Annotated in this window: 115 protein-coding genes, 3 pseudogenes and 1 other annotated feature (2 of these 119 cut by a window edge); of the genes and pseudogenes, 105 read left to right on the forward strand and 13 right to left on the reverse strand. The window is 46.2% G+C overall.

The features are described 5' to 3' along the window. On the reverse strand, positions 1-344 hold the 5' portion of the coding sequence (gene bcp, locus ACESPQ_RS13285; RefSeq protein ID WP_002608676.1) for a thioredoxin-dependent thiol peroxidase. The gene continues 121 nt to the left of window position 1, outside the view; the window shows 344 of its 465 coding nt (coding positions 1-344); it begins with the start codon at positions 342-344; its stop codon lies off the left edge, out of view. Positions 345-446: 102 nt separating this feature from the next. Here bcp and ACESPQ_RS13290 point away from each other — a divergent pair, with 102 nt between their 5' ends. The 7 genes from ACESPQ_RS13290 (at position 447) to ACESPQ_RS13320 (ending at position 7,094) form a co-directional block, all read left to right on the forward strand. Further along, the gene (locus ACESPQ_RS13290; protein ID WP_002608677.1) at positions 447-1,325 is read left to right on the forward strand and encodes a Cof-type HAD-IIB family hydrolase; all 879 of its coding nucleotides are present in this window, start codon (positions 447-449) and stop codon (positions 1,323-1,325) included. 50 nt (positions 1,326-1,375) lie between these two features. Then, positions 1,376-2,398 carry a LacI family DNA-binding transcriptional regulator gene (locus ACESPQ_RS13295; protein WP_373144471.1) on the forward strand — a complete coding sequence of 341 codons (1,023 nt, stop codon included), beginning with the start codon at positions 1,376-1,378 and terminating at the stop codon, positions 2,396-2,398. Between the two features lie 102 nt (positions 2,399-2,500). Beyond that, positions 2,501-3,394 carry an ABC transporter ATP-binding protein gene (locus ACESPQ_RS13300; protein ID WP_002608679.1) on the forward strand — a complete coding sequence of 298 codons (894 nt, stop codon included), beginning with the start codon at positions 2,501-2,503 and terminating at the stop codon, positions 3,392-3,394. Next, the gene (locus tag ACESPQ_RS13305) at positions 3,391-4,557 is read left to right on the forward strand and encodes an ABC transporter permease subunit (RefSeq protein ID WP_373144472.1); all 1,167 of its coding nucleotides are present in this window, start codon (positions 3,391-3,393) and stop codon (positions 4,555-4,557) included. The genes ACESPQ_RS13300 and ACESPQ_RS13305 overlap by 4 nt, the downstream gene beginning before the upstream one ends. Beyond that, the gene (locus tag ACESPQ_RS13310) at positions 4,544-5,551 is read left to right on the forward strand and encodes an ABC transporter permease subunit (protein WP_257379119.1); all 1,008 of its coding nucleotides are present in this window, start codon (positions 4,544-4,546) and stop codon (positions 5,549-5,551) included. Before ACESPQ_RS13305 ends, ACESPQ_RS13310 begins: the two co-directional genes overlap by 14 nt. 8 nt (positions 5,552-5,559) lie before the next feature. Next, on the forward strand, positions 5,560-5,760 hold the full coding sequence (locus ACESPQ_RS13315) for a hypothetical protein (protein WP_035303530.1): 201 nt from the start codon (positions 5,560-5,562) through the stop codon (positions 5,758-5,760). Beyond that, positions 5,757-7,094 carry an ABC transporter permease subunit gene (locus ACESPQ_RS13320; RefSeq protein ID WP_373144473.1) on the forward strand — a complete coding sequence of 446 codons (1,338 nt, stop codon included), beginning with the start codon at positions 5,757-5,759 and terminating at the stop codon, positions 7,092-7,094. The genes ACESPQ_RS13315 and ACESPQ_RS13320 overlap by 4 nt, the downstream gene beginning before the upstream one ends. A 93-nt stretch (positions 7,095-7,187) precedes the next feature. Here ACESPQ_RS13320 and ACESPQ_RS13325 read toward each other — a convergent pair whose 3' ends face one another. Then, a complete protein-coding gene (locus ACESPQ_RS13325; RefSeq protein WP_118002272.1) occupies positions 7,188-8,018 on the reverse strand; it encodes a choline kinase family protein in 831 nt (276 codons plus the stop codon). Positions 8,019-8,088: 70 nt separating this feature from the next. Here ACESPQ_RS13325 and ACESPQ_RS13330 point away from each other — a divergent pair, with 70 nt between their 5' ends. Genes ACESPQ_RS13330 through ACESPQ_RS13350 form a run of 5 tightly spaced genes read left to right on the forward strand, consistent with a single transcriptional unit; the run spans position 8,089 to position 11,941 of the window. Next, on the forward strand, positions 8,089-9,762 hold the full coding sequence (locus ACESPQ_RS13330; protein ID WP_002608684.1) for a B12-binding domain-containing radical SAM protein: 1,674 nt from the start codon (positions 8,089-8,091) through the stop codon (positions 9,760-9,762). Next, positions 9,759-10,346 carry an RdgB/HAM1 family non-canonical purine NTP pyrophosphatase gene (rdgB, locus tag ACESPQ_RS13335; protein WP_373144474.1) on the forward strand — a complete coding sequence of 196 codons (588 nt, stop codon included), beginning with the start codon at positions 9,759-9,761 and terminating at the stop codon, positions 10,344-10,346. Before ACESPQ_RS13330 ends, rdgB begins: the two co-directional genes overlap by 4 nt. A gap of 1 nt (position 10,347) precedes the next feature. Next, entirely contained in the window at positions 10,348-10,857 is a 510-nt protein-coding gene (locus tag ACESPQ_RS13340; RefSeq protein ID WP_002608686.1) for a tRNA (cytidine(34)-2'-O)-methyltransferase, read from the forward strand. Beyond that, a complete protein-coding gene (locus ACESPQ_RS13345) occupies positions 10,854-11,447 on the forward strand; it encodes a hypothetical protein (protein ID WP_002608687.1) in 594 nt (197 codons plus the stop codon). The genes ACESPQ_RS13340 and ACESPQ_RS13345 overlap by 4 nt, the downstream gene beginning before the upstream one ends. Beyond that, positions 11,444-11,941, forward strand: a complete 498-nt coding sequence (locus ACESPQ_RS13350; protein ID WP_118002271.1) for a GNAT family N-acetyltransferase — start codon at positions 11,444-11,446, stop codon at positions 11,939-11,941. The genes ACESPQ_RS13345 and ACESPQ_RS13350 overlap by 4 nt, the downstream gene beginning before the upstream one ends. Before the next feature lie 144 nt (positions 11,942-12,085). On the opposite strand, the gene ACESPQ_RS13355 is transcribed toward ACESPQ_RS13350, so the two are convergent. Next, entirely contained in the window at positions 12,086-12,331 is a 246-nt protein-coding gene (locus ACESPQ_RS13355) for a DUF3892 domain-containing protein (RefSeq protein WP_002608689.1), read from the reverse strand. 63 nt (positions 12,332-12,394) lie between these two features. Between ACESPQ_RS13355 and ACESPQ_RS13360 the strand changes: the two genes are divergently transcribed. From ACESPQ_RS13360 to ACESPQ_RS13405, 10 genes and pseudogenes are all read left to right on the forward strand, one after another. After that, on the forward strand, positions 12,395-12,958 hold the full coding sequence (locus tag ACESPQ_RS13360; RefSeq protein ID WP_002608690.1) for a hypothetical protein: 564 nt from the start codon (positions 12,395-12,397) through the stop codon (positions 12,956-12,958). 135 nt (positions 12,959-13,093) lie between these two features. Then, positions 13,094-14,368 carry a hemolysin family protein gene (locus tag ACESPQ_RS13365; protein ID WP_002608691.1) on the forward strand — a complete coding sequence of 425 codons (1,275 nt, stop codon included), beginning with the start codon at positions 13,094-13,096 and terminating at the stop codon, positions 14,366-14,368. 10 nt (positions 14,369-14,378) lie between these two features. Next, the gene (locus ACESPQ_RS13370; RefSeq protein WP_002608692.1) at positions 14,379-14,846 is read left to right on the forward strand and encodes a RidA family protein; all 468 of its coding nucleotides are present in this window, start codon (positions 14,379-14,381) and stop codon (positions 14,844-14,846) included. Positions 14,847-14,981: 135 nt separating this feature from the next. Continuing rightward, a complete protein-coding gene (locus ACESPQ_RS13375; protein ID WP_002608693.1) occupies positions 14,982-15,395 on the forward strand; it encodes a competence protein ComK in 414 nt (137 codons plus the stop codon). A gap of 89 nt (positions 15,396-15,484) precedes the next feature. Next, positions 15,485-16,070 (forward strand): annotated as a pseudogene (locus tag ACESPQ_RS13380) (recombinase family protein). Further along, a pseudogene (locus ACESPQ_RS13385) lies at positions 16,009-17,181 on the forward strand (RNA-guided endonuclease InsQ/TnpB family protein). Before ACESPQ_RS13380 ends, ACESPQ_RS13385 begins: the two co-directional pseudogenes overlap by 62 nt. Positions 17,182-17,375: 194 nt before the next feature. Beyond that, on the forward strand, positions 17,376-18,479 hold the full coding sequence (locus ACESPQ_RS13390; RefSeq protein ID WP_002608696.1) for a DNA recombination protein RmuC: 1,104 nt from the start codon (positions 17,376-17,378) through the stop codon (positions 18,477-18,479). A 279-nt stretch (positions 18,480-18,758) separates the two neighbouring features. Next, positions 18,759-19,025: a nitroreductase family protein gene (locus tag ACESPQ_RS13395; protein WP_373144475.1), complete on the forward strand. Its 267-nt coding sequence runs from the start codon at positions 18,759-18,761 to the stop codon at positions 19,023-19,025. A gap of 12 nt (positions 19,026-19,037) precedes the next feature. Continuing rightward, positions 19,038-19,265, forward strand: coding sequence for a nitroreductase family protein (locus ACESPQ_RS13400; RefSeq protein ID WP_373144476.1), 228 nt, complete (start codon positions 19,038-19,040; stop codon positions 19,263-19,265). A gap of 51 nt (positions 19,266-19,316) precedes the next feature. Next, positions 19,317-19,502 carry a hypothetical protein gene (locus tag ACESPQ_RS13405; RefSeq protein WP_002608698.1) on the forward strand — a complete coding sequence of 62 codons (186 nt, stop codon included), beginning with the start codon at positions 19,317-19,319 and terminating at the stop codon, positions 19,500-19,502. 23 nt (positions 19,503-19,525) lie between these two features. On the opposite strand, the gene ACESPQ_RS13410 is transcribed toward ACESPQ_RS13405, so the two are convergent. Continuing rightward, complete coding sequence (locus tag ACESPQ_RS13410) at positions 19,526-21,247, reverse strand: asparagine synthetase B family protein (RefSeq protein WP_118002268.1); 1,722 nt, start codon at positions 21,245-21,247, stop codon at positions 19,526-19,528. Between the two features lie 223 nt (positions 21,248-21,470). Here ACESPQ_RS13410 and ACESPQ_RS13415 point away from each other — a divergent pair, with 223 nt between their 5' ends. The 5 genes from ACESPQ_RS13415 (at position 21,471) to ACESPQ_RS13435 (ending at position 28,597) form a co-directional block, all read left to right on the forward strand. Next, positions 21,471-22,334, forward strand: a complete 864-nt coding sequence (locus tag ACESPQ_RS13415; protein ID WP_002608700.1) for a YitT family protein — start codon at positions 21,471-21,473, stop codon at positions 22,332-22,334. 117 nt (positions 22,335-22,451) lie between these two features. Beyond that, positions 22,452-23,960, forward strand: coding sequence for an ABC transporter permease (locus tag ACESPQ_RS13420; RefSeq protein WP_002608701.1), 1,509 nt, complete (start codon positions 22,452-22,454; stop codon positions 23,958-23,960). Positions 23,961-23,971: 11 nt separating this feature from the next. After that, positions 23,972-24,640: an ABC transporter ATP-binding protein gene (locus ACESPQ_RS13425; protein ID WP_373144477.1), complete on the forward strand. Its 669-nt coding sequence runs from the start codon at positions 23,972-23,974 to the stop codon at positions 24,638-24,640. A gap of 65 nt (positions 24,641-24,705) precedes the next feature. Continuing rightward, entirely contained in the window at positions 24,706-27,177 is a 2,472-nt protein-coding gene (locus ACESPQ_RS13430) for a diguanylate cyclase domain-containing protein (RefSeq protein ID WP_373144478.1), read from the forward strand. Further along, positions 27,158-28,597 carry a S41 family peptidase gene (locus ACESPQ_RS13435; RefSeq protein ID WP_373144479.1) on the forward strand — a complete coding sequence of 480 codons (1,440 nt, stop codon included), beginning with the start codon at positions 27,158-27,160 and terminating at the stop codon, positions 28,595-28,597. Before ACESPQ_RS13430 ends, ACESPQ_RS13435 begins: the two co-directional genes overlap by 20 nt. Before the next feature lie 213 nt (positions 28,598-28,810). On the opposite strand, the gene ACESPQ_RS13440 is transcribed toward ACESPQ_RS13435, so the two are convergent. Beyond that, positions 28,811-30,130: an ATP-binding protein gene (locus ACESPQ_RS13440; RefSeq protein WP_002608705.1), complete on the reverse strand. Its 1,320-nt coding sequence runs from the start codon at positions 30,128-30,130 to the stop codon at positions 28,811-28,813. Between the two features lie 396 nt (positions 30,131-30,526). Between ACESPQ_RS13440 and ilvA the strand changes: the two genes are divergently transcribed. From ilvA to ilvD, 5 genes are read left to right on the forward strand one after another with little or no spacing between them, the layout of a single operon-like run. Continuing rightward, on the forward strand, positions 30,527-31,729 hold the full coding sequence (gene ilvA / locus ACESPQ_RS13445) for a threonine ammonia-lyase (protein ID WP_373144480.1): 1,203 nt from the start codon (positions 30,527-30,529) through the stop codon (positions 31,727-31,729). A 12-nt stretch (positions 31,730-31,741) separates the two neighbouring features. Further along, on the forward strand, positions 31,742-33,412 hold the full coding sequence (gene ilvB, locus ACESPQ_RS13450) for a biosynthetic-type acetolactate synthase large subunit (protein ID WP_002608707.1): 1,671 nt from the start codon (positions 31,742-31,744) through the stop codon (positions 33,410-33,412). Positions 33,413-33,424: 12 nt separating this feature from the next. Next, positions 33,425-33,916 (forward strand): acetolactate synthase small subunit, encoded by a 492-nt coding sequence (gene ilvN / locus ACESPQ_RS13455; protein ID WP_373144481.1) that lies wholly within the window; start codon positions 33,425-33,427, stop codon positions 33,914-33,916. A 59-nt stretch (positions 33,917-33,975) separates the two neighbouring features. After that, complete coding sequence (gene ilvC / locus ACESPQ_RS13460; RefSeq protein WP_002608709.1) at positions 33,976-34,971, forward strand: ketol-acid reductoisomerase; 996 nt, start codon at positions 33,976-33,978, stop codon at positions 34,969-34,971. 13 nt (positions 34,972-34,984) lie between these two features. Then, positions 34,985-36,649 (forward strand): dihydroxy-acid dehydratase, encoded by a 1,665-nt coding sequence (ilvD, locus tag ACESPQ_RS13465; protein ID WP_002608710.1) that lies wholly within the window; start codon positions 34,985-34,987, stop codon positions 36,647-36,649. 173 nt (positions 36,650-36,822) lie between these two features. Here ilvD and ACESPQ_RS13470 read toward each other — a convergent pair whose 3' ends face one another. Further along, positions 36,823-37,404 carry a hypothetical protein gene (locus tag ACESPQ_RS13470; RefSeq protein ID WP_373144482.1) on the reverse strand — a complete coding sequence of 194 codons (582 nt, stop codon included), beginning with the start codon at positions 37,402-37,404 and terminating at the stop codon, positions 36,823-36,825. Positions 37,405-37,756: 352 nt separating this feature from the next. Here ACESPQ_RS13470 and licT point away from each other — a divergent pair, with 352 nt between their 5' ends. The 9 genes from licT (at position 37,757) to ACESPQ_RS13515 (ending at position 47,145) form a co-directional block, all read left to right on the forward strand. Further along, positions 37,757-38,614 (forward strand): BglG family transcription antiterminator LicT, encoded by an 858-nt coding sequence (gene licT / locus ACESPQ_RS13475; protein ID WP_002608713.1) that lies wholly within the window; start codon positions 37,757-37,759, stop codon positions 38,612-38,614. A gap of 104 nt (positions 38,615-38,718) precedes the next feature. Next, entirely contained in the window at positions 38,719-40,653 is a 1,935-nt protein-coding gene (locus ACESPQ_RS13480) for a beta-glucoside-specific PTS transporter subunit IIABC (protein ID WP_002608714.1), read from the forward strand. Between the two features lie 13 nt (positions 40,654-40,666). Then, positions 40,667-42,088 (forward strand): 6-phospho-beta-glucosidase, encoded by a 1,422-nt coding sequence (locus ACESPQ_RS13485; RefSeq protein ID WP_257379124.1) that lies wholly within the window; start codon positions 40,667-40,669, stop codon positions 42,086-42,088. Positions 42,089-42,408: 320 nt separating this feature from the next. Next, positions 42,409-43,017 carry a TetR/AcrR family transcriptional regulator gene (locus ACESPQ_RS13490; protein ID WP_257333356.1) on the forward strand — a complete coding sequence of 203 codons (609 nt, stop codon included), beginning with the start codon at positions 42,409-42,411 and terminating at the stop codon, positions 43,015-43,017. 54 nt (positions 43,018-43,071) lie between these two features. Further along, entirely contained in the window at positions 43,072-43,677 is a 606-nt protein-coding gene (locus ACESPQ_RS13495) for a class I SAM-dependent methyltransferase (protein WP_008819359.1), read from the forward strand. Beyond that, a complete protein-coding gene (locus tag ACESPQ_RS13500; protein ID WP_373144483.1) occupies positions 43,674-44,057 on the forward strand; it encodes a metal-dependent transcriptional regulator in 384 nt (127 codons plus the stop codon). The genes ACESPQ_RS13495 and ACESPQ_RS13500 overlap by 4 nt, the downstream gene beginning before the upstream one ends. Before the next feature lie 10 nt (positions 44,058-44,067). Continuing rightward, on the forward strand, positions 44,068-44,637 hold the full coding sequence (locus ACESPQ_RS13505; protein ID WP_373144484.1) for a DNA-3-methyladenine glycosylase I: 570 nt from the start codon (positions 44,068-44,070) through the stop codon (positions 44,635-44,637). A 317-nt stretch (positions 44,638-44,954) separates the two neighbouring features. Then, positions 44,955-45,794, forward strand: coding sequence for a helix-turn-helix transcriptional regulator (locus ACESPQ_RS13510; protein ID WP_373144485.1), 840 nt, complete (start codon positions 44,955-44,957; stop codon positions 45,792-45,794). Beyond that, a complete protein-coding gene (locus ACESPQ_RS13515) occupies positions 45,787-47,145 on the forward strand; it encodes an MATE family efflux transporter (protein ID WP_373144486.1) in 1,359 nt (452 codons plus the stop codon). Before ACESPQ_RS13510 ends, ACESPQ_RS13515 begins: the two co-directional genes overlap by 8 nt. On the opposite strand, the gene ACESPQ_RS13520 is transcribed toward ACESPQ_RS13515, so the two are convergent. Then, on the reverse strand, positions 47,142-47,657 hold the full coding sequence (locus ACESPQ_RS13520) for an ECF transporter S component (RefSeq protein WP_002608722.1): 516 nt from the start codon (positions 47,655-47,657) through the stop codon (positions 47,142-47,144). The two genes, ACESPQ_RS13515 and ACESPQ_RS13520, sit on opposite strands and share 4 nt — an antisense overlap. A gap of 115 nt (positions 47,658-47,772) precedes the next feature. Between ACESPQ_RS13520 and ACESPQ_RS13525 the strand changes: the two are divergent. The 15 genes and pseudogenes from ACESPQ_RS13525 to ACESPQ_RS13595 all read left to right on the forward strand — a co-directional run. Then, positions 47,773-47,997, forward strand: a pseudogene (locus ACESPQ_RS13525) (GntR family transcriptional regulator); the annotation flags it as partial. A gap of 1,271 nt (positions 47,998-49,268) precedes the next feature. After that, entirely contained in the window at positions 49,269-49,397 is a 129-nt protein-coding gene (locus tag ACESPQ_RS13530) for a hypothetical protein (protein WP_373144487.1), read from the forward strand. Positions 49,398-49,471: 74 nt separating this feature from the next. Continuing rightward, a complete protein-coding gene (locus tag ACESPQ_RS13535; protein WP_373144488.1) occupies positions 49,472-49,717 on the forward strand; it encodes a hypothetical protein in 246 nt (81 codons plus the stop codon). Positions 49,718-49,840: 123 nt separating this feature from the next. After that, complete coding sequence (locus ACESPQ_RS13540) at positions 49,841-50,518, forward strand: MgtC/SapB family protein (RefSeq protein WP_373144489.1); 678 nt, start codon at positions 49,841-49,843, stop codon at positions 50,516-50,518. A gap of 134 nt (positions 50,519-50,652) precedes the next feature. After that, positions 50,653-52,050: an MATE family efflux transporter gene (locus ACESPQ_RS13545; RefSeq protein ID WP_242408764.1), complete on the forward strand. Its 1,398-nt coding sequence runs from the start codon at positions 50,653-50,655 to the stop codon at positions 52,048-52,050. 150 nt (positions 52,051-52,200) lie between these two features. After that, a complete protein-coding gene (gene guaA, locus ACESPQ_RS13550) occupies positions 52,201-53,493 on the forward strand; it encodes a glutamine-hydrolyzing GMP synthase (protein WP_109770305.1) in 1,293 nt (430 codons plus the stop codon). A 1,042-nt stretch (positions 53,494-54,535) separates the two neighbouring features. Continuing rightward, on the forward strand, positions 54,536-54,940 hold the full coding sequence (locus tag ACESPQ_RS13555) for a VOC family protein (protein WP_118002407.1): 405 nt from the start codon (positions 54,536-54,538) through the stop codon (positions 54,938-54,940). Positions 54,941-55,084: 144 nt separating this feature from the next. Further along, on the forward strand, positions 55,085-55,807 hold the full coding sequence (locus ACESPQ_RS13560; RefSeq protein ID WP_118002406.1) for a DUF5131 family protein: 723 nt from the start codon (positions 55,085-55,087) through the stop codon (positions 55,805-55,807). A 364-nt stretch (positions 55,808-56,171) separates the two neighbouring features. Beyond that, entirely contained in the window at positions 56,172-56,546 is a 375-nt protein-coding gene (locus ACESPQ_RS13565) for a GntR family transcriptional regulator (protein WP_109770293.1), read from the forward strand. 15 nt (positions 56,547-56,561) lie between these two features. Further along, positions 56,562-57,419 (forward strand): ABC transporter ATP-binding protein, encoded by an 858-nt coding sequence (locus ACESPQ_RS13570; protein WP_257335338.1) that lies wholly within the window; start codon positions 56,562-56,564, stop codon positions 57,417-57,419. Continuing rightward, positions 57,416-58,054, forward strand: a complete 639-nt coding sequence (locus ACESPQ_RS13575; RefSeq protein ID WP_257333376.1) for an ABC-2 transporter permease — start codon at positions 57,416-57,418, stop codon at positions 58,052-58,054. The genes ACESPQ_RS13570 and ACESPQ_RS13575 overlap by 4 nt, the downstream gene beginning before the upstream one ends. Positions 58,055-58,123: 69 nt before the next feature. Continuing rightward, on the forward strand, positions 58,124-58,429 hold the full coding sequence (locus ACESPQ_RS13580) for a hypothetical protein (protein WP_373144490.1): 306 nt from the start codon (positions 58,124-58,126) through the stop codon (positions 58,427-58,429). 252 nt (positions 58,430-58,681) lie between these two features. Beyond that, positions 58,682-59,401: an ABC transporter ATP-binding protein gene (locus tag ACESPQ_RS13585; RefSeq protein ID WP_008819329.1), complete on the forward strand. Its 720-nt coding sequence runs from the start codon at positions 58,682-58,684 to the stop codon at positions 59,399-59,401. Further along, a complete protein-coding gene (locus tag ACESPQ_RS13590; protein ID WP_373144491.1) occupies positions 59,398-60,138 on the forward strand; it encodes an ABC transporter permease in 741 nt (246 codons plus the stop codon). Before ACESPQ_RS13585 ends, ACESPQ_RS13590 begins: the two co-directional genes overlap by 4 nt. Before the next feature lie 17 nt (positions 60,139-60,155). After that, entirely contained in the window at positions 60,156-61,007 is an 852-nt protein-coding gene (locus ACESPQ_RS13595) for a MerR family transcriptional regulator (protein WP_373144492.1), read from the forward strand. A gap of 72 nt (positions 61,008-61,079) precedes the next feature. Here the strand turns inward: ACESPQ_RS13595 and ACESPQ_RS13600 are convergent, their stop codons facing one another. Next, positions 61,080-61,520 carry a DUF3788 domain-containing protein gene (locus ACESPQ_RS13600; protein WP_257333386.1) on the reverse strand — a complete coding sequence of 147 codons (441 nt, stop codon included), beginning with the start codon at positions 61,518-61,520 and terminating at the stop codon, positions 61,080-61,082. A 342-nt stretch (positions 61,521-61,862) separates the two neighbouring features. Here ACESPQ_RS13600 and ACESPQ_RS13605 point away from each other — a divergent pair, with 342 nt between their 5' ends. The 18 genes from ACESPQ_RS13605 (at position 61,863) to ACESPQ_RS13690 (ending at position 80,869) form a co-directional block, all read left to right on the forward strand. Further along, a complete protein-coding gene (locus ACESPQ_RS13605) occupies positions 61,863-62,558 on the forward strand; it encodes a DinB family protein (RefSeq protein ID WP_257333387.1) in 696 nt (231 codons plus the stop codon). 890 nt (positions 62,559-63,448) lie between these two features. Further along, positions 63,449-64,138, forward strand: coding sequence for a response regulator transcription factor (locus tag ACESPQ_RS13610; RefSeq protein WP_002608748.1), 690 nt, complete (start codon positions 63,449-63,451; stop codon positions 64,136-64,138). Further along, positions 64,128-65,132, forward strand: a complete 1,005-nt coding sequence (locus tag ACESPQ_RS13615) for a sensor histidine kinase (protein WP_109770284.1) — start codon at positions 64,128-64,130, stop codon at positions 65,130-65,132. Before ACESPQ_RS13610 ends, ACESPQ_RS13615 begins: the two co-directional genes overlap by 11 nt. 58 nt (positions 65,133-65,190) lie before the next feature. Then, the gene (locus tag ACESPQ_RS13620; protein ID WP_109770283.1) at positions 65,191-65,874 is read left to right on the forward strand and encodes an ABC transporter ATP-binding protein; all 684 of its coding nucleotides are present in this window, start codon (positions 65,191-65,193) and stop codon (positions 65,872-65,874) included. Beyond that, complete coding sequence (locus ACESPQ_RS13625) at positions 65,871-68,456, forward strand: ABC transporter permease (protein WP_257271323.1); 2,586 nt, start codon at positions 65,871-65,873, stop codon at positions 68,454-68,456. The genes ACESPQ_RS13620 and ACESPQ_RS13625 overlap by 4 nt, the downstream gene beginning before the upstream one ends. A 199-nt stretch (positions 68,457-68,655) precedes the next feature. After that, positions 68,656-70,137 carry a glycerol kinase GlpK gene (gene glpK / locus ACESPQ_RS13630; RefSeq protein ID WP_118002397.1) on the forward strand — a complete coding sequence of 494 codons (1,482 nt, stop codon included), beginning with the start codon at positions 68,656-68,658 and terminating at the stop codon, positions 70,135-70,137. Positions 70,138-70,291: 154 nt separating this feature from the next. Continuing rightward, positions 70,292-70,714, forward strand: coding sequence for a hypothetical protein (locus tag ACESPQ_RS13635; protein ID WP_002608753.1), 423 nt, complete (start codon positions 70,292-70,294; stop codon positions 70,712-70,714). A gap of 377 nt (positions 70,715-71,091) precedes the next feature. Then, positions 71,092-72,264, forward strand: a complete 1,173-nt coding sequence (locus ACESPQ_RS13640) for a CapA family protein (protein ID WP_257271324.1) — start codon at positions 71,092-71,094, stop codon at positions 72,262-72,264. Between the two features lie 51 nt (positions 72,265-72,315). Continuing rightward, positions 72,316-72,735 carry an FMN-binding protein gene (locus tag ACESPQ_RS13645; RefSeq protein ID WP_002608755.1) on the forward strand — a complete coding sequence of 140 codons (420 nt, stop codon included), beginning with the start codon at positions 72,316-72,318 and terminating at the stop codon, positions 72,733-72,735. A gap of 143 nt (positions 72,736-72,878) precedes the next feature. Continuing rightward, positions 72,879-73,259, forward strand: a complete 381-nt coding sequence (locus ACESPQ_RS13650) for a NusG domain II-containing protein (RefSeq protein WP_002608756.1) — start codon at positions 72,879-72,881, stop codon at positions 73,257-73,259. After that, positions 73,259-73,753, forward strand: a complete 495-nt coding sequence (locus ACESPQ_RS13655; RefSeq protein ID WP_257271325.1) for a Gx transporter family protein — start codon at positions 73,259-73,261, stop codon at positions 73,751-73,753. Before ACESPQ_RS13650 ends, ACESPQ_RS13655 begins: the two co-directional genes overlap by 1 nt. A 28-nt stretch (positions 73,754-73,781) precedes the next feature. Continuing rightward, entirely contained in the window at positions 73,782-74,039 is a 258-nt protein-coding gene (locus tag ACESPQ_RS13660) for a TIGR03905 family TSCPD domain-containing protein (RefSeq protein WP_002608758.1), read from the forward strand. Positions 74,040-74,134: 95 nt separating this feature from the next. Continuing rightward, entirely contained in the window at positions 74,135-75,949 is a 1,815-nt protein-coding gene (locus ACESPQ_RS13665) for an ABC transporter ATP-binding protein (RefSeq protein ID WP_257271326.1), read from the forward strand. Further along, positions 75,915-77,750: an ABC transporter ATP-binding protein gene (locus ACESPQ_RS13670; RefSeq protein WP_002608760.1), complete on the forward strand. Its 1,836-nt coding sequence runs from the start codon at positions 75,915-75,917 to the stop codon at positions 77,748-77,750. The genes ACESPQ_RS13665 and ACESPQ_RS13670 overlap by 35 nt, the downstream gene beginning before the upstream one ends. A gap of 447 nt (positions 77,751-78,197) precedes the next feature. After that, positions 78,198-78,710: a dUTP diphosphatase gene (locus ACESPQ_RS13675; RefSeq protein WP_002608761.1), complete on the forward strand. Its 513-nt coding sequence runs from the start codon at positions 78,198-78,200 to the stop codon at positions 78,708-78,710. A 315-nt stretch (positions 78,711-79,025) separates the two neighbouring features. Then, positions 79,026-79,361: a PadR family transcriptional regulator gene (locus tag ACESPQ_RS13680; RefSeq protein WP_009588381.1), complete on the forward strand. Its 336-nt coding sequence runs from the start codon at positions 79,026-79,028 to the stop codon at positions 79,359-79,361. Further along, complete coding sequence (locus tag ACESPQ_RS13685) at positions 79,348-80,400, forward strand: DUF1700 domain-containing protein (RefSeq protein ID WP_002608763.1); 1,053 nt, start codon at positions 79,348-79,350, stop codon at positions 80,398-80,400. The genes ACESPQ_RS13680 and ACESPQ_RS13685 overlap by 14 nt, the downstream gene beginning before the upstream one ends. Positions 80,401-80,404: 4 nt before the next feature. After that, entirely contained in the window at positions 80,405-80,869 is a 465-nt protein-coding gene (locus ACESPQ_RS13690; RefSeq protein WP_257335349.1) for a hypothetical protein, read from the forward strand. A 70-nt stretch (positions 80,870-80,939) separates the two neighbouring features. Here ACESPQ_RS13690 and ACESPQ_RS13695 read toward each other — a convergent pair whose 3' ends face one another. The 3 genes from ACESPQ_RS13695 to ACESPQ_RS13705 form a co-directional block, all read right to left on the reverse strand. After that, on the reverse strand, positions 80,940-81,581 hold the full coding sequence (locus ACESPQ_RS13695; protein WP_257333393.1) for a CatB-related O-acetyltransferase: 642 nt from the start codon (positions 81,579-81,581) through the stop codon (positions 80,940-80,942). A 106-nt stretch (positions 81,582-81,687) separates the two neighbouring features. Then, complete coding sequence (locus tag ACESPQ_RS13700; protein WP_002608766.1) at positions 81,688-81,951, reverse strand: CD3324 family protein; 264 nt, start codon at positions 81,949-81,951, stop codon at positions 81,688-81,690. A 226-nt stretch (positions 81,952-82,177) separates the two neighbouring features. Then, a complete protein-coding gene (locus ACESPQ_RS13705; RefSeq protein ID WP_257333394.1) occupies positions 82,178-82,441 on the reverse strand; it encodes a hypothetical protein in 264 nt (87 codons plus the stop codon). A 373-nt stretch (positions 82,442-82,814) separates the two neighbouring features. On the opposite strand from ACESPQ_RS13705, the gene ACESPQ_RS13710 reads away from it, so the two are divergent. The 6 genes from ACESPQ_RS13710 to ACESPQ_RS13735 all read left to right on the forward strand — a co-directional run bounded on the left by ACESPQ_RS13710 (position 82,815) and on the right by ACESPQ_RS13735 (position 87,838). Then, positions 82,815-83,153: a PadR family transcriptional regulator gene (locus ACESPQ_RS13710; protein ID WP_002608768.1), complete on the forward strand. Its 339-nt coding sequence runs from the start codon at positions 82,815-82,817 to the stop codon at positions 83,151-83,153. Beyond that, positions 83,150-84,406, forward strand: coding sequence for a DUF2812 domain-containing protein (locus ACESPQ_RS13715; RefSeq protein ID WP_118002392.1), 1,257 nt, complete (start codon positions 83,150-83,152; stop codon positions 84,404-84,406). The genes ACESPQ_RS13710 and ACESPQ_RS13715 overlap by 4 nt, the downstream gene beginning before the upstream one ends. 301 nt (positions 84,407-84,707) lie before the next feature. Further along, positions 84,708-85,184: a signal peptidase II gene (lspA, locus tag ACESPQ_RS13720; protein WP_109770275.1), complete on the forward strand. Its 477-nt coding sequence runs from the start codon at positions 84,708-84,710 to the stop codon at positions 85,182-85,184. Next, positions 85,172-86,086 (forward strand): RluA family pseudouridine synthase, encoded by a 915-nt coding sequence (locus tag ACESPQ_RS13725; protein ID WP_109770273.1) that lies wholly within the window; start codon positions 85,172-85,174, stop codon positions 86,084-86,086. The genes lspA and ACESPQ_RS13725 overlap by 13 nt, the downstream gene beginning before the upstream one ends. 4 nt (positions 86,087-86,090) lie before the next feature. Continuing rightward, the gene (locus tag ACESPQ_RS13730) at positions 86,091-87,344 is read left to right on the forward strand and encodes a rhomboid family intramembrane serine protease (RefSeq protein ID WP_373144493.1); all 1,254 of its coding nucleotides are present in this window, start codon (positions 86,091-86,093) and stop codon (positions 87,342-87,344) included. Continuing rightward, positions 87,344-87,838 carry a deoxycytidylate deaminase gene (locus tag ACESPQ_RS13735; protein ID WP_002608773.1) on the forward strand — a complete coding sequence of 165 codons (495 nt, stop codon included), beginning with the start codon at positions 87,344-87,346 and terminating at the stop codon, positions 87,836-87,838. The genes ACESPQ_RS13730 and ACESPQ_RS13735 overlap by 1 nt, the downstream gene beginning before the upstream one ends. A gap of 180 nt (positions 87,839-88,018) precedes the next feature. On the opposite strand, the gene ACESPQ_RS13740 is transcribed toward ACESPQ_RS13735, so the two are convergent. Then, positions 88,019-88,693: a helix-turn-helix transcriptional regulator gene (locus ACESPQ_RS13740; protein ID WP_373144494.1), complete on the reverse strand. Its 675-nt coding sequence runs from the start codon at positions 88,691-88,693 to the stop codon at positions 88,019-88,021. 235 nt (positions 88,694-88,928) lie between these two features. Between ACESPQ_RS13740 and ACESPQ_RS13745 the strand changes: the two genes are divergently transcribed. From ACESPQ_RS13745 to ACESPQ_RS13770, 6 genes are read left to right on the forward strand one after another with little or no spacing between them, the layout of a single operon-like run. Continuing rightward, positions 88,929-89,306, forward strand: a complete 378-nt coding sequence (locus ACESPQ_RS13745; protein WP_002608775.1) for a RidA family protein — start codon at positions 88,929-88,931, stop codon at positions 89,304-89,306. 14 nt (positions 89,307-89,320) lie between these two features. After that, on the forward strand, positions 89,321-90,955 hold the full coding sequence (locus tag ACESPQ_RS13750; protein WP_109770270.1) for a PTS transporter subunit EIIC: 1,635 nt from the start codon (positions 89,321-89,323) through the stop codon (positions 90,953-90,955). Continuing rightward, on the forward strand, positions 90,952-91,287 hold the full coding sequence (locus tag ACESPQ_RS13755; protein WP_109770268.1) for a PTS lactose/cellobiose transporter subunit IIA: 336 nt from the start codon (positions 90,952-90,954) through the stop codon (positions 91,285-91,287). The genes ACESPQ_RS13750 and ACESPQ_RS13755 overlap by 4 nt, the downstream gene beginning before the upstream one ends. Before the next feature lie 55 nt (positions 91,288-91,342). After that, a complete protein-coding gene (locus ACESPQ_RS13760) occupies positions 91,343-92,551 on the forward strand; it encodes a pyridoxal phosphate-dependent aminotransferase (protein WP_109770266.1) in 1,209 nt (402 codons plus the stop codon). Then, positions 92,544-94,016 (forward strand): glycoside hydrolase family 1 protein, encoded by a 1,473-nt coding sequence (locus ACESPQ_RS13765; protein WP_022300721.1) that lies wholly within the window; start codon positions 92,544-92,546, stop codon positions 94,014-94,016. The genes ACESPQ_RS13760 and ACESPQ_RS13765 overlap by 8 nt, the downstream gene beginning before the upstream one ends. Before the next feature lie 22 nt (positions 94,017-94,038). Then, entirely contained in the window at positions 94,039-95,028 is a 990-nt protein-coding gene (locus tag ACESPQ_RS13770; RefSeq protein ID WP_257272539.1) for a proline racemase family protein, read from the forward strand. A 161-nt stretch (positions 95,029-95,189) separates the two neighbouring features. Here the strand turns inward: ACESPQ_RS13770 and rnhC are convergent, their stop codons facing one another. Continuing rightward, complete coding sequence (gene rnhC / locus ACESPQ_RS13775; RefSeq protein ID WP_118002389.1) at positions 95,190-96,092, reverse strand: ribonuclease HIII; 903 nt, start codon at positions 96,090-96,092, stop codon at positions 95,190-95,192. Positions 96,093-96,218: 126 nt separating this feature from the next. Here rnhC and ACESPQ_RS13780 point away from each other — a divergent pair, with 126 nt between their 5' ends. From ACESPQ_RS13780 to ACESPQ_RS13870, 19 genes are all read left to right on the forward strand, one after another. After that, positions 96,219-96,884 carry a CvpA family protein gene (locus ACESPQ_RS13780; RefSeq protein ID WP_233105270.1) on the forward strand — a complete coding sequence of 222 codons (666 nt, stop codon included), beginning with the start codon at positions 96,219-96,221 and terminating at the stop codon, positions 96,882-96,884. Positions 96,885-96,894: 10 nt separating this feature from the next. Beyond that, entirely contained in the window at positions 96,895-99,228 is a 2,334-nt protein-coding gene (locus ACESPQ_RS13785; protein WP_257335352.1) for an endonuclease MutS2, read from the forward strand. Beyond that, complete coding sequence (gene uvrC / locus ACESPQ_RS13790) at positions 99,228-101,006, forward strand: excinuclease ABC subunit UvrC (protein ID WP_002608784.1); 1,779 nt, start codon at positions 99,228-99,230, stop codon at positions 101,004-101,006. The genes ACESPQ_RS13785 and uvrC overlap by 1 nt, the downstream gene beginning before the upstream one ends. Positions 101,007-101,054: 48 nt before the next feature. Next, positions 101,055-101,249 (forward strand): helix-turn-helix domain-containing protein, encoded by a 195-nt coding sequence (locus ACESPQ_RS13795; protein WP_079747667.1) that lies wholly within the window; start codon positions 101,055-101,057, stop codon positions 101,247-101,249. 370 nt (positions 101,250-101,619) lie between these two features. Next, complete coding sequence (locus tag ACESPQ_RS13800; protein WP_320077653.1) at positions 101,620-102,219, forward strand: hypothetical protein; 600 nt, start codon at positions 101,620-101,622, stop codon at positions 102,217-102,219. 58 nt (positions 102,220-102,277) lie between these two features. Next, positions 102,278-103,405, forward strand: a complete 1,128-nt coding sequence (locus ACESPQ_RS13805) for a M15 family metallopeptidase (RefSeq protein ID WP_002608786.1) — start codon at positions 102,278-102,280, stop codon at positions 103,403-103,405. Between the two features lie 65 nt (positions 103,406-103,470). Then, complete coding sequence (locus tag ACESPQ_RS13810; protein ID WP_109770254.1) at positions 103,471-104,451, forward strand: GerMN domain-containing protein; 981 nt, start codon at positions 103,471-103,473, stop codon at positions 104,449-104,451. A 63-nt stretch (positions 104,452-104,514) separates the two neighbouring features. Continuing rightward, positions 104,515-105,006 carry a metallophosphoesterase family protein gene (locus ACESPQ_RS13815; RefSeq protein WP_002608788.1) on the forward strand — a complete coding sequence of 164 codons (492 nt, stop codon included), beginning with the start codon at positions 104,515-104,517 and terminating at the stop codon, positions 105,004-105,006. A gap of 107 nt (positions 105,007-105,113) precedes the next feature. After that, positions 105,114-106,304 carry a coenzyme F420-0:L-glutamate ligase gene (locus tag ACESPQ_RS13820; protein ID WP_008817429.1) on the forward strand — a complete coding sequence of 397 codons (1,191 nt, stop codon included), beginning with the start codon at positions 105,114-105,116 and terminating at the stop codon, positions 106,302-106,304. A gap of 511 nt (positions 106,305-106,815) precedes the next feature. Continuing rightward, positions 106,816-106,992, forward strand: coding sequence for a hypothetical protein (locus ACESPQ_RS13825; protein WP_002608790.1), 177 nt, complete (start codon positions 106,816-106,818; stop codon positions 106,990-106,992). Positions 106,993-107,093: 101 nt separating this feature from the next. Further along, on the forward strand, positions 107,094-107,831 hold the full coding sequence (locus tag ACESPQ_RS13830; RefSeq protein ID WP_257327270.1) for a sigma-E processing peptidase SpoIIGA: 738 nt from the start codon (positions 107,094-107,096) through the stop codon (positions 107,829-107,831). Positions 107,832-107,836: 5 nt separating this feature from the next. Then, positions 107,837-108,535 carry an RNA polymerase sporulation sigma factor SigK gene (sigK, locus tag ACESPQ_RS13835; protein WP_035304019.1) on the forward strand — a complete coding sequence of 233 codons (699 nt, stop codon included), beginning with the start codon at positions 107,837-107,839 and terminating at the stop codon, positions 108,533-108,535. A gap of 233 nt (positions 108,536-108,768) precedes the next feature. Then, on the forward strand, positions 108,769-109,548 hold the full coding sequence (locus tag ACESPQ_RS13840) for a SigB/SigF/SigG family RNA polymerase sigma factor (RefSeq protein ID WP_002608793.1): 780 nt from the start codon (positions 108,769-108,771) through the stop codon (positions 109,546-109,548). A 36-nt stretch (positions 109,549-109,584) separates the two neighbouring features. Continuing rightward, positions 109,585-109,839 (forward strand): PRC-barrel domain-containing protein, encoded by a 255-nt coding sequence (locus ACESPQ_RS13845; protein ID WP_224720950.1) that lies wholly within the window; start codon positions 109,585-109,587, stop codon positions 109,837-109,839. 126 nt (positions 109,840-109,965) lie between these two features. Beyond that, positions 109,966-110,367, forward strand: a complete 402-nt coding sequence (locus ACESPQ_RS13850) for a cell division protein SepF (RefSeq protein ID WP_002608795.1) — start codon at positions 109,966-109,968, stop codon at positions 110,365-110,367. Between the two features lie 3 nt (positions 110,368-110,370). Continuing rightward, complete coding sequence (locus ACESPQ_RS13855) at positions 110,371-111,123, forward strand: RNA-binding protein (RefSeq protein WP_002608796.1); 753 nt, start codon at positions 110,371-110,373, stop codon at positions 111,121-111,123. A 14-nt stretch (positions 111,124-111,137) separates the two neighbouring features. After that, positions 111,138-111,602 (forward strand): DivIVA domain-containing protein, encoded by a 465-nt coding sequence (locus tag ACESPQ_RS13860; protein ID WP_002608797.1) that lies wholly within the window; start codon positions 111,138-111,140, stop codon positions 111,600-111,602. Continuing rightward, positions 111,599-111,807 (forward strand) — a binding site (T-box leader). Its footprint overlaps the gene before it by 4 nt. 37 nt (positions 111,808-111,844) lie before the next feature. Continuing rightward, complete coding sequence (ileS, locus tag ACESPQ_RS13865; protein WP_257277161.1) at positions 111,845-114,577, forward strand: isoleucine--tRNA ligase; 2,733 nt, start codon at positions 111,845-111,847, stop codon at positions 114,575-114,577. A gap of 438 nt (positions 114,578-115,015) precedes the next feature. After that, positions 115,016-115,343: the 5' portion of an HD-GYP domain-containing protein gene (locus ACESPQ_RS13870; RefSeq protein WP_242409785.1), read on the forward strand. It continues 1,622 nt past the right edge of the window; 328 of the gene's 1,950 nt are visible here — the first part of the coding sequence; it begins with the start codon at positions 115,016-115,018; its stop codon lies beyond the right edge, outside the window.

A 115,343-nucleotide genomic window follows, 5' to 3' on the forward strand; every position in this document is an offset into this window, starting at 1 on the left:
ATATAGGTCTTCCCGTACAGCTTTTTCTCCTTCCAGACATCGTAGGCCTGAATAACGCTCAGTTCTGTATCCGACAACAGAAGGAAGGGAAGCTCATACTTCTCTTTAAATTTTATATGGGAAGCACTGGAATCCTTGCTGATTCCGATTACGACGATATCCTCCCGTTTAAACTCCTCGTAGGCTGCCTTGAATGCACATGCCTGTTTGGTGCATCCCGGTGTATTATCCTTTGGATAAAAATACAAAACGACCTTCTTTCCCTTGAAGTCATGTAAAGCAATCGGATTGCCATGTTCATCCGGTAATGTAAAATCAATGGCCTTGCTGCCAGTTTCCAGCATATCGATCAACTCCTGTCTTTTCTTTATTCTAGCACGATTTTCATTGTGAAGAAAGTCGAATGCATGGTAAAATAAACAGGTATGTGAAAGTGAGGGTATTATATGATAAAACTTGTGGCATGTGATCTGGACGGCACGCTGCTGGATGAAAACCATCAGCTGTCACAGCGCAATATTCAGGCGATACAAAGACTTCATAAGGCAGGTATCAACTTTATGGTGGCGACAGGACGAAATTATCAAAGTGTTGCGCCCATGTTCAAAAAAGAAGGAATTCACTGTGACTGTCTGCTGCTGAACGGTGCCTTGATTACAGATGCGTATGGAAAACGGCTGTCTCATACACCCTTGACGCCGGGAATCGCTGAGGCAGCATTGCGAATTCTGGAGGAAAGCACGCTGCCCTACCATATGTATACCGGTGAAGGAATTGTGAGCAGTACACCGAAACAGGGCAGAGCAATGTTTATCCGGCATATGCGCAAGCAGGGGATGCGGGATAAAGAAATTCATGAGCTCATGGAAACATCCTCCTTTGGAAGGTATGACAGAGAAATCGATGATCCCTTTCAATATCTGATGGAGGAGCCGATTATTTATAAGCTGGAAGCCTTTGGGGATGATGCACAGCAGCTGCAATCAGTGCGGATGCAGCTTTCCGGCATGAAACAGACATCGGTAACGAATTCTGTGGCCGATAATATAGAAATAACAGCAAGCGATGCGCAAAAGGGTCTGGCTTTGAAAAAGCTCTGCGCAAAACAGGGGCTGCATCCGGATGAGGTGATGGTATTCGGTGACAGTCTGAATGATCTGTCCATGATGCGGGAATTTCGTTACAGTTTTGCAATGGCAAATGCCGAAGATATCATAAAGGAAGCCGCCGGCTATCAGACATTGAGCAATGCAGCGCATGGGGTGGCCCACGTGCTGGAACAGCTTCTGGAGGCTGCTACTGAAAAAAGGGTTTCCAATTTATAGAAAATAAGGTAAAATAAAGCTATATGACTCATGGAAAGGATGTTCGAAGTATGAAAAAAGCTACCATTGCGGACGTTGCTGAACTTGCCGGTGTTTCCAAAGCAACCGTATCCCGCTATCTCAAACAGGAAAATGTACGGGAGGAAATAGCAGAGAAGATACGTGCTGCCATTGAAGAAACCGGTTATGTTGCCAGAGGAAGTAAAACAGATAAAGCAAATGACAAAACGGCGGAGACAAAGAGTGAAAAAGGGAAGCACACAGGCAGGGTAAAACAGAAAAATTACCGGCTCGGTGTGCTGGTTAAGGATATTGCGCTGCCCCGCACAAGAAATATAATTCATGCATTGAAGGATGTGCTGAAGGAGCAGGGTATCACATTCTCAATCTGTGTGACCGATGGAATGGAGGAGCTGGAGGAAAAATATCTTACCTCCTATATTGTACAAAATGTGAACGGCATCATCATCGAAGGCTGTTCCAGTGTGGAGTTTATTCAGAAGCAGATGCGTACGACCTCGATTCCGGTTCTGTTCCTGAACGAGGATAAAGAACAGCAGAACTGCTGTTGTTTGCATGAGGTACAGGCCGGAGAGGTGCTGGGAGCCTATATGCTGAAAAAGCAGCAGCTGGTTGTCCGTTATCTCGGGGTTGATCAGATGCTCGCGGATCAGCGGCTGCAGGGAATCCGAAACTGCTATCATGAAAAACGGCAGCCCATCGATCTCAAGGTGATTCTCTGTACTGGCAGCTATGCGGATATCTATGAGAAAATAAAAGAAATCTTTACGGAGAAAATTGATCTTCTTTTACTGGAACGTGATGAGATGGCGATTCCCCTAACCAAATTCGCAAGGGAATATCATATCGCGATTCCGCAGAATGCATCGGTAATCAGCTTTGGCGGACATGAGATTTGCCGCGTGATGTCACCTGCTCTTCATGCACTCGCATATGATTATACAGCATATGCCAGGGATATCGCAGCGCATATGAATGCATTGATTGAAAAAACTGCTGTTAAGGAACAGACGGCTGCCTTCTCGATTTTTGAAGGAGAAAGCGTACGTTAGCTGATATTCAGATATCAGCTTTTTTTCTGAAAAAAAGAGATACTATTGCAATTTCCTTTGTAACCATTTACAATGGCTTTATAAAAGTTAGGGAGTGAACATATGATAAGGGCTGAAGTGAGAAATCTGTGCAAATCCTTCGGAAAGCATAAGGTTTTGAAAAATGTGAGCTTTTCGATTCAGGATCATGAGATCGTAGGGTTTATCGGACCGAACGGGGCAGGAAAATCAACTACAATGAAATGCATGGCGTCATTGATATATCCAACCAGCGGACAGATCATTATCGAGGGACATGATCTCGCAAAGGAGCGGGAGCTCGCTTTACAGTATGTATCGGCGATGATTGAGGCACCGGGGCTGTTTCCGACGCTGAGCGGCTATGAGAATCTGCAGTATTTCGCAAGACTGAAGCATGTCGATCAGAAACGGATAGAAGAAATTGCGTCCTTCACCCGTCTGCATAAGAGTCTTGATAAGCGTGCAGGCCAGTATTCCATGGGGATGAAGCAGCGTCTGGGTCTTGGAATTGCACTGCTGGGGCATCCGAAATTTCTGATTTTGGATGAGCCGACAAACGGACTCGATCCCAGAGGTATCATGGAGCTGCGTCAGGAGCTGCGGCAGCTGGCGGATGATGAGGATGTGTCAATTCTTATATCCTCACATCAGCTGGGTGAAATAGAAAAAGTTGCGGACCGGATCATCTGTATCAATCAGGGAGAAATCGTGGAAACGCCGTCTGCCATACACAATGCATATATATATACCTTTTACATGCAGGAAAAGGATTTGGCGGAAGCCGCAGCGATTCATATGGAGGATGCACAGCTTGAGCGGGTTGATCAGGGGATAAAGGCGCATTTTCGTAATGAAAAGGGGATGAATGCCTATCTGCAAGAGCTGCTGCGTCTGCATATTGATATCATGGATATCGTTAAGGAAAATGTGGATATCGAGTCTGTTTACCGGGAAGTATATGGTGATGGTTCATGAAAAAAATCATTCTGGCAGAATTAAGGAAAAGCTGGAGGGGAAAACGGGTTCTCGTGGCTTTTGCGGCCTTTCTCTGCTTTTTCTCGGTTGTGTATGTAAACTGTCTGCAAAAGGGGAAGGCATATGAGGATGATCTCATCATGCAGCTGCACTACCAGAATGCAATCGTAAGTACAAGGTGTGGAGATTTGATGTACACCTTGCAGAATACGCCTGTTGAGAAAGAAAAACCGGGTCAGCGTGAGGAAGCATACGGCTGGTGCAAAGTAACGGATAATGTATCCAGCTGGACATATCTTCGACAGGCACCGGAATATTTCGACTGGCATAATACAAATGCCTATGCCATAGGGCGTGCCGAAACCCTTCTTGCGCTGATGGATCGCGGTTACTACCACGATGAGCTGAAGGGCTATGGAATCACAAGGAAAACCCTGGAAACGGACAGGGCGTATTACCGTTATTTTGAAGCACAGGATATACCGCCATACACAACACCGTATGAGCCCAATCTCTTAAACTTCATCCTTCAGATGTTTCAGCATGATACGATGCTGCTGCTCATTGTTGTTGTATCACTGTTAATGGCAGATCAGATTTGTCATGACTATGACAGCGGCACCTATAAAGCCATATACAGTCAGCCGATTTCCAGAAAAAAGCTTATTATCGCAAAGGTATCCGCCGCTGCAGCTGTAATTCTGTTAACCCTTCCGGCTGCACTCGCTGTATTTTCCGTTGTGCCGCTGTCGGCCTATGGAATGGGAAGCAGTGCATATCCGTACATTGTACATACCTATGATGTCGTATCATGGACATGGCTGCTGCAGCGGATCCTGCCGTTCTCCCTTCTTGTAATTCTCTTTTATATGACTGTGGCCGCGCTGCTGGCCTCCTGGCAGAAAACGATATCCAACACCATGCTTTGTATCGGCTCCCTGCTGATCCTCATTTACTTCCTCATCCGTATATCCGGATATTCCATACCGCTGTTTTCCTGGATACCGTTCTTCTACATATATCCGATGGAAATCGCTGCGCATGATTTCACGTTGGACTTGCTTCCGTGTACAATTCTCTGCATTGCCGGCAGCCTTATGTTTTTCCTGCTGCATATCTTTATCATAGAAAAACGGGATTTGGAAGGTGGTGTCCGCTCATGAAGCGGCGATTCTGCGTATACCGGCAGGACAGGGGGACTGCATGAGGGCTCTGCTGTATGCGGAAATACGGAAAAGCTGGAAAGCAAAGCGGTTTCTGGTATCCGTTCTCGCATTTCTATGTTTCTTTGCGGCAGTATATGCAATTGCTTTAAAGAAGGAAAGGGCATATGGGGATGCACTGGTCATGCAGCTGCATTATGAAAATCCTGTCGCAGATAATCAATGTCAGACACTGCTGTTCAATCTGCAGCGTACACCGAAAGAGGAGGAAGCCCCGAAGCAGCGAGAGGAGGCGTATTTGAGGTGTGATATCCAATACGCGACATCCTCCTGGACCAATATGCAGCAATCTCCTGAATATTTTGACTGGCATGATACCGTTCGCTATGCAAAGGAGCGTGCACTGGGTTATCAGAAGCTGCAGGAGCTTGGTTTATCCATGGACATGGTGAAGGAGCTGGGGATAACAAAGGATACGCTGCACCGTGATCATACCTATTATGCGTATTTCCTCAATCATGATATGAAGCCGTATACCAGTCCCTATGAGCCGACACTGTTAAACTTTCTTATGCAGATAGTTCAACAGGATACCATGCTGTTGCTGCTGCTTGTTGTTGGCGTATTAATGGCGGATCAGATTTGCCATGATTTTGAGAGTGGGACATATAAGCTCATATACAGTATGCCAATCTCCAGAGGTACTCTGCTGATTGCCAAACTGCTGACAGCATCCTTTGTGATTCTGCTTTCCTTTACGATTGCTCTGCTGCTGTTTTCCATCCTGCCCCTTCTGCAGCATGGACTGGGAAGCATGCAATACCCATACATCGTTCGCTCGTATGAGGTGAGTACCTGGTCATCCTTAATGATCAAAGCGGTGCCGCTTTCCATGCTTGTGGTTTTGTGCTATATTGTGCGGCAGCATGGCTGGCATCTTGGCAGAAGACGGTGTCCAATACGCTGCTGTGTATCGGCTCCCTTTTGCTTGTGATATATTTCATGATGCGTATCTTTGGAAATTCGTCCCCTCTGTTTTCCTGGATTCCGTTTTTCTATCTGCATCCGCTGGAAATTGCTGCACAGGAATATGCAGCGAACAGTACCCTGTGTATGATGATGTGTGCGCTGTGGCTGCCGCTTTTATTTGTCGGGACCATACACGTGATTAACCGATCCGACCTGGAAGGAGGTATGCGATGATGCTGGAAATAAAAAAACTGCTGCGTAAGAGAAAGTTGTGGATTGCCATGGTCTGTGTCCTGCTGTGCGGTGTGCTGAGCGCAGTGGATTTGAATGAGAAGGCAGCAACCGAGCACAGAGCGCTCTACGCTGATGCACTGGAGGCGGAGAACAAAGTGAAGCATCAGCTGTTCATGCTGATGACGGATGACAATGCCGCGTATTTCAAAACCCTGACACAGAAGAGTGAGCGCTTAAAATCAGCCATCCAGAATAAGGACTGGAGGGCTGTGAATAAAAATTATGCCGAAGTGAATCTGCTGCATGCAAGACGTGTTTCCGCTCTGTATGCTACACGGAACTTCGATTTGTATTATCGTGAATATGTAACGAAGGAGGATACGCTGGAGGCATTGCGCAGGGAACGAAAGCTTCCGGAATTTTCCGATCGTGAAATATCAGAGGACTGGGCGAACAGCTACATGGACAATGATGAAACTCAGATGTTTCCGTATTATCAGTTTACCGCCCGGTTTTATGATCAGCTGGAAAAGCAGGGGATCGCCACTTTGACCTATTCCACAACGGACAGCGCTACGCTGATCGTTCAGTTCATGCGCTCCCTGTTTCCGATACTGCCGGTTATATTGATCACGCTTCTGTGCTTTGACTCCATTCATGAGGATCGGGACAGCGGTGTTATCAAAACACTGCTGTCACAGCCATGCAAACGCATTCGTTATCTGCACCAGAAAATACGCACCAATCTTGCGGCGCTGTGTGCCATATTCTTTATACCGCTTCTGCTGCTTTCCCTGTGCTTCGGCATCTTTGATCACTATGAGCGTATGCAGGCACCGGTGTTGTCCAATGTGCAGGGATTGACCTCTTTGGAACAGATGGAGAACACCCTGGCGGAAACAGAAGAAAATAATGCAATGACATATACGCTTGGAATTACGCGGTATTTTTCCATTCCTTATCAGGCACAGAGTCCGAATTCCAAATTTGATTTTTTGCCGATGTGGCAGTTCACAGGCTGGTGTGTCCTGATGGCGCTGCTTGTCATCCTCTTCTGCATGCTGCTGAATATGCTGTTTAATGCCATTTGCAGAAACAAGATGACATCACTGGTTCTGACGCTTGCCATTCTGCTGCTTGGCATGGGAATTGCACAGCCGGCCAATACCGAGACATGGTATGCATGGCTTCCGTTCACCTATTTCAATCCCGTGGACATTCTCAGCGGCTACACATCCTATACCTATCTGAATGGTATTCTGACGTTGGGAATATCCTGCGGACTCCTGTATGTTGCAACACGCTGGATCTTCCGGAAAAAGGATGCAGCATAAAAAAATCCGCTCACCTGCGGCAGCATCAGCCAGCTTCAACGTATGCGAAACAACATATCACAGCATACGTTGAGAAGCTTTGGCACAGCGGTATCAGGTGTTCGGATTTTTTCTTTTTAAGGCCTCGTATTTATCACGGGCAATTGCGCGGTATACGCTCTCATGGCGGCTTTCCCACATCATCATCGCCCAGCAGCACCATAACAGATTCTGGAAATTCTCCCAGATATCAAGCTGCCTGCGCACGGTAGCATTCATTTCGTTGAAATACACGGCATAGAAGCGCTCCCGCAGGGCCGGATCCTCTATCTGGTTCTCACTCAGAAAGGACATCACATCAAACAGCGGATCGTTGTTAGCTGCATATTCATAATCAATCAGATAGGTCTTATCCTTTGTGAACAGGATATTCCCATCCACCCAGTCGTTATGACAGAGGGTGCGGGGATTGTTTAAATGATAAACTGCCTGTATGGCATCCTCATACGGGGTCAGATCGTACAGCGGCTGTCGGAGGCGGTTGCGATAGCCCTGCAGTCGACGAATCGGTTCAAAATCGGCATCCACACGCTTCTGCAGCGAATGGAACCGTTTCATAAGGGCAGCTGTCCGCTCCAGCTTGCAGGGGTCTTCGCATTCCCTGTAGGTTCTGGCATCCGGCAGATACCGTGTAACCTTATAGCCGCTTGCTTCATCATAATAAATCGTTTCCACATCGATATCCGCGTCCCGTACAGCCTCCAGAGCCATCGTTTCGTGATGCCGGTTCACAATATGCTCGCTGTCTGCGCGGGGAATGCGCAGGACATATGTTTCCTGATTCATTTCCAGAAGGAAGTTCTGATTGGTCAGCCCTTTATGCATATCACGTATCGTAATATCCGGATCGAAAAACAGTGTATCCAGAAAATCCATTGCTTTCATTCATATCACCTGTTTAATCATAGCATATTTAAGTAAAATTTGTTAGAATAAATAGCGAGAAGGTGAAGAAGTGAAAAAAGTTCTGCTGACGACATGCAATGCTAAATATATACATAAGAATCTTGCTTTGCGCTGGCTGTATACGACAGCTCCGCATAAGGAATGCGTCACGATAAGGGAATATACGATAAAAGAGCAGGAGGAGTGGATCGCACAGGATATTTTATCCGTACAGCCGGAGGTGGTATGCTTCAGCTGCTATATATGGAATATTCAGCTGATCCGAAGGGTCATTGTTTTGCTGAAGCAGCAAAACAGCAATCTGCATATACTGGTTGGTGGTCCGGAGGTCAGCTACGAGTCCTATGATCTGCTGGATGAGGGTGTGGATGCCATCAGTATCGGAGAAGGGGAACAGAGTGTATGGGAATACATCACCATGCTGGAGGAAGCAAAAGCGTATCCGGTTTCAGGTATTTACACAAAGCAGTATCCCAATACGGAATATCGCAAAACTGACCTTGCATGGCTGGAGCGCTTTGAAGCACCGTATTTCATGGAAATGGATGAGGCGGGGATGGACAGGCAGTATTTTTATCTGGAGACAAGCAGAGGCTGTCCATACGGCTGCACCTACTGCCTGTCCTCCGCCGATCGAGCTGTCCGCATGTTTTCCATGGAGTATATCATGAGGATACTGCACAAGCTGAAGGACAGCAGAGTAACGCAGGTGAAGCTGCTGGATCGCACCTTCAATGCAGATCCCAAGCGCGCTTTGCAGATTGCACGCTATATGAATGAATACTGTACTCATCAGATTTTCCAATTTGAAATCGTTGCGGAAACACTGAGTGAGGAGCTGCTGCAGTTTTTCTGTGAGGAGGCTGTTCCCGGTCGCTTCCGCTTTGAAATCGGCGTGCAGTCCTTTCACACCAGGACGCTGCACGCGGTTGGACGCACCCAGAATAACGAACGTCTCATAGAGGTCATTCAGCGACTGAAGGCAAGCGGTGCTGTCATGCATGTGGATTTGATTGCCGGTCTGCCCTATGAGGATCTGAATTTGTTTCAGGTCTCCTTTGATACTCTGTTTTCCCTGCAGGCCAGTGAGCTGCAGCTTGGTATTCTCAAGCTGCTGAAGGGAACCAAGCTGCGAAGTCAGCGGGAAAGCTATCACTTCGTGTTTCAGGAAAATGCCCCCTATGATGTTCGGGCCAGTGCGTGGCTGAAGGAAGAGGAGATGCAGCGGATTCATGCGTGTGCAGAGGCGGTTGAAAAATTCTGGAACAGCGCAGCCTGTCGCAGTGTGATTACCGCAATCCTGAAGCTGCACTGGTATGAGAGTGCATTTGCATTATTTATGGATCTGGGACAGGAGTATGAAAAGCTGCCTCGTCCCTATCAGCCCTATGAGCTGTTTCGCTGCTTTTATCCGTTACTGAATACACAGGATGAACGTCTGGTGGATGCCATCCTGCTGATGCAGTATTACCGTAATTTTAAACAGAAGCCGCATCGCTTCACACGGCCATGGGTAACGCTGGAGAAAAAAAAGGAGCTGCTTTCCTTTGCCCTGAAGCAGGGGATTGCCAATCAGGATACGCTGTTTCGCTATGGTGTGGCGGATATCGGCTATTGCGGGGAAGCAGGCTATCAGCTGGTGCTGTACAATCGTCACCAGCAATATCCGAGACAGTGGTTTATCAATGAGAAAATAACAGAAATCAAGGAGATGACACGATGAAAGAAATCATGCTTGCAAGCGCCAATGCGCATAAGGCGCAGGAATTTGAAGGAATGCTCAGGCCGCTTGGATATACCGTGAAGACATTGCTCGATCTAAAGGAGGATATCGAGATTGAAGAAACAGGGACAACCTTTGAAGAAAATGCCCTGATTAAGGCAAAGGCAATTCATGAGCGTCTGGGAATCGAGGTGATTGCGGATGACAGCGGTCTTGCTGTCAATGCGCTGGATGGCGCACCGGGTATCTATTCCGCACGCTTTATGGGCAGGGATACCTCCTATGATGTGAAAAATCAATATCTGATCGATCAATGCAGGCATGCCGAGGATAAGGGCTGTCAGTTTATCTGTGCGATCGCCTATGTGCAGGCAGATGGCAGTGAGCATGTCTTTACCGGAGTCGTAGAGGGCATTGTGGCAGACCATATGGAAGGCGCAAAGGGCTTTGGCTATGACCCTATTTTCTATTATCCGCCTTATGGAACCACACTGGCAAATGTGAGTGAGGAACAGAAAAACCGTGTTTCCCATCGCGGGCGTGCGCTGGCAAAGCTGGTAGCCTTTATGGAAAAGGAGAAATGATATGCTGCACCTTGTACTATATGAACCGGAAATCCCGCAGAACACCGGTAACATGATGCGGACCTGTATGGCAACCGGCACCCGTCTGCATCTGATACAGCCGCTGGGCTTTTCACTGGATGAACAGCATCTGAAAAGAGCGGGTATGGATTATGTGAAGGAGCTGGAGTATACAATCTATAAAAGCTGGGAGGAATTCACTCAGCAAAATCCCAGTGATAATTATTATTATATGACGAGATACGGCAAAAAAGCACCTTCGCAGTTTGACTTTACCAAATGTGAGGGCGATATCTATTTTATTCTGGGCAAAGAGAGTACAGGAATTCCCAAGACGATTCTTTCCCGGCAGCTGGAGCACTGTATGCGCCTTCCCATGGTGGCCAATGCGCGTTCCTTAAACCTCAGCAACTGCGCGGCAATCATCCTCTATGAGGCTTTGCGGCAGCTGGATTATCCGGGTCTTTCCGGTGTTGAGGTTATTAAGGGAGAGGATTGGCTGACAACATGATTGAATGGCTCGATCAATTCGTCGATACACGGGCAAAGCGCCGGCATTTATTGTATTTAATTGCCTTATCCTCATGCATACTGCTCGTGCTGCCCTATCTGTTTCTCGGCCTTCGCCTGCTGCAGCTATCTGATTATCCCTCAGTATTCGCGTTGCTGAAGGAGCCGCTGATTTCACAGACCTATGTATCACGTATTATTCTGGATACGATTTCCCTTGCATCCTTTTCTTTTACAAAGGCGATCACAGTTCTGCTGAAGGAGCTGCGTCCATTTGAGGTGGTAACGGCACTGCTGTTTCTGCTCGTCTTCCCGGCTGTAGAGAAAAAGCGGAGTACGACCGTTGTGCTGAGTGCCGCACTGCTTGCGGCAGGTGGTATCTTTTTCTGTACCTGGCAGGGACTTTCCAGCACATCGCTGGCACAGGCAGTCGTCTATATCCGCTGTATCGGCGGAATTTTGTGTGTTCTTGGCGGGGTGCTATTATGCTTTCTATTCTATTATACACGCAGGCAGCTGAAATCCTATTATCTGGCATTGCAGATACGGGTAGAAGAATTGGAAGAACAAGAAACTGGAGGCAGCTTATGATAAAGACAAAACGGCTGAGCATACAGCCCTTTCAGGAAGCAGACTGTACCGGCATGGTGAATCTGCTGTGCAATGAAGAAATTAAGAAAACCTTTATGATTCCGGATTTTGCAACAAAATCCATGGCAGAGCGCCTGTTTCATCAATTCAAGGAATGGTCATATGAGGAAGCGCGTTATGAGCGTGGAATCTATCTTGGTGATCAGCTCATCGGGTTTGTCAATACTGTGGAGGCAGAAAAAAGCTGCATTGAGCTGGGGTATGTGATCCATCCGGCACATCATAATCACGGCTATGCCACAGAGATGTTACAGGCAGTACTAGCAGATCTGTTTGAAAAAGGCTATCATGAAATCTGCGCAGGGGCCTTTCAGGAAAATACTGCAAGCTGCCGCGTTATGGAAAAGTGCGGTATGAAACGGATACAGAAAACAGCAGAGGTGGACTATCGCGGCCATCTGCATACATGTGTCTATTACCGTATTCGTAAATAATGACAGGAATTTTATCAGTGAAGTGATATGCGCAAGAAAACGGCAGACAGCCCATGCGCATCCACTGCTGCTTATATCAGAAAATAAAAAAAGAACATGTGCGATTGCCGATGGCAGCACATGTTCTTCTTTTGTACGCGTTTCTTAGAACTCTTTCAGGTTACGCAGGTTTGTGGATTCGTCTCCATCGTTAATTCCACGAATGTGACGAGCTCCGTCACGTCCTGTGAATGGAAGAGCGTTTTCGATCATACCCTGTTCAACAGCCTCTAAAGCCTGTTCGTAGTCGTAAGTCTTTCCATTGTTGTCCTTGAACTCGCTTAATGTACCATCACTGTTACGACGAGCTGCAACGAAACGTGTCTTTTTGCTTGTTTTTTCTTTTTTCATTTTTTCTTACCTCCTGACATTATTGTGAACACCAATCGCATATTTATACATAGGAGGGATACTGTGAAATTCTGGAAATTAAAAATGAATGACAGGAATTATCTGCTGGTGAGTGTGCGAAGAGAGCACATGCGGGATGTTACACTGTGCAGTGAACAGATGCAGCAGGAGCATCAAAGCTTTGCGGGGAGTATTGTAAGGGAGGATATCCGCTTTCAGATTGTGGAGGATGCAAATACTGCAAATTTATGCAGTTTGGAGGCGGTATGCTGTCTGGGGTTCTGGTATATGAAGCAGTTTGAGAAGGATACCTGCAATATCCGGTTGCAGGAGCGGGAATGCCGCATGAAATGCTTCCGCAACCTGGTGACTCTTGAAATCCGGGAGCATGATACGTACCGCATGCCTGAAGCCTACGAAATACAGGATGCTATGCATTTCAGTACGCCGGAGGGCTCAGAAACACTGATTCCGGTCTATCGCAAGGCATATCATGACGATCTCCTGCACAAAATAGCTGTAGGCGTATCCCGCGGCGGAAAAAGCCTTCTGCGCTGGTCCAACAACAAAATCTACCTTTCTGCACCGGTGTATATGGATTATGAGGGCATTGCAAGGAAAATGTGATGAGTTGGGTGAAGATTGAAGAAGAATATAGTCGTTTCCATTGAAATTTTCCGATTTTCGTTTATAATAATGTCTATGGTGAAGAGCCTTTAACCATCTTTTTCTAAACGGACATACGGTAGGGAGTGGTAATTCTTGGATGGATCGCAAATATGTCTTCTCATCGTTTTACTTATACTGGTAGCTTTCAGTGCACTGTTTTCGTCAACAGAAACGGCATATTCCTCTGTGAATATGATACGTTTGAAGCAAATGGCGAAAAACGGAGATAAGCGTGCCCGTACAGCGTACAGCATTTCCAAAAACTTTACGGCTGCAATTACAACAATATTGATTGGAAACAACGTGGTGAATATTCTGGCAACCTCCATTGCGACAGAGCTGTTTACACAGATGTTCGGGAGTGCCGGTGTAGCAGTTGCCACAGGAATCATGACGGTTCTGATTCTGACATTTGGAGAAATTACGCCGAAAATTGTTGCGAAAGCAAAAGCGGAATCCGTAGCTTTGTTTATGGCAAAGCCGCTTTCCATCATGGTGCTGCTGTTTCGCCCGATTTCCTTTGTTGTGGAATCGATCGAAGCGCACTGGGAAAAGAAAATGGAAATTGAAAACGTTACGGCAACGGAGGATGAGCTTCTGGAGATCGTTTCAACGATTGAACAGGAGGGAGTTCTGGAGCAGGAGGAGCGCGAGCTGATTGAAAGCGTCATTGAGTTTGATGATAAGAATGTACGCGATATCATGGTACCCAAGGATCAGGTTGTTTTTCTGTATGACAATGCCACCTATGAGCAGATGAAGCAGGTTCTTCATGATCACAAGCTGTCCCGGCTTCCGGTGATTTCCTATCAGACAACCGAGGTTGTCGGTATTCTGCGCGTGCGCGATGTACTGGATGCTCTTCTGGAGGATAAGGAAATCGTCATTTCTGAGATGATGCAGGAGCCGGTATTCGTTACACAGCGAAAGAAGCTGCCTGCGGTTCTGGAGGATATTCAGAAATCGAGGGAGCATATGGCGATTGTTGAGGAATCTTTGACTTCCCATGTGTTTGTCGGAATTGTCACGCTGGAGGATGTATTGGAAGAGCTGGTAGGAGAGATCTATGATGAATATGATCCTCTTCCCAATCACGTCGTGGAAATCGGACACCATACCTTTACGATTGACGGGAATGTGTCGCTCGTTGATTTCTTCGATACATATGTAGAAGATCAGGATGCGCCGAAAACAAAGGCGAGAACCTTCGCCGCCTGGATCTTTGAACTGAATAACCATCGCAAGGTCCGCAAAGGCCGTGAAATAGAATTTGAAAACTTTGAAATCAAGGTTCTGGATACCAAGGATGGTATGGCAGCCAGAATCGAAATGCAGATCTTGTCACAAATGGATGACGATTTAGACTAGGAGGAATACTATGAACGTATTTTTGAAAGCAGTAAAGCCTGCAAACGCACCAAAGGCGCTGGGGCCTTATTCTCCGGCAGTGAAGCTGGGAGACTTTGTTTACCTGAGCGGGCAGATTCCCTTAAACCCGGAAACAGGAGAGGTAGAAGGAACGACAATCGAAGAGCAGACTCACCAGGTCATGAAGAACATCAAGGCTGTTCTTGCGGACATGGGGCTTGATTACAAGCACATCGTTAAGACGACGATCTTTGTCAGCGATCTGAATGACTTTGATAAGCTGAACGAGGTATACGGCAGCTATCTGGAGGAACCATATCCGGCAAGAAGCTGTGTGCAGGTAGCACGTCTGCCAAAGGATGTTAAGGTAGAAATCGAATGCATTGTGATTGATACCCTGGTTTATGAACAGCAGATGGCAGCGCAGGAAAGCGGATGCTCAGGCTGTGGCGGCGGATGCGACGGAGGCTGCTGCTAGAAGAGGTCATATGGGAACGGAGTAAATCTGTTCCTTTTTTTATGCAGGAAATTCTCTCGTATTTGATTACTTTTTGTGCATTTTCCGATTCCTGTGATATAACGATTAGGTGAATGCTTTTTGGGAGGCGGGGAAATGGTTTATTATTTGCAAAGAATTGATGAGAGAAGCTGCTTAATGGTGCAGGAGAATCAGCAGCAGGCACGACTGCAGGAGCCTGTACTTGTCATATTACAAAGACTGTGTATGCGTCATGGCTCCACCTTTGAGGGGAGAAGAGCAGCAGCTGCACGCAATCTGGATATTCATCAGAAGGTGCCGATTCTGTTATCAGAGATTTACCGGGATGTATTATTTCCGACAAAAGCAATGCGCAATCCCGATTGTATCTGGATCAATTACCGTGCAGTAGATGAGGTGCACCGTCTGGAAAAGGGCTGTGTGGTACAGTTTCATGATGAAAGTAAATTGTCTTTATCAGTCGATATCCGCTGTATTCGCAGAAGCATGCGTCTGTGTGAACGCTATTTGTCTTTTCTGAATTCCTGAGGTATATATATGGTATAATGATATCCGCAAGGAGAGATTATAAGATTATAAAAACATAGAAAATGTGTTTGTGAGAAAGGTGTCTTATTATGAACAAATCAAATACCGCAAATTATAAACCAAAAGATTTTGCAGAATTATTAGGTGTTTCTGTTAAAACATTACAACGCTGGGATAGGGAGGGGATATGAAAGGCAAATCGCACTCCAACAAATCGTAGGTATTACACTCATGACCAATATTTACAATTTAAAGAAATACATACATACAATGATATAAGAGATATTGTTATATATGCGAGAGTGTCTACAGGAAACCAGAAAGACGATTTAAAAAACCAGATTGATTTTTTAAGGCAGTTTTGCAACGCAAAAGGAAGTATAAGAAGTTATGGAGAATAAAATTTCCAGTAAAGACAGATTTATACGCTTTGGCTATGATTGGTTTGAAAAGCTCTGCCAAAAATTCAATACTAGAATCATTGTTGTAAATAATGAATCTCTTTCGCCAAACGAAGAATTGGTGCAGGATATCATATTTATCTTACATGTGTTCAGTTGTAGATTGTATGGATTAAGGTAATACAAGAAACAGATAAAGGAAAACAAGGAAATTGCTAAAGAGTTACAAAACGGAAATCAACCCAACTCTGGAACAAATACAGAAAATCAATAAAACGATTGGTACTTGCCGCTTTGTATATAACTTTAATCTGGCCCGTAATAAAGAAGTTTATGAAAAAGAGAAGAAATTCATATCCGGCATGGACTTCTCAAAATGGTTAAACAACATCTATTTAAAAGAAAATCCTGAGTATGTATGGATAAAAGAAGTCAGTTCAAAATCTGTAAAGCAAAGTATTATGAACTTCGAAAGGGAATTCAGGAGATTCTACAAAGGACAATCCGGGTTTCCCAAATTCAAGAAAAAAGGCAAATCGGATGGTAAGATGTAGTTTGTGAAAACAGATTCTAAAGTAACCATACCATGCAAAAGACATCGTATGAAAATACCGACGCTTGGATGGGTAAGATGAAAAGAAAAGGGATATATCCCTACGGACTCTAGTATTTACATTATCAAGAGCGGCGCTGTTTCATGTAAGGCTGGACGATAGTATGTGTCAGTTTTCGTTGAACAACCGGAACAGGTATGTCCACAGTTAAAAGATATCGGATTAGGAATTGACCTTGGTGTCAAGGACTTTGCTGTTATCAGCAATGGTATTGTAAAGAAGAACATCAATAAAACTGCAAAATTAAAGAAGGTAGAGAAACAGTTAAAACGAGGACAGCGTTGCCTTTCGAGGAAATACGAAAGCTTAAAGAAGCGCAATAAAAATGAAGGAGGAAAAGCTACTCGATAAAATATCCGAGAGCAAGTAGTAAAGGTACAAGGATTTCATCATAGGATAGAGAATATCCGTACGGATTATATAAATAAAAGTGTTAATGAGATGGTGAAGACCAAGCCGTCTTATATCACTATTGAAGATTTGAACATATCTGGCATGATGAAGAACAGGCATCTTTCCAAAGCAGTTGCTTCGCAGAAGTTCTATGAATTTAGAGCGAAACTGGGAGCAAAATGCAGAGAATAAGGGATTGAATTAAGAATTGTAGATAGATGGTATGCATCCAGTAAGCTTTGTCATGAATGTGGTTGTATCAAGAAGGACTTAAAACTTTCTGACAGAGAATACGTGTGTGAATGTGGCTGTCATGCAAACAGAGATTATCATGCAAGTCTTAATTTAAGAGATGCTATATCCTACAAAGTAGCATAACCAGGGACTTGTAGGCATGTACCGATGGCTTTCGTCGGGAATTTACGACTGTGGAGTATACAAGAACTTGTGAGTAGTATCTGGATGTATCCAGTACAAAAGCATATACGGTGAAGCAGTAAGAAAGGTTCACAAGAACTTTCAACATCTCGGTATGGATATATTTGTCCATGTTTTGAGTAGCAGAGATCATTATGGAACTATATGTGTTGATATTTTTAATTCTGTGTGTTGTACTGCTGTTTATCTTTCTGTTTCTGCAGCAGCGGCCGGCAAAATCAGCAGACAGTGAACGAGTGCTGCGGGAGCTGAACGCACAGCGAGAGGATATGGCAGCCATGCAGCAGCAATTCAACAATCAGCTGATGATGCTGCAGACGCAGATTTCCCAGCTGATGAAAACCGATTTGCAGTCTCTGCATGAAAACGTCGAACAGCGGATGAGCCATCTGGAGCTTACGCTGAATGAGAATCTGCACCATGGCTATCAGACGACAACACAGGTTTTCGGCAAGGTGCTGCAGCAGATGGGAAGGCTGGATGAAAGTCAGCAGAGCATCAGGGAGGTCTCTGCATCCATCCTGCAGCTGCAGAATGTGTTAAATGATAAAAAGACCAGAGGCATCTTTGGTGAAATAGAATTGTACAGTCTTTTGGAAACGGCGATGGGGACGGATGAGCATCGTTATCAGAAGCAGTATAAGCTGAGCAACGGAACGATTGCGGATGCTGTTCTGTTCGCCAGTGAACCGCTGCGTATGATTTGTATTGATTCCAAATTTCCGCTGGAAAATTATAACCGTCTGATGTCAGCGGATACGGCGCAGGAAAAGGCCAGAGCACATGCTCAGTTTGTACAGGATGTGAAAAGGCATATCCGCGCCATCGCTTCCAAGTATATACTGCCGCAGGAAACAGCGGAATTTGCCTGCATGTTTCTGCCTGCCGAAGCAGTGTTTTCCTATATTTATGCGAGCTGTGATGAGGTCGTGCGTTACTCTTATGAAGAAAAGGTGTATATGGTCTCACCGACGACACTGATGGCATATCTGACCGCAATACGTGCAATCTATCTGGGCGTACAGCGCAATGAGCATGTGGAACAGATTCAGCAGGAGCTGAAGCATCTGCAGGTCGAGTTTGAGCGGTTTCATAAGCGTTATCAGACAGTCGGCAGTGATTTTGAGCGAACCTATCAGGATATGCGGCAGCTGCAGATTACAGCTGGAAAGATTGTGAAGCGCTTTGAAGAGATTCAGGAGGTGCAGCTGGATAAAAAGAAGGATAGCGCAGCATAATCCGCGTTCTTAAAACGGTATGAAAGAAGAATGACAGATCGATTCTGTAAAGAAATAGCTTAACAGGTAATCTGGAATCGCAAGAGGGCACGGCAGTGACTCCTTTTGTTAGTATCGTTGATGTAAACTATATATTGACAAATGTTGAATTCCACTATATGCTAAATCTGAAGAGTTAGAATACAGGAAAAACGATATACATATATGAATCAATCATAGCCTGTTTCTTTCGCAATTACAGAGAAATTCATCCATTCGATTGGAAATAGGAGACACTTTATGGAACTACAGGAAGCGATTACCGCAAGATACAGCTGCCGCAGCTTTACAGAGCGTGCGATTGATTCAGCGCTGCTGAAAACATGTGTGGAAACCGCGGGGCTGGCACCATCCGCATGCAACTCGCAGCCTTGGAAATTTCACATCATCCAAGACCCGGCCATGGTAGCCCTGACACAGCCCTTTACAAAGCATGCAGCATTCATCGTTGTTGAAGAACAAAAGCCGGTGGTTTCTGAGCGAATCGTGAATCGCATGAAGAATTAGGAATTTCATCAGGTGGATATCGGTATTGCGTGTGCATATCTGTGCCTGCAGGCTGCTGAGCTTGGTTTGGATACATGCATGATTGGATATTTTCACGAAAAGAAAATCAAAGAGCTGCTGCAGATACCGGATAAAAAAAGAATACGGCTCGTTATTGCTGTGGGCTACGGCAGTCAACAGAGACGAAAGACTGACAGAAAGACATTGCAGGATATTCTGACAATACATGAATCGCTATAGGAGATCGCGTCTTTTTATTCAATCGCTGTGAGTCTGAAAGGGAGGATGAGGATGGATATACTTGCTTACTGCGCTGTTATCGGTGCCTTGTTTCTGCTTGCTTCCATTGTTGATTTACTGAGAAGCTGTCTGAAGGAATTGCGGCAGATTCGGGACATGCTGCGCACCAGTCAGCTTGTGGAGCTGCAGAAGGTCATGAAGGAGGCAGGGGTGGAAACGGAAGAAGCGGCAGAATGAGATGCTCTGCCGCTTTTCTTATACTATTTTTCAATCGAGATATGCTTGGTAACGATCCATCGGTCAATCTGATACAGATAGGCAAGCAGCTGTGGTCCGCTCATAAGCTGACCGTACCATGGCAGCTGAAAGCTTTCCCCCTTTGTATCAATCAGCTCTTTTAATTTTACATCATCAAACAACTCATGCAGCGGGCTTGTCGGATCCTCATAACGCTCCTGCAGACGTTTGCTGACCAGCTCGGCGTATCGGGGATTGTGTGTCTTTGGAAACGGGTTCTTTTTCCGATGGGCAACACTTTCAGGCAGCTCATGTTCAAATGCCTTTCGCAGAATGCCTTTTTCCTCCTGCTTCAGAAACTTCATCTCCCATGGGATGTTATATACGTATTCCAGCAGCTTCACATTGGCAAACGGGGCACGGATATTCAAATGCGCTGCATCTCCCATGCATACCTGACGGGTAACCAGCGTCTGCATAAACCAGTGCAGACACAGCACGGTGTGAATACGCGCACGGCGGTCCTCCTCACTGTCGGTATCCAGATATTCAATATCCTGTATGCTTTCCGCATAACGCTTTGCGATATAGTCCTCATACGGAAGACGCTGCAAATCCGGATGAAGCAAAGAGATTCTCTCTTTTGTGGAGCGCAGCCATGGAAAGGTATCCAAATCCTTTAACTCGTCCCGGTAAAACCACGGATAGCCGCCAAAAATCTCGTCCGAGCACTCTCCGCTTAAAATGATCTGTTCCTTTTCAGCAACCTTACGGCACAGCCACAGCAAGCTGGAATCCACATCTGCCATACCCGGTGCTTCTCTTGCCAGCATAGCATCCTCCAGCAGATCACAGAGCTCTTGCTGTGACAGCATAAGCGGTGTATGCTCACATTGACAGAACTCACACATATCCTGAATGAAGGAAGCATCCAGAGAAACCTGATACATATTCCCCTTGAAATTTTCTTTATTCCCTTCATAATCCAGAGAATAGGTACGCCATTGCGGATTCTTTTTTGCGGCAACGCTCGTTATCAGGCTGGAATCCAGTCCGCCTGAGAGAAAGCTTGCCTGTGCACCAGACGCCTGTGCGTGGATAGAGGCACTCATCAAATCGTGTACCTTCGTGATGGTCTCCTGTAAGGTATCCGTATGCGGATGTGCGGAAAGCTTATAATATGTTTTTATCTCCAGCTTACCGGCGGATATACGAAGCAGGGAGCCCATCGGCAATGCATGGACATCCTTATACAGCGTCTGATTTTCACTGATGCTGGGGCCAAAGGCAAACAGCTCCAAAAGTCCCTCGCGATTCAGAACGGCCGGTGTATCCGAAGCATCCAGCAGAGGCTGAATCCGGCAGCTGATCCAAATGCAGTTGTCCTTGATCAGATAATAGATTGGGCGAAGCCCGAGCGGATCCTTGGCACAGAAGAGGGAATCACCTTTCCGTATAATAAAGGAATAAGCACCCTCCATATGCTCCATCGCTTTTTCGCCCCAGAGCAGATAGGCATACAAGACGGCTTCCTCCATACTGGAGGGATTAGGAAAACCAGCCTGTCGCAATTCCTCGTGTAATTTTTCAAGCTGATACAGCTCCCCATCACACATAACAGAAAATTCCATTGCTTCATGCTGTACAGCTTTGAAGCCCTCGGTATATATCTTGACATCCCTGCGGGTATCGCAGTGCTTTTTGACTGCCTCATTTAGGGCAGCTACGGCTAAAAATTGTTTCATAACAACTCTCCTTCCATATGCATTGTATGAATTTTCACAGCACAATAGTATCAGTTCAGCTAAAAAACAGCTGTAAGTGCTTGCTGGAAATCGTGTAAGACCTGATACAGCTGAATGAAAATTTACATAGAAAAAAGTAAACAGGTATCATCCGTAAAACGGTTGCATGTAGAAAAAAAGATAGTATAATTATGCATGACCAGAGGAAAAAGGGAGTAGAAGAATGAGATTAAAACCAAGTGTCAGAGATCTGATTACGGTAGGCTGTGTGATTATCGGATCACTTCTCTGCGCCATCAATATCAATACCTTTATCAATGCCGGGGGCTTGTTTCCGGGCGGCTTTACCGGACTGACGGTATTCATTCAGCGATGCGCGGAAAAATATATGAACCTGCAGGTTCCGTATTCTGCCGTCAACTTTGCATTGAATGCCATACCGGCCTACATCGGCTACAAAACAGTAGGAAAGAAATTCACACTGTATTCCTGTGTGATGATTGTTTTAACCGGTGTGTTTGTTGAAATCCTGCCGGTTACCAATATCACGGAGGATATTCTGCTGATTACCATATTCGGTGGAATTTTACAGGGTGTCGCCTTGGGCATCGCCTTACGCGGGAATGCCAGCAGCGGCGGAACGGATTTCATCGCCATGTGGATTTCACAAAGGACCAATCAGCCAGCCTGGAATTATATCCTGGCTATGAATGCCGTAATGCTTGTGGCTGCCGGATATCTGTTCGGATGGAATGCTGCGCTGTATTCCATAATCTTTCAGTTCTGCTCCACACAGGTTATCAATTTTGTGCATACCCGTTACAAGCGGATGACGCTGTTCATCGTCACCAGCAATCCGGATATCGTGATTGAGGAAATTCAGAATTCCACACATCACGGCGTAACGCGGCTGGAGGGGATCGGTACCTATTACGGGCGGCCGAGAACCATGCTGTACACAGTTGTGGATTCTCAGAATGTCAAGGGGCTTGTCACCCGAATCCGTGAAATTGATCAGACCAGCTTTGTCAATGTGACAAAGACGGAAAGTGTTGAGGGGAAATTCTATCAGCGGCCGATTGAATAAAATCAGTTGATTTGCTTACTAAAACACCTGAGAGGGTGTTTTCTTTTGCTCTTCATAGCCTGTTCACAGAGTTATCACATGCCGCCTGTATACTGTAACCGTGAAAGGAGAATACTCATGTACATTTTAAAGAATGCATTGCGGAATATAACCAGAGCAAAGGGCAGAAATATACTGATCGGCTGTATCGCCTTTGTGATAGGTCTGTCAGCCTGCCTTGCATTGTCGATTCGCGAGGCTGCGGACAGGGAGCGTGAAAGCGGCTTATCCGATTTGAACATCACCGCAACCATCCGTGTGGACCGCCAGTCCATGATGGAGGATATGCGTAAGAATGCAGAGGAAACAGAGCAGCCGGATAGCGGCAGTATGAAGGATTGGATGTCTTCGATGAAAGAGCTGTCTTTGGAGGAATTAAAAACCTATGCACAGGCAAAATCCGTCCATGATTTCTATTATACGGAAAGTGTTTCCCTGAACGCATCTTCGATAGAAGCGGTTTCCACTTCCTCTGATACTACTGATACAGCCACGGCTGACACATCCCAGGAACGTGGATTTCCCCAACAGGGGAAGGGCATTGGCGGTATGCAAAATCAGGGAGATTTCACCATAACCGGCTATAGCAGCTATGCGGCGATGACGGCCTTTGCGGATGGCAGTGCCCAGCTGAGTGAGGGAGTCCGTTTTACGGAAGGTGATGATGCGCTTACGTGTATCATCCATCAGGAGCTTGCCACACTGAATAACCTGTCCATCGGGGATACGATTACCTTTACCAATCCCGCTGCTGAGAAGGAAACGTACAAGGTCAGGGTTGTCGGTATCTATACCTCTACAAAAACCGCTGATTCCTTTATGGGGATGAATATGATGGATCCTGCCAATCAGATTTATATGTCCTATGAGGCTCTGCATGCGATGGTTGAAAAGAGTACCGCTGATACGGATACTGCCCTGCATGCCCAGACCCGTGGCACGTATGTGTTTGAAAATGTTGAGGCATATGATAAATTTGAAGCACAGGCCCGAAAGCTTGGGCTGAGTGATATGTATACCGTTTCCTCTGAGGATGTGGCTGCTTATGAACAAAGCCTTGCCCCGCTGGAAAATCTGAGTACGTATGCCGGATATTTTCTGGCGGTTGTATTGCTGGTCGGCGGTGTGATTCTAGTGGTGCTCAATATCTATCACATCCGGGAACGGAAATATGAAATCGGGGTGTTGGCGGCCATCGGTATGAACAAGCGCAGGATTGCTTTGCAGTTCATCTGTGAAATCTTCATAGTAACACTTATGGCGATTATGCTGGGCTGTGGAATCGGTGCTGCCGCAAGTGTACCGCTGACCAACACACTGCTGCAGACACAGACTGTACAGACATCTGCCACGCAGGAAACCGATTTTCCAAAGGAAGGCGGTCCGCAGATAGAGTTTGGCGGCAGGAGCAAGGGAATGGAGAAAGAAACTGTATCCTATATACAGGAAATCAGCAGTGCCGCCAATGGAAAGGTCCTGCTGGAGCTGGGCGGTATTGCCATATTGCTGACGCTATTATCCGCCGCCCTGGCGGTACTGCGTATTCTGCGTTATGAACCGCTGAATATATTATCGAACAGAGAATAGGAGGAAGCAACATGCAGCTGGAATTACAGAATGTCGGCTACAGCTATAATGGTAAGGAATTGGTGCTGCGCCATGTGAATTACCGCTTTGAAGACGGCAGAATCTACGCGATTACCGGTCGCTCCGGAGCAGGTAAGACCACTTTGCTGTCTCTGCTTTCACAGCTGACAAAGCCAACGGAAGGAAAGATTCTGTACAATGGATTGGATGTCAGCGAGGTGGATCAGTATCTATACAGAAGTCAGTATGCAGGTGTGATTTTTCAAAGCTTTAATCTGCTGATGCATCTGACTGCCGTTGAAAATGTGATGCTGTCCATGGACATCGCCGGAGTAAAAAAAGAAAACAACCGTGCATATGCAATGGAACTGCTGGAAAAGGTGGGGCTCAGTAAGGAAGAATCCCAACGCCGTATTTTAAAGCTTTCCGGTGGGCAGCAGCAGCGTGTAGCCATCGCCCGTGCAGTATCGTATGATCCCGCAATTCTTCTGGCGGATGAGCCTACCGGTAATCTGGATGAGGATACGCAGGATGAAATCATGGAAATCTTTAAAGGTCTTGCGTATGAGGAACAGAAATGTATCATCCTTGTCACACATTCACCCGTGGTTGCATCCCTTGCAGATGAAGTTTATGCATTAACCGATACAAAAAGGTGTATAATACGCCTTTTTCTTTGAAAAAATTTACTTTTCTTCTTCTATATACTGTATAATATAAGATATATGGACATCGAGGTGAGATTATGAAGCAAAAGGGAATACTGGCATGCATTGTTGTAATGTTTCTGTTTCTGCTATCGGCAGTACCATCAGTGCAGGCAGAGGAAAACAAGCGTGTCATACGAGTAGGCTTTCCTACGCAGCCAGGCCTGACAGTAAAAAATGATGATGGCACCTATACAGGCTACACCTATGATTATCTGAAGGAAATCTCACAATACACAGGATGGACGTATGAGTTCGTTGAAATAGAAGGGGATCTGAATGAGCAGCTGACGACCATGCTTGATATGCTGAAAAAAGGGGATTTGGATTTACTTGGAGCCATGAGCTACAATGAGGGACTCTCCAAGATATACGATTATCCGACAGAGAATTATGGAAATGCATACAGTGTTATCGCAGTGCTTTCAAACGATGAGCGCTTTGATGAGTATAATCTGACAGAAAGTAAAGACTTTCGCATTGCGCTGGATAAGGATGCGGAAAATCGTAATATAGCATTTGAGCAGTTTGCGGAATTGAATGGTATGAAATACAAGACGGTATGGTGTGAAAATGCGAAGGAACAGCAAAAGGCCGTTGAGTCTGGAAAAGCCGATGCTCTGATAACCGTCGATCTTTCCATTGATGATAATTTTCGTTCCATTGCAAAATTTTCTCCAACACCATTTTATTTTGCGACCACAAAAGGCAACAGCGCATTGATCTCCGAACTGAATCGGGCCATTGTCAGCATAAGTGAAGTCAATCCGACGCTGCAGTCTACGCTGTACAATAAATATTTCACGAAATCAAGCAACCAGCTGCTCTTAAACAGCAGGGAAAAAGCCTATATCAACGAGCATCCTGCGTTGAAGGTGCTGGTACAGGACGGGTTCGGACCGCTGCAATATTATAACGGCAATCGGGAAATACAAGGTGTGGCAAATGATCTTTTGAAAAGCATCAGCAAAAAGGCGGGCTGGAGGCTGGAATATATATATACCGACAGCTATGATGATTTTGCAAAGAAAATTGCAGATAAAGAAGCAGATATCGTATTGAACATACAGTATGATTACGATCTGATGAGTCACAGTACCCTGCTGCTGAGCACACCATATCTGGAAACGGAGCGGGTGCTTGTCGCAGGGAATGATGTCGATGTAACGGCATTGAAAGAGAAAAAGGCCGCAATCTACAAGGGGAATGTGACAGAAAAGTATGAGAATACAAAAAATGCAGTCTATTATGATTCCATCGAGGAAGCACTGCGTGCAGTCGATGAGGGCATATGTGATTACACGTATACGGACAGCTATGCTGCATCCTTCTATCAGTACCGGGATGATTTCACGCATTACATTATTTATCCTCAGGCGAATTCCTCCTCGATGAAATACAGCATGGGTATTATCAACAGCAGTGAGAACACACTTGCGACAATTTTGAATAAGGGTATCCGTACCATTGATACCAGTGAGCTGGAAAGCTATATTTATGAAAATGCACAGCAACAAAAGCCGTTTACCTTCATGACATATATTCAGGAAAATCCGCTGAAATTCATGATGCTGATCGTGGCAGCTGCCTCGGTTCTGTTGATGCTTGGATATGTGTACTATCGTAATCAAATGAAAATGAAAAAGCAGATCGAGCTGGAAAACACACGTTACCGCTATCTCTCGGAAATTATGAAGGAAGTAATTTTTGAGTATGATTACAGGAGTGATATGCTGCGTCTTACCAGTGAGGCTGTGGAGATTTTCAAGGTACCTGAAGTGATTGAGCATTTTTCTTCCTATCAATCCGAGATTCTGGTTGTGGATGGTAAGGGAAACAATCCGCTTTATGAACAGCTGATGAAGAAGGTGGATACGGATGCGGACGTAAATCTGATTTTTCACGGGTCTTCCTTATGGTATCATATATATATCAAGGTGATTTATGATGGGGCACAGGCTGTTTCCGCAATCGGACGTGTGCAGAACATCCATGCTGAAAAGATGGAAAAGGAACAGCTGCGTAAAATAAGCATGCTGGATTCTCTGACGGATATTCTGAATGCAGCATCTGTGAAGAAGCAGATTCAGGAGGTACTGAATGCAAAGAGTACACCGCATGCGCTGTACATTATGGACTTGGATGATTTCAAGGAGGTAAATGATGTACACGGCCATTATATAGGGGATCAGGTGCTGATTCAGACAGCAACCGCCTTGCAGGAGGTCTTCCGTGATTCCGCAATTGTAGGACGGCTTGGCGGAGATGAGTTTGTCGTCTTTATGAAGCATATCAGTGGCAGAGAACAGGTGAAGGAGAAGTGTCAGCTTCTGACAGAGAATCTGCGTTATAAAAGAGAAACCACCAAACTGCCGATTCCCACCATCAGTATCGGGGTATCGCTGAGTCGCACCGGTGATGATTTTGTCAGTCTGTATCAGCGTGCGGATATCGCGTTATATGATGTTAAACATCAGGGCAAGGATAATTATGTCATTGATAAAGAATAAAACAGCAGGCAGAATCATTATGGTGGTTCTGCTTTCTCTTCCGCTGCAGGGGTGCAGGAAGGGACAGGATGAAGTGAAAATACCCTGGAAGACGGAGCAGCTGGCAGAGCAGATCAATCAGACTCGAAAAACGGAAGCCTACAAAATGCCGGCAATGCCAAAAGAGAAATCGAGCCTGCAGAATTACTGGAAGGCACTGGACTATGCTTTGGAAAATCAGCATGTCTCCTCACCCTCCCGCACACTGACGAAGAAAGAAGCGCGCGAAGATACAACGGCATTGTTTGCAATGCTGAAGGAGCTGTATGGCTGTTATGCCTATTTTAATCAGAGTGATGCGTTTGCACAGGCAGAGGAGGCAGTCCTGCAGGACATCGAGCGAATTCGGGAGCTGGATTATACGGCCTATCGTTCCTGTATTCGAACACATATGCGCTTTCTTGAGGATCAGCACTTCCTGATTGATCAGACGCCGCTGAAACGTCCCATGGTAACCTTTACGATGCAGGATACGTTTGAAAAGAGAAAAGACGGATTTTATTTTAAAAATAAAAGGGTAACGGCAATAGATGAAGAAACAAAGCTGGAGACTGTCCTGAAGGAGGATGCTCTGCATGTGGGAAGCTATGTATATTATCAAAAAACAAATGAGCAGAAGACAGAAGTTACCCTGCATTTTGCCAAGGAAACGGCACAGCGGCAGAAGGTGCTGCCTCTTGCGGCACATCCATCGGATAAAGCCATTTTTGAAAAGGAGATTCAGGGTGTTCCCTATGTTCATACGGCACGGATGTTTTATGCAAAACGTGAACAGGAGAAGGCGGATGCATTTTTAAAAACGGCAGAGAAGTTCAAAGACAGCAAAGCAGCAATTCTGGATTTACGGGGAAACAGCGGTGGTGATCTGCTGGTGGCAGAAAGCTGGTATCGTAGCTTCTCAGGGACTTCAAAGGGCGGTCATATGCAAACACTGTTGAAGCTTCCTCTGGAAAACCCCTTGCTGGAGGAGAAATTTCATGCAGAAGACTTCGCACAGTCCTTATCGGATTTGCGAAAGAAAGAAGCCTGGAAGCAGCTGGATGAACTGCATGCTGTGGTGGAACGCAGGACCGAGAAACAAATAAAGAATGATACACTGCTGTTCGTCTTACAGGATGATCAGACCGCATCCGCAGCGGAGCATTTGATCGATCGGCTGCACAGCCTTGATCATGTTGTGTTCATCGGTACACCGACGGCAGGCATGCTGCGTGGTTCTTCCTTTCTGACAGTGTATCTGAAGCATTCCAGTCTGGAGGTCAGCTTTGGCAATATGCTGACGCAGTTCCCGGATTCCTATGCAAAAGAATATTACGGAATAGAGCCGGATATCTGGACAAACGATGCCTCCGCCCTTGTAGAACAGCTGCTGACACAATAGGTCTGTGATTTTATGGGAAAGTGAAATTGCAATGAAAAGAAACCTGCGCGTATCCGTGGTTCTTACTCAATTACGGATGAAAAAAATAAGGAGAATTCCATTTGAATTCTCCTTTATGCAGGCACCTCTACGTAGGAAAGAATGGTATCTGCAGGTTTTTATGATATGAAAGAGAGCGCAAAGCTGCCGGAAGAAAGCCGCAGGATATCCCGTTTATGTTTTCAGACCGGAGCGTCCGGATAAATAATTAATGAGCTGCTGTGCGGCACGCCCGCTGTTTCCGCCATGACCAAGCCCCCATTTTCTGGCCTCCGCCTGCAGCTCCTCCTCACTGAGCGTGATTTCCGGATACTGCTTGGCAAGCTCCGTGACGATTTCAAAGTAGTTCTTCTGATTTGGGCGCTCATAGCAGATGCTGAGACCGAAGCGTGCCACAAGCGAGAGCTTCTCCTGCATGGTATCGGAATGATGCAGCTCGTCATCGTCATTGATATCGTTGCGGTCCTTCCATGTTTCCCGTACCAGATGGCGCCGGTTGCTGGTGGCATAGATTAGGACATTATCCGGCTTTGTTTCCACGCCGCCCTCAATGACCGCCTTTAAAAATTTATATTCGATTTCAAATTCCTCAAAGGACAAATCATCCATATAAATGATAAAGCGGTAATTGCGATTTTTAATATGCGATATAATGGTTGAAAGATCCTTGAACTGGTGCTTATAAATTTCAATCATGCGCAGGCCATCCTTATAGTACTCATTGACGATGGCCTTGATGCTGGTGGACTTTCCGGTTCCGCTGTCTCCGTACAAAAGAGCATTGTTGGCGTTGCGTCCCTCAACAAAGGCCTGTGTGTTTTCCCGCAGCATATCCTTTTGCATCTGATAGCCGATGAGATCATCAAGAATCACGCTGTCCATATTGTTGATGGGAAGAAATTCCACATCCCCGTTTTCACAGGAGCGGATGCGAAACGCCTTGTTTAAGCCAAACATCCCGACACCGTACTCCTGATAGAAGGTGGTGATGATTTGGAAGATTTCCTCCTCATCGGCGGCAGTCTCAATGCTGCGGGAGATACGTTGTACCATTGCGGAGACATTCCTGTTGTACATGCGCTCCTTTTTGGCAACGGCTTTATAATTGCTGATTGTTGAGAAGCAGTCGATGCCGAGTGCTTTTTCAATCGGGTGAAAGTCAAAATCAAAGAGACGCTTAACTACCCTGAAATCATTTTTGGCGAAATGATGCACACTGCCATCCTGTACCGGACTCTTTTCACTGACGAGGCTGAATGAATTTTCATTCATTAGAAGCAGAAAGGTCAGATAATTGTGCCAGAGATTTTCATCAAAGCCATAGCTGGTCGCCAGATCAAGCAGTGCCTTGATCTGTGTGTATATACGTTCAATCAGTTCTGCATCCTCTGCCGTTTTTGCATCAAAGTCATGAAATATCTTGGAAAGCTCTGATAAAATACTGTGATCACCAAAGCTGCGGTATAAAATAAGTTTTGCTGTTTCCTTATACATGGGGATACCTCCGTTGTCTATGCCTTTTATTATAAAGAAGGAATGGCGGAATGAAAAGGGTTTTGTGAAAATAAATATTCGTTTTCCACAACGTATGTAACAGGATTGTAAAATAAATGAAAATATGACTGAAAACTATTGACAAAAGTGTGAAAAAGTTTTATTCTAATACCATCACAGTTGGAAAGGAAGTGGACAAGTGATGGCACTATACATTATCGTCATTATTATTATTCTCATAGTCCTAAGCAAGTCTGTTTTTCTTTCTAGTGAGTCTCATACGTGAGATTTCCATAACAGAACACTTTCGTTGTATAAACACTAAGGCGTGAGGATAGAAAGAAAAGCAGCTTATCGTTGGATATGCTGCTTTTTTACGAAACAGGAGGAAGAGGAATGGAATGTAAAGATGTAGAGCAGGCGGCCGCCAGACTGCAGGGGCAGATTCACAATGTGAAGGTGACCAGCTCGCGGACATTTTCGGAAATGAGCAGCTGTCAGCTGTTTCTGAAATGTGAGAACCGCCAGAAAACCGGATCTTTCAAGGTTCGCGGCGCCTTCAACAAGCTGGCGAAGCTGAAGGAAGAGGGGAAAACGAGCGAGGTCATTGCCAGCAGTGCCGGCAACCATGCACAGGGCGTCAGCTATGCCGCAAGCAAGCTGGGCATGCATGCGACCATCGTGATGCCGAAGAGCACACCGATTGCCAAGGTGCTGGCAACCAAGGGCTATGGTGCCGATGTGGTGCTGGCAGGGGATAATTATGATGAGTGCTATCAGGAAGCGCTTCGTCTGCAGGAGGAAAAAGGGGCAACCTTTATTCATCCCTTTGATGATGAGGATGTCATAGCCGGTCAGGGAACAATCGCCTATGAGATCTGTCATGATCTGCCCAATGTGGATATGATCGTCGTACCGGCTGGGGGAGGCGGACTGCTTTCCGGAATCAGCTTTTATGCCAAGCAGATCAATCCGCGTATCAAAATCGTCGGGGTTCAGGCGGAGGGAGCCAATGCCATCGTACAGAGCTTTCAGAAGCAGAAGCACTGTGCGATTAAACATGTAAATACGATCGCGGATGGAATCGCGGTGATGAATCCGGGGAAGACCACGGTAAAGCTTATTCAGGAAAATGTGGATGAGATGGTGAGTGTCAGTGACGGTGAAATCGCAGCGACGATTCTTCTGCTGCTGGAAAGAGAAAAGCAGGTCGTGGAGCCGGCGGGGGCAGCGAGTCTGGCAGCTGTGCTCAACGGAAAAATCAATGTTGCGGGAAAACGTGTTGTCTGTGTTCTGTCCGGAGGGAATATCGATGTTTCCTTTATACACAAGGTTGTTGAAAAGGGACTGGTAAGCCGCGGCAGAAACATGAAATTCAAAACACTGATGCTGGATGTACCGGGTGCTCTGGAGCATTTCACGCATATCCTGTGTGAACAGAATGCGAATATTATTGAAATACAGTATGACCGTATCCAGGCTGATTTGAATCTGAATGAAACCATACTCCATCTGGCTGTTGAGGTCAGCAGCAAGGAACATGGGGAGGCACTGATTAAGGTGTTAAAGCAAAAGGGATATGAAATAACGATGGAATAGGGAGGCTGTTTTATGAAAATGAATGGTTCGCAGATACTGATACAGGCATTGATCGACCAGGGTGTGGATACCATCTTCGGATATCCCGGAGGATCGGTGCTGAATATCTATGATGCGTTATATGAACGAAGTGAGGATATCCGTCACATTATCACCTCACATGAGCAGGGGGCAGCCCATGCGGCAGACGGCTATGCGAGAAGCACCGGCAAATGCGGGGTCTGTCTGGCAACCAGCGGACCGGGCGCTACCAATCTGGTTACCGGTATTGCGACAGCCTATATGGACTCCATTCCCATGGTGGCCATTACCGGCAATGTTCCCAATGATCTGCTGGGACGTGATTCCTTTCAGGAGGTAAATATCACGGGGATCACTATGCCGATCACCAAGCATAACTTTATCGTGCAGAATGTCGAGGACCTGGCGGCAGTGGTACGCAAGGCGTTTGTCATCGCCAATTCCGGACGAAAGGGTCCTGTTCTGATCGATATACCGAAGGATGTTACCGCAGCGCACAGCGAATATGTCAAGCTGCCGCGCTATCGCATCCGCAAGCTTCCAAAGGTGGACGATGTCGTATTTGAACAGGCGCTGGAGGTCATCCGCAGGGCCGAGCGTCCGATGATCTATGCCGGAGGAGGGATTATTTCCTCCAATGCGACCAGAGAGCTAATGAATTTTTCCAGGCATATGGATATTCCTATCTGCTGTTCCATGATGGGACTTGGCAGTGTGCCGTATGACTATGATTTATATATGGGTATGCTGGGGATGCATGGGACACCGGTCTCCAATTACGCAACCCTGAATACCGATCTGATTATCGCGATCGGCTCCAGATTTTCCGATCGTGTTGCGGGAAACCGGGAAGAATTCGGCAGAGAGGCGAAAATCATCCATTTCGATATCGATGCCTCTGAAATTTCCAAGAATGTGGCCAGTGACATTTCCATCGTCGGAGATGCCCGCTATATTCTGAAGAAAATGATACAGCGCATGCCGGAAACCAAGCATGATGACTGGACGGGAACACTTAAGGATTTTAAAACCAAGCTGGGGCTGCCAAAGCCGAAGCCGGGAGAAAATGTCGATCCCAGAGATCTTGCCCTGACCCTGCATGAAATCGTCGGAGAGGATGCGATTATCGTTACCGATGTCGGACAGCATCAGATGATCATGGCACAGTATTATCAGTTTTCCCGTCCGCGCAGCTGGATCAGCTCCTGCGGTCTGGGGACGATGGGCTATGGTATGGGAGCGGCAATCGGTGCCAAGGTTGCCAATCCGCACCGTCCGGTTATTCTGGTTACGGGGGATGGAAGCTTCCATATGAATATGAATGAGATGGCAGCGGCTGTCAGTGCCAATATTCCCATCGTCGTGCTTGTCTTCAACAATCATGTTTTAGGTATGGTGCGGCAGTGGCAGACTCTGTTCTATGATCACCGCTATTCTCATACGACGATTGACCGGCAGACGGATTTTGTGAAGCTGGCAGAGGCGTTTGGCGGAAAGGGATTGCGTATCCAAACGAGGCATGATATTAAAGGTGTCATGAAGGAGGCGCTGTCCAGCAGGGTTCCCTGCATTGTGGACTGCTGGATTGACAAGGATGACTGTGTCTATCCGATCATACCTCCGGGAAAAAGCGGTAAGGATATTATTCTATATGGCAACTAGGGAGATGAGAGCATGAATCGAGCGGTATTATCCATTCTGGTATCCAATCACTTCGGGGTACTGACAAGAGTGACGAATCTGTTTTCCCAAAGAGGATTCAACATAGATTCTCTGGCTGTAGGAGAAACGGAAAATGAAAATTATTCCCGTATCACGATTACGACGAGCGGGGATGCAGCGAGTGTCAATCAGATCAAGCTGCAGCTGGATAAGCTGGAGGATGTGAAAATCGTCCAGGAAATATCGGACGAACAGCTGTTTATCCGGGAGGTCATGCTCGTTAAGGTGGCCCCGCGCGTCAATCAGATGGAAGCATTTGAAAAATGTGTGGAGGACTTTAACGGACGGACGCAGATTATCGAGGATGGCTGCTGTATCGTGGAGCTGACGGATACACCGGCTTCTGTAAATTATTTTCTGGAGGAGCTGCGCGAGTATCACATTAAGGAAATCAGCCGCACTGGCGGAGCTGCGCTGCAGCTGAGTACGGAAACTGTTTATTAAACGTAAGCACTTACGTTTTGATAGAACTGGAATTACCAAAAACAAGGAGGAAAACGAAAATGGTAAAAGTTTATTATGATGCAGATTGCAATATGGATCTTCTGAAAGGAAAGACCGTGGCAATCATCGGGTATGGAAGTCAGGGACATGCACATGCACTGAACCTGAAGGACAGCGGAGTGAATGTGGTAGTCGGTCTTCGTCCGGGCTCCAAGAGCCGTGCAAAGGCAGAGGAAGCAGGATTAACGGTATTGGATACGGCAGAGGCTGCAAAAGCAGGTGATGTTATCATGATTCTGACACCGGATCAGGATCAGCCGGATATCTATAAAAAAGACATTGAACCAAATTTGGAAGAAGGAAATATGCTGATGTTTGCACATGGCTTCTCCATTCATTTTAATCAAATCGTGGCACCCGCTGGTGTCGATGTTACAATGTGTGCACCAAAGGGTCCCGGACATACCGTACGCAGTCAGTATCAGGAGGGCAGAGGTGTTCCATCACTGATCGCCGTACATCAGGATGCAAGCGGTAAAGCACATGACTATGCACTGGCATATGCCGGAGGTATCGGTGCCGGACGTGCCGGAATCATTGAAACAACCTTTAAGGAAGAAACGGAAACCGATCTGTTCGGTGAGCAGGCTGTCTTATGCGGCGGTGTCTGCGAGCTGATGCAGGCTGGCTTTGATACACTGGTAGAAGCTGGCTATGAGCCGGAAATGGCATATTTCGAATGTATCCATGAAATGAAGCTGATTGTCGATCTGATCAACAGCGGTGGCTTCGCAATGATGCGCTATTCCATCTCCGATACAGCAGAATACGGTGACTATGTGACTGGAAAACGTCTGATTACAGAAGAAACGCGCAAGGAGATGAAGAAGGTTTTAACAGAGATTCAGGATGGAACCTTTGCCGGAAACTGGATTACGGAAAACAAGGCCGCAGGACGCTCCCACTTCCTGGCAATGCGCCGCGTTCATGCAGCACACCCATCGGAAAAGGTTGGCGAGAAGCTGCGTAAAATGATGAGCTGGCTGAAAAAATAAGGAGGCATTCAATATGGGTAGACCAAGTGATTCTGTCGTTCGAGGAGATGCCTGTGCACCGCAGCGTTCGCTGTTCTATGCACTGGGACTGACAGAAGAAGAATTGAATCGGCCGCTGATCGGTGTGGTCAGCGCCTATTCCGAGATTGTTCCGGGGCATCTGCATCTGGATAAAATCACAGAAGCGGTCAAGGCGGGAATCCGCATGGCCGGCGGTACCCCGATTATGGTGCCTTCCATCGGTGTGTGCGATGGTATCGCCATGGGACATATCGGTATGAAATATTCTCTTGCATCCCGTGAGCTGATTGCGGACAGTGTGGAAACAATGGCAAAGGCACATGGCTTTGACGGTCTTGTGCTGGTGCCAAACTGTGATAAAATCGTTCCGGGAATGCTGATGGGAGCCTTGCGTGTCAATGTGCCGAGTGTTGTCATGAGCGGCGGTGCCATGCTGCCGGGAAATGACAGAGGAAAGGCGATGAGTCTTTCCACCATGTTTGAGGCGGTCGGTGCAAAGAAAGCAGGTCTGATCGATCAGGCGGAGCTGACGCATATCGAACAGAATGCCTGTCCGGGCTGCGGCTCCTGCTCCGGTATGTTTACTGCCAATTCCATGAACTGTCTGTGTGAGGTGCTGGGGATTGCATTACCCGGCAACGGTACGATTCCTGCAGTGTATTCCGCACGAATCCAGCTGGCGAAGAAGGCCGGAATGGCGGTTATGGATATGGTGGAAAAGGATATCCGTCCAAGGGATATCGTAAACGAGAAATCATTACGTAACGGACTGGCCTGTGATATGGCACTGGGCTGTTCCTCCAATACGGTACTGCATCTTTTGGCGATTGCCAAGGAAGCCAAGGTGGAGCTTGATCTGGATATGATCAATGAGGTTTCACAGAAAACGCCGAATCTGTGCAAGCTGGCTCCTGCCGGACCGGATCACATTGTGGATCTGTATAATGCAGGCGGAGTGCAGGCTGTCATGAAGGAGCTGTCAAGAAAGCAGCTGATTGATACCGGCCTGATGACCGTTACCGGAAAGACAGTCGCAGAGAATATCGCGACTGCCGTGAATATGGATACGAATATCATCAAGGATATCGAGCATCCGAATTCTGCCACCGGCGGTATTGCCGTATTGTTTGGAAACATCGCACCGAAGGGCTGTGTTGTAAAGCGCTCTGCTGTGGATCCGAAAATGATGACTCATACCGGACCTGCCCGTGTGTTTGACAGCGAGGAGGCTGCGATCGAGGCAATCTATGCCGGCAGTATTGTAAAGGGGGATGTTGTAGTCATCCGCTACGAAGGACCGAAGGGTGGTCCTGGTATGCGGGAAATGCTGAATCCGACAAGTGCACTTGCCGGTATGCAGCTGGATAAGGATGTGGCACTGATCACAGACGGACGCTTCTCCGGGGCAACCCGCGGTGCTGCCATCGGGCATGTTTCTCCGGAAGCTGCGGCACAGGGACCGATTGCCATTATACAGGAAGGGGATTCCATTACAATTGATATTCCCAACGGCAATATCAGCCTGAATGTGGACGCAGCAGAAATCGAGCAGCGCCTGCAGGCATGGGAAAAGCCGGAGCCGAAAATCAAAGAGGGATGGCTGTACCGGTATTCCCGTCTTGTCGCCAGTGCGGATGAAGGCGCTGTGCTGAAATAAGACATGCCTGAATAGTAAAATATAAAAAGATACGAGGAAATGAGGCAGCTCTGATACCTTATCCAATCGTATCTTTTTTGCATCTTGTATGTCAGTCAAAAAGAAATAGTCATTCTCCAATATACGCTAAACGCCTATATAAGCCTCAATGAAAGCTTTGCTTCAGCACAGTATCAGAATAAGCTCTGTAACCGCATGTCATTCCGGCTTTTGCTCATCAGTCGCTCATAGCGCACAGGCTCCTCGAAGCCGGAAACAAGTCTTCCATTTGCAGAGCATGCTTCTATGACGGTATAATGGTCACGATACAGCTTCATAACGACATGCAGTGTTATGCCAGGAGCGATTTCACTGGTACCCTCACTTGCAAAGACATCATGTTCAAAGGAATAAATGATGGGGGTGAAGGCCTGTTTTACAACAAGCTCATCATACAGCAGCTGCTGTACATGCTGACTGTCGAATGTATGCTTTGCGTATTCGCAGGGGATTTCATAGGACACCAGTTGAATGCTGCCGTCTGTTTGTGCATGATAACGGTAAAGGTGATGCAGCTGGGTGACATGATCATCATAATGGTAATAGGTTTCATCGATAACAAAGACATCTTCAAAATTCTCGGGCAGATTTTTGATACGTTCATTCACCGGTGTGGTGATATGGACAGCCTGTGGCAGCAGGGGATTTTCGGTATGCTGAGCTTTATTCGAATAGGTTCCGTTGATACGGCTTAAAAATATATCCAGTGTATTCATGTGAATGTCCTCTTTTCTCATGCACATAGTATAGATCATTTCAGGTAAATCAGAATACTCATATGCTCATGGATCGTAACCTATGAAGGTATTGTGGCTTTTTACTATACGTATTCCAATTTCTGTATCCGAATTTTTATGAAAGTACTCCTGCATACGAATATGGCTGCATGTGGCCATGCAGGCTTCAACATTTTTCAAATGTAACCGTTGACAAACACGATATCCATCTGCTATACTTTGGGTAAAGTAAGGATAGTTATTGTGAAAACAAGCTCGACCTGCTAATCAATAGATCACGGATTTCGTGTTTTTTGATATGCAGGTCTTTTCTTATGAGGAGGCGAGAAGTATGATTTTCAAGAAACGGCTGAATAACAACGTGGTCATTGCTCTGGATGAAAACGGACAGGAGAAAATATTATGCGGGAAAGGCCTTGGCTTTCAGATGAAGGAACAGGGCACCGTAGAGGAAAGCCGTGTTGAAAAGGTGTTTGCATTAGCGGATCAGGTAATGAACCGCCGCCTGCAGGAGCTGCTGGAAACGATTCCCATGGAGCATTTGGAGCTGGCGGAGGAAATCATGAACTATGCCAGAATTCACATTGATGAAACTGTGAGTGAAAACGTAATTGTGGCGCTTTGTGATCATATGTATATGGCGGTGGAGCGGAAAAAACAGGGGATTGAAGTGAAGAATGTACTGCTTTGGGATATTCAGAAATTTTATCGGGATGAGTATAAGGTTGGACGGTATGCGATAGCACTTATCCGGGAGCGCTTCGGTGTGGAGCTGAGTGAGGATGAAGCAGGCTTTATTGCATTGCATATCGTCAACGGACAACTGCATCTGGAAACAAAATCCGTCAGGGAAATCACAACCCTGATGCAACAGATTGAAACGATCGTCCGCATGCGCTTCGCGATTACGCTGGACCCGGATTCTGTATATTATTATCGGTTCATCACACATTTGAAATTTTTTGCGGAACGGATTTTCTCGGAAAAGCAGATTCCAACAAAGGAAATGGACGGACTGCTGGAGCTGATCAGGGAAAAATATCCGCAGGATGTGGAATGTGTGTTGGATATCGCTGCCTTCTTAAAGCAGCGCTATGGCTATACGCTGAGTGAAGAGGAGATTCTGTATCTCAGTATTCACGTATCAAGGATACACCAGGTATCTGTGAAGGGCGGTGAGGCCGTTTAACAGGACGTTAAGAGCTTTAAAAAACAGGATAAAGGATAGTTACATTTAGTTGGCTTGACCTTTGTTTCACGTATGCATAAGCATCAGAAATGGAGGACGAAAACATGACTGTTTATGAAACTTTAGCAAAAGAAATACTGAACTATGTAGGTGGAAAGGATAATGTAAATTCGCTGACACACTGCATTACACGGCTTCGCTTCAAATTAAAGGAGGAATCCATAGCACAGGATGAGGCGCTGAAAAACCTGGAGGGTGTTGTTACGGTTATGAAGAGTGCCGGACAGTATCAGGTGGTTATCGGCAATCAGGTACAGGATGTATATGAGCAACTCGCGCCGTTATTACATGCAGAGCAGCCGCAGACGGTGCAGGATGCTGAGAAAGAGAAGCTGCTGGATCGCTTTGTGGATATCATATCCGGTATTTTCCAGCCGATTTTAGGTATCATGGCTGCGTGTGGTATGATCAAGGGATTGAACATGCTGTTTATGACACTGGGTCTGTACGCGGAAACCAGCGGCGGCTATATGATCATCAATGCGATCGGTGATGCATTGTTTACCTTCCTTCCCCTCTTTCTGGGATATACCTCTGCCAGGAAGTTTGGTTTGAAGCCGATGGTGGGACTGGTCATCGGCGGAATCATGTGTTATCCGGGCATTCAAAGCAGTGCGCTGTCCGGCAGTCTAAAACCCCTGTATACCATGTTTGAGGGAACGATGTTTGCATCGCCGGTATACATTGACTTCTTCGGTATTCCCGTGATATCCATGGACTACACCAGCACCGTAATTCCTGTGATCTTTATTGTATATTTTGCCAGCAAATGCGAGAAGCTGTTTTCAAAATTCGTACCGGATCTGGTGAAATTCTTCTTTGTGCCGATGCTGACGCTGCTTGTGGCACTTCCCATTGGCTTCCTGCTCATTGGACCTGTCGCAACCTTCGGCTCGAAAATAATCGCGGAAACCATCATCAGCATCCGGAATGTATCCCCGATGCTGGCGGGCGGTCTGGTTGGTCTGACATGGCAGATTCTGGTGATTTTCGGACTTCACTGGGGCTTTATTCCTGTCTATATCAATAACATTGTGACAAACGGCTATGATAATGTCATGATGCCGTTCTTCGCCTGTACCTTTGCGACCTCAGCGGTGATTCTGGTCATCATGTTGAAAACCAGAGACCGTAAAATGAAGGAGCTTTGTCTGCCGAATTTCATTTCCGGTATCTTCGGTGTGACGGAGCCCGGTATTTATGGAATTCTGCTGCCTTTGAAAAAACCATTCATCATCAGCTGTATCGCCGGGGGAATCGGCGGGGCATTTTATGGCTTCTGTAATTTCCGTAAATTCAGCATGGGAGGTATGGGAATCTTTGAATTTCCTGCCATGATGGAACCTGACGGCTCCTGGGGAAACCTGCTGGTAGCGGTATCCGGTGTTCTTTTAACCATGATTGCCGCGGTCATCTTAATGCTTCTGTTCTATAGGGAAAAGGAAGCAGGTCAATCGGACAAAACGATGTTGGATACAAAGGAACATGAAAAATCCGTTGAGGATACGCCTGCCCTGCTGGAGGACATTGCGATCTGCTCACCCCTGAAGGGCGATGTTCTGGAACTCGCACAGGTAGAGGATGCAGCATTTTCTGCCGGTATTCTTGGGAAGGGGTGTGCCATCGTACCTGCCGAGGGTGAGGTTTATGCACCGGCTGACGGTGTCCTGACTACGCTGTTTCCTACAAAGCATGCTCTTGGCATCACCTCGGATGACGGTGTGGAGGTACTGATTCACATCGGATTGAATACCGTGCAGCTGAACGGGGAGGGCTTTACAGCTTATGTTCAGCAGGGAGAGCGGGTAAGTCGTGGACAGCATCTGTTAAGCTTTGATCTGGCTGAATTAAAGGACAAGGGCTATTGTCTGCAGACACCGGTTATCATTACAAATACGAATGACTATCTGGAAATACTGAGTACCATGCAGAAAGAGGTCATGCCGGATGATGTGCTGCTGCATGTCATGAATTCCTAGGAGGCTCGCGCATATGAAATTTCCTGAAAACTTTTTATGGGGAGGCGCACTCGCGGCAAATCAGTGCGAGGGGGCCTGGCAGACAGCGGGAAGAGGGCTGGCCAATGTGGATGTGTGTCCGCGCGGTGATCACCGCAGTGCCATAATCACAGGGAGAGAAAGAAGGACGAGCTGCCTGCTTGATGAGGTATACCCATCTCATGAGGGAGTGGATTTCTATCATCATTATAAGGAAGACATCGCACTCTTTGCGGAAATGGGCTTCAAAATGCTTCGTATCAGCATTTCCTGGACACGTATCTATCCAAAGGGAGATGAGATGGAGCCCAACGCTGCAGGGCTGCAGTTCTATGACAATGTACTTACAGAATGTGAGCGGCATGGAATGGAAGTAATGATAACGATTGCGCACTTTGACTGTCCAATGCATCTGATCCAAACGCTGGGCGGCTGGAGAAGCCGTGCTATGATTGAGCATTATCTGCGTTTGTGCAAAACCCTGTTTCTGCATTTTAAGGGACGTGTCCGCTACTGGCTGCCGTTTAATGAAATCAACATGATACTGCATGCTCCCTTTCTCGGTGCAGGCATCTGCTTTGAAGCAGGAGAGAACAAGGAGCAGGTCATGTATCAGGCTGCACATCATGAGTTGATTGCAGGCGCACTCGCAACAAAGCTGGCACATGATATTGATCCGAAGAATCAAATTGGCTGCATGTTCGCTGCGGGCAGTGTCTATCCTTACAGCTGTCATCCGCAGGATGTATGGCAGGCACGTATGGAGGATCGCAAAAGCTATCTGTTCTGTGATGTACAGGTGCGGGGAGCCTATCCCTCCTATTTTCATCAGCTGCTGAAGGAGAAGCAAATCGACCTGCATATGGAAGAGGATGATGTGAATATTTTGAAGAATACCGTAGATTTCATTTCGTTCTCCTATTACAACAGCCGCTGTGTATCTTCCCGGCGGGAGGCGAAGAAGCAGAATAAGGGAAATCTGTTTGCTTCGGTAAAAAATCCATATCTGACATGCAGTGACTGGGGCTGGCCGATTGATCCACTTGGATTACGCATTACGATGAATGATATATACGAACGCTATCAGAAGCCGCTGTTCATTGTTGAGAACGGCTTGGGAATGGCGGATGAAATAGAAGAGGACGGAAGCATTCGTGATGACGGGCGGATTGCTTATCTGCATGATCATATCAAAGCGATGCAGCAGGCGGTATGTGAGGATGGAATCGAACTGCTAGGGTACCTTGCATGGAGTCCGATCGATCAGGTCAGTGCCTCGAGTGGAGAAATGAAAAAACGCTATGGCTTCATCTATGTTGACCGACAGGATGATGGCAGCGGCAGCTTTGTACGCAAAAGGAAGAAGTCCTTTTCCTGGTATGCCCATGTGATAAACACGAATGCTGTTGAATCATAGAATACCGCTGTGCGTTCATGTGTTCATCTCATCATATTGCAGGAGAATGTATGAAGTGGATACGCGCGAAGGCAAGGAAAGGCAAGTGTACAAATTATTCAGACAAGGTGGTATCATGTAGCAAGCAGGGCAGAGAATACAGGTTCTCTGCTTTTCTTGTGCTGCCATACCTTGCATAGTAGAATCAGACAGATCGCTTTGCCGAAACAGGAGCCATACACCGATCCCTGTAAGCAGTGCTAACAGAAAGCTTAAGAAGAATGAACGATGTTCATTGACTGCAGCCGTGAAACTGTTATACTATACCTGTAGGTGATGTTATGGGACAAAGAATACGGACAAGGGTTGTGAAGGACCCGGCAGAAAGAAAACGGGAAATACTGGATGGCGCAATGGAGCTGTTCGCTACAAAAGGATACGAGCAGACATCCATGCGTGATATTGCCCGCCATCTTAATATTTCACTGGGCCTGTGCTATCGTTATTATGACAGCAAGCAGAAGCTTTTTCAGGAGGCGATGCAGCAGTATGTAGAGGATATTTGCGCGGCGTATTTCATCATACTCCATGATGAAACAAGGGATTTGACGGAAAAGCTAGACCTGCTGTTTCACATGCTGGAAGAGGAGGAACAGCAGATGCGCTACCATGATTTCTTTCATCATCCGGAGAATATCGGCTTTCATGAAGAACTGGCAGTGAAGCTGTGCAAGTACATGCAGCCTCATCTGCAGCAGGAACTGCAACGGTATGCAAAACAGAATCATCTGAAGATACAGCATGAGGAATTGCTGCTCAGCTTTCTGACCTATGGACAGATTGGTATCCATGCATCTGTGAGCTCACCGGACACACAGCAGCTCCATCAGCTGCGGGTGTATATTGATTTGCTGCTGAAGCAGGAATGTATCCCTGATGATACCATTTGATCAGGGATTGCTTTTTAATATATGAATGAACATTGTTCATTAAGGAGGCCTTTTATGAATAAAACTGAACAATCAAGAATTGCATTTGATCAACAGGCGGATACCTATGATAGCGATTTTCATGGTAAGCATGCAAGGGAACTGTATCCGTTCATGCTGGAGCTGATGATACAGCTTCCTGTGCGGGATGTACTGGATCTTGGGTGCGGTACCTGCGCACTGATGAAGCAGCTGTATGATGAGGATTGCGGACGCCGGTTTACGGGAATCGATCTGAGTGAAGGCATGCTGCATATCGGAACACAGGTCATGAAGGAGCGAGCCACTCTGCTGTTGGGGGATGCGGCAAATCTGCCCTTTGCCGATGCGAGCTTTGATCTGGTGTACTGCAATGATTCCTTTCATCATTATCCGGATCCCTGCAGGGTATTGCAGGAAGTGGTGAGGGTATTGCGATACGGAGGCTATTTTGTAATTGGTGATTGTACACAGGGGACAGTGTCCCGGATGCTCATGAATCTGTTTTTCCATTTTCAAAAGGAGGGGGATGTGCATATGTACAGTGAAAAGGAGATTCGTATGCTGTTACAGAAGCAGCTGCATGATGTACATGTTCAAAGAGTGAATGAGCGCAGCTTGATTGCATGGGGTGTGAAATGATGCTCACTGTCTCGCAGCAGAAATATCTGCAGGTCATCGATATACTGGAACAGGAGCAGGGGGTCGTACGCCAGATTGATGTCGCTGTCTATCTTGGATATTCCCGTGCCAGTGTCTGCCGTGCGGTTAAAAGCCTGAAAGCAAAGGGGCTGATTATGCAAAGGGCGCATGAAATCGAGCTGAGTGCATATGGCAAGGCACTTGGGAGGCAGTTGAATGAAGTAAGAGCCCGTATGCAGGAGGCCCTGTATGCGTCTGGATTTCCGAAAGGGCGTGATCCGGTGTCTGCTTTGCAGCTTCCCATCTGCTTCAAGGAGGAACTGTCAACGATTGCTGGTCAACTGCCTGCTGCTTCTGGTATAATAAAACAAAAGAAATGAGGATGAGAAGATGGAGAAAAAACGCTGTTTCTGGGCAGAAAATGTCCCTGAAATTTATGTCCGTTATCATGATGAGGAGTGGGGAAGAGAGGTACATGATGACCATAAGCTGTTTGAAATGCTGCTTCTGGAATCGTTTCAGGCTGGTTTGTCATGGCTCACCATTCTGAAAAAGCGGGAGGCGTTTCGGGAAGCCTTTGATGCCTTTGATGTCGCAAAGGTCGCAGGCTATACCGAGGAAAAACAGAAAGAGCTTATGCAGAATCCCGGCATTATCCGCAACCGTCTCAAAATCAGGGCCGCAGTGAAAAATGCTGTTATTTTCCAGCAGATACAACGGGAATACGGCAGCTTTTCCGCTTATCTTTGGGGCTTCACCGAGGGTAAGGTGATATACAGAAAACAAAAGGAGCTGCCAACCCACACCGCGCTTTCCGATGAAATCAGTGCAGACCTGTATAAGCGTGGAATGCGGTTTGTCGGAAGCGTTATTATCTATTCCTATCTGCAGGCAGTCGGTATTGTGAATGACCATGAGCCAGACTGTTTTCTGCATACCAGTTCAAAAGCATGCGGCTAAGAAAGAGCTAACCATGCTCAGCACCAGTCGAGCTTGAGCTCCTGAAAAAGAAAAGCTGTATCGTCCGTGAAAATCTTACTCGTCTTTGGATTCATTCAGAAGCAAAATGATAAGAGGCATCAGCTTGCTCAACTTTCTTCTACGGATGATTCACCCTGTAAGAACCTTAGGAAGCTATACAGCTTTTTTTGTATTATTCGATGCGGTATACAGAGGTATGCAATGTAAAGATATCTGAAGGCCGGCAGGGCAAGATTGATAACGCAGAAATGCAGGAAACCTGCTATACTTTTGCAGAAAAGCTAGGAGGTAACGACATGAATGAAAAACAGGAGCTTGTCATAAGGACGCTTTCCTATCTGGAGGAGCATCTGCAGGAAACGCTTTTCCTGCAGGCAGTAGCTCGACTTATGCAATATTCCCCCTATTATCTGCATCGCAGCTTTACACAGCTGTGCGGCATGCGGATGCATGAATATGTGAAGCGAAGAAGAATAAGTGAAGCAGCACGATGTCTGTGTGAAACAGATGCATCTGTACTGGAAATTGCCATATCCTACGGTTATGAAAGCTCACAGGCATTTTCTCAGGCCTTTAAGCAGCTATATAAGATGACATGTACACAGTTTCGCAGGGAACAGCAGTATTATGCGCTACAGCATCCTCTGCAGCTGCATGAGCTGAATCAGACGGAATCTGCAATGCGGGAGCTACAGATCCGACAGGCAGTACCAAGGGATATGGACACATGGATGCAGCTGATGCGTCAGGCTGTGGATTTCTTTCCTTATCTTGAGGAAGCAGCATATGAACAGCAGCTGCTGAAGTGTATGAAGCAGAAGGAAGCATTTCTGGCTTCCTTTGAAAAGACGGCGTTTGCGGCGATCCAGCTGCAGCTTAAAAGCGGGCAGATTGATGTTCTGGCAATTCATCCGCAGCTGCGCTGTCTGGATGCTGTGAAACAGCTGGTCGAATGGATGCAATGTACCTGTGCCCCGCATACCGATCTGGTAATTACCTGTTTCCGCGCTGCTGATCGAGCAGATGCCGGATATCGCAGGCTTTTGCTGGAAGCCGACTTTGTATGCGGTGAAGAGCTGGTGGAGCTAGGCTATCCAGTGCAGAGGCTGTATTACAGGAGAACACAGGATGCGTGAGAATACACTGGATACGACCCGTACGCTGCCGCAGCTGCTTCGCTTTGTGGCTCCATCTATTATAATGATGCTTGCGATGGGTATTTACACGATAACCGATACCCTGTTTGTTTCGCGTCTGGTGAATACCGATGCGCTTTCCGCGATCAATATCGTCTGTCCCATGATCAATCTGATCATCGGTTTATCCTCGATGCTGGCAAGCGGCGGTGTTGCTGTGCTGTGCCGCGACATGGGGGCGGGTCTGCTGGAAAAGGTGCGCAAAAATGCGGCCTTGCTTTGTGTCTGTACGATCGGTCTTGGCTGTGTGCTTGCTATTGGCGGTCTGCTGTTTACGGATGAACTGCTGCAGCTACTTCATGCCAAGGGTAGAATATTGCCATATGCAAGAGGATATCTGTCCATGCTTCTTCTTTTTACTCCCTTCTGCATGCTGCAGGTATTGTATCAAAGCATGTTTGTAGCGGCGGGACGTCCGCTGCTGGGAATGGTGCTGGCAATGTGTGCCGGGGGAGTCAATGTTGCTTTGGATCTGGCCTTCATGTCCGGCTTTCATATGGGAATCGAAGGCAGCGCCCTGGCAACCGGGATCGGCTATATGGTTCCGGCTATATATGGAACGCTCTTTTTCCTGCAGAGAAAGGAAAGGGAGCTGCATTTCGCACGGCCAGCTTGGGATGCTTCCATGCTGAAGGAAAGCTGTCTTAACGGCTCTAGTGAGATGGTGAGTCAGCTAGCATCAGCACTGACAACTCTGCTTTTGAACACGATTCTATTTCGTCTGCATCAAGAGGATGGTGTTGCGGCAGGAACGATTATCGTTTATACACAGTTTCTGCTCACCAGTTTGTATATCGGATTTTCCATGGGCGCTGCCCCGTTGATCAGCTATCAATATGGCAGAAAGGATACTGCGCGTTTATTGCAGCTTCTACGTAAATGCATCGGAATTGTGGTAATCAGCTCCCTTGCCATCTTTGTCACAACCATTCTGTTTCAAAGACCTCTTGTCACTTTGTTTACCGACAAGGATACCAGTGTATATAGGATTGCCCTGCAGGGCTTTGCCATATTTACCTTCAGCCTGCTGTTTAGCGGCTTCAATATATTCTCTTCGGCAATGTTTACCGCATTGTCACAGGGCAGATTATCCGCCTTGATCTCATTTTCCAGAACCTTTGGCTTTTATCTGCTGTTTCTGCTCATTCTGCCACGCTGGCTGGGAAGCAGAGGCGTGTGGCTGGCGATCGTGCTGGCAGAGGGCTGCTCCCTGCTTGTATCTCTGCTAAGCATACAGCGGCATACGCTTACCTGTCACCTGGCAGATAGAAAAAAGAACCGTCTGTATTAGACGGTTTTATGATGCATATCCGGATGCCTGTGCATCCTTTTTTGCAGGAGAGGATAGGCTGCCAGTGCAATGACATAGCCTGCTGCGGCCTGTACCAGATTCCCCGGGATACCGGTCAGTGAAAGCTGCCAGCTTTGATTGATATATGCATCCGCAAGAAAATATCCGCCAACCATCAGTAAACCGCCCAGTATATAGGCAACATAGCGAAATGAGGATCGTCCCCTGCAGACAAGCCAGGAAACAAGAACAGCCTCCATCCCTTTAATGAGCAGGGTGAAAAGGGCATACATGCCATATCCGCCGGTGATATCTGCCAGCGCACTGCCGACACCGCCCACCATAAAGGCAAGAAAGGGGTTCAGTACAGAGGCGAACAGCAGAAGAAAGCCGTCACCCAGATTGAAATATCCCTGTATGCCGTTTGGCACCTTAAGCAGCCATGTTGCCAGAAATACAAGGGCTATACCTAGTGCGGCTGTCACGATATCGTTTACCTTCATTGTTTTCATATGTGCTACTCCCTTCGTTTCTGCCGTTATTCTATCAGCTTTCTGTTCATTTAAAAATATACAGATTTATTATAAATTTAAGGTACAGTATGCTATACTGAGGATGGTGATAATAATGAAATTAAAAACGATAAATTTTGAACGAACCACGGGTAAGGCATTGTATCTGCAAATTTATGAAAAACTGCGCTCGGATATCCTTTCCGGCTATCTGGTAAAAGGTGACCAGCTGCCTAGCATACGGAAATGCGAGGCTTTGATGAAGGTATCCAAGACGAGCATTGAGCGTGCCTATGAAAAGCTGCTGGAGGAGGGCTATATCCTGTCAATTCCGCAGAAGGGTTTTTTTGTGGATGTCGAGCCGGAGAATGTTCAACTGCGTAAGGCGGTGCTGGCGCAGGGAGCGGCGCTGCAGGATGAAAAAATCCGCTATGACTTCCGGTCGCAGACAATGGATGTCAGCTCATTTGATCTGACTTTGTGGAAGAAGTACCTCAAGGAGGTCCTGGACGGTCATTATGAGATAGCGACATACGGAGAGGCAAGAGGAGAGCTGCGGCTGCGGATGGCACTGCAGAAATACGCCTATACCGTGCGGGGTGTATTGTGTACAAGCGATCAGCTTCTCATCGGCTCCAGCTTTCAATCGCTGCTGTATGTATTGTGCGGCTTGCTGGATAAACCCGTCGTGATCGGGTTGGAGGAGGGTGGCTTTCCGCAGGCAGAAGCCGTCTTTCATGATTATGCATTTCCTGTACGCAGATTAAGCAGGGAAGCAGATGGTATCTGCATGCAGGAGCTACTGGCAAGTGATGTCAATCTGCTGTATGTAAACAGCGCGTCTGCAGGATACAACCATCAGCCTCTGGATAAGAAAAAACGCAGGGAGCTGCTGGCCTGGGCGGCACAGCGAAATGCCATGATCATCGAGGATGACCATAACGGGGAGCTGCGCTATCATACGCGTATGACGCCTGCCATGCAGGGCTTTGATACCGGGGGACATGTCGTATACATCGGCTCCTTTTCAAAAATTCTGTTGCCGTCTCTGCGAATCAGCTATATGGTGATTCCGCAGGCTTTGCAACACCGCTATGATCAGCGCGCAAACAGCTATTCACCAACCTCCAGCAAAATCGAACAGCTGGCTTTGGCAAGATATATTGCGGACGGGCATCTGGAGCGACATGTACGGCGTCTGCGCAGACACTATGAACAGAAGAGCAGTCATATGCGGACACTGCTGGAACAGTGGTTTCCACAGGCGGATATATTGCTGGAGGAGGCTGCTTTGCAGTTTATACTGCGCTTTCCGTATTTGCTGCCGCTGGAATCGCTTATACAGGAAGCCAGAAAGCACAGCATGATGCTGCAGAGAAATGCGCAGGGAGAGCTTGTTCTTTCTTTTGCGGCAATCAAAATGGAGGATATGGAGGAGGCTGTGCGGCTGCTCCATTCCCTACTGGAAGCTGCGGACATGAAGGAATTACAGGAATAAAGAGCCGTACCGTAATAAAATTGTAAGGTGCGCATAAGATTTCTTAAGATTTTTTGTACAGTGCGAATGATATACTGGTGTTGTAAAAGGTTACAGCCTGAAGGGGCTATGCTATGAAAAAGAAAATTGCCATTGCAGTCATCTTTGTTTGCGGAATCCTCGCTTTCTTTGTACCGTATTTCTTTTCCAATTCATGGAGAAATGTCGAACTCAAACGGGAAGTGATACATTCTGATATCTAGGAAAGGAAGGATGTTGAACACGCTATGACACTGGTGGGGAGCACACATTTTCTCAGGAAATGCAGGAGTGTAAAATGACAAGGATCAGCTATGATGAATCAGCATACAGGCAGTTTGCGGACGGCTTTAAGAAACAGAAATCCGATGAGGTAATGGTTATTTATACGGATTTTATTACGGTGTCCAATGTATTCCATGCGGGGGATCATACGCTGGAGCCCAATGCGGAGTATACTGCATATCCATGGGTATTGCGGCGCTCATCCGCTCAGAAGGAGTGGACTATCATCGGTTCGGGATATGGTTTTTTATATACCTGAGAGGCATCGAGAGATAGCCGTTGATAAAGCTTTTCGTTTGCCGTTTTTCTTGTGTCAGCATATACGATTCACACAAGGTGTTGTATAATATAAAGAAGGATACAGAAGAAAGAAGATGATAGTATGATGAACATCATGCAGCTGGAAACACAGATGGAATTTCTTGTTCGGATCCTGCTTGCGGGAATCTGCGGAGGTATCATCGGCTATGAACGGAAAAGCCGCAATAAGGAGGCTGGCATTCGCACGCACCTGATAGTGGCGAGTGGCGCTGCCTTGATTATGATCGTATCCAAGTACGGGTTTACTGATATTCTGGGAGATAAAGGTGTCGCACTGGATCCCTCCCGTATCGCGGCACAGATTGTGACCGGAGTCGGCTTTCTTGGAGCCGGTATGATTTTCATGCGGAAAAACACGATCAGCGGACTGACGACGGCGGCAGGCATATGGGCAACCAGTGCGATCGGAATGGCGATTGGCAGCGGCCTGTATGCACTTGGGATTCTTACAGCAGTGCTGATTGTTTTTGTGCAGATCATCCTTCACTGGAATCATCGCTGGCTGCGGGAGTCATATAAGGAGGAGCTGTCCTTTGTGATTGACCAGAATAAGGAGGCCTTGCAGGATTTGCAGGAGCGCTTGAAGCGTATGCAGATTGAGATACTGAATGTGAGTCTGACACAGGAGCATAGCTGCTATCAGGTGGATTTGATCGTTGTTCTGCCGGATACGTATCAGGCTGCCAAGCTGCTGGATATGTTTCATGATGTGGCATATATTCATGAAATTGATGCATAGGGTATTGCCAAATCCTGATTTTTATATTAGAATGATGTCAACAACCAAATAGGTTTGAATAACCTCCATTTTTTCTATTTTCATGTTTCCAAAATAGATGAATGGAGGTTTTTTGTGAGAAGAGGAGGTTTGTCATGCAAACAATTGAACAAAACAAAATGGGTTATAAGCCTGTTTTACCATTGCTGATGTCAATGGCTTTTCCTCCGATGCTGTCTATGCTGATACAGTCGCTGTACAACATTGTAGACAGTATGTTTGTGGCACAGATTGGAGAAGATGCACTTACGGCTGTTTCCCTGGCTTTTCCGATACAGACGCTGATAGTAGCCTGTTCCGTGGGAATCGGTGTAGGGGTGAATTCCTATATAGCAAGAAAGCTTGGAGAGCAAAATCAGAAGGAAGCAAACAGCGCTGTGGCCCATGGTCTGCTGCTGTCGCTGATCGGATATCTGCTGTTTGTCGCAATCGGCAGCTTTACGATTCGTCCGTTTTTTGAAATGTTTACAGATTCTGCGGCAATACTGGATGACGCCTGTATGTATACGTATGTCTGTGTATTTCTGTGCTTTGGCTGTTTCTTTCATATTTTGATTGAAAAGGTATTTCAGTCAATGGGAAAAATGATCTTCCCCATGGCGATACAGGCGGCAGGAGCAATCACAAACATCATCCTGGACCCCATCATGATTTTCGGTCTGTTGGGCTTTCCTGCAATGGGGGTAAAGGGAGCGGCAATCGCAACGGTTATCGGACAGATTTTCGCTATGTCGCTATCACTGTTTATATTCCTGACAAGAAAATTCGATGTGAAGCTGGATTTGAAGCAGTTTCATTTCTCCTGGGATACCATTCGCCGCATTCTTTCTGTGGGGATTCCCAATGCCTGCATGAATGCACTGGGCAGTGTTCTTGTGATTGGTTTAAATTCCATTCTGATTCAGTTTTCCAATACGGCTGTTTCCGTATATGGGATTTATTATAAGCTGCAGACCTTTGTATTTATGCCGGCGAGCGGTCTGACGCAGGGAGCGATGCCGATCATGGGCTACAATTACGGAGCAGGCAGTCATGAACGTCTTTTGCAGACATTGAAGTATGCCGTCATGGTGACGCTTGCCATCATGGTTTGCGGCTGTGCGATTTTCCTGCTGTTTCCAACACAGCTGCTGATGCTGTTTCATGCCAGTGAGGATATGCTGCGTATCGGTGTTCCTGCCCTGCGTATCATCAGTATCAGCTTCCTTCCGGCAGCCCTTGGGTTTATTCTGCCGACATTATTTCAGGCAATGGGGCTTGGATTGCAGTCCCTGATTGTTTTCCTACTTCGTCAGCTTTGTATCACTCTGCCGTTATCCTGGCTGTTTGCAGCCTGGTTCGGTCTGGATGGTATATGGTATTCCTTCCTGATCGCTGAAAGTATCGCTGCCGGTGTGGCGGTTCTGCTGTTTATACGCATTCGCAAGAAGGATAAGGTACTATCCAGTACCTTTGTACAGCAGCCATCCGCTTCGCAGGAAGCAGTGTGCTGAAACAGACACCGTGGTTTGTAAAAATTGCGGTGTTTTCTTTCCGCGTGTAATTTTGTGCGTTTTTGGTTAATATTTTCCATTTTTTTATGTTACTGAACAATGAAATATGTTACACTTGATTTGGATAAAAAGAGTAGAGGAGATTAGCGTATGAAACAAGATATGATTGTTATTCTGGATCTTGGTAGCAGTGAGAATACAACACTTGCCAGAGAAATTCGTGCATTGGGTGTATACAGCGAGATTTATCCGCATGATATCACAAAAGCGGAGCTGCAGAAGCTGCCGAATGTAAAGGGTGTTATCTTAAACGGTGGAGAACACCGCAATGTCGACGGTAAGGATATCGATGTCTTGCCGGAAATTTACGAAGCGGGATATCCGGTGATTGCGATTGACCATGCACCGGCATTATGTGAACAGAAGCTGGAGGAATGGCCGTCAGAGGAAGTGTTAAAAACGTTTGTTTTCACTGTCTGCAAGGCAGAGGCAAACTGGAATATGAAGAATTTTGTGGCGGATCAGGTGGAACTGATTCGCGAACAGGTGAAGGATCGCAAGGTGTTGCTGGCATTGTCCGGCGGTGTGGACAGCTCTGTAGTGGCAGCATTGCTGTTAAAGGCAATCGGTAAGCAGCTGTATTGTGTGCATGTCAATCATGGGCTGATGCGCAAAGGGGAATCGGAAAGTGTAATTGAAGTGTTTAAGAATCAGATGGATGCGAATCTGATTTATGTGGATGCAAGCGAACGGTTTCTTGGAAAGCTGAAGGATGTGGCTGAGCCGGAGCAGAAGCGTAAGATTATCGGTGCGGAGTTTATCCGTGTGTTTGAGGAAGAGGCTCGTAAGCTGAAGGGTATCGATTTCCTGGCACAGGGGACCATTTATCCGGATATCGTGGAGAGCGGCACCAAGACGGCAAAGGTTGTCAAATCTCATCACAATGTCGGTGGATTGCCGGAAGATCTGGCGTTTGAGCTGGTAGAGCCATTGCGTCAGCTGTTTAAGGATGAAGTGCGTGCGTGTGGACTGGAGCTGGGATTGCCTCATGATATGGTGTTCCGTCAGCCGTTCCCAGGTCCCGGTCTGGGTGTGCGCTGTCTTGGAGCAATTACAAAGGATCGTCTAGAGGCGGTGCGAGAGTCGGATGCGATTTTACGCGAAGAGTTTGCGACGGCGGGTCTGGATCAGAAGGTTTGGCAGTATTTCACCATTGTTCCGGATTTCAAGTCTGTCGGTGTGAAGAATAATGCGAGAAGCTTTGAATATCCTGTGATTCTGCGTGCGGTGAATACGATTGATGCAATGACGGCTTCGATAGAGGATATTGACTGGCCGGTGCTGCATAGGATTACGGATCGTATTTTGAAGGAAGTTGCGAATGTGAATCGTGTGTGCTATGATTTGACACCGAAACCGTGCGGAACGATTGAGTGGGAATAATACTAAAAACCTCAGAAAACCCTATTGATAAAGGGAATTCTGAGGTTTTCTTTTTTCTAAGATTCTCAAATGATACTATAATCTTTTTCCTTAATTCAAGTGATGTCATGTGTCGAATAAAAAATGAATACTTGTTTTTTGAATCAAAATCGCAAGTTCCATAAATTGAGGTCCGACAGTTCAGTAAAATAGCATTTGAAAAAGAAATCAAGAGGATGGCTTAAGCTGTCGTTCAATTATATAACAGTATAATGAGATTTTTAGAGCATTCTGAGTATAAACCCATTTGAATCTACTATAAAGCCTGAAAAGAAAAATATATGGGGATTTGTTTCAATACTTGAATCTTCTGATCATAGCAATGAGTTTATATATACTGAGGCTGCTGAGATTTTGAATTTAAAATTAGAGTCAGATGAGATGCATTGGTTAATCACTCATATAAAAGTAGTTGATTTAACATCAATAGAAAGTAGAAATAGATATAATGCTAGTAATTTATATTAAAGAATTAGTGAAGAATGATTTTGATAAAAATGGTTTCCAAATCGATACATTTCAACGAGATTGGATTGAAACTTTGAATTCAATGAATAATGAAGTTGATGAATTTATAACAAGTGATCCAAATGTCATAAAGAATTTTAGTGAATCATGACTTTATTATTGAAGCCATTTATATTTGTATGAATGCGTAAAATATTCCTTTTTCATACAGGTGTTTATATCCGATAATAAATCAAGCAAAAAGAAATAGTTGATACGTATAAAAGTCTTGCCGCTTTCGAAAAAGGAACGAATCCATAAACAGGATAAGGTATTTTTCAATATGCTTCTAAATATACAGGGATGCGCCTATATCTTAAATTTCACAATCTTCCCAAATAAATTAGTGATATCATATTACAGAAGCAATATCTATCAAAAGCGTCCGTGAATCCTATGATGGAAACAGACACAATTTGTCCAGTTTATACAATTACATCACAAATCTTGCGATATAATAAAGGATATATAATTGAAAAAGGAAGGAAATTAGGATATGAAATTCAGGGAAACGACGATTCGTGTACTGGTACGGAAGAATTATGGAGAATGCTTTGATTTTTACACACAGAAGCTGGGACTGCATGTAGTTTGGGGAGACCGAAATGGTCCCTATACTTCCTTTGCGGCAGAATCGCAGGAGGAGCCCTGCTTCGCTATCTTTTTAGGTGATGCCATGACGATGTTTCAGGGATATGTGCAGCCGGATACAGAGAAGCAGCCTGACACGGTAACCGCAGTCATACCTACGGATGATCTGGATCAGGATTACTGTCGTTTACAGGAAGCTGGTGTGGAATTTCTTGGAGAGCCGCAATATATAGAAGCATGGGGCATGCGGTGTACTTACTTCAGAGATCCGGAAGGTAATCTATTTGAACTAAACGATGCCAGTGTGTAATGTGTCAGCTATACATAAATAAGATAATCTAATCAAAGCTGTAAACCGAAACATATATGCAGGAATACGTCAGTCTTTATGGAAGCTGGCTGTATGTATGAAAAATTCAGGAAATAAAACAATATTTGAAAGCGAGGAAGCTGTATGAACTGGGAACCATGGACAGGGTGCTATAAAATCAGTGAGGGCTGCACAAATTGCTATTTTTACGGTCCTCATGCAAAACGGTATGGTCACAACACCATACAGAAGACGGATAAATTTGACTGGCCGATCCGAAAGAACGCAAAGGGTGAATACAATATCAAAGGAAACAAGATTCTTGCGACCTGCTTTGCCACGGATTTCTTTCTGCCGGAAGCCGATGCCTGGCGTGAGGAAATCTGGGCGATGATCAAGCAGCGGACGGATATAGAATTTTTAATTCTGACAAAGCGAATTGATCGTTTTCCTGTCGCCTTGCCTGATGACTGGGGAAGCGGATATGAGCACGTGAATATAGGATGTACCGTCGAAAATCAGGAAGTTGCCGATTACAGACTGCCCTTATTTCTATCCTATCCCATGAAGCGTCGGTTTATTGCCTGTGCTCCGTTGCTGGAAGCGATTGACTTAACACCATATCTCGATGGTGTTGATCATGTAACTACGGGTGGAGAAACCGGAAGAGAGGCACGCTTATGTGATTATGAGTGGGTGCTTGACCTTCACAGGCAGTGCGAGGAAGCCGGTAAAACCTTCTGGTTTAAAAATACAGGCTCCCTTTTCAGACATGACGGTATTATAGAACGAGTGAATCCATTTAAACAGACAGGAAGAGCGAAGCAATGCGGGATTGATATAACAGATGGAAGAAGATTGTTCTGATCGATGGTTATGTATTTTACCATGATAAACGTTAGGATTATGCAGTCTTCTTTGACTGCGTCTGATAATAAAAAATGCGTAATTTGTACTGTCTATAATAAGATAAAGAAATGAGAGCAATCTCATTTTTATTTTACTAATAAATCATTGTGAGGTAAGCCGATGTGCATAGCGGGTAAACATAGCCCCTTTCCTCAAGATGAATATGGAAAAATAGTATCCATGTTCATCAGGTAAGCTGTTATATCCTTTATTCAGTCTTATAAGGAGCTTGTAAATTCTAACTCTTGTATTGACAATCCTGTTAAGTGTATTATAATGTATATGTACAACAAGTACATTAAAGTACAATGGAGGTGGCCTTGTGCAAATACTGATCAGTAATCATACCACAAAACCAATTTATGAACAGATAACCTCACAGATTAAGCATGCCATTATGAGCGGAGAATTAAAAAGCGGCGATCCGCTTCCATCCATGCGTGCATTGGCAAAGGATCTGCATATCAGCGTTATTACGACACAAAAAGCGTATGAGGACCTGCAGCGGGATGGCTTTATCGAAAGTGCTGCGGGCCGCGGAACCTTCGTATCCTCACAGAACAAGGAATTCATTCGTGAGGAACAACTGCGTCTGGCGGAAGCAAAGCTGCAGGAAGCTGCAGAAATCGGGCGGTCAAATGGGATATCGCTTGAGACATTAACAGAGCTGCTTACGATGTTTTACGATGAAGGATAGGGAAGGAGTATCATTATGGATGCACTCATGCTAAAAAATGTATCAAAAGCATATGAGAATTTTCAGCTGAAGAATATCAGCTTTACACTGCCGGAAGGGACCATTATGGGAATCATCGGTGAAAACGGTGCAGGCAAATCAACTATTATCAATTGCATTATGGATTTGGTAAAGCGGGACAGCGGCGAGATTACAGTTCTCGGACAGCAAATGAATAAAGACAATCTGGCACTGCGTGAAGAAATCGGTATCGTTTTCGATGTCAGTGATTTCTATGACAGCTTCAGTATTGAGCAGACGGAAAAAATTTTACAGGATGTTTATAAAAGCTGGGATCATGAAACCTTTCAAAAATACAAGCAACAGTTTGCATTACCGGATAAAAAGCGTATGAAAGAATTCAGTCGTGGTATGAAAATGAAAACAGCGATCGCTATTGCATTATCTCACAAGCCGCGACTTCTCATACTTGATGAGGCAACAAGCGGTTTGGATCCCGTCATGCGGGATGAAATCCTGGATGTATTCTTGGAGTTTGTACAGGATGAGCATCATTCTATCCTCCTATCCTCCCATATCTCTACCGATTTGGAAAAGGTGGCCGATTACATTACATTTCTACATGATGGAGAGCTTGTTTTATCTGCTTGCAAGGATGAATTGATTTATCAATATGGTATCATGAAATGCCGGGAAGAAGATTTTAAACAGCTGGACCCGGATGCTATTATTCGCTACCGCAAACAGCCTTATGAAACCGTGGTACTTGTCGCAGATCGAAAGGCGGCTGCACATAATTATCCAAGCTGTATCGTTGAGCGCGCTACACTGGATGATATCATGCTGCTGTATGTGAAAGGAGAACGAATATGATTGGTCTGATACGAAAGGATTTATATTATTTAGCTTCCAGCTGGAAGCCGTTACTGCTGTCTGTCCTCATCATTGGCGGATTTTCCACCTGGAAAGGCTTTGGAGCGATTCTGATCGTGATTTTGCCAACCTTTTTCGGATTGAGCGTTATGGGCTGCATTCAGATGGATGCACAGAACAAATGGTATGACTATTACCGTGTTCTTCCCGTTTCCTTCCGGAATGTTGTGGCAGCTCGTTATGTCGCATATCTGACGTTTACTAGCATCGGCTTTCTGATAACCGTTGTATACGGTTACGGGATTCAATTTACGATGGGAATCACTGCTCTGGGAACCCGGTTTGCTATGTGGCAGGGATTCTCAATGGGCATTGCACTGGCATTGAGCTTTGCAGCTGTCTTTATTCCTGCCACCTATTACAACAAGGGCGAGAAAATGGAGGTATCCATGATGATGAGCGGTTTTGTATCCTTTGGAGCTGTATATCTTGCCAGCAAGCTGCTGATGCTGTTTGGTATTCAGCTGATGGATTATGCAGATATGTTTCTTCAGATTCTATTAGGTTCGTCTTTGCTGCTGTTTGCAATCTCATGGACTGCATCAAATATCATAGTTCAAAAGCGTGCCTCATAACCAGCACACTGCAAGTAATAGAGCAGGAACCGGATAAAATCCATAGCTAAAAGCAATAAGGAGAAAAGAATGAGGAACATTACAAAGGAGCAGCTGGAATCTGCGCATAAGGAAATCGTGGCGATTATCAGAAAATGTGAGCATATGGAAGGGAAATTCGCAGCAGGGACCTCGCAGCATACCTTACTGAAAAATCGGCTGTTTTCCATGCGTGTGGCAAAGCAGCTGATCGAAGAAAAGCTGACAGCACTGCAAATGAATGCTGCGATAGAAAACGCAAATATAGTTTCCCTTCAGGAATTGGCTTCAGCCATAGAGCCGGTTCGCTCCATCATCAGAAAATGCAGAAAGGCACAAAGTAAATATTGCCAATGATTCATGCGATGCAGATTGCAGAGCAGCTACTTGAGGAACAGCACCAGTTGCAGCAGGAGGCAGAAGCTCGCTAAAAAGACATACACCTATTATATAACGAAGCACATAAAGCGAAAAGAGGATTCGAGGGTAGGAGTTCTTAGCAGCTATATGTGTTTTTCTGTCTTTTCATAGGAAAAAAATTCCTGATAAAATTTTGTTGACTCTCCCCCTACAGGAGCATGTAAGCTGAAGGTGAAAGGAGGAATTGCAATGAAAAGTATTGAAGTTTCGGATATAACGAAGACATATAACGGAAGAACAGTCGTAGACAGACTGAGCTTCTCCGTTGACAAAGGAGAGGTGTTCGGACTACTGGGACATAACGGTGCCGGCAAGAGTACGACGATTGACTGTTTACTGGGTCTTACAAAGCCGGACAGCGGCAGTGCACGTATCTTAGGACAGAATGCAGCCAAACACAGAAAAACGTTGTTTGAGCATGTCGGTGTCCAGCTGCAGCATGCGGCACACGCAAACAATATTCGCGTTTGTGAGGTATGTGAGGAAACCGCGGCACTTTACCATGAGCCTGCGGACTATCATGCGCTTTTAAAGCAGTTTCAGCTGGAAGCGTTCACCAATCAAAAGGTGGAACAGCTGTCGGGAGGTGAGCGGCAAAAGCTATCCGTAGTCGTGGCACTGATTCCAAATCCACAGGTGATTTTTCTGGATGAGCTGACGACCGGACTGGATGTGGCAGCCCGTCGCGAGGTATGGCATATTCTGAAATCACTGAAGCAAAAGGGAATGACAATTTTCCTGACAACGCATTATATGGAGGAGGCTGAGAATTTATGTGATCGCCTACTTATTTTGAAACAGGGCAGAAAGCTGTGTGAGGGAAGCGTTGAAGAACTTATCGAAAACAGTCCCTATGAAAATCTGGAAGAGGCATATCTATGGTACAGTGAGGAGGAAGTGAGCATATGAAACGATTTCTGACATTTTTAAAGGTGGAAGGGAAGCTGAGTCTGCGCAGTCCGGACGGCATCATTTTCGGTATCGGTATGCCGATAGGCGTCCTGCTTCTGATTGCAGTTGTAGCCGGTTCACAATCCGCAGGAGGTGCTGATTATTCCTTTTTACAGAGTGCATTTGCGTCGCTGTTAACGGTCGGAATATGTGCGACTGCCTTTATGGGACTGCCGCTGACGATCGCAGATTACCGTGACAAGAAAATCCTGAAGCACTTCTTTGCGACACCGATTCGCCCGTTTATGATTCTGTCCGTTCAGGTGGTGATTGGCATGCTGACGTCATTCTTCTCAGCAGCGTTGGTTACCATTCTGGCTGTGTTTGGATTCGGATACCGCATGGAAGGGGATCCGTTCCTTTTCATCGGTGCATTTCTGCTTGTCATGTTGTCCATGTACAGCATCGGCATGATTCTGGCAAGCTTGTGCAAGACGGTGAAAATTGCGAATGTCGTTACAACCTTCGTCTATTTTCCCATGCTGTTTTTATCGGGGGCAACCATCCCCTTCGAGCTGTTTCCGGACACTGTGCAAAAGGTATGCAATGTCCTGCCGCTGACACATGGTATCAAGCTGTTAAAGGCGGTTTCTTTAAACATGTGGAGTCATGAGATATGGATATCTGTCGCCCTTTTGATTGCTTTCGCAGTTGTCGGCTGTATCATTTCTGTTGTATCATTTAAATGGGATTAAGAAAGGTGGAAACCACTATGAACAAAGATTTTTTCTGTCATCAGGATGAACCTGAAAAGCTGTATCGGATCGGGGTATTTTCACAAATGAACCATATAACAGTGAAAACACTACGCCATTATGATGAAATCGATTTACTGAAGCCTGCTTATGTGGATGAGGACAGCGGGTATCGCTACTATACCTCGAATCAGCTGCTGCCGCTGCATAAGATACTGGCTCTTCGGGATATGGGATTCTCTCTGGAGGAAATACGGCAGGTGTGTAATGGCGCTTCGCAGGAACAGCTGTTGAAGAAAAGAAAACAGCAGCTGCTGAAAATCATGGCGGAAACAGGCGAAAAGCTGGCGCGTGTGGAGGGCTATCTGAGTGGTGGACATCTGGATGATGAATATCGTGTCATTCTGAAATCACTGCCAGCGGTTACCATTGCGTCTATGCGGGTACATCTCGACAGCTATGCGGATCTGTTTTATAAAATGCCGGATATGGGGCTGGAAATGGAGAAGGTAGGTTGTGAATGTAAGGAGCCGGAATACTGCTTTACCATGTATTACGATGATGAGTACCGGGAGCAGGATGTGGATGCGGAAATCTGCGAGGCGGTTACTGAAATGAAAGAGGATCGCGGTGATTTGAAATTTCGTGAGCTGCCGGCTGTTGAACTTGCTGCATGCGTCATGCATAAGGGGGCGTATCGTACACTGCCGCTGGCATATCGTGCCATCGTTTCCTTTATTGAGGACAACGGCTACGAGATGATCGGACATCAAAGAGAAGCCTATATTGACGGTATCTGGAACAAGGACAGTGAGGACGACTGGCTCACAGAAATCCAGTTTCCTGTACGCAAAATTCAGCGAACCTAACTCATAGAACAGGATACAAAAAAGCATGGAATCTTTTCTAGGAATCCATGCCTTTTTGTATGGCGCTCTTTTTCATTCAGACTCTGCAACATCATAGCAGCCTGCACGTAAGGCAAGCAGCTTCCAGATATCCTGATATACGCTGCCTTCATCCTCCACATCAATCATCAGCCAGCGCTGTCCATTCCCTTCTGCTGTTTCCTGAATGATTTCCTGCATTGCATTACCGAGGTGCGGCAGCAGTGCTTCCAAATACGGCGCTTCTTTCTTGCCGATGACGATCAGCAGGGTGAAATACTGCTCCCGTGCATACAGGGTACAAAGATTTCTGCCTCTTTTTTTGAACTTCATATTCCATCCGTATTCCCATGTGCATCTGCTGAATTCCATTTGCGGTTCACAGGAAAAGATGTCCTTCATTGCCTGCAGAAATTTTTCAAACAGCTTGTTATGGATGACGGCGTAAAAATCCTCAATCTGCGGGATGTGTGTGCTGTCCTGCTGTATATCCATATAGTACCTCCTCGTGCTTCATGTTTACAGTATACTAGGATTTCTTGCGTTTGTCTTGTCACAGAATGCGCAGGTTACAAGATTCGTACCGGATATGCAAGCAGGACTACATAGATGAATGTACGGTTTTATTCAGGGTATGGGCATGGTATAATGGGGGTAGAGATTTATGACGCACTATATTTCAATATATTGTAACGGGTGCTAGTAAGCTATTATGGAAATCGGCACAGAATTCCCTGTCATAGAGAGAAGGCGCTATGAGCCTTGATTATCTGTGATTCTGATGATGGCTGTAGGCTGTAAAGGAAGCGGCAATCCGGGAATCGAAAGGAGCATAGGATGAAATATTTTGGTGAAGGCTTAAGTGAACAGCATAAAAAGCTGCAGCATAGGATTCGAAAGGAGCAGGAGCTGGAGGCAGCGAAGGAGCTGTTTCTTTCCCTTCATGCGGCATTGCATGCGTCCGCGGTTTCCGAAATGCCCTGCAATGAGGTGGATGCTCTTTTACAGGATTTACAGGAATATGAGTATGCAATCATGCCGACAAGGGAAGCGGAAACAATTGCCTGGGTTATCTGGCATATCGCACGCATTGAGGATCTGACAATGAATATGCTGGTGGCAAGGCAGGAGCAGGTATGGAATCCCGATTGGAAGCAGCGATTGCAGATCATGCTGGACGATACAGGTAATGCGTTAACGGATGATGAAATCATGGATTTCAGTAAAACGGTTTGTATTCCTGAGCTGCTGTCATATCGAAATGCAGTCGGACGCAGAAGCAGACAGCTTGTACAGGAGCTTACGTTTGCGGATATGAAGCGTCACGTTTCACAGCAGGACCTCGCACGGATTCGTTTATGCGGGGGTGTAAGTGAGCATCCGGATTCCTTATGGCTTTTGGAATTCTGGGGCAAAAAGGACGTTGCTGGTATTCTTCTCATGCCGCCGACCCGTCATATGCTGCTGCATCTGAATGACTGCTGTCGCTGGAAGCTGGAAATCAGAAACAGAAAGCACCTGTATCGCAGCTGAGGAATCTGTTTCCGTATACAAGGCAAGCGGAGTGCATAGAAAAAGCGGATAGCGAAAGGATACGGTGCTTATTCGATTTCGGGGGATAAATAATAAGAGAATTCAAGCCTGTTGTATTTTTCAATGAAAATGGAATTCTCGTTTTTTTGTACTCTGAAGGAAGAATGAGTCAAGGACAGCTGCTATCCGTTTGTGATAAACAAAATCCGGGTAATCCATATCCATGTTATTGACAACATGATGCAGTGCTGCTGGTTACATGAAGAATGATGTGTGCTTCTACTTTCGTATAGGATTCAAAATGCCTTTACAGCGTGTTTTTTGTATGACGAACCGTACCGCTCAGAAGGCTGTAAAGGTTGCTGTGGGACTGCTTCTGTATGCATGAACTGGAATGGTCTTTGTCATTCCATAAAGCATTGCGGTATATACAGCTTAATCAAAGAGGACATATATTTTTTAGCGGGTGTCTGCCTGCCTTTTTCGTTACTTATGGAAGGAAAATAGTATAGAAAACCTTTAATAGTATTGTGAGGATTGCATGATATGAAGAATTGCAGAGAGCTGATTCGATCCGATTTTCCAATACAGCAGCTTTAGAAACAGCAAGCAGAGTTTATAGCATCAAGTGCATTCAATTATGCTGTTTTTAAAGCCTCACTTAGCGGTTACATTAGCATAAAGGATGATTGAGCATGCGCTTTAGAACGAGGAACATGAGGAACAGCACTACATTCCCTGGGCTTGTCCGGATTCTGCTATTTCGATGCCGCAAGGCTGTAAAAAATGGAATAGAAAATATGTACAGCAGGTCAGATTGTGACAGTTTTGTCACAGACATAGACAGGGTGATATTTATTTTTTATAATACAGAAAAGGAAAGGTAGCGGATGCTTATGAAATTGCTGTTTGTTGAGGATGATCAGGCCATTGCGATGGGTCTTGTGTATACATTGAAAAAGGAAGGCTATGAGGTGGTGTGGTGCGACCATAAACGTTCGGCGCTGCAGCAGCTGGATCAGCAGACGTTTGATTTGCTGCTGCTGGATGTCGGTCTTCCTGATGGAAGTGGCTATGATATCTGTACGTATGCAAAAAGCCGGCAGGATGTGCCGGTGCTGTTTTTGACTGCGCTGGATGATGAGGGAAATGTAGTGATGGGGCTGGACATGGGCGGTGACGATTACATTACAAAGCCGTTTCGAATCAATGAGCTGCTCAGCCGGATGCGAAGCGTACAGCGCCGCTATCACCGTCAGGAGGAGGATATTGTTCAGATACAATATCTGAGCATCTATCCTAAACAGGGAAAGGTATACAGGGAACAGGAGGAGGTGCTGCTTACTGCACTAGAATATCGTCTGCTCATGGTGTTTATCAATCATCCTCAGCAGGTGCTCAGCCGCTCTCAGCTGCTGGAGGGAATCTGGGATGCTGCCGGTGATTTTGTCAATGATAATACACTTACCGTGTATATTAAACGTCTTCGTGAAAAGCTGGAGCGCGATCCGCAGAATCCGTCGATCATTGTGACGGTGCGGGGGCTGGGCTACCGTCTGGAGCTGCATCATGCTGCGTAATACAGAGCTGCGTATCGCAATTTGGGCCAGCCTTGCGCTCATGCTGGTTACCGCCTGTCTTTTGCAGCCGATTTCAAACGCCGCCATGCTGATTACTTTTATTACACAGGGGATGCTTCTGACAATATATCTGCTGCTCAGCCGGTACCGCTATGCACAGCTGAAAAAGCTGTCGATGTATTTACAGCAGGTATATCAGGGCGATGGAGCATTTGATATTCCCCAATACAGGGAAGGAGAGCTCAGCATACTGCATAGTGATCTTTACAAAATCACACGCACTTTGCAGCTGCAAAAGGAGAGTCTGCAGAAGGATAAGCTGTTTCTGGCAGATTCTCTTTCCGATATTTCCCATCAGCTGAAAACACCGCTGACCTCCATGATGATTATGAGTGAGCTGCTTCAGGATGAGGCACTGCCCAGAAAGCAGCACATTCAGTTTGCGGATGCTTTGCGCCAGCAGCTGAAACGCATGGAGTGGCTGGTTTCCACACTGCTGAAGCTATCCCGCATTGATGCGCAGGTTTTACAGTTTCATCCGCAGCAGATATCGGTGTATCAGCTTTTGCAGGAAAGTCTGGAGCCCCTGCATATCATGATGGAGCTGAAGGAGCAGACCTGTACACTCGTCTGTGATGAGGGGCTGAGTGTTACACTGGATATGAAATGGAGTGTGGAAGCATTGGGAAATATACTGAAAAACTGTGTGGAGCATACGCCGCAGCAGGGCAGTATTCATATTTCTGTACAGGATAATCCGCTGCATACCTGTATTCGAATCCAGGATAGCGGAAAGGGGATCCCGGCAGAGGAGCTGCCGCATATTTTTGAACGCTTTTACAGGGGAAGGAATGCCTCAATAGACAGCGCGGGAATCGGTCTTGCCATGAGTAAAGCGGTTTTTCAGCAGCAGAACGGCGATGTGGAGGCGATTGCCAGCGAACAGGGTGCCTGCTTTCTCATTCGCATATACAAGGATATGACAATATTGTAAGTGCGCCTTCACGAAGGAGTCATGAACGCGCGGTATGCTGTAGAGGAGGAGGTAGCTTATGGAAATTTTAAGAGTGGAGCATTTAACGAAACGGTACGGAGAGGGGGAGGCGCAGGTGAGTGCGCTGGATGATGTGTCCTTCTGTGTGGAACAGGGTGAATTTGTCGCCATTGTAGGGCCGAGCGGAAGCGGTAAATCCACGCTGCTGCATCTGCTTGGCGGTGTGGATCGGCCAACCGGCGGCAAGGTGTATGTGAGTGATAAGGATATGTATGCACTCGATGAAACCGCACTGGCGATTTTTCGCAGAAGACAGATTGGTCTGATCTATCAGTTTTACAACTTGATTCCGGTACTGAATGTGGAAGAAAACATCACACTTCCCCTGCTGCTGGATAATCGCAGCGTCAATACGCAGCAGCTGGACAGCATGGTAGAGGCACTGGGGCTGAAGAAGCGATTACAGCATCTGCCCAGCCAGCTCAGCGGCGGCCAGCAGCAGCGCGTTTCCATCGGTCGTGCACTGATGGCATCTCCGGCCATCGTACTGGCGGATGAGCCGACCGGAAATCTGGATCGGGCCAACAGCAGGGAAATCATCGACCTGCTGAAGCGCCTGCATGATGAGCTTCACCAGACACTGATCATCATCACACATGATGAAGGCATTGCTTTGCAGGCAGATCGGATTTTAAAAATAGAGGACGGTCACATTGTGCGTGATGAGGTGATTCGCCGATGAATATCATACAGAAGGTGACATGGAAATGCATGAAGGCCGCTAAGCGCAGAACGATGGTCACCATCTTTGGTGTTATCCTGTCTGTTGCCATGATTGCGGCCGTTTCAACCATCGCACAGTCCTTTCAGGATTTGATGCTGCGCAATGCCCGTTCCAATTTCGGAGATTTTGAAATGGAATTTTATGATGTTCCTGCCAAACAGGCAGAAAAGCTGGTAAAGGACTCCCGCATAAAGGAAAGTCTGATTTCCTATCACGATACCTATGCATTCTTGAAGGATGTAAAGGATGCGCAGCGACAATATATACAGCTTCAGGTCTATGATATGGAGCACCTGCATCTGAATGCCTTGCAGCTGGTGAAGGGAACGCTCCCGCGCCAAAAGAATGAAATTCTGTTGTCGGAAAGCTTTATGGAAACAAGCGGTACCGCCTGGAAAATCGGAGACAGTATAACTCTGCCTATCGGCTATACAGTACAAAAGGATGGAAGCCGGTCATATTCCCAATGGAATTCGGATGATGCGACAGGTGAAAGCTTTCATCAAACCGGGGAGCGTACCTTTCGTATCACCGGTATTATGGATGATGGAAAGGTGCATTTCGGAAGCCAGAACTATGCCTTTTATCTGCCGTTTCAGGGAAATGAGGGAACTTTGGACAACCGGTATGTCATTTCCTTTACGATGAAGGAGCGAGCTGCATCCATTTATGAGGATGCACAGCAGCTTGCAGAGGATTACGGTCTGCAGGATGTACAGATTAATCCCAACAATACGCTGCTGATGTTTTACGGTATCAATGACGATAACGGTTTTATGACGACAATTACGCTTGCGACAGGGATGGTGGCTCTCATTATTATGATCGGTTCGATTTCTCTGATTTACAATGCGTTCGCCATTTCGTTATCACAGCGAAGCCGCTATCTGGGAATGCTTGCCAGCATTGGTGCTACGCAGAAACAGAAGCGCTCCTCCGTTTTCTTTGAAGCGTTTGTGATTGGTGCCTTTGCAATTCCAATCGGTATTCTATGCGGCTATGCAGGGATCGGTATCACCTTTCTTTGCATCCAGCCGCTGATTCAGGGGATGTTTGAAACCATGGTGGAGCTGAGGCTTGTCATTACCTGGCAGAGTGTGCTGTTTTCCGTTCTGTTTTCCTTTATCGTCCTGCTGATCAGTGCCTGGCTGCCAGCACGCCGTGCTTCGCGTATCACACCGATCGATGCGCTGCGGCAGAATCAGGATGTCAGTATCCGCGTAAAGGATGTGCGTAGGACACGCTGGATCCGCAAGTGGTTCGGCTTTTCCGCTGCGCTTGGTGCAAAGAACATGAAGCGAAGCAGACACCGCTATTATGCCACATTATTTTCACTGATTATCAGTATGGTTCTCTTTATGACGGCTTACAGCTTTTCCACTTTTATTTCACAGGCCTTTTCAATGGCACAGGGGGAAATACCGGCTGATGTAACCGGAGGAATGAATGGATACAGCCAGCCGGAAGGGGATGCGATACGAGAACAGCTGTCCCGGCTTCCCTCTGCCGAAGAGTTTCTCTATATGGAAAGTGTGACGCTGCAGGATCATTCAACCGCAGCCTACAGCGATCAGCTGCAGCAGCTTTTGGATGAACAGGGACGGCATTTTGATGAACCGCAGCAGCGCTTGTCTTTTGAGATTATCGCTTTGAATGATCAGAGCTTTGCCCGCTATGCCGGGGAGGTCAATGCTTCTATGGAAGACTTTGCAGGCAGTGATGCTCAGGCGATTCTGCTGAATAAGCTGACCTGCAAAAAAGAGAATACCTTTACCGATTACCGGCTGCTGGAGAATGCGGAAAAAGGAATGACGCTGCAGGCCGCTATGGATAAGCGCTCCTATGAAACAGCGATACATATTGCGGCAGTCAGTGAAGTGCATCCATGGTTTCTGCCGGCCAATATTGATGATATTCATACGATTTATCTGATAACGAATGAGCAGTCCATGCGGATTTTAAAAAAACAGCTGCAGCTTACACAGGACATGCTTTCCATGAAGTTTCAGTATCGCTCCTCTCAGCCCTATGCACTGGAAAATGAGCTGACACAGCTGCAGTCCCAGCATCCGGCAGGAACGATTTTCAAAAGCAATATCCGGGCATTGAAGGATCGGCAGAATCAGCTATCGCTGTTTCTGAATGTCTTCCTGTATGGCTTTGTGGCACTGATCCTGCTGGTCAGCGCAGCCAATATTTATAACACGATTTCCACAGGAATCGCCTTGCGCAGACGGGAATTTGCCATGCTGAAATCCATAGGAATCACACCGCGTGCCTTTCGAGCAATGATACGTATGGAGATAATGCAATATCTGGGCAGGACCATGCTGTTTGGCATACCGCTTACGCTGCTTGTCATCTATGGTGTGTACGCTGTTCTGCAGCGTAATTTCGCCTTTGCCTTTGCATTTCCGTGGCAGGGACTGCTGTTTATCATCCTTCTGCTGGCGGCTTTGCTGTTTGCGAGCATGCGGATGGCACTGCATGCGATGAAGCAGGATAATCTGATGGAAACGATTCGACAGGAGAGCATATAGATGCTCTTCTTTTACACACGGCAAGTAATGCAGCAGGCAACTTTTTTTGCGTATGAAGCTGTTGACTTGTTGGGGTTTGGCTGAAGAAAGACGCATTGATAATGTGATTGCAAAAAGAGATGATGGAGTCTGGAAAAGCTGTGTAAACCGCTATCATTCTATGGTATAATGTAGGAAAATAACGAAGGAGGAGGCTTATATGACATCCTATATTATGGCGATCGATCAGGGGACGACAAGTACCCGTGCCATTCTGTTTGATAAAGCCAGCAATATTGTGGGAGTAGCACAAAAGGAGCTGGAAAATTATTATCCGTACCCCGGCTGGGTGGAACAAAATGCAAACGACATATGGGCAAGCACGATTGGTGTTATGTTTGAGGTACTGGCAAAAACCGGTGTAAAGGATACACAGATAGCTGCCATCGGCATTACCAATCAAAGGGAGACGACGGTTGTCTGGGATAAGGAAAGCGGTCAGCCGATTTATTTTGCGATCGTCTGGCAGTCCCGGCAATCGGATACCTATTGCCAAAAGCTGAAGAAGGAAGGACTGGAGGAAATGATTCGTGAGAAAACCGGTCTGCTTCTGGATCCGTATTTCTCCGCAAGCAAAATCCGCTGGATACTGGATCATGTAGAGGGTGCTCAGGAACGCGCGGAAAAAGGAGAGCTGTTGTTTGGTACGATGGATACCTGGCTGCTGTGGAAGCTGACAAAGGGAGCCAAGCATATCAGCGATGTATCCAATGCGTCCCGAACGATGCTGATGAATCTGAAAACGCTGCAATATGATGATGAGCTGCTGCGGCTTTGGAATATTCCCCGCTGCATGCTTCCGGAAATCCGGGATTCCAGTGAGGTATATGGAGTGACCTCGGGTGTGTTTGATCACCCGGTTCCGATTGCGGCGTTGATCGGTGACCAGCAGGCAGCGTTATTCGGTCAGACCTGCTTTGATGCGGGAAATGTGAAAAACACGTATGGAACCGGCTGTTTTCTGTTGATGAATACAAAGGAGCGTCCGATTCACTCCGCACACGGACTTGTCAGCTGCGTCGGCTGGCGAATCAAGGGGGAAACGGATTACGTTCTGGAGGGCAGTGTGTTTGTTGCAGGAGCTGCCATACAATGGCTCCGGGATGGCTTGAAAATTCTGCACAGCAGCACAGAAAGCGAGCAGCGTGCCCTGCAGGTTGCGGACAGTGACGGTGTCTATGTTGTACCGAGCTTTACCGGTCTGGGCGCTCCGTATTGGAAGCCGCAGGTGAAAGGCGGTATGTTTGGACTGACCAGAGGAACGACACAGGAGCATATCATACGCGCTACGCTGGAATCTCTGGCCTATCAGACCAATGATGTGCTGCAGGCGATGAAGCAGGACAGCGGTCTGGATATTGCCCAGATGCAGGTGGATGGCGGTGCCAGCCGTAATGATTATCTTCTGCAGTTTCAAAGTGATATTACCGATACATGCATTGTACGCTCCACTATCAGTGAAACAACTGCGCTGGGGGCAGCCTATCTATCCGGGCTTGCCATGGGCTTCTGGAAATCCAAGGAGGAAATCCGTTCCCAGTTCCAAGTATCACGGCGCTTTACACCACAGATGGATGCACAGCAAAGAGCAGTCTGTCTGCATGGCTGGAACAAAGCAATTCATGCGATTCTTGACTTTTGATGGTTACTGGAAAATATTAACTTGTGAAATCATGAGCAAAACGGTTGACGACACTTTATCATTTCTGTTACCATAGAATTGCCAGCATCATATCATACGATGAGGGACAATGAAAATGCTGTAATCATACAGCCACATGGAGGAGAATATTACGATGAAAAAACTCACAGTACTACTAGCAATGACAGTGTTACTAGCAGCCTGCGGCGGTAACTCCGAGCCTGAGAAAAAAGGAAACGGTGAATCCGCAAAAGACAAGAACGGAGACTACGCAACTGCTGAAATCACAGTACAGGGTGATGATGTCGTTGCCATCAATCTTGACGAAACAAAAGAGGGAAAATCCAAAAAAGAGCTTGGCGACAAATATGGAATGAAGGGCGCAAGCAAGAAAGCGAAAAAGGAATGGGATGAGCAGGTGGAATTCCTGGAGAATTACATTAAGAAAAACGGTCTGGACAAGGTCGAAATGAACGAAGCAGGATATCCTGTGAACGATGATGTTCTGGCTGGCTGCACCATCAATGTGAAAAGTCTGATGGATGCGGCAAAGAACGCAAAGGACAACGCAAAATAAAAATCGTATGGAAAAAGACGGAGATACCGGTTATCTTCGTCTTTTTATCACCCATGCGAATCGTGTATACTGTATGTAATTTGATTCATCACAGTTTGCTATCTGCACATAAGCAAGGGAGTCTGTGCAAATAGTGAATAAAGATGTTCACAAAGGAGTATCGCTTAGCTGTGCTTCTTTGTGAGCACATATGCTTTTGACGCTGCCTGCTCGGCGCATTACTTCTAAATAGGACAATACCTGTAGGTCATGCATGTCTTACCATTATAAAACAGGTTTTTAAACGGCTGGATTCCTGGTGTTTCTATGCCCTTACTCTTAACAGGTCCTCTCTTTTATACTATAATGTACAAATAAAAGGGAAAGGGAATATCTGAATGAAAAAAATACTTATACTGTGCTGTACAGCAGTTATGCTGCTTGGCGGCTGCAGGAAACAGGAACAGACGCCGCAGCCAAAGCCGAAAAAGGAACATCCGATTCGCAGTGTATCCCTGAGCTTTACCGGAGATATCCTGATTGAGGATGCATTATACAACTGGATGGGGAAGGGATATGATTTTAAAAACTATTTCGACAAGGTGACACCGTATCTGAAAGCCGATCTTGTCATCGGGAATCAGGAGGTTGTGCTGGGCGGCGAAACGCTGGGAATTACAGGGAGTGATTATACCTTCAATGCACCTGAGGAAATCGCTAAGCAGCTTCCGGAAATCGGCTTTGATGTTTTGACCTTTGCCAATAATCACAGCTATGACCGCGGCATGCAGGGAATTGTGAATACCCGTAAAAATCTAAAGGCTGCCGGTATTCAGACAACAGGAGCCTATGAGAAGAAGGAACAGCGGGATGATATTCTTGTAGTGGAACGAAACGGGATACGCTTTGCGATTCTTGCCTATACCTACGATACCAATCAGTGGATCGATGCTGAGAACAGCTTTGCAATCAATCATTTTCTCAATGAGGAGCATATGTTTGATGACCGCTGTAAAAAGCAGCTGGCAAGGGATGTGCAGAAAGCAAAAGAGCAGGCGGATGTGGTGATTGCGGCGATGCACTGGGGAACCGAATTCACCTATGAGATTGATGCTGCACAGCGTGATGCAGCCGGCTTTCTCAACGAGCAGGGGGTGGATATCATCATTGGCAACCACCCGCATTGTCTGCAAAGGGTGGAAACCTTAACGAATGCACAGGGAAAGGAAACCTTTGTAATGTATTCTCTCGGTAATTTTGTGTCGGCTGCTATGGGGGTTGATCGTGCCAGTGAACAATTCACCAATATGTATGAAATCGGCGCGATCGTGCAATGTGACGTAGAATTGAATACGAAAACAGGAGAAACGACAGTGAAAAATAAAAAAATGATACCGATTGTCAATCACTTCGATGCCTCCTATGACGGCTTCCGGCTGCTGCCGTTTTCCTCCTATACGGAGGAGCTGGCGGCAGCGCATGGTCAGCGTACCGTCAGCTCTGATTTTACCTATGCATGGCTCAGGGAACAGCTGAAGCAGCTGTATGACGGTGAAATTGCATGGCAGTAGTATAAACGGGTGAAATGATCGCATACTAACAGCAGCGAAAGGATGATATGCATGAAAAAGCAGGTAATGATGCTGGGCCTTTCCGTACTGCTGTGCGGCTGCGGCGGAAAGAGCGTGGAAAAGGAAGGTACGGGAACCTTTACAAATGATAACGGAGAAAAGACGACAGCCAGAGTCAAGTTGAAAAATGATAAAATCGCCGAGGTTGAAATTGATGAAACCGCAAAGGGGAAGGATAAGACCAAAAAAGAGCTTGGTGAAGAATATGGAATGAAGCAGGCCAGTCCGATCAAAAAGGAATGGAATGAGCAGGTTGCCTTTTTTGAAAAATATGTCGAAAAGCACGGCATCGATAAAATAAAGCTCAATCAGGATGGCAAGGCAGAAAACAATGATGTCAGAAGCGGCTGTACTATCAGCGTAGACGGATTTATAAAAGCCATACAGGATGCAGAGAAAAATGCAAAATAGGTAATACGATATCTGCAGGGCAGTGAAATCGCCGCTGCAGGTATCTTTTTTTCTCTCAAACCGTATCAGCTTCTGCATTCTTTCACGAAAAGGGTTTGCAAAGCGTTTTCTCTCGGGTATAATATAAGAATGTTGGAGGATCTATGAATAAAGCAGATAAACTATTTATTATGATCGTCGCAATCTGTGCCTGTCTGCTGTATGTTCCCCTTGTCTGGAGTGCATACCGTGATGCAGGACGGGATAAGGAAGTTGTTGTCAGCTATAAGGATCGTGAAATACTCAGAAAGAGTCTGGCGCTCAACGATGTGTATACCGTGAAGGGAACGCTCGGTGACGTACAGGTGGAGGTAAAGGATAAAAGGGTTCGTGTGGAAAAGGAAAACAGTCCCTATCATCTCTGTTCCATTCAGGGATGGGTGGAGGATGCCAATCGTCCGATTGTGTGTCTGCCCAACAATATCGTCGTCCAGATTGAGGCGAGCGATACTGACAGTGATGATGTGGACACGGTGATACAGTGATGAGCCGTACACAGAGGATGACAACGATCACGATGCTGACGGCTATCAGTATTCTCTTTCATATGATCGAATCCATGATTCCCGTGCCGGTTCCGGTGCCGGGATTCAAGCTGGGTCTGGCCAATATTGTCGCTCTGATCGCATATTATCTGTTTGATGCCAAGGTGATGCTCTCTGTCAACCTCATGCGGGTCGTGCTGGCCTCTTTGCTGAGAGGGATGCTGTTTGGCACCGGCTTCTGGCTTTCCATGTGCGGTGTACTGCTGTCGACACTTGCCTGTATCCTTGCCAGAAGAACACCGATGAGTATTTACGGTGTCAGTGTAGCGGGAAGCAGTGCGCATGCCATTGGACAGGTGATTGCAGTAACGCTGATTTATCAGCAATTCTTTATGCAGGCGATCCTGCCGGTATTGATTCTGCTGGGCATCCCGACGGGACTGTTTGTGGCACATGTCGCAAAAGCAGTTATGAAACGAATACACATAGAATGATTGCGATTATTTGAGGAGGAATTTAATTATGGAAACATTTGTATATAGACCAAAGGGCGTATGCTCAAGAGAAATGCGTTTTGAAATGGACGGCGATATCATTCGCAATGTAACCATCGTTGGCGGCTGTGCCGGTAATCTATTGGGCATTTCCAGAATTATAAAAGATAAAAAGATAAGTGAAGTACTGGATGCATTTCGTGGGGTTCGCTGCGGAGCGAAGCCGACATCCTGCCCGGATCAGATTGCGGAGGCGCTGAGCGAATACGCAAGAAAGCTGGGATAAGCAGGATTCCTGTGCCCGTGACACAGGGCTTGTGAAAGCATGACGGGAAATAGGCTTACCGCCTATTTTTTTCGTATATAGAGAGGAAGGGGATTATGAAAAAAATACGATTTGTATGGAGATATGTACGGCCGTACCGTTATCAGTTTGTACTGATTTTACTGGATGTGGCAATATATTCCCTATTTATGCTGGCTGCACCGCTGATCATTTCCTGGATGATCGACAATATCATTAAGGGAGTACCGTTTGAAAATGCTTTTTTGCAGCAGCTGGTGGATATGGCAGGCGGTATGCAGGCTCTACAGTCCCATTTGTGGATCGGCTCCGTTCTGGTGGTGGTAAGCTATCTTATGGTTGCCTTTGCTATCAACCGCAGAAGTATGCATGCCGGTAATGTTGCGGAAACATTGGCGCTGAATGTGCGGAATGATTTATATGACCATTTGCAGAAGCTGCCGTTTTCCTATCATAAAAGCAGGGACAGCGGGGATTTGATTCAGCGAAGCACCTCAGATATCGAAACAGTGCGCAGATTTCTGGCCAATCAGTTTTCCGAGATGCTGTTTGCGATGTTAAATGTCACTCTGGCAGCGCTGATTTTATTCAGCCGCAGTGTGAAGCTGACGCTGGTATCCATTGCACTGATTCCGCTGATTCTGATAGCGAGCTATGTGTTTTTCTCCAAGGCGAAGAAGATTTTTCTGGAATGCGATCTTGCGGAAAGCTCCATGACAACCGTGCTGCAGGAAAATCTGAATGCTATGCGCGTAGTAAAGGCGTTTCATCAGGAGCAGCATGAAATTGATAAATTCGAAGAGGCGAATGATGCATATCGCAAGAAATATTTTGATTTGATGCATGCACTGGCACTGTTTTGGAGCGGCACGGATTTTCTGGGACAGATGCAGATTCTGGTCATGATCATTTTCGGAATCGGCATGGCACTGCAGGGAGAGCTGAGTGTCGGCACATTCTTTGTGTTTTTGATGTATGAGAGTACCATTGTGTGGCCGCTGCGTCAGCTTGGAAGGATTTTGTCCGATCTTGGCAAGGTCAGCGTTTCCATCACACGAATCGAGGAGGTGCTGAATGAGGAGGCGGAGGATCTGGAGAGTGGACTGCGACCGGACATCAGCGGAAATATCTGCTTCGATCATGTAAGCTTTCGTTATGAGGATGGAAGTCGGCATACGCTGCATGATCTGTCCTTTACCATCCATGAGGGGGAGCGTATCGCCATCATGGGGCCGACGGGGAGCGGAAAATCCAGTCTGGTGCATCTGCTGAGCGGCATCTATGACTATGATCGGGGCAGCATAACCATCAACGGTGTGGAGCTGCGCGATATCGCCAAATCATGGCTGCGCCGTCATGTGCAGATCGTTTTGCAGGAGCCGTTTCTGTTTTCCAAGACGATTTATGAGAATATCCATCTGTCCGATCATCATGCGATGAAGGAGGATGTGGTGGAGGCTGCCCGCATGTCCTGTATTCACAATGATATCGAGGAGTTTGATCAGGGCTATGAAACAATGGTTGGAGAAAAGGGTGTTACCCTGTCCGGGGGACAGAAGCAGCGTGTGGCGATTGCACGATCCCTGCTGGCGAAAAGTCCGATCATGGTGTTTGATGATTCTCTGTCTGCACTGGATATGAAAACGGATGCGATGATACAGGAAGCCCTGCAGGATATCCGCTATTCCATGACGATGCTCATGATCACTCATCGTGTGGCTTCCGCACAGAATGCCGATCGTATCCTTGTTTTAGAGCATGGACGACTGGTACAGGAGGGAACGCATGAGGAGCTGATCAAGCAGGACGGCTTATATCGCAGAATTTATGAAATTCAGAAGGAGGGAGGTGAGGCATATGGCACAGCGCATCATGAAGGAACAGGAGTTTGAGAGTGATGTATTTGACCGCGGTACCTGGCAGAAGGTTTTCCAGCTGCTGTGGGAGCATAAAAAAAGTGTGATACCACTGATTTTCTTTAATACCATTCTGGCGGTTACCGATGTCATCATGCCTTTGCTGAACCGCTATGCCCTGAATACGTATGTCGATGATCGAACAGGCGCAGATACACTAACGGTATTCATCCTTGTTTATGTCATGATGATACTGGCACAGTGTCTGCTGGTATATCTGTTTTTCCGTCTGGCCGCAAGAGTGGAGAGCGATTTCGGAAAAAATCTGAGGGAGAAATGCTTTCGTAAGCTGCAGGAGCAGACCTTTTCCTACTTTGACCGTACGGCAAACGGCTGGCTAATGGCCAGAATCACCTCGGATACGGCACGTCTGGCAGAAACGCTGGCATGGGCCTTTGTCGATGTGGTATGGGGAATCTTCGTCATGCTGGGAATCAGTGTAGTCATGCTGCTTGTTAATTGGCAGATGGCGTTATGTGTATTGGTGGTAGTTCCGCTGCTCTGGTTTGTTTCCCTGTATTTTCAGCGTCGCATTCTGTCTGCACAGCGGCAGTCAAGGAAAGCCAATTCCCGTATTACCGCTTCCTTTGCGGAAGGCATCAACGGTGCCAAGACAACGAAAACACTGGGAATCGAGCAACAGAATTATGATGAATTCGAAAAGAAAACCGATGCCATGAAGCGCTACAGCATGCGAGCCTTGCGAATCAATGCCATCTTTCAGCCGATCGTATATCTGCTGTCTGCTGTTGTCATCGCCCTGCTGCTGTATGTTGGCGGGGAACAGGTGCTTTTGAAAACCATCCAGTTCGGAACACTGGCGATGTTTATCAACTATGCCCAGCTGTTCTTTGATCCGCTGAAGCAGATTGCCCGTGTGCTGGCGGAGATACAAATGGCGCAGGCAAGTGCGGAGCGTGTGGTTGCATTGCTGGAGGAGGAAATTGAAATCACGGATTATCCGGATGTCATCGAGCGCTATGGAACCCTGTTAGAGGAACATAGCGAAGCCTATGAACCTCTTCAGGGAGATGTCGTATTTGACCATGTGAATTTCTATTATTATGAAAATGAGCCGGTTCTGCGCGATTTCTGCTTGCACGTGGCAAAAGGACAGACGGTAGCGCTGGTGGGGGAAACCGGTTCCGGAAAAAGCACCATTGTCAATCTGCTCTGTCGCTTCTATGAGCCATGCTCGGGACGTATCCTTATGGATGGCAAAAATTTAAGAGAACGCAGTGTGGGATGGCTGCATTCCCATATCGGTTATGTATTGCAGACGCCGAATCTGTTCAGTGGAACCATACGGGATAATATCCGCTATGGCCGCCGTGATGCCAGTGATGAAGAGGTGGAGCAGGTAGCCCGCCTTATTCAGGCACATGATTTTATCAGCCGCATGGAAAAAGGCTATGACAGTGAAGTCGGCGAGGGTGGCGATCGTTTGTCAACCGGACAAAAGCAGCTCATTTCCTTTGCAAGAGCCATGCTATGTGATCCTGCCATCGTGATTTTGGATGAGGCGACAAGCTCCATCGATACGGAAAGTGAAAAGGCGATCCAGTATGCCATGGATCAGCTGCTGCACGGTCGTACAAGCTTTGTTGTTGCGCACCGTCTGAGTACGATTGTTTCAGCTGATATTATTGTAGTGCTGCAGCACGGTGTAATCATCGAGCAGGGAACACATGAGGAGCTGATGGCGAAGCAGGGCTATTATTATGAACTGTTCACTTCTCAGTATCGTCAGGAGCGCATACAGCGCAGTATGAAATAATCAGCATACACTAAAAGCGGCATACTATGTGGTATACAGGCGCAAATCAATGGTTTGCGCCTGTTTTAAATGCAGGGAATCGGTATGCGCAAGCACAGTTGCGGCGGGGAGATTTTTACTGCTTGCCTTGAGTAGTGATTAAAGACAAGGACTGCTCTGTGCAGACCGCAGGATTATTTATAGGGATAGAGTCAAACGCCTATGGGATTTTCTTTTTGAAATTGAAAAGTATAATGAAATTTGAAAGCTGATATCAACGGCGACGTTTAAATAAACAAAGAATGCTCACTGGTGATTATAGGAATGCACTTCTATCCCTTATTTCATCTGTGCTTGATATATGCGAATGATTTACATACCTTTTTTACTCTATTATTTATGAGTGTATCAGGGACAGCGGCGTAGTTTTTATGGTAGAATAAAAAGGAGTGTAAGGAGGTCGTATACATGGAGAGAATAGCAAAATTTCATAAGGTGAGCATGCAGCAGTTTGAGAAGGACTGGAGTGCAGCATTTCCCGAAGTGACGGCGACAGAAATACAGCGGATATACGAGGAGTTAAGGCTTCCTGTACGTGCGACTCGAGGCTCGGCAGGCTACGATTTTTTCGCGCCGGCGGCATTTACGCTGAAACCGAGGGAAACATTGAAAATACCCACCGGAATTCGTGCGGAAATTCAGGAGGGCTGGGTGCTGCAGCTGTTTCCACGCAGTTCACTGGGCTTTACCTATCGTTTGCAGTTTAACAACACAGTAGGAATTATCGACAGCGACTATTTTGAAAGCGACAACGAAGGGCATATTTTCATTAAGCTGATGAATGATTCAACGCAGGGGAAAATCGTACAGCTTCGCGCAAACGACGGCTTTGCACAGGGGATTTTTCTTCCGTTTGGAATCTGTGAGGATGATGCTGCACAGGAACAGCGTAACGGCGGCTTTGGGAGTACGAATAAATAAAACAGCCCTGTACGATGCAGAAGACAAGCGGCAATTTCAAAAAAAGCTCCTTGCTTATAAGGCTTGCATCACAGGCAGATAAGTAAGCAATCATAACATGCATCCTGTAAAACAAACCCTGGAAAACGAATACAATGCGACAGGAATTGGATTTCGTTTTATCAGGGTATTTTTATTATGCCGAAAAATGGAGAATACAGTATCTATAGCATACCTTGTTTCTGTATGTTTTTCTCATTTATGTTATATACAGTATTACTTTTATTTTAGTACTTGACAATACAAAGTACTAGATGTATTATAATAGTGGAGGTGATGCTGGTGAACACACAATTCAAGAAGGGTGTTCTGGAACTGATTGTGCTGCTTTGCGTATATAAAAAGGATATGTACGGATATGAGCTGGTGTCCGAGGTCAGTAAGGTGATCAATGTGAATGAGGGAACCATCTACCCGCTGCTGAAGCGTCTGACCAATGAGCACTATTTTGAAACCTACCTCAGTGAATCCACAGAGGGACCTCCGCGAAAATATTATCGCATAACCGGGAATGGAAAAACGAGGACAACGGAGCTGCTGCAGGAATGGAATGAATTCCATGAACAGGTCAGCAGATTTATAAAGGAGAGTGAAATCGATGACGAAAGATGAATTTCTGCGATTGCTGGATCGCAAGCTGGATGTTATCAATGAAAGGGAACGACGAGATATCATTGATGAGTACCGCACACATATTGAAATGAAAATGAAGGAAGGAAAAACGGAGGAAGAGGCAATCGAGGATTTCGGTAATATCGATGAGCTGGTGGATGATATTCTGGATGCTTATAAAATCAATACGGACCGTGTCAACCGATCCTTTGATACCAAGCTGAACCGCTTTATGGATGATCTGTTCAACGGCTTTCAGCGGTTTCTGGGCTCTTTCACCTCCCTGCAGATGGATGATGTCGTACGCCTTGTATTCGAAATCCTTGTGATACTGATTCTGCTGGCTGTTCTGCATATTCCCTTCCGCATGATTTCCTCTTTGGGAAGCAGTCTGCTGCATTCCGTGGCAGGCTTTGGAATCGGAAGTCTGCTGGCTGCTATTTGGAAATTTATTATCGGTGTCGCCTATGTGGCAATCTTTGTTGTAGTGCTGGTTAACCTGTGCACAAAACGACTGAACCGTTATCGCAGTCATTCGAAAAACGGAGACGGTGCCAGTGTGTTTGAAGACTTTAAGGAAAGCTTTGATTTTGATTTTGATCACGCCAAAAAGACGGTGCATTTCTTTACAAATGATCGCAGCACGCGTCGGGAAACGGTATATGATGAGCATGATGATGTGAAGTATCAGGAAAGAGCTGCACAGCGTGAGGAAACAGATGATTCATTTGATGAATATGAGGATGAGAGCATGTATGAGGAGCCGCGCAGAAGAGAGTATCGCCGTTCCTATGAAGGGGAGCATATCGAACGCGGTGTGACAAGTGTTGCGACGATTCTGATGCGAATCTTCTTCTGTCTGATGATGATTCCTTTTGTCGGTATCATCGTGGCATTGTGCTGTGCGCTGGGTGCGATGATTGTGCTCAGCTTTGAAGGACTGACCCTGTTTGGTGCCTACTTTATCGTTATTGGCGCATTGGTGGCAACCGGAGGCTTTCTATCACTGCTGTACAGCGTTTTATGGAGAAGGGGGTAGGCATATGAAAAAATTTCTGATATCCCTGATAGTCGGTATTACGATGATGGCGATTGGAACAACCATGCTGGTATTTGAAATTAAGGAATTTGAATTTGTGGACGGAAGAAGCGCCTATTACGGCTCTGATACCGTAAAGACACAAACCTTCCGTGTGAAGAATCAGGATTTGAATATTGTGTTTGAGGATGATTACTATACGGGTTATGAGTGGAAATATGATGAGAGCATGAAGGATGAGGTTCGTGTTGAGTATGCTTCGGATGTGCGGGTGAAAACGAGCGGGAATACGATCGTTATCGAAGAGCGCTATGACCATGAATGGGGTGTCAATGACGGCATGGATTTCCTGAATACCTTTTTTGACGGCTTGAAGCATCGCAAGGTCTATACAATGGATTACAGAGAAAACGTTGTTATTGTATCCTCCTCACAGGCAAGAGATCGTGTACATGTGACCTACGAATAGGATTGTAATAGAAAAAACGCGGACCATAGAATGCCGCGTTTTTTTTAGCTCTTATATGGAATTTAAACCCTCATATGGTGCTCTGTGCTTCTCTTAATTGTCGGATATCACCACGTTGTAAAGCCGTTATATTGCTTTGGATAAGCTCGACAGGCCAGTCCCACCATTTCAGGGCAAGCAGCTCTGCTATGGTTTCTTCGGGAAAGCGCCGCCGTATTTCTCTGGCAGGCATACCGCCGACGATGGTATAGGGGGCAACATCCCTTGTGACAAGAGCCCGCGTTCCGATAATGGCACCGTCACCGATGGTAACACCGGCTAGAATCACTGCTTCGTATCCGATCCATACATCATTGCCAATTACGATATCTCCCTTATTATCCCATGCATCTTGCACATTCTCCGGCTTTAGCTGCCACTCTTCGAAAAAAATGGGGAAGGGATAGGTTGACAGGGACTGCAGTGCATGATTCGCACTATTAAATAAAAATTTTGCACCGCAGGCGATGGAACAGAATTTACCGATGATCAGGCGATCGCGGTTGACAGGGTACTGGTATAAAACGTTATGCTTTTCAAAATCACGGGGATCTCGTGCGTGGTCATTGTACATCGAAAAATCACCTGCCGTAATTTCCGGTCGGGTTATGATATTTTTGATATAGACGGTATTTGGATCACCGCTGCGTGGATAAATCAGATGTTTATTCATGTTTGTTCTCCTTCTTACCTGTTCATTGTACGGGAAGAGATGCGTATGCGGCAAGCCACAAAACCGTACAGACCTGTTTTGTAGAAAAAAGAATGCCGCAGCATTCTTATGATTTTTGATAAATGATTTTCTTAATCGCATGTGCCGATAATGCATACTGAGTGGAAAGCTCCTCAATCGTGCAGCCGGACACATAGCGTTGCCGGATGCCTTCATTTCGCAGATGCAGCTCGGTTCGATAGCCGCTGCGCTCTCCCCAGCGTTTTTTCTTTCCGGCAGCAGGAATATAAATGTATCCTGCCTGTATATACTTCTGTAGCTCCTCCACCAGGTCAATTGGTAAAATAGTACGGGCATTTACATATTTCATGCAGGCTCCTCCTTTACAATTCTGTTCAGGATGCAAAGCCGGCAAATGCTGCGACTTGTTTACTCCATGCAGGTGTCGCAGCATTCCGGCGTTGCATGGAGTCTTGCTTCATTTAGCTTCATGTTATCACACTTCCTTATGGCTTCAGTATAGCATGCTTTCGTATAATCTACAATGCAGCTTCCGTAAAAAGAAAGCTATGCAAGGTAGCGGACAATGTATAAAATTAGAAAGCAGACCTACAAAATGCCAAAGGGGATGTTCCACAGATAAGCAGTCCCAACTGAACAGATGCAGGAGAAACATGCTGTGTGCGAATGGGAATTCCTGCTTCCTCCTGTGCAATCAGCATTTGTTCCTGCTGTACAAGTTGCTCCTTTTGTTCTAGCAGGGAAGCCCTGCTGTTTAGGATGAAGTAGCATGTGGTGAGAAGCAGGGCAAGCATGATGGACAGCATCCATTTGCCGGGTATGCTTTTAAGTTTTTTCATAGGTGTTCTCCTTTTCATCATGTTGTGTTAAACGTAGTATAGCATGGCTGCTGCAGCGTGACAAGTTACGGAAGGATGGTTCGACCTGCGGCATGTACAAAGCACAGCAGTGTAGGAGATAAAGCAAGTACAGCTGCTTATATAAGAAATCCATGTTGAAGCTTGTTGCTTCGCCGTTATCAAAATCCAAGCTCGATGGAAGCGTCTGAAGCTGAGACCTTCGCGAGTTTCAAAGTTATCTGTTTAGTTCCGTTCACATGCTGAAAAGCAACACTTTCTACCTCTGTAATTTTCTAATCGTATTGACAATATCGTTAAACGATAATATAATGGTAACAGAGATATATCGTTAAACGATATTGGAGGTGGTGCTGTGCCGAAGAAACAGCTGGAAACATTGACAGAGCCAATGTACTATACGCTGATTGCGCTGCTTCAGGCACGCTGCGGGATGGAGATTACAGAGTTTGTTCTGAAGCTGACCAGGGGAAGAGTACACCTGGTACCGGGAACCCTATATACCATGCTGTCGAAGTTTGAAAATGAAGATATGATTCGGGAAACGGAATCGGATGGCAGGAAACGGTTCTATCTGATTACAGAAAAAGGAAAGGAAATGCTGATGCAGGAATACAGGCGCTTGAAAACCATGCTGCAGGATGGGGAAGTATGGATTGAAAAGCAAAGCAGTGAAAAGGAGGCGGCATCATGAAACGAAGGAAGAAACATGTATGGCTGATTGTATATCCGTTTGAATACCCGGCTTTACAGGCATATCTGAATGACATGGCGGAGAAGGGCTGGAAGCTGGTAAGCTTAAAAGGGGACCGCTCCTGCTGGCTCACATTTGAGGCGGATGCTTCACAGAAGGAGTATTACCTTGTGGACTATACAAAGGATTACTCCATGATTATACCGGATTCAGAAACAGCGGATGCCCATAAGTATCGCACCTTTGTTGAAGAATTCGGGTATACGTTTGTCGGATCAAATGGCCCGCTCATGGTGTATCGCTGCGATGATCCTAACCTTACCTTGCGAGAGGGAACACAGGAGGATCGCCGTATCATGAATGTGAGTATGCACAAGACAGCTGTATGGCTTTTCATATCATGGGCGCTGTATGTACTGCTGTTGCTGCAAAGCTATCACGGACTTCTTTGGAGCATGTACGCCGATGGTTCCCAGTTTCAGAATTTTCTTTTGATGGCCGCATTGAATATTACATGGCTGATCCATCTTCTCCCTTACTTTATATGGCTTGTGCGCAGAAGGAATATGACCTCTTCAAAAATGCTGCTTCGGCAGTCAAGAATCGTGTATGGCAGTGTAGTGCTGCTGATCTGTATGCTGATCGGCTCTTTGTTCACAGTCAATGTTCTTTATGTGATCGCATTCACTGTGATCTTTCTGGTCTTCGGCTGGCTCATTTACCGTTTTTGGAAAACCAGATATCCAATGGGATTCAAGGTGATTGGCAGTATAGCACTGCTTTGGGTAACCTTTGCGATAGGCGTGAATATCACACTTACCAGCACCTATGATTCGCTTTCGTTTCAAAAGCCGATGGAACAGACAAGGTTATCGGATTTTGTCCTGCAGCATGTAAATACCGCAGGTCTGACTCTGGACAGCTACAGCGAATCTTCCATACTGAGCGAGCATATGTCCTTCAGTGCCTACAGCGAGAAAGAGGATGCAGCGGATAAGAATTTGTATATTGATTGGTATCGCATCCGCGATGGGTTTTTCAGGGATTGGACGAAGCGCCGTTATCAAAGTGAGGATGGAATGGAGCAGATGTGCAGGGGATATGGTGAGCCGATAAAGACACAGGGGGTCACCATGTATAAGGGAGAGTATGAGGTGTTGTTCATCCGTGATGATACCTATGTATGTATCAATGACGATTTTTTGCTGGATGATGACGGATGGAAGCTCATACATGAATTGTTGAATCTGTGAAAATATTTTCAGAAATAAAATGAATAAAAATTGAAAAATGTGTTGAAAGTATGGTTTCTTCGTGGTATACTGTAAGCAGATTTCATAAGAATCTGCCAATGGACTTTTTATTCAGAATCTTTGTATGAACGTGTCGAGTTCATCCTCCTTATTTATAAACTTTCCTAATTACCGTGATTCGAAATAAAAAGTACACATAAAAATCGCCAATGGCGGTTTTTTTTGTTATAATATGATACGATACTGTTTTGTGTGCTTTTTAAAGGATAGCCCACAGAACATATAAGGAAAGGTGAATCGCATGAAGGCTAAGCATATTCTGATGATGGCGGCAGTACTACTGCTGGATCAGCTGAGCAAGTGGGGCGTACAGACGTCCATGCAAATAGATGAGAGCTTTGACGTAATTCCGGGATTTTTCAGAATTACGTATCTGCACAATACAGGGGCAGCCTGGAGCATGCTGGAAGGAAAGATGGTTTTCTTTTATCTGATTTCCATTGTTTTTCTGATTGGCATGCTGTATTTTTACCGTACTACAGATCACAGGGACAGACTGACACGCATTGGTGTGGTATTGATGATTGCCGGTACACTGGGAAATTTTATTGATCGTCTTATTTTCCAGTATGTTCGTGATTTTCTGGATTTCATTATCTTCGGATATGATTTTCCGGTATTCAACGTCGCTGACATATCACTTTGTGTCGGTGTAGGGCTCATTGTTTTATCAATGGTTCTGGAAACATATGGAGGTCGTAGGATATGCGCGAAATAAAGATTATCGCCGCTGCAGAGGATGCAGGGGCTCGCATTGATAAATACATCAGTGAACAGGAGGATTTATCCCGCAGCCGGGTGCAGGCGCTGCTGGCTGAGGGAAGCATTCTGGTCAATCAGAATGCGGTGAAGGCAAATTATAAGGTGAAGGCAGACGATTGCATTACGGCCGTATTCAATGATGAAATGGAAATGGAAGCCTGTCCGGAAAAAATGGAGCTGGACGTGCGATATGAGGATGAAGATGTGATCGTCATCAATAAGCCAAAAAATATTGTCGTGCATCCTGCTGCAGGAAATCAAAGCGGGACACTTGTCAACGGACTGCTGTATCACTGTAAGGATCTTTCCGGAATCAATGGTACACTGCGTCCGGGAATCGTGCATCGCATTGATAAGGATACAACGGGACTGCTGATTGTCGCTAAAAATGATCTCGCCCATGCGTCATTGTCCAAACAGCTGCAAAGCAAGACAGTGAACCGTTTGTATTATGCGCTGGTACACGGTGTGATTCAGCATGATTTCGGTACCATTGACGCGCCGATAGGACGGGATGTGAAGGATCGCCAGAAGATGGCGGTAACGGCAACCAACTCAAAGGATGCGCGTACACATTTCCAGGTGATCGAGCGATTTGAAAATTATACCCTGGTAGAATGTCGTCTGGAAACCGGACGAACGCATCAGATACGTGTTCATATGCAGTATATCGGACATCCGGTAGTGGGGGATGAGAAATACAGCTATCGCAAGACCATGCAGACAAACGGACAACTCCTGCATGCGCACCAGCTTACCTTTCAGCATCCGAGAACGGGGGAAGTGATGACAGTGGAAGCAGAGCTGCCGAAGCAGTTTGCGGACATACTGGAAGAACTGCGACAGGAATCGAGGTGACTGGATGCAGATTAGTGAATATGATTTGTTTGCCTATCAGCTGCTGCATTACCTGGTCGTACAACAGCATTATCGCATTGTAAGGGTTCAGCAGCACAAGGATGATCTGTGGCTGATGAATGAAAATCATCAGGTATATCCGGTGATCCGCATTTCATCCAGCGGCAATGCCGGAACCTTTGCGGACACGGATTATGTGCGCAACGTTCACCGCATCATACTCAATCTGATGCACAGAGAGGGACCGATGCTGATTTTGAATACCAATCCGCAATCCAGTCCGGTGCACAATGCGTTTCTGACACAGATTTGCATCACTCCTTCAGCCCTCAGTGAACCGCAGCTGACCAGCGTCTTTCATGGCATTGACCGTGTCGTGCATCGCGTGGCAGATCCGGATAAGGAAAGCAGTACACTCATGGCTCAGGTGGAAGAGGCAGAGCTGAAGCAGCAGCAGGATTTCATAAAAAAAGCGCGTAAGAAAAGTATTCCACGCTGCACAATTGCTATTATGGCGATTTGTACGATATTTCTCGTACTAGAATATCTACTGGCCTATCTGGACGGTAATATGGAAAGTGCCACCGTGGCTGTCGGCGGTTACTATAAGATGAGTATTGTTGCGGCGCATGAATACTGGCGTATTCTCAGCGGCGGCTTTGTACATAACGGTGTTGTTCATTTCGTCATCAGCCTGTATGCCCTGTATGCGACCGGAAAGCTGTGTGAACAGCGTTTGGGAAGAGGCTGGTATCTGGCGGTTTTTCTTTCCTCTGTGATATTGGGGAATGCTGCACAGCTGATTGCGGCACCTAACGGGATTGCGACTGGTATGAGCGCCGGGATCTTTGGTGTGGCGGCAGCCTTTCTCACCAGTCAGCTGCTGTCGCATACACTGCGACATCCACTACTGCGTATTCCGCTGTATAACAGTATGGCAATTCTGGCCGTACTCGCACTGGTGCCCTCGGTGTCCTTTATCGCCTGTATTGCGGGGATTCTGTGCGGAATTCTGTACGGCTTATGGATGCATGGCAGACAGAGTGAATCCGGTATGAAGCAGCATGCCTGTCTGGCGCTTGTTCTGTATGCGGCAAGTCTGTTTGCCTATGGTGCTGCTGTGGATACGGTTGCACCGCTGGATCGGCATTTGGATGAAGCCATAATCCGTGTTTACCGTCATACACCGCTCAATGCCTATGCAGAATATCTGCAGGAGCATTTTCATCAGCAGTATGAAAAAATAGGAGGTATTTAATGAAACGGGAAGATGTACTAACTTGGGATGAATATTTCATGGGACTGGCGCACCTGAGTGCCAAACGGAGCAAGGATCCTTCCACACAGGTGGGGGCTGTCATTGTCAGCAGTGAGCATCGTGTTGTCAGTATCGGCTATAACGGATTTCCAAACGGCTGCAGCGATGATGAGTTTCCATGGGATCGGGAAGGGGATTTCGGTAACACCAAATATCCCTATGTCGTGCATGCGGAGCTGAATGCGATTTTAAACAGCAAGCATGATTTAAAAGGATGCAGTATTTATGTGTCGCTGTTTCCATGCAATGAGTGCGCAAAGGCGATCATACAGAGCGGAATCAGCCGTATTGTGTATGAGTCCGATAAGTATGCACATACAGAAGGGACGATTGCCAGCAAGCGGATGCTGCGCAGTGCGGGGGTAGAGCTGGTACAGCTTCCCTATGCCATTGATTTGCAGGTATCCAGAAAAATTAATCCGACAATACGATAAGAAGGTTCAGGCAATCATAGGACCAGCATTCCTTGTGTGAATACCAATTGTTCGCTGTGCATTTGTGCGATTGTTATGAATGCTCGTACTTATAGAATCCTTCAGTATGAAGAAAAGCTATTTCACGATAAAAGTTTAAGTGAAATAGCTTTTTTGTTATATGCTGGTATTCATATGATATCAGAATTTATGATTGCTGCATTTTCGCAAATGCAAATACACCGTGTTTTTTGAAATGTTCAAAAGCTTAGCGATAACTGTAACAGCGTCCTTGATTTGGAAAATTCCTTTATTATACAGGTCATAAATAATTTCTTTGTTTTTATTTGACGAGCTTATAGCAGGGTCATTGTATATCCTCTCTTTTACGGTATTTAATGTTGATGTAATCATATCATCTACATTACTGGCAAAGGTTTCTGTTGCGGAATCGTTTTCTGCTGTGAGAGTTTCTTTTTGTACGAACGTATGAATGAAATCATAAAAACTGATATTCATATAAAAATTCATACACAATAAACCGATAATGCGGTCATTTTCTCCTTTGATGGCAATCGTTGTGCTTTTCAGAGGTTCTCCCTTTGCATTGACCGAATAATAGGTTTCCTGTTTCGAGCTGTTCTCACTGAACCTGATGAGAAAGTCTAAGGCCTTATCTGTAATCGGGGCACCGACCTTTCTGCCGGTATGCTCACCATGGTTGATATAAATGACGGAGTGCTGAAAGTCCTCCAGACTATGAAGCACGATTTCATAGGCCTCTCCCAAATAGTTGCCCAGACCTTCAACCATTGAGCGGTAGCTTTGCAGAATCATCTTATCAATCAGGGTTAATTGAACTTCTTGTGGTTTCATGGTATCCTCCACTCCCTTCGCTGTCTATTATAGCGTACTAATTTCATTTATTCAAAACAATTTCAAAAAAATTCATTAAGTAAACTAAATAAATGCGAAAATTGCTTAATACTGCTAAAGTTTTGTAATCTTAAAATATAATTCATCTAACAAATGATAATTATTTTATTGACTAAAATAAAATAATGTATTATAGTATAGGAGTAAAAAATATTTCATTAGAAAGGAGAAAGGAATGAACAAAATTATTGATGCCGATAGCGCACCTGCTGCAATCGGCCCCTATTCACAGGCAGTCACGAATGGCAATTTGTTGTTTGTATCCGGACAGCTTCCGATAGAACCCGGGCAGGGGGTGATCGTGAGCGGGGATATTGCTGAACAGGCAAGACAATCACTTGAAAATGTGAAGGCGATTTTGGAAAAGGCCGGCTATGAAATGAGGGATGTTGTAAAGACGACATGCTACTTGACAGAAATGGAGAATTTTGCTGTGGTAAATGAAATTTATGCTGAGTATTTTGTAGGAAATTATCCGGCAAGATCCTGTGTATCCGTGAAGGAGCTTCCGAAACAGGCATTGTTTGAATTAGAAGTTATTGCGTGTAAATAACAAGGAGAGAACTTATGAAAATTTTGTTAATGTGCGGAGCAGGTGCGTCCAGTGGTTTTATGGCGCAGGCAATGCGAAAAGCCGCAAAAGAACAGGGAATTGAAAATTTTGAAATAATTGCACGAAGTGAAGCAGAAATGATGAACAATTTACAGGGGACAGATCTTGTCATGTTTGGTCCTCATCTAGCGTTTAAAAGGGAAGCGCTCGAAAAGGATTTAAAAAAGTTTAATATTCCGTTTGCCTTTATTGACAAGGATGCGTATGGAAGTATTGATGGAGCTGCTACGCTGAAGCAGGCATTGGATGCGTTGCGGGAAGTAAAAAAGCCTGTCGAAGAAATCTCTGTAAAAGAGGAAAAACCAACGCAGAGCAGTGAGACCTCGGAGGAATCGGTGAAGGGCTTTATGGGATGGATTACCAAATCACTGGCTCCTAAACTGGATAAGCTTACACAGAATATTTATATATCCGCAATACAACAATCCATCATGAGTATACTGCCAATGATTATGATCGGTTCAGTTTCCTCAATTGTCGGTGTATTCCGTAACTTTGAGGTGATGAGCTGGATTCCGGATATCTCCATGCTGAATACATATTCCTTTGGCTTGATTGCAGTATTTCTGGCTATTCTGGTACCGATGAAGGTACTGGAAAAAAGAGGGAATGAGAAATTGAAAATTTCTGCGATGCTGACCAGTCTTGCTCTCTTCTTTATCATCACACTTCCGGTCATAGATGGAGAAACCGGTACGATGAATTTCATCATGGATAAAATTGGAACAGGGGGTATGCTGACAGCAGTTGTGACATCCGTTTTTACAGCATGGATTTTTAATTTTGCTTCTAGGCACTCTATGTTTAAGGAGGATACGGTTATGCCGGATATGGTTGTGGCATGGATGGATGCACTTGTTCCTGTAACAATCACACTGGCCATCGGTTTATTTATTATGAGCACCGGATTTGATTTACCACTGTTTATCCGTGGCTTGTTTGCACCGATTTCTTCCTTTGGACAGACCTGGCTTGGTCTTGTTATGATTTGTTTCTTCACCTGCTTCCTGTATTCCTTTGGCTTTACCTGGATTCTGTTCCCCATCGCATGGGCAATCTGGATGGAGGGTATGGATGCCAATATGGCTGCGGTTGCGGCAGGACAGGCGGCGTCAAGTATTAACCTTATGGAAACGGTAATGGGAATCACCTATATCGGTGGACAGGGGTGTACGCTTGCATTGGTTCTGATGTGTATGCGTTCAAAAGTAAAAAAACTGAAATCCATCGGGCGCGTTTGTATCTTCCCTGCAATCTTCAATATCAATGAGCCAATTGTGTTTGGTGCTCCTGTTGTATGGAATCCGATCCTTATGATTCCACTGTGCCTTAATTCAATTATTATTCCAAGTCTTATGTATCTTGTTATGCGCATCGGCCTTGTTCCTATTCCGAGTGCACCTATGCAGATGTGGTATCTTCCAAATATCGTACAAGGCTATCTGACAACGAACAGTATGTCCGGGGTTATTCTGGTAATTGCATTGTTTGCTGTATCCTGGCTGATTTGGATGCCATTCTTTAGGGTATTTGAAAAACAGCAGTACAAAGAAGAGCTGGAAAACAGAAAGGAAAGGGAGATCATATGAAATTAGAAAATGCGCAGGCGGCAATGCAGATCATCCTGCATGCCGGCGATGCCCGCTTAAAAACAGCAGAGGCATTAAAGTCTTTAAAAACCTTTGATATAGAACGTGCAAAGCAGCAGCTTTTGGATGCAAATGAAAATATTGTGGCTGCGCACCAATCACAGACAGCCTCTCTGCAGGCGGAATCAAATGGAGAAGAAATTGAGTATTCGATTTTATTCACACATGCACAGGATACGTGTATGACCGTATGCAGTGAAATCAACATCGCACAGCAGCTCGTGGATATCTGCGAAGCAATTGATGAGCGGTTTAAGAAATTGGAAAAATAGAACCGGAATTTTTGGCAGAGTTTTCTGCCAAAAATTTTAGGATTGGAGGAACGATATGAATTACTTTGATAACAGCAACATTAAGCTCGATATATTAAAAAAGAAAGCATACAATCTGCGCTGGGCGGAGGTAGCGGATGGAACTATCCCACTCACTGCTGCCGATATGGATTACCCATGTGCTCCGGCAATTAAACAGGCATTGCTTGCGTACGTGGAGGAAGGCTATTTCTCCTATACACCGAAACTGGGCCTGCCTGCGTTTAATCAGGCATTTTCAAATTATGTGAAGGAAACAAAGGGGGAGGAAATCAAAGCGGAGCAGGTACTGGCGGTAGACAGTGCAGCAAGAGCGATGTTCATCGTGGCGAAGGCTTTTTTGAAGCCTGGAGATGAAATGATTGTCTTTGATCCCTGCGATTTCCTTTTCCGGGAATCCTGTTTAGCGGCTGGAGCAACTCCAATCAGCTACGCAGCAAAGCTTGATACGGAGAATAGGAAAATGGATCTTTCAAGACTGGAGGAGTGCATAAGCGAGAGAACCAAAATGATTGGATTGTGTAATCCGCATAACCCATACGGTCTTGTCTATACGAAGGAGGAGCTGGAGGCAATCATGCGATTGTGTGAGAAACATGATCTACTGATTATGAACGATGAAATATGGTCGGATATCCTGTATCCCGATGCACAGTTCAACAGCATTTATTGTTTAGGCGAGGAGCGCTGTAAACGCGTATTGTCTGTATTTGGGTTCTCTAAGAGCTTTGGTCTTGCCGGATTGAGAATTGGCTGCGTTTATGCGAACGATGATGAAAAATTCCAGAAGCTGGTTGATGCTTCCGATGTGCTGTCTACTGCGGGTGGTGCTACCTCACTATCGCAGATTGCCGCGATTGCGGCTATGGAAGAAACGCAAGAATGGCGTGCGGCATTTTTAAAGCATATCACAAAAAACCGGGATTATGCAGTGGCGTTTATCAATGAACATATTCCGGGCTTACATGCCTACAGACCACAGGCGACATTCCTGCTGTATGTAGATATTCAGGAGCTGCATGTTACAGGAGCTGAATTTGTCGAATTTCTGAAAGAGGAAGTGCAGCTGGCGATTGTACCGGGAGGACACCAATACTTCGGTGATGAGTCGGAGGGGCATGTTCGTATTTGTCTTGCCACCAGTATGGAAATTCTCAGCGAAGGTCTGAATCGATTAAAAAAGGGTGTTGAAATGCTAATAGAAAGGAGAACACAGCATGCATAAGATACAGTTTCCGGAAAATTTTTTGTGGGGAGGGGCAACTTCCGCCTATCAGTGTGAGGGAGCCTGGAAAGAGGATGGAAAAGGCTTTGCGGTCACTGATTTGCTGACAGCGGGAAGTCGAGAAATCCCAAGAGAATTTACACCGGTTGAAAAGGATTGTTATTATCCGGCAGCGACAGCTATTGATCATTATCATCATTACAAGGAAGATATCGCGTTGTTTGCGGAAATGGGATTTAAGGTATACCGCATGTCGATTTCCTGGGTAAGAATCTTTCCCAACGGTGATGATGAGGTGCCGAATCCTGCTGGTCTTGCATTCTATCATAAAATATTTCAGGAGTGCAAAAAATATGATATCGAGCCGTTGGTTACCATTTCTCATCACGATGTACCGCTGGCACTGGCATTGAAACAGGATGGATGGCTAAGCAGAAAGACGATTCCTGCCTTTGTCACGTACTGTAAAACGATTTTCAAAGAGTATCAGGATGAAGTGAAGTATTGGATCACGTTTAATGAAATCAATATGATGACAAATTATTTTGGCGATATATATACCGGTGGGATTCTTTCTAACGGAACCCGATATTTGGATATTGCACATGCGAGTGAGGAGTCTTTGTCTGCAGATAAAATGACGAAACGCTTTACGGCTCTGCATCATCAGTTTATCGCCAGTGCGCTGGCTGTACAGGCAGGTCATGACATCAATCCAGACTTTCAAATCGGTTCCATGGTTGCGGGGGATGCGCATTATCCATATTCCTGTAATCCCGTGAATGTCATTGAAGCACAGCAAAGCATGAACCGTCTCTGGTATTGTGGGGACGTGATGGTACGCGGAGAATATTCCTATGCCAGCAGACATTATCTGAAAGGCAAGGGTGTCGATATAGAAGCACTTGGAATCACCGAGGAGGACAAGTGTATTTTGAAAAAAGGGACGATCGATTTTCTGGCATTCAGCTACTATACATCCGGCTGTCATGCAGTGGATGAGCATCATGAAACAACTGCAGGTAATTTCTCTTTGGGGGTCGCCAATCCGTATCTGAAAAAATCTGACTGGGGCTGGGTGTTTGATCCGCAGGGGCTTCGCTGGATGCTGAATGAGTTGTATGGAAGATATCATATTCCGGTGTTTATCGCTGAAAACGGCTTAGGCGCAATTGATGAGGTAAGTGAGGATGGAAAGGTTCATGATCCTTATCGTATCCAGTATCTGAATGAACATGTGTCCGCAATGCGGGATGCTTTGGAGGATGGTGTTGATTTGCTTGGGTATACGTGGTGGGGACCCATTGATCTGGTTAGTGCATCTACCGGTGAAATGAAAAAGCGCTATGGGTTTATTTATGTAGATATGGATGATCAGGGGAAGGGAAGCCTGAAAAGAATCAGAAAGGATTCCTTCTATCATTATCAGAAAATCATTCAGACAAACGGTAGCTGCATTGAGTAGTGCATCTGTAGGGGAGAGGGATATGCAGAAAATTGTTTTTACAACGGTTGAAACGCATACATTGGGAGAACCTACCCGCATTATCACTTCTGGCTTTCCAGATATACCGGGCATTACAATGATGGAGAAAAAGGAGATCCTTGAACAACGGTATGACCATCTGCGCCGTGCCTTGATGTGTGAGCCAAGGGGACATAAGGATATGGTTGGGGCGCTTATTCTACCTGCAGAGCAGACAGCATCTGCATTCGGTGTTGTTTTTATGGATGCGAAGAGATGGGTGAATATGTGCGGGCATGCGTCCATCGGTTGTGCTATGTATGCGGTGGAGGCAGGGCTTGTACCTGTGTGCGAACCGTATACAGAGGTTGTGATGGATACGCCATCAGGAACTATATGCGCAAGTGTAAGGGTGGAGAATAAAAAAGCGCAGGAGGTTACCTTGCGTAATGTTCCTTCATTTCTGTTTGCTGATGAGGTAAAGGTAAGGGTAGATGGCAAGGAATATAGGGTTGCGATTTCTTTTGGCGGTACGTTCTTTGCTTTGTTTGATGCTGCACAGCTTTCATTGCAGCTGGATGCAAAGGATATTGAGTTTCTGATACCCTTTACAAGGAAACTGCTGGCTCAGCTGAATAAGCAATATGAGATAAAGCATCCCTCACTTGCAATCACACGCGTTGTAAATGCTGAATATTATGTAGCTACTGGAGAAAAGAAACAGAAGAATATCGTTATTGCCGAGGAAGGTCAGGTCGATCGCTCACCATGTGGGACAGGAACAAGTGCAAAGCTGGCATATTTGCATGCGAAAGGAAACTTAACTGCAAACGAAATTTTTGTGAATGAAAGCTTTACCGGAGCAAAATTTTATGGACGGTATGAAGCGGAGGATGTTATCGGACACTATCGTGGTATTCAACCGATGATTACAGGCAGTGCCTATATCACGGGGAAGGCAGTATATGTGATCGATGAGAATGACCCTTTGACCTATGGCTTTACGATTTGAGTCTGCTTTTGCATCATGATTTATAAAAAGATACAGAGGGCCTTCGAGTTTTGCTGGCCTTCTGCCCTTTTATTGATTCTGTTTTTCTATTTCATTTGTGCTTTGGCAGATGAAGGCATACGAAAAACCCGTTTTCTGTTTAAGCAGGAAACGGGTTTGTTTTAGCCTAAGGCTTTTTTTGTGTTTGCAAAATGCAGCTTGGCAACCTGGAGCAGTGCCTCTTTTCCGTGCATTGCCACAAACTCACGAATATTCTGATCCACCTTGCTGCCGGCACCCTTCAGAAAGGTGAAGTCGTACTGCTCACACATCGCATCGAAGGCCTTCAAAAACGCATACCGGGCAATGATTGATCCGGCTGCAACCGACAGATACTTATTTTCCGCCTTGGTTTCAAAATGAATATCATAGACGACCTCGCGCTCATGTTTCAGATAGCGGTAATAGGAAGTCTTCTGCACGAACTGGTCAATGATGCAGAACTGCGGCAGTGATCCCATCTTTTTACGCAGATGTACGTAGGCCTGGTTATGCATACGGGATTTAATAGCAACCATATTATTTTCACCGTGAATTCGATTATAGGTGGCATTGTCCAAAATCAAAAGACTGTGAGGCAGTCGTTCCATCAGCTTGGGAGCCATGCGCCGTATGGCGGTATCATCAATGGCCTTGGAGTCTTGTATCCCAAGACTGCGTAAAAACTCTACATCCTCATGACGGACACAGGTTGCACAAACGGTCACGGGACCGAAATAATCACCGGTCCCCACCTCATCGCTGCCGGCCTGCGGATAGGTTGCTTTCGGCTGTCCCTGTGTTTTTTTTGCTGTTGTCCCGCTCTGCGTTTTCTGTATGGCAGACGGGGCAATCAGCGCTGCACATTCCTCGGCGCCGTTTCCCTGAAATACGAGCTTGCCGGACTCATAAGCGGTAATGACACAATCACTCGTCTTGATCTGATAAATCGCATAGGGCGGTGTCTTACGGATTTCCGCAGTTTTCAACCGCTGCTTCAGCGCCATCATGCTGGATCGATCTGTCTGTATGGTACATGTTCCCATGGTATTCCTCCTCATAACTTTTCCATTTTAGCATAAAATGAGACAACAGGATACAGAAATCGGGTGTTCCCATTCATTTTTTTATGCGTTCATGGTAAAATAATGAGACGGAAAAGAAAGTAGGTGATGCCTGTGTCCCTGATTATGCTAGTAAATATGGTCATCCTGTGTGTGCTTTGTGCACTCGTATTCGGCGGATACCGCGACGGCTTCCTATTAAAGCTGCTGAGCATACTGTCTTTCTTTATATGCGGCTTTCTGGCATGGTGGGCATCCTCCTATGTCGGCGGCTTTATCCACCTGTATCCCAAGCATGCGCTCCCCTTGCAGGATACACCGCTGGAGGCTGTTCTGTATGACAACCTGAATCGCCTGCTCATTTTCGTGATTCTCTTTGTCCTGCTGCAGCTGGCGGTGCTGGTTATAAAGCCGTTTACAAAGGCGGCCAATCATGTACCGGTCGTATCCGGTATCAACCGGCTTCTGGGAGCTGCGCTGGGGGCACTGCAGGCCGTGCTGCTGATGGTGCTGGCTGCCATGGTCTGCCGTCTGCCATTCTGGAAAACCGGGAATGAGATTGCATCCGCATCTCTTTTGCGATACAGCGATGGAATGATGGATGCCCTGACCTTTTATGCCAGGGAACCGCTGCAGGAGTTATCCAGACTGACATCGGCATTGGATGAAAAACAAACGCTCAGTACAGCAGAAAAGGAGAATATCCGCAGCTGGCTGCTGGAGCAGAATATGAAGAAAGAAGACGTGGACACGCTGCTGTCTGCGCTGCAATAGAGGTAAGAATATGAAAGATATGTATGAGCCGTTGGAGCTGCATGAGGTAAAGGAGCAGGTTGCGAAACACGCGTCCTTTTCCCTGGGAAAACAGCTGATTCGACAAATGATGCCGCGCTTTGATGCCCTTTGGGTCAGGCGTGAGCTGGCAAGAGTAAAAGAGGCCTATGCCCTCGTCGTGCGATTTGGGAACATGCCGTTTGGCGGTATCCATGATACGCGGGACAGCATAGAGGCAGCCATGAAGGACATGACACTGACACCGCATGAGCTGCGCGGCATTGCGGATAGTACACGCGGTGTGGAGCAGGTTCGCAAATATATGAAAGCAAGTGATCTGGAAACACCACTGATCAAGGAGCTGTGTGATTCCTTTGCGGAGCATCAGCAGCTGGCTTCCTCGATCGATCGCTGCATTTCCTTAAATGCGGAGGTTCTGGATTCCGCAAGCCCGGCATTGAAAAGCATCCGGAAATCCATTTTGTCCTGCAATGCGGATATCAGCAGCGAGGTACAGCGGTTTCTCTCACGCAATGCAAGCAAGCTGATGGATACGATCACGACGATGCGCAACAACCGTACCTGCGTGCTTGTGAAAATCAGTGAGAAAAACAGTGTGGACGGCTTTGTTCACGGAGAGAGTGCTTCCGGTCAGACGGCCTATGTTGAGCCACGCAGTCTGCTGGTGCTCAATAACCGTCTGCAAACGCTGAAAAGTCAGGAGCAGGAGGAAATCACACGCATCCTGTTTGAATTAAGTCAGCAGGTCAAGTCGGTTGGTCATGAGCTGCTGTCCAATCTGGAAACCTTCGCTCTGCTGGACAGTATCTTTGCCCGCGGGCTATGGACGAAGGAAATGGACGGCTGCATTGCCGAGCTGAATACAAAGGATGACCATCTGTATCTGAAGACAGCCAGACATCCGCTGATCGATCCGCAGAAGGTTGTCGCAAATACATACGAAATCCGCTCACCGCATCACAGCCTTCTGATTACCGGAAGCAATACCGGAGGAAAGACGGTGACACTGAAAACCATCGGTCTGTTTGTCGCCCTGACGATGAGCGGTCTGCCGCTGAGTGCGGAGCAGGCCGTCGTACCGCTGTTTGACGCCCTGTATGTGGATATCGGTGACGATCAGTCCATTCAGGAATCCCTGTCCACCTTTTCATCCCATATATCCAAAATGGCGGATATTTGTGATCATGCGACGGCACGCTCTCTCGTCCTTCTGGATGAGCTTGGAAGCGGGACGGACCCGAAGGAGGGGGAACCGCTGGCGGTTGCTGTACTGGATCATCTGCGTGCCATCGGTGCCATGGTGATTGCCACAACCCATTACTCCGCATTGAAAACCTATGGTGCGGATAATGAGGACATCCTGTTGTCCAGTGTGGAATTCGATATGGAAAAAATGCTGCCGACCTACCGGTATATCGAGGGAATCAGCGGACAGTCCAATGCATTTGAAATCGCCCGCCGTTATGGCTTGAAGGAAAGCATCATTCGATTTGCGAGGGAACGCAAGGAAGCGGACCGCAGCAAGGCGGACATCGCGATGGAAAAGCTGGAACAATCCCTGATGGAAAATTACGAGCTGAAGGAAAAGCTGGCTGCCAGACTAAAGGATGTCAGGCAGCTGCAGGCAGATCTGGAGCAGGAGAAAAAACAGCTGGCGCAGCGGCGGGAGGAAATTCTGGAAACGGTCAGAGAGGATGCCAGAAGACAGCTGGAGTCCTCTCTGGAGGAAGCACAGGATATCATTGATGAGCTGAAGCATATGCACAGTGAAGCCAAGCCGCATGAAATCAGTGACCGCAAGGCCAGATTAAAGCAGCTGTCTTCGATGGACGATGCGGAAACAGACGATACACCGCAAAGGCTGCCTTCCTATCAGGTGGGGGATTATGTAAAAATCAGCAAGCTGAGCTATTATGGAGAAATCATTTCCATGAATAAGGATAAGGTTTGCGTGCTGGCAAACGGTATGAAAATGAATACAACGCTGCAGGAAATCGAACCGGCTGTGAAGCAGGTGCAGAAAACAAAGAAAAAGGGATACGCCAAGGCAGGCGTGCGCTCCTTTTCCATGGAATGCAACGTCATCGGTATGCGGGTGGCGGAAGCCCTGCCGATCATCGACAAATATCTGGATAATGCCGTGCTGGCAAAGGCGAACAATGTCCGCATCATTCACGGTATGGGAACCGGAGCCCTGCGCAAGGGGGTTCATGACTTCCTGAAACGCAATCCGCGTGTGGAGAGCTTTCGCATGGGGGGACAGGGAGAAGGCGGTCTGGGAGCGACCGTTGTCGTTTTAAAGCAGAAGGGAAGCGGTAAGTAATGGCAAATATGGCAAAAATAGAGGATAAGCTGAAAATCCTTCCTGCTCTGCCTGGCTGCTATTTAATGAAAAACAAGGATGGGGATATCATCTATGTCGGAAAAGCCAAAAAGCTGAAAAACCGTGTCCGGCAGTATTTTGTCGGTGCCCATGATTTTAAAACAACCCGCCTTGTCAGTAATATCGACGATTTTGAATATATCGTAACGTCCAGTGAAAAAGAGGCACTGCTGCTGGAAATCAATCTGATCAAAAAGCATACGCCGCCGTACAACATCATGTTTATGGATGATAAATCCTATCCGTACCTGAAGCTTACAAAGGAAAATGCCCCGGTATTAAAGGTGGTGCGCAATACGAAGGATCGTAAGGCCCATTACTTCGGACCGTTTCCGGATTCCGGGGCGGCCTGGGAAACGGCAAAGTTGCTGAACCGCATCTATCCGCTGCGAAAATGCCGGCGGATGCCGAAAAAGGAATGCCTGTACTATCACATGGGGCAATGTCTGGCACCCTGCATCAGGGACATTGATGAGCGTGTGTATGCGGACATGGTCAGCGGCATTCAGAAATTCATGCGGGGAGATGTCCGGGATATGCTGGATACCCTGCATCGGGAAATGGAACAGGCAAGCGAGGAGCTGCTGTTTGAAAAGGCACAGGAAAAGCTGAGCCTGATCCATGCCATTGAGCATGTGACGGCAAAGCAGCAGATTGACTTTAAGGATCGCAAGGACCGGGATGTGTTCGGCTATTATGTTGATAAGGGCTATATATCCATTCAGGGCTTTTTCCTGCGCGGAGGTAAGCTGCTGGAGCGTACGCTTTCCATTGAGCCGCTGTATGAGAATGAAGCGGATGCCTTTGTATCCTTTATTCTGCAGTATTATGCGAATAATCCGCTGCCGCAGGAAATTCTAATACCAAAGGAATATGATATTACGCATCTGGAGGAAATTCTGGACACGAAGATATTGCAGCCGCTTCGCGGAGATAAGCTGAAGCTGGTGGACATGGTGCTTGCCAATGCCAAAAATGCGCATGAACAGAAGTTCGAGCTGGTAGAGCGCAAGGAAAGCCGGCGCTATGAGGGGATGGAGCAGCTTTGCAATCTTCTGCAGAAGGAGATTCATCGTATTGAGCTGTTTGATAACTCGCATATCTCCGGTACGCATAATGTCAGTGGTATGGTGGTATATCGGGACGGCGAGCCCAGCAAGAAGGATTATCGAACCTTCCGTCTGGGCGAATACATAAGTGACCTTGACTCTATGAAGGAGGTCATCTATCGGCGGTACTTCCGGTTGCTGAAGGAGGGGGCGCGCTTTCCCGACCTGCTGATTGTCGATGGAGGTTATCTTCAAATCGAGGCAGCCAGAGAGATTATTGAGGCACTGGACATTCCCCTGACGATCTGCGGACTGGTGAAGGATGATAATCACAGGACAAGCAATCTGATGGATGTAAATGGAAATATTTTACCGGTGAAGCGTGACAGCTCTCTGTTTTTCCTGCTCACCCAGATGCAGGATGAGGTGCACCGCTTCGCCATCTCCTATCATCGCAAGCTGAGGGGAAAAGCCATGACGAAGTCCATTCTGGACGAGGTGGAAGGCATCGGAGAAGTTCGTAAAAAGGAAATCTGGAAGCATTTTAAATCCCTGAAACGCCTGAAAGAGGCCACGATTGAGGAAATACGTCAGGTGGTTCCCGAGAAAGTAGCACAAAATATCTACAATATCCTGCATAATACAGACCAAAAATCGGAAGATGCATAAGATAAAGGTAGGTAGGAACGTTAGGGGGTAAGTGCTACGCAAAAAATACTGACGCAACGTGAAAAAGAGGTTTTTGAATTACTGATTGCCAATTACAGCACCAAGGAAATAGCGAAACTGATGAACATATCCGATAAAACGGTTAGAAACCATATATCCAATGTTATGTTGAAGCTTGGAGTAAAAGGAAGAGCCCAGGCGGTCGTGGAGCTGCTGAAATTGGAGGAATTAACGCTTGAATAGGCAGGACGTGAAAACGTTCTGCTTTTCTTCTGCAATACTGCCGGGTATAGCGAACAGGTGAGAGCATACAGGATGCAATGCTCCAATGCAAGGGTATGAAGCAGCAGTATGGGAACGTAAATCAATCCGTGTATGAATGCGAACAAAGGAAAAGCTCCTGTCGGACATGTGTCTTCCTATAGGGAAAGAACAGCTTCTGAAAATTTCCAAATATTGTAAAAAACTATAGTTTTTTGGATTCTTTTGCCGTAAGGATTGATTCTGCCATACAGATGGTGTAGAATGACGTAAGACGATGACTCACCGGACAGTCATGCTGTTTACTGACTGCGGGTGACAAAGAAAAATGGAATAGGAAGGAAATACGCATATGAATTATTTTTATACTTATGTGGAGGATGAGCAGGAGGTGTCCAGCCTGCAGCAAATACAAACGGAAATGCAAAGGAAAAACGCGGCCGTCTGCTTTTTTGATTATGGCAGTACAGCGCAGTGGGAACAGCTGCAAGTCGTATGGAAGCAATCGGATATCCTGTACATTCAGGATATTGCACACCTTGCCAGTGAGGTGCAGGAGCTGAAGCACAGACTGAGCACTCTGCAAAAAAGCGGCGTTTGTGTCAGGCTGTGCGATGAGCGCAGTGTCGATCTGGAACAGATGCTGCAGCTGATTGACTTTGTGACAGGAACGATTCGCAAGCGCAACTATGCCCTGCAGCTGGAGGGGATTCAAAAGGCACTGGAGAAGAAAAGGAACGGGGAAGGCAGCTACGGCAGACCGAAAATGGTATTACCCCAGGATTTTGAAGAAAATATACGGAAGATCATGCGTAAGGAAATGAAGCATGAGGACTATCAGAAGCAGCTGGGCTTTAAGCGCTCCACCTATTTCAAGATGGTGAAGGAGCTTCGGGACGGCTGGAAAGCACAGGACGAGGAGAATGAAACCGCAACGCTGACCCAAGAGTGAGTATCTTGCTCTTTTTTTTGTTTTGAAAGTCGTGTATAATAAAGAACGAGGTGAGCCTATGCTACTGAAACGAAGTGTGTTTGTCATCCTGCTGATCGCACTGTTCAGCGGATGCTTTTATATCATGAACCAGCATTATGATGAACTGGCCAGATATCCGCATGAGCTGAGTGAGGAGGAACGAAAGCTGGTGCTGTCTCATCTCAGCACCGAGCAGATCAATTATCTGGTATCACAAAAGATAGAACCGAAGCAGTTTCTGCCATTTATCGAAATCAAGGACTTTGAGCTGAATAATACACTCTGGTATGATGTGGCATATCAGACACAGAAGCCGTCGCATACGGAGAGTGACCAGGAGGTTAAGGAATACATCGTGAGCTTTATCAACCGCTACCGTGCGCGTATGGAGTATCAGGAGCTGCATGACCTGCTGATGAACTATACCTATAATGTCCTGACTCGCTTTTTTGATGAGGGGGATCCGAATATTGAAAACGCTCATCTGATTGCGAAGCCCAATGATCCGTATCTGGTGCTGGGTGGTAAAAATACGCTGTATACCTATGAACCGAAGGATCTGGTATCCATCAATGATCTTCCCCACGCCTCCCTTGTTCCGCAGGCCAATGACATCACAATCAAGAAAGAGGTCGTTAAGCCGCTGAAGGAGCTGATGGCGGCTGCAGGGGAAGTCAACCAGAAGGAAAACGGGGATATGAAGGTGATAGCCGGCTATATTTCCTATGAGGATCAGATGAAGCTGTTTGAAAAAGCAAAGCTCGTTTATGGGGAGGAAGTGCTGCAGCATTGGGATTATCCGGGACAGAGTGAATTTCAGCTCGGCTATACGGTACGCCTGCTGCCAAACGGCCTGACGACGGAATTTGATGAGAAAAAGGAAAGCGACAAGGATAAAGATGCAGGAAAGAAGGAGGAAGCGAAGAGCTCGGATAAAAAGGAAAAGAAAAATCCGAGTGAGGAGGAGCGCGATCAGGAAATCTGGCTGAAGGACAACGCCTATAAATTCGGCTTCATTATCCGCTATCCTAAACAGAAGGAGGATGCGACAGGAAAACGCTATCAGCCCTACACCCTGCGCTATGTCGGTAAGGAAATCGCGAAAAAGCTGCATGATGAGGGCTATGTCCTGGATGAAGTAAATATCAGTGATTTGAAGGAGTAAGAACAGGTCGGACCTGTTCTTTTTTCTGTTCCTGCCACATACATTGAACTAGAGGTGAACAACGTATGAAGAAAACCTTCAAGAAACAGATGGCCGTGGTATTCGGGGCCATCGCCATGATTGGATATCTGTCGGTACGCTTTTTCCCGGCACAGGAACAAAGTGCATCCCCGGTGATTTCCACAAAGGATGAAACAAAGCATATGCAGATTTATATGATGGACAGCGATAAGACACTGGTTCCGTTATCCATACCGGTCAGTGAGGAGATGAGCGAGGAGGATAAGCTGGCACTCATGTTTTCCTATATGAGCGGGAAGCAGGAAATCAAGGGCTTTGCGCCATTGTTTACAAAGGAGTGCACCCTGCAGTCCTCTTCTATCAAAAACGGCATTGTATCCCTGTATTTTGATGATTCTCTGAAAAACTATGATAAGGAGAATGAGCTGCGTATTCTGGAGGCAATCACATGGGGAGCTACGCAGTTTCATGATATCGAGCAGGTAAAGCTCTATCTGAATGATAAACAGCTGACCAGTATGCCGAATGCACAGACACCGATTCCGGAAATCCTCAACCGCAGTATCGGTATCAATCATTTCGAAACCTCAACAACCACATTGCATGACTCTGCCTCCTTGACGGTATTCTATACAAAAAAGGTACAGGGGAATGAATACATGGTTCCCAAAAGTAAGCGGGTTGCACAGAGTCAGGGGGATGCCTTGAAGGCGAGTGTTGAAAACATTCTTTCCGATATCAGTGTCTCCAGTGCGCTTGATCAGCCGCTGTATGCCGATGATATCAAGGTCAGCAGCTTTGATGTTTATGACGGCTCCCTGATTGTGAATCTGAATAAGAATATCCTTGCCAGCAACCGCACGGTGAAGCAGGATGTGTACAATGCCCTGGTGCTATCTCTGGCTGCACTGCCCGGCATTGAAAAGGTCGAGGTACGCGTGGACGGGGTCACGATTTCACCGAAGGATCAGAAGGAGGATATGGTATCGGTGTATGCTTTGACGTATAATGAGGTACAGTTCTAGCGTATTTAAAAAAAACACTTCTAAATGTCTGCATTTTTTGGTATGATAATAGCGGTGGTAAAAATGAAGATAGTAGTAGTCAGTGACAGTCACGGCCGTGATGATGCGCTGGAATATGTTCTGCAGCAGCATGGGGATGCCTATGCATATATTCACTGCGGAGATATCGATGCGGATCCGGGGGCATTTCCCCGTTTTGTGACGGTTGGCGGTAACAATGATATATTTTATGATTATCCGGATGAGCAGATTTTGAGTATCGGGACTCATCGTATCTTTATTGTACATTCCCATCAGTTTATGTATTCACGCAGAAGCCAGCAGCTGGCGGATGCCGCAAAGGAGCGCAGCTGTGATATTGTCTGTTATGGACATACGCATATCGCGGCGGATGAAACAGTGGATGGTATCCGTTTGATCAATCCCGGATCGCTGTGGCGAAGCAGGGATGGCAGAGGTCCCAGCTATGCGCTGTTAAACATAGATGGTGACACAGTGGATGTACAATTTGAATTTCTGCCGCAAAAGCAGAAGAAAAGCAAGTTTTTTTGGTAGGACAAACCGTACATGATGCGGTTTTTCTTGCGTTATCAGGGTTTCAAATCACAAGGGTGATTGAAATAGATGGAAGATACACAAAGTAAAGAAAGGTGTTAGAGATTATGGAAAGAAAAATAGGAACGGTATCCAGAGGTGTGCGCTGTCCGATTATCCGTGAAGGAGATGATCTGGCTGCCATCGTTTCACAAAGCGTATTGTCAGCTGCAGAAGCGGAGGGCTTTGAACTGCGTGACCGTGATGTTATTGCGGTAACGGAGTCCATCGTTGCCAGAGCACAGGGAAATTATGCGTCAGTGGATGCAATTGCCGCTGATGTTAAGGAAAAGCTGGGAGGAGAAACCATTGGTGTTATGTTCCCGATCCTGAGCCGTAACCGGTTTGCAATCTGTCTGAAGGGAATTGCAAAGGGGGCGAAAAAGGTCGTTCTGATGCTGAGCTACCCAAGCGATGAGGTCGGAAACGAGCTGGTATCCATCGATAAGCTGGATGAAGCCGGAATCAATCCGTACAGCGATGTCCTGAGTCTGGAAACATATCGGAAGCTCTTTGGTGAAAACCGTCATGAATTTACCGGAATTGACTATGTGAGCTACTATGGTGATCTGATCCGATCCTGCGGTGCCGAGGTGGAAATCATTTTCGCCAACCATCCAAAGGAAATTCTTAAGTATACAAAAAATGTTCTAACCTGTGACATTCACACAAGAGCTAGAACAAAACGAATTCTGAAAGCAAACGGTGCCGAGCGTGTCTGCGGCCTGGATGATATTATGACGGCATCCGTTGACGGGTCCGGATACAATGAAGCCTTTGGTCTTTTGGGATCCAACAAATCTACAGAGGACATGGTGAAGCTGTTTCCGAGAAACTGCCAGCCGCTGGTACAGGATATTCAGAAGCAGGTACTGCAGGCGTGCGGGAAGCATGTGGAGGTTATGGTGTACGGTGACGGTGCCTTTAAGGATCCTGTCGGGAAAATCTGGGAGCTTGCGGACCCTTGTGTTTCTCCTGCATACACCCCAGGACTGGAGGGGACTCCGAATGAACTGAAGCTGAAATATCTGGCAGACAATGATTTTGCACAGCTGAAGGGTGAGGAGCTGCAGAAGGCAATCGAGGCGAAAATCCGTGAAAAGGAAGACAACCTGGTCGGAAACATGGCTTCTCAGGGAACAACTCCAAGACGTTTGACAGACTTGATCGGCTCTCTCTGTGATCTGACGAGCGGTTCCGGAGACAAGGGAACACCGATCGTACTCGTTCAGGGATATTTCGATAATTTCACAAACTAAAGGGTGAACAGCTGATACACAAAGCACCATTGCGCGGCAATGGTGTTTTGCTGTACACGCATTAAGGATGATAATCGAAGCAGCTGCCTGTGCTGATGACTTTATCAGAAGGGGACGTTTACGATAGATGTCATCAGCATCGTGAAGAAAATCTGAAAGGGACAGGATAGGCGTATAAAAGTCCGCAATTGTTCTGAACATCGCAATAAACACAGACTTTCTAAAAAGAAACGGCGCAAGGTGGTATGCATGATACGTGCGGATGCGTGAAGGAAGCTCTTCTTTATAATGAAATATCATAGCTTTGTACAGCTAGGAAACAGGTACATGATTGAATATTGTATGGGAATGCTCAGCAGGCAGGGGTCTGCTGTTTTTAATTTATGATTAGAAAACAGTCGTTTCAGTCTGCAATTTGTATTTGACCTCATAATCCTGTAAGGCATCAATAAAGGAATAAGCGCGGTTCTATTTCTGACAGGCCTGCATACCATAGGATAGAGGTGATGCTATGTCGTTTTTATCGTTTCAGGAGTTTCTCACGTATTTTTCAAAGGATATGACCATGCTTGCTCATAGCGGACAGCTGGAAGGGTATCTGAAGCAGTATGTGGATTTCTGCAGTAAGCATCATATCCAGCCCAATCTGCTTGAATTGCACAGGGAGTATGCGAACATGCATGTCTGAGTGTCGAAGCCTGCCGGTTTTTATCGGTTTGCGTATGGCGAATATCGACAGATTCATAACATAGCCAGGTGTATACTGTGCCATGAAGGAGGGATGTTTGTATGGAGAGCTATGTAGAGGTCAGTATGCTGCATAACACCGCAACCATTCTGCTGTCATTTTTAATGGCGTCCTATGCCTGTGTACAGCCGCTGCCGATACGGAAAATGCTGGTCTATGCGCTGGCTCTCAGCATACCGGGCTGCCTGCTGTTCTTTCCCGGCTCGTGGTTGCTTCTCGTGCTTGAAGAGGTTGTCTTTTTTTTCTGGCAGTTTCGCTTCTGCACAAAAAGCTGGATGATGATGCAGGTGATTCGCATGCTCTGGTACATGACATCCTTTGCGTTTTATCAGGGCGGTTTTCATAACTTTCTCTGGTTCGTCCCCCTTCATGCAGCTGTGTACTGGCTGTGGCTGGTCTATGTACTTTTGTTTGTGCTGCTGCATGTAAAATGGAAGGATATGCTGGCACGCATGAATTACCTGTACCGACTACAGATTGAGCTTGCGGATACGACGCTGCATTTGAAGGGATGGCTGGACAGTGGAAATCTGCTGAGCTATGAAGGAATACCGGTCCTGTTTATTTCTTCCTCCTATGAGACATATTTTAAGAAACAGGACATAGAATTGGTAGTAATGAATACCGTTGACGATACCTCTGTCATACGCTGCTATGCATGCTTGGCGGCGATAGAGGGATGCCATAAGCACAGGGTGCTGGTCTGCTGCAGAAACCATGTAAGCCTTCCGCTGAACTGCGAAGTATTGCTGAACATGAATATGATGACACTGGGGTGATGATGATGAAAAAACTGCTGCAACTCATTCGCTTTTTATTTATTAAACAGGATGTCATGGAGGTCTATTACATCCAGGGAAATGATGTACTTCCCAAGCCGCTGGACAAGGAAGAGGAGCTGGCTGCACTGATTGCTCTGGAAAACGGAGATGAGGAGGCCCGCAACACACTGATTGAACATAATCTTCGCCTTGTCGTATACATCGCAAAGCGCTATGAAACTAATCCGATTTTTATGGAGGATCTGATCAGTATCGGAAGCATCGGGCTGATCAAGGCGGTCAATACCTTTAAACGGGATAAGAATATCAAGCTGGTGACCTATGCGTCACGCTGTATTGAAAATGAAATCCTGATGTTTCTGCGCAAGAAAAGCCGCCGCAAGGTGGAGGTCAGCTTTGATGAACCACTCAATATCGATTATGACGGAAATGAGCTTCTGCTCTCGGATATTCTGGGAACCGATGATGATGTCGTGACCAAGGAGTTTGAAAAAAAGGAAAACAAGCGGGAGCTGCTGGAGGCGATGTCGACGCTGAAGGAGCGGGAACGCCAGATATTGCAGATGCGCTACGGCATTCAGCATGAAGAGCTGACCCAGAAGGATATCGCCAAGCGTCTGGGAATCTCCCAGTCCTATATATCCCGTTTGGAAAAGCGCATTATCGCCAAGCTGAAGGTACAGATGAAGAACTCACAGTAAAACAACGGCTCAACTGCAGCAACGGATTATGAAATTTGAAAAATACGAGGAACCATGCACTGAAAAAAACCTTATAAGCAGTCGGACAGACGTTTGATCCGGCTGTTTTTATCTTACTATTGTCAAGACTGTTTTCCTTCCAATTACTTACAGGAAAAGCTGCCTGCTTTTACGCATAACAAAGAAACGGCTCGGGCACACTGCTAGTACAGACACTAGGAGGCAAAGAGCATATGAGTCGTTATAAAGTAGAAATCAGCGGTATCAATACCGCACAGTTAAAGGTCTTGACAAATGCAGAAATGAAGGAGCTGTTTGTGAAGCTCCAGCAGGGCGATGAAAGTGCCAAGGAAACACTGATCAATGGAAATCTGAAGCTGGTGCTGTCCATTGTGCAGCGCTTTTCCAATCGCTGTGAAAATATGGATGATCTGTTTCAGGTTGGCTGCATCGGGCTTGTGAAGTCCATCGACAATTTTGATCTGAAGCATGAAGTGCGCTTTTCCACCTATGCGGTACCGATGATCATGGGTGAAATCAAACGCTATCTGCGCGATAATCAGGTAATCCGGGTATCCCGCCATTTAAAGGATCTGGCGTATCGGGCCTTCAAGCTGAAGGAGGAGTATGTACATAAGCATCAAAAGGAACCAAGTGTTTCCTGGCTTGCCCAGCAGCTGGAGGTTAAGGAAAAGGATATCGTGGATGCCCTGGATTCCACACAGAGTGTGCTTTCCATCTTTGAACCGGTATACAATTCGGACGGAGATGAGCTGTTTTTGCTGGATCAGATCAAGGATGACAAGGATGAAATCGAGCATCTGAACAATTTGATGGCGTTAAAGCGCAGTCTGACACGCTTAAAGGGGAAGGAGCTGGATATCATACAGAAACGCTATTATCAGGATATGACGCAGACAGAGATTGCCGGAGAGCTGGGCATCTCGCAGGCACAGGTGTCACGTCTGGAAAAAAACGCCATTGCAGTTTTGAAAAAAGAATTTGATTCCTAGGCAACACCTGCGGGTGAAGGGCATATACTGAAACAGGTGATAGAATTGAAATATACGGATATTTGCGGAAGACAGGTCATCAATGTGATGGATGGCAGTATGATCGGACTCGTCAATGATGTGGAATTTGATCCATGCACGTATGTGATTCATTCCATATTTGTCCATCCCACGCAGTCCTTTGTGAAAAAGCTGTTTCCCTGGTTCTTCCCGTGTGATGAAATCGAGATTCCCACGCAGGAAATCGAAAATATCGCGGGTGATGTTATTCTTGTGAAATTTCGATGCTGAAGTTTTTTTACAAAAAGGAGGGCTTTTGAAACAGTTTGCGGCACTTGTATAAATTTCATGAAAAATCCCTTTTTATAAAGGGATTTTTGTGCTAGAATATACATAATGTATAGGAGGGACGCGTAAATGAGCATCAGTCAGAAATTCAAAGAATTTATAGCGCCAATGGATGAAGATGACGTTTTAGAAGTAGAACAGGAAGAGGATACTCCTTCTATTTCCGAATATGAAAGACCGAAATCAAAAGTAAATCACTTGCCAACCGATACGAAAATGGTTCTGTTTGAGCCTCGTTCCTTTGATGAGTCCGAAGAAATCGCAAAACGCCTGAAGGAAAACAAGGCGGCTGTTGTCAATCTGCACAAGCTGCAGCGTGACTATGCACAGCGTACCATTGATTTTTTAACCGGTGTAATCTTCGCTCTGGATGGAAGCATTCAGAAAATCGGGCATAATGTGATTCTGTGTACGCCGCGCAGCGTGGCGGTACATGGGGAAATCAGCCTTGACGCAAGCGAGGAAGACTAACCATTGTCTGTCGCAATAGAGCATTATCGGGGTAACGAGGAATTCGTCCGGCGCCTGCAGGATCAGATTGATCGCATGGAACGCTGGAACCGGGTTGTTGTTACACCCTTTTTTTCGCCTGATCAGATACAGATAGCCGAACGCTTTTGCGGACATCGGATTTTGTATCGCAAAGATGGCGGCTATGCGCAGGCCGAACGCTGCCGGCTTGCCTTTCTGCCTTGGGAGGAAGAGGTACAGATTCCTGTGCTTCATCTAAAGGCGAAGATTTCTTACAGCTTTGGAAAGCTGGCACACCGTGATGTGCTCGGGGCGTTGATGAATCTGGGGATTGAGCGGGATAAAACCGGGGATCTTATCGTTGAACAGGATGCGGTGCATATGTTTGTGGATCCGGATATCGGCAATTATCTGATTGCCAATCTGACGCAAATCAAACGCTGTGCCGTCCATCTGGAGCCGAGTGAGGAGTCTGTCAGCTATGAACCGGATATTGCCTACAAATCACTGATAGTATCCTCTCTTCGACTGGATACGCTGGTCGCTGCGCTCGCCAGACTCAGCAGGGCAAAGGCTGCAGATCTCATACGGAGCAAACAGGTAAAAGTTGATCATGTAATACTTGAACAAACGTCCTATTTGTGCGATAATACTTGTGTTATTTCCATTCGCGGACATGGAAGATTCCAGCTGAAAGAGGTTGTGAAGGAAACAAAAAAGGGAAATCTTGTCATTGAGGTTGGCATGTATCAGTGAATAGGAGAGGGATTATGGACAGATACGCATTTGATACAATGAAAAATGGATATAATCGCTATCAGGTGGAGGATTACATTCAGACACAGAAGCTGCAGATGGAAAGCCTTCAGAAAAAACTGGAAAAAGCCAACTTACTGAAAGAAGAACTAACCAGAGAATATCAGGAGCTGGAAACACGCTACCGGGATGTCAGTGAGAATCTCGAGGTCAAGGAAAAAGCTGCGGACGAAATGACACGCATGGCGATGAAGGAAGCAAATATGATCGTCGATACGGCACACCGCAATGCCGATGCCATTGTAAAGGAATCCTTAATGATGGCGCGTGGAATTTTGATGGAGGTGGCCCGCCTTGGAGATGAGGCGAACGATCTGAAGGGCAGTATGCGTAAGGAGCTGCAGAAAATCACGCAGGCACTGGATGATTTTGAAGCCCCTGAAATACCGGATCTTGATTTATTGAAAAAAGAAATATAAATGCTGAGATAAAGACATGCTTCTATATGTGGACTTGAAGAGAGCTGACGGTTGGTGAGAGTCGGCAGGATGGATATAGAAGATATCACTTTGGAGCAGATTTCCTGAAAGCAGTAGGGAAATACGATACGCTTGTCGTTATAAGCTGAGGGCACATGAGCTTCATGTGAACTAAGGTGGTACCGCGTTACAAGACGTCCTTAGATAGAAGGCGTCTTTTTTTCATAAAAGGAGGAAATGATATGGAATACAAGGATACACTGTTAATGCCGAAGACAAGGTTTGAAATGCGTGGAAAATTACCGACAAAGGAGCCAAACTTTCAGAAGCGCTGGAAGGAAAGCGAAATCTATGAAAAAATGCTGGAGAACCGTGAGGGCTGTGAAGCGTTTGTTTTGCATGACGGGCCACCGTATGCGAACGGGGATATCCATCTGGGACATGCCCTGAATAAGATTTTGAAGGATGTCATTGTCCGTAACCGCTATATGGCCGGTTACAAGGTGCCGTATGTGCCGGGCTGGGATACGCATGGCTTGCCGATTGAAACTGCAATTCAGAAGCTGGGACATAACCGCAAGGAGATGGAATTATCCGATTTCCGCAAGCTGTGCTATGACTATGCGCTGGAACAGGTGGACCGTCAGAAAAAGGGATTTTTATCACTGGGTGTTGTCGGCGATTACGATCATCCGTATATCACACTGACCAAGGATTTTGAAGCACATCAGATTGAAATTTTTGCCTCCATGGCGATGGACGGTCTGATTTATAAGGGATTGAAGCCGGTTTACTGGAGTCCTTCCAGTGAAACCGCACTGGCGGAAGCGGAAATTGAATACAAGGATATCAAAAGTCCGACGATTTTCGTGAAATTTGCGGTGAAGGATGGCAAGGGCGTTCTGGACAGCGATACTTCCTTTGTCATCTGGACAACGACACCGTGGACCATTCCTGCCAATCTGGGAATCTGTCTGAATAAGGACTACACCTATGCGCTTGTGGAAAGCGAAAAGGGCAAGCTGATCGTTCTGGAAGAGCTGGTGGATGCGTTGTGGGAGAAGTTTGGTCTGGAAACAAAGAAAAAGCTGGCAACCTATAAGGGAAGCGAGCTGGAAATGATCACCTGTCAGCATCCGCTGTATGATCGCGAATCCCTGGTAATTCTGGGGGATCATGTAACGGCAGATGCAGGTACCGGCTGTGTACATACGGCACCGGGCTTTGGTGCCGATGACTTCTTCATCGGACAGAAATACGGTCTGCCTGCGTATTGCAATGTGGATGAGCACGGCTGCATGATGGAGGATGCCGGTGACTGGCTGAAGGGACAGTATGTCGATGATGCCAACAAGACGGTAACACAGAGACTGGATGCAATGGGCGCATTGTTAAAGCTGGAGTTCATTACGCACTCCTATCCGCATGACTGGAGAACAAAGAAGCCGATTATCTTCCGTGCAACAACGCAGTGGTTTGCGTCCATTGATAAGATTCGTGAAAAGCTGCTGACAGAGATTGCGAATGTTGACTGGATTCCGAAGTGGGGACAGCAGCGTATGCACAATATGATTGCTGATCGCGGTGACTGGTGTATTTCCCGGCAGCGTGCATGGGGTGTTCCGATTCCGATTTTCTATGCGGAGGATGATACGCCGATTATGGATGAGGCTGTATTTGCCCATGTGGCAGAGCTGTTCCGTGAGCATGGCAGCAATATCTGGTTCGAAAAGGAAGCGAAGGAGCTGTTGCCGCAGGGCTATACACATACAGGCTCCCCAAATGGAGAATTCCGCAAGGAAACCGATACGATGGATGTATGGTTTGACTCCGGAAGCTCTCATACCGGAGCCATGATGGAACGCGGACTGGGCTATCCTGCCGATCTGTATTTCGAGGGCAGCGATCAGTATCGCGGATGGTTCAATTCCTCCTTGATCATCGGTACAGCTGTGCATGGACACTCTCCTTACAAGCAGGTACTGAGCCACGGCTTCGTTATGGATGGCAAGGGTGTGAAAATGAGCAAATCACAGTGGAATGCGGTAGCACCGGGAGAAATCACGAAGAAATACGGTGCGGATATCCTGCGTCTGTGGGCGACAAGTGTCGATTATCAAGCGGACTGCAGTATGTCGGATGAGATTTTAAAGCAGATCAGCGAGCAGTACCGCAAGGTGCGCAATACGTTCCGCTTCATGCTTGCCAATGTCAATCCGGAAGAGGATTTCACAAAAGAGGATCTTGTGGATATCAACGAGCTGCCGGAGCTGGACAAATATATTCTGGTCCTGTTGAATGAAGTGAATGAAAAAGCAATAAAGGCATATAAGGAATACCGTTTTGCGGATATCACCAATATGCTGAGCAATCTGATGACGAACGAGCTGTCTGCCTATTACATGGATTATACGAAGGATATCCTGTATATTGAGAAAAAGGATGCGCCTAGACGTCGTCAGGTACAGACGGTGCTGTGGCATGCGGTCAACACGCTGGTTCGCCTGTGGGCACCCATCCTCGTGCATACCTGTGAGGAGGTCAACGACTTCTTCCATACCGAAGCAGAAAGTATCCATCTGGGAAGCTTTGCACAGGCACTGGATGTACAGGGTGCTGATACAATCAAAGCGGATATGGAACGCATGATGGCGATTCGTCAGGATATCTTCAAGGCTCTGGAGGAAGCGCGTGCGGAAAAGGTGATTGGTAAGTCTCTGGAAGCACATGTGATGATCAATGTGAGCGATGAAGACCGTGCACTGATTGAGAAGCTGTGCGGAAATCATTTCAACCAGTGGCTGATTGTTTCCAAGGTCAGCTTCTCCGTGGATGAATTGAAGCAATATGAAGTGTGTCAGGTAGAAGTTGAGAAGTGTGAAGGCAAGGTTTGTCCAAGATGCTGGAATATTACGGATTCCCATGCGGAGGATGGCCTGTGTGATCGCTGTGCAGAGGTGCTGGAGCAGAAGTAAGCGGCAATTGCAAATCATGCGTGGTTGCCGGACTTAAGGTATAAATGCGCCTGGATAAATCAAAGAGTGCTATCTGCTGTAAGGCAAAGGAGTGCCGGATAAACGTATGGATGTCCGCACTTCTTTTTCATTCGTATGCAAACTACGTATCCGGGTGGTAAAAAGATAACACTGCCGGAATTGAATTTGTGTGCTTCACAAAACAGGATAGCAAACGTGCTGCTTTTCCGTATGCATTTTCATTTTTCGAATTGGACTTTCATCAGAGGATACTCCATCGCTCATGAATTATGAGGATATTCTTTATTGAGAAAGCTGCATGATATCATCAGGCGATGTAAGGATGAATACAACTTTTATCTGTTTTGGGTAGAACATAATATTTTTCTGGCAATGCCATTGGAAATAAAGTACAATGGATTTAAAAGGAATGATGCTATGATACGTAAAAAACGAATGTTTACTACGGTAGAGGAATGGAGCAGCGCATATGACAGCTATTACGGAGTAATCCGGCAGATCAATCAGAAGCTCCACGAAATCTCTCTTACAAAAGGTAAGGCGTTTGAAACATGGCTTCAGGATTATAAAAAGTATTCCAAGCAAATGCGTCAAATGTATCAGAAGGAAACGGATTTCATACAGGAATATTTACAATATTACATCGATCATCCATCTCACTGGCAAAAGGAGGAGGCTGCTTCCCTACTGACGTACCTGTTTATCAACTGTATGCGTCTGGAGGACACGCATATGATTTACGCAG

Origin of the sequence: Clostridium sp. HGF2, assembly GCF_964240115.1 — a bacterium.
Taxonomy (GTDB): Bacteria; Bacillota_I; Bacilli_A; order Erysipelotrichales; family Erysipelotrichaceae; genus Clostridium_AQ; species Clostridium_AQ innocuum.

Excerpts from the sequence above, each read along its gene's own strand:
- ACESPQ_RS13290 (WP_002608677.1), top strand. The coding sequence starts at position 447 with ATGATAAAACTTGTGGCATGTGATCTGGACGGCACGCTGCTGGATGAA.
- ACESPQ_RS13295 (WP_373144471.1), top strand. The coding sequence starts at position 1,376 with ATGAAAAAAGCTACCATTGCGGACGTTGCTGAACTTGCCGGTGTTTCC.
- ACESPQ_RS13300 (WP_002608679.1), top strand. The coding sequence starts at position 2,501 with ATGATAAGGGCTGAAGTGAGAAATCTGTGCAAATCCTTCGGAAAGCAT.
- ACESPQ_RS13305 (WP_373144472.1), top strand. The coding sequence starts at position 3,391 with ATGAAAAAAATCATTCTGGCAGAATTAAGGAAAAGCTGGAGGGGAAAA.
- ACESPQ_RS13315 (WP_035303530.1), top strand. The coding sequence starts at position 5,560 with ATGATGCGTATCTTTGGAAATTCGTCCCCTCTGTTTTCCTGGATTCCG.
- ACESPQ_RS13320 (WP_373144473.1), top strand. The coding sequence starts at position 5,757 with ATGATGCTGGAAATAAAAAAACTGCTGCGTAAGAGAAAGTTGTGGATT.
- ACESPQ_RS13325 (WP_118002272.1), bottom strand. The coding sequence starts at position 8,018 with ATGAAAGCAATGGATTTTCTGGATACACTGTTTTTCGATCCGGATATT.
- rdgB (WP_373144474.1), top strand. The coding sequence starts at position 9,759 with ATGAAAGAAATCATGCTTGCAAGCGCCAATGCGCATAAGGCGCAGGAA.
- ACESPQ_RS13340 (WP_002608686.1), top strand. The coding sequence starts at position 10,348 with ATGCTGCACCTTGTACTATATGAACCGGAAATCCCGCAGAACACCGGT.
- ACESPQ_RS13345 (WP_002608687.1), top strand. The coding sequence starts at position 10,854 with ATGATTGAATGGCTCGATCAATTCGTCGATACACGGGCAAAGCGCCGG.
- ACESPQ_RS13350 (WP_118002271.1), top strand. The coding sequence starts at position 11,444 with ATGATAAAGACAAAACGGCTGAGCATACAGCCCTTTCAGGAAGCAGAC.
- ACESPQ_RS13355 (WP_002608689.1), bottom strand. The coding sequence starts at position 12,331 with ATGAAAAAAGAAAAAACAAGCAAAAAGACACGTTTCGTTGCAGCTCGT.
- ACESPQ_RS13370 (WP_002608692.1), top strand. The coding sequence starts at position 14,379 with ATGAACGTATTTTTGAAAGCAGTAAAGCCTGCAAACGCACCAAAGGCG.
- ACESPQ_RS13375 (WP_002608693.1), top strand. The coding sequence starts at position 14,982 with ATGGTTTATTATTTGCAAAGAATTGATGAGAGAAGCTGCTTAATGGTG.
- ACESPQ_RS13390 (WP_002608696.1), top strand. The coding sequence starts at position 17,376 with ATGGAACTATATGTGTTGATATTTTTAATTCTGTGTGTTGTACTGCTG.
- ACESPQ_RS13395 (WP_373144475.1), top strand. The coding sequence starts at position 18,759 with ATGGAACTACAGGAAGCGATTACCGCAAGATACAGCTGCCGCAGCTTT.
- ACESPQ_RS13405 (WP_002608698.1), top strand. The coding sequence starts at position 19,317 with ATGGATATACTTGCTTACTGCGCTGTTATCGGTGCCTTGTTTCTGCTT.
- ACESPQ_RS13410 (WP_118002268.1), bottom strand. The coding sequence starts at position 21,247 with ATGAAACAATTTTTAGCCGTAGCTGCCCTAAATGAGGCAGTCAAAAAG.
- ACESPQ_RS13415 (WP_002608700.1), top strand. The coding sequence starts at position 21,471 with ATGAGATTAAAACCAAGTGTCAGAGATCTGATTACGGTAGGCTGTGTG.
- ACESPQ_RS13420 (WP_002608701.1), top strand. The coding sequence starts at position 22,452 with ATGTACATTTTAAAGAATGCATTGCGGAATATAACCAGAGCAAAGGGC.
- ACESPQ_RS13425 (WP_373144477.1), top strand. The coding sequence starts at position 23,972 with ATGCAGCTGGAATTACAGAATGTCGGCTACAGCTATAATGGTAAGGAA.
- ACESPQ_RS13430 (WP_373144478.1), top strand. The coding sequence starts at position 24,706 with ATGAAGCAAAAGGGAATACTGGCATGCATTGTTGTAATGTTTCTGTTT.
- ACESPQ_RS13435 (WP_373144479.1), top strand. The coding sequence starts at position 27,158 with ATGTCATTGATAAAGAATAAAACAGCAGGCAGAATCATTATGGTGGTT.
- ACESPQ_RS13440 (WP_002608705.1), bottom strand. The coding sequence starts at position 30,130 with ATGTATAAGGAAACAGCAAAACTTATTTTATACCGCAGCTTTGGTGAT.
- ilvA (WP_373144480.1), top strand. The coding sequence starts at position 30,527 with ATGGAATGTAAAGATGTAGAGCAGGCGGCCGCCAGACTGCAGGGGCAG.
- ilvB (WP_002608707.1), top strand. The coding sequence starts at position 31,742 with ATGAAAATGAATGGTTCGCAGATACTGATACAGGCATTGATCGACCAG.
- ilvN (WP_373144481.1), top strand. The coding sequence starts at position 33,425 with ATGAATCGAGCGGTATTATCCATTCTGGTATCCAATCACTTCGGGGTA.
- ilvC (WP_002608709.1), top strand. The coding sequence starts at position 33,976 with ATGGTAAAAGTTTATTATGATGCAGATTGCAATATGGATCTTCTGAAA.
- ilvD (WP_002608710.1), top strand. The coding sequence starts at position 34,985 with ATGGGTAGACCAAGTGATTCTGTCGTTCGAGGAGATGCCTGTGCACCG.
- ACESPQ_RS13470 (WP_373144482.1), bottom strand. The coding sequence starts at position 37,404 with ATGAATACACTGGATATATTTTTAAGCCGTATCAACGGAACCTATTCG.
- licT (WP_002608713.1), top strand. The coding sequence starts at position 37,757 with ATGATTTTCAAGAAACGGCTGAATAACAACGTGGTCATTGCTCTGGAT.
- ACESPQ_RS13480 (WP_002608714.1), top strand. The coding sequence starts at position 38,719 with ATGACTGTTTATGAAACTTTAGCAAAAGAAATACTGAACTATGTAGGT.
- ACESPQ_RS13485 (WP_257379124.1), top strand. The coding sequence starts at position 40,667 with ATGAAATTTCCTGAAAACTTTTTATGGGGAGGCGCACTCGCGGCAAAT.
- ACESPQ_RS13490 (WP_257333356.1), top strand. The coding sequence starts at position 42,409 with ATGGGACAAAGAATACGGACAAGGGTTGTGAAGGACCCGGCAGAAAGA.
- ACESPQ_RS13495 (WP_008819359.1), top strand. The coding sequence starts at position 43,072 with ATGAATAAAACTGAACAATCAAGAATTGCATTTGATCAACAGGCGGAT.
- ACESPQ_RS13500 (WP_373144483.1), top strand. The coding sequence starts at position 43,674 with ATGATGCTCACTGTCTCGCAGCAGAAATATCTGCAGGTCATCGATATA.
- ACESPQ_RS13505 (WP_373144484.1), top strand. The coding sequence starts at position 44,068 with ATGGAGAAAAAACGCTGTTTCTGGGCAGAAAATGTCCCTGAAATTTAT.
- ACESPQ_RS13510 (WP_373144485.1), top strand. The coding sequence starts at position 44,955 with ATGAATGAAAAACAGGAGCTTGTCATAAGGACGCTTTCCTATCTGGAG.
- ACESPQ_RS13515 (WP_373144486.1), top strand. The coding sequence starts at position 45,787 with ATGCGTGAGAATACACTGGATACGACCCGTACGCTGCCGCAGCTGCTT.
- ACESPQ_RS13520 (WP_002608722.1), bottom strand. The coding sequence starts at position 47,657 with ATGAAAACAATGAAGGTAAACGATATCGTGACAGCCGCACTAGGTATA.
- ACESPQ_RS13530 (WP_373144487.1), top strand. The coding sequence starts at position 49,269 with ATGAAAAAGAAAATTGCCATTGCAGTCATCTTTGTTTGCGGAATCCTC.
- ACESPQ_RS13535 (WP_373144488.1), top strand. The coding sequence starts at position 49,472 with ATGACAAGGATCAGCTATGATGAATCAGCATACAGGCAGTTTGCGGAC.
- ACESPQ_RS13540 (WP_373144489.1), top strand. The coding sequence starts at position 49,841 with ATGATGAACATCATGCAGCTGGAAACACAGATGGAATTTCTTGTTCGG.
- ACESPQ_RS13545 (WP_242408764.1), top strand. The coding sequence starts at position 50,653 with ATGCAAACAATTGAACAAAACAAAATGGGTTATAAGCCTGTTTTACCA.
- guaA (WP_109770305.1), top strand. The coding sequence starts at position 52,201 with ATGAAACAAGATATGATTGTTATTCTGGATCTTGGTAGCAGTGAGAAT.
- ACESPQ_RS13555 (WP_118002407.1), top strand. The coding sequence starts at position 54,536 with ATGAAATTCAGGGAAACGACGATTCGTGTACTGGTACGGAAGAATTAT.
- ACESPQ_RS13560 (WP_118002406.1), top strand. The coding sequence starts at position 55,085 with ATGAACTGGGAACCATGGACAGGGTGCTATAAAATCAGTGAGGGCTGC.
- ACESPQ_RS13570 (WP_257335338.1), top strand. The coding sequence starts at position 56,562 with ATGGATGCACTCATGCTAAAAAATGTATCAAAAGCATATGAGAATTTT.
- ACESPQ_RS13575 (WP_257333376.1), top strand. The coding sequence starts at position 57,416 with ATGATTGGTCTGATACGAAAGGATTTATATTATTTAGCTTCCAGCTGG.
- ACESPQ_RS13580 (WP_373144490.1), top strand. The coding sequence starts at position 58,124 with ATGAGGAACATTACAAAGGAGCAGCTGGAATCTGCGCATAAGGAAATC.
- ACESPQ_RS13585 (WP_008819329.1), top strand. The coding sequence starts at position 58,682 with ATGAAAAGTATTGAAGTTTCGGATATAACGAAGACATATAACGGAAGA.
- ACESPQ_RS13590 (WP_373144491.1), top strand. The coding sequence starts at position 59,398 with ATGAAACGATTTCTGACATTTTTAAAGGTGGAAGGGAAGCTGAGTCTG.
- ACESPQ_RS13595 (WP_373144492.1), top strand. The coding sequence starts at position 60,156 with ATGAACAAAGATTTTTTCTGTCATCAGGATGAACCTGAAAAGCTGTAT.
- ACESPQ_RS13600 (WP_257333386.1), bottom strand. The coding sequence starts at position 61,520 with ATGGATATACAGCAGGACAGCACACACATCCCGCAGATTGAGGATTTT.
- ACESPQ_RS13605 (WP_257333387.1), top strand. The coding sequence starts at position 61,863 with ATGAAATATTTTGGTGAAGGCTTAAGTGAACAGCATAAAAAGCTGCAG.
- ACESPQ_RS13610 (WP_002608748.1), top strand. The coding sequence starts at position 63,449 with ATGCTTATGAAATTGCTGTTTGTTGAGGATGATCAGGCCATTGCGATG.
- ACESPQ_RS13615 (WP_109770284.1), top strand. The coding sequence starts at position 64,128 with ATGCTGCGTAATACAGAGCTGCGTATCGCAATTTGGGCCAGCCTTGCG.
- ACESPQ_RS13620 (WP_109770283.1), top strand. The coding sequence starts at position 65,191 with ATGGAAATTTTAAGAGTGGAGCATTTAACGAAACGGTACGGAGAGGGG.
- ACESPQ_RS13625 (WP_257271323.1), top strand. The coding sequence starts at position 65,871 with ATGAATATCATACAGAAGGTGACATGGAAATGCATGAAGGCCGCTAAG.
- glpK (WP_118002397.1), top strand. The coding sequence starts at position 68,656 with ATGACATCCTATATTATGGCGATCGATCAGGGGACGACAAGTACCCGT.
- ACESPQ_RS13635 (WP_002608753.1), top strand. The coding sequence starts at position 70,292 with ATGAAAAAACTCACAGTACTACTAGCAATGACAGTGTTACTAGCAGCC.
- ACESPQ_RS13640 (WP_257271324.1), top strand. The coding sequence starts at position 71,092 with ATGAAAAAAATACTTATACTGTGCTGTACAGCAGTTATGCTGCTTGGC.
- ACESPQ_RS13645 (WP_002608755.1), top strand. The coding sequence starts at position 72,316 with ATGAAAAAGCAGGTAATGATGCTGGGCCTTTCCGTACTGCTGTGCGGC.
- ACESPQ_RS13650 (WP_002608756.1), top strand. The coding sequence starts at position 72,879 with ATGAATAAAGCAGATAAACTATTTATTATGATCGTCGCAATCTGTGCC.
- ACESPQ_RS13655 (WP_257271325.1), top strand. The coding sequence starts at position 73,259 with ATGAGCCGTACACAGAGGATGACAACGATCACGATGCTGACGGCTATC.
- ACESPQ_RS13660 (WP_002608758.1), top strand. The coding sequence starts at position 73,782 with ATGGAAACATTTGTATATAGACCAAAGGGCGTATGCTCAAGAGAAATG.
- ACESPQ_RS13665 (WP_257271326.1), top strand. The coding sequence starts at position 74,135 with ATGAAAAAAATACGATTTGTATGGAGATATGTACGGCCGTACCGTTAT.
- ACESPQ_RS13670 (WP_002608760.1), top strand. The coding sequence starts at position 75,915 with ATGGCACAGCGCATCATGAAGGAACAGGAGTTTGAGAGTGATGTATTT.
- ACESPQ_RS13675 (WP_002608761.1), top strand. The coding sequence starts at position 78,198 with ATGGAGAGAATAGCAAAATTTCATAAGGTGAGCATGCAGCAGTTTGAG.
- ACESPQ_RS13680 (WP_009588381.1), top strand. The coding sequence starts at position 79,026 with ATGCTGGTGAACACACAATTCAAGAAGGGTGTTCTGGAACTGATTGTG.
- ACESPQ_RS13685 (WP_002608763.1), top strand. The coding sequence starts at position 79,348 with ATGACGAAAGATGAATTTCTGCGATTGCTGGATCGCAAGCTGGATGTT.
- ACESPQ_RS13690 (WP_257335349.1), top strand. The coding sequence starts at position 80,405 with ATGAAAAAATTTCTGATATCCCTGATAGTCGGTATTACGATGATGGCG.
- ACESPQ_RS13695 (WP_257333393.1), bottom strand. The coding sequence starts at position 81,581 with ATGAATAAACATCTGATTTATCCACGCAGCGGTGATCCAAATACCGTC.
- ACESPQ_RS13700 (WP_002608766.1), bottom strand. The coding sequence starts at position 81,951 with ATGAAATATGTAAATGCCCGTACTATTTTACCAATTGACCTGGTGGAG.
- ACESPQ_RS13705 (WP_257333394.1), bottom strand. The coding sequence starts at position 82,441 with ATGAAAAAACTTAAAAGCATACCCGGCAAATGGATGCTGTCCATCATG.
- ACESPQ_RS13715 (WP_118002392.1), top strand. The coding sequence starts at position 83,150 with ATGAAACGAAGGAAGAAACATGTATGGCTGATTGTATATCCGTTTGAA.
- lspA (WP_109770275.1), top strand. The coding sequence starts at position 84,708 with ATGAAGGCTAAGCATATTCTGATGATGGCGGCAGTACTACTGCTGGAT.
- ACESPQ_RS13725 (WP_109770273.1), top strand. The coding sequence starts at position 85,172 with ATGCGCGAAATAAAGATTATCGCCGCTGCAGAGGATGCAGGGGCTCGC.
- ACESPQ_RS13730 (WP_373144493.1), top strand. The coding sequence starts at position 86,091 with ATGCAGATTAGTGAATATGATTTGTTTGCCTATCAGCTGCTGCATTAC.
- ACESPQ_RS13735 (WP_002608773.1), top strand. The coding sequence starts at position 87,344 with ATGAAACGGGAAGATGTACTAACTTGGGATGAATATTTCATGGGACTG.
- ACESPQ_RS13740 (WP_373144494.1), bottom strand. The coding sequence starts at position 88,693 with ATGAAACCACAAGAAGTTCAATTAACCCTGATTGATAAGATGATTCTG.
- ACESPQ_RS13745 (WP_002608775.1), top strand. The coding sequence starts at position 88,929 with ATGAACAAAATTATTGATGCCGATAGCGCACCTGCTGCAATCGGCCCC.
- ACESPQ_RS13750 (WP_109770270.1), top strand. The coding sequence starts at position 89,321 with ATGAAAATTTTGTTAATGTGCGGAGCAGGTGCGTCCAGTGGTTTTATG.
- ACESPQ_RS13755 (WP_109770268.1), top strand. The coding sequence starts at position 90,952 with ATGAAATTAGAAAATGCGCAGGCGGCAATGCAGATCATCCTGCATGCC.
- ACESPQ_RS13760 (WP_109770266.1), top strand. The coding sequence starts at position 91,343 with ATGAATTACTTTGATAACAGCAACATTAAGCTCGATATATTAAAAAAG.
- ACESPQ_RS13765 (WP_022300721.1), top strand. The coding sequence starts at position 92,544 with ATGCATAAGATACAGTTTCCGGAAAATTTTTTGTGGGGAGGGGCAACT.
- ACESPQ_RS13770 (WP_257272539.1), top strand. The coding sequence starts at position 94,039 with ATGCAGAAAATTGTTTTTACAACGGTTGAAACGCATACATTGGGAGAA.
- rnhC (WP_118002389.1), bottom strand. The coding sequence starts at position 96,092 with ATGGGAACATGTACCATACAGACAGATCGATCCAGCATGATGGCGCTG.
- ACESPQ_RS13780 (WP_233105270.1), top strand. The coding sequence starts at position 96,219 with ATGCCTGTGTCCCTGATTATGCTAGTAAATATGGTCATCCTGTGTGTG.
- ACESPQ_RS13785 (WP_257335352.1), top strand. The coding sequence starts at position 96,895 with ATGAAAGATATGTATGAGCCGTTGGAGCTGCATGAGGTAAAGGAGCAG.
- uvrC (WP_002608784.1), top strand. The coding sequence starts at position 99,228 with ATGGCAAATATGGCAAAAATAGAGGATAAGCTGAAAATCCTTCCTGCT.
- ACESPQ_RS13800 (WP_320077653.1), top strand. The coding sequence starts at position 101,620 with ATGAATTATTTTTATACTTATGTGGAGGATGAGCAGGAGGTGTCCAGC.
- ACESPQ_RS13805 (WP_002608786.1), top strand. The coding sequence starts at position 102,278 with ATGCTACTGAAACGAAGTGTGTTTGTCATCCTGCTGATCGCACTGTTC.
- ACESPQ_RS13810 (WP_109770254.1), top strand. The coding sequence starts at position 103,471 with ATGAAGAAAACCTTCAAGAAACAGATGGCCGTGGTATTCGGGGCCATC.
- ACESPQ_RS13815 (WP_002608788.1), top strand. The coding sequence starts at position 104,515 with ATGAAGATAGTAGTAGTCAGTGACAGTCACGGCCGTGATGATGCGCTG.
- ACESPQ_RS13820 (WP_008817429.1), top strand. The coding sequence starts at position 105,114 with ATGGAAAGAAAAATAGGAACGGTATCCAGAGGTGTGCGCTGTCCGATT.
- ACESPQ_RS13825 (WP_002608790.1), top strand. The coding sequence starts at position 106,816 with ATGTCGTTTTTATCGTTTCAGGAGTTTCTCACGTATTTTTCAAAGGAT.
- ACESPQ_RS13830 (WP_257327270.1), top strand. The coding sequence starts at position 107,094 with ATGGAGAGCTATGTAGAGGTCAGTATGCTGCATAACACCGCAACCATT.
- sigK (WP_035304019.1), top strand. The coding sequence starts at position 107,837 with ATGAAAAAACTGCTGCAACTCATTCGCTTTTTATTTATTAAACAGGAT.
- ACESPQ_RS13840 (WP_002608793.1), top strand. The coding sequence starts at position 108,769 with ATGAGTCGTTATAAAGTAGAAATCAGCGGTATCAATACCGCACAGTTA.
- ACESPQ_RS13850 (WP_002608795.1), top strand. The coding sequence starts at position 109,966 with ATGAGCATCAGTCAGAAATTCAAAGAATTTATAGCGCCAATGGATGAA.
- ACESPQ_RS13860 (WP_002608797.1), top strand. The coding sequence starts at position 111,138 with ATGGACAGATACGCATTTGATACAATGAAAAATGGATATAATCGCTAT.
- ileS (WP_257277161.1), top strand. The coding sequence starts at position 111,845 with ATGGAATACAAGGATACACTGTTAATGCCGAAGACAAGGTTTGAAATG.